The following is a 91,708-nucleotide window of genomic DNA, read 5'->3' on the forward strand; positions in this document are numbered from 1 at the left end:
CTACGCCGTTCTCAGCGTTCTCTTTGGCCTGTATGCGATAAGCGAAGACGGTGATGTTTTCGCCTGGTTTTTACGGCTGTTGTTACCGCACCTTGGTTTTATTATGTGGTACGCCTTTAATGCCGATAAAGATTAGGGCAGAAAACCTTTAAGATAATCAGGGAAAGCAATGCCCTGCCTTAGTTTTGGATCATCTTCGGGGGCGGCAAACTTACTGACAATTGGCAAGACGCCAGCCCAGCAATCAACTTCATCGTAATCTTCCTCATCATCAACCGGTGGTTCGTTACGAATTTTCGAGGCGGCTTCCTCGATTTCCATGACGATCACCGTGGTCGCTTTCAATTCTTTTTCGGTATTGCCGCGAACGTCTTCCCAGCGACCGGGGAACAGGTGTTCAAACATGTCGAACAGGGCCTGTTCCTTTTCATCGCGTCCTTCAATTGCATGACAAGTGCCAAAGGCCATGGCGCTGCGGTAATTGACGCTGTGATGAAATGGCGAGCGGGCCATGACGAAACCGTCAAACTGGCTGACCGTAACACAGGCGGGCGCACCGTCTTTCAGGGATTTAATCATCCGACTGGCGCTTGAGCCGTGCCAGTACAGGTGGTTGCCCTTGCGCCATTGAATGGTCGGCGTCACATAAGGCTGGCCGTCGATGACGAAACCCACGTGACACATGGGCATGGAGTCAAAGGCGGCATGGACGGTTTCAAAATCATATGCGGCACGTTGATGGGCCCGTTTAAGCTTCGAGCGCGTTCCCGGTTGATAACTGGTCATGACTGTTTGTCCCCTTCCCAAGGTTGTTTATAAAAAAATGCTTGAAAAGCAGACCGGTTGAAAGGTCCATTTTTGATGATTTTATGGGGCCAGTGCTCTTAAGCAGGCGAATAGACGCCGCGCAGGTTTGGAACTTGCTTGAATTTATCGGTGACACCGATAACCGTTTCCGCCCCGCCCAGAAACAGGCTGCCATCGGCAGGCATTTGCTTGCAAATTCTGTCGAGTATTTGGGCCTTGTCGGACTGCTCGAAATAAATCAGCACGTTGCGACAAAAAACCACATCGAAGTGGCCAAGACCGGCGAAACCATCAAGCAGGTTAAAGTGTTTGTAGGTGACCATTTTACGAATGTTTTCGCTGATCTTCCAGTTGGCGTCTTCTTGAGTGAAGTATTTCAAAAGCGTCTGGATTGGCAAACCACGCTGAACTTCAAACTGGCTATAAAGTCCCGCTTTGGCTTTGTTCAGGGCCTCGTTGGAGATATCGGTGCCGATGATTTCAACTTTCCAACCGGCTAGTTGGCTGGCCATTTCCATAAGGATGATGGACAGTGAATAGGGTTCCTGGCCTGTAGAGGCGGCGGCGCACCAGATGCGCAACGATTTGCTGGCGGCGCGATTTTCAAGAAGCGGCGGCAGGATGTTCTCGCGAAAGCGGTCAAAAGGCCCGATGTCCCGGAAGAAAAAAGTCTCGTTGGTTGTCATTGCCTCGGTGATGTCTTCGAGGATAGCTTCCGGAGAGCTAGAACGAACGGCGGCAGCCAGCGCTTCAAGGTCACCCAACTCGTGCCTGCGGGCCACCGGTAACAACCGGCTCTCCAGCAGATAAGCCTTGTTGGGACTAACAACCAGCCCGGATCGTTCCTTAACGATTTTGCTAAACAGGTCGACATCTTCGGGTGTCATTATCTATTTCCGATCATAGCACTTAAAGGAGGCCGACCTGATCAAATTTCGCCTGAATGATTTCGCTGTCAAACGGCTTCATGATGTATTCATTGGCACCCGAGGAAATGGCTTCCTGAATATGGCTGATATCATTTTCAGTGGTGCAAAAGATAACGATGGGTGCGTCACCGCCGGGGAGAGCACGCAGTGCTTTTAGATATTCCAGGCCATCCATAACCGGCATATTCCAGTCGAGCAGAACACCATCAGGCATCGCGGTCTTACAGATTGTCAGGGCTTCCTGGCCATCGGCAGCTTCTTCCGTTTCAAACTCCAGTTCCTGCAAGATTTTTTTAGCGACCATGCGGATAACCTTTGAGTCATCTACGATCAGTATTTTTTTCATGGTTGTTCCTTTTCAGGCGGTAATATTGAAAGATCGTTCTGAAGGGTGCCTGACAGAATTGAAATGAGTTGGAAAATTAAAAGAACTAGCCGTCGGCTTTGATGCGTTCGACCAGTTCTCCCAGAACTCGCTCTACATCTTCGTTTGGCACCCGGCAGGTGCCTGCCGCATTGTGGCCACCACCCCCGTATTCAAGCATCAACGCCCCGACATTGGTCTTCGATGAGCGGTTGAGGATCGATTTGCCGGTAGCAAGAACGGTTAGTGATTGATCATCAGCGTGGGGTAAGACCTGAATAGAAATATTGCAGGCCGGAAATGCCGCGTAGACTGTGAACCGGTTGCCGGGAAAAAGGATTTCCTCTTTGCGAAGATCGACCACTACCAGTTTGGAATAAACCGATGCACACCGCCTGATTTGCAGTTCGGCAAATTCCTCGTTGTATTCGTATATGTGCAATCGTTCTTCAACATCGGGAATTTTCAGGATTTCTTCGATTGGATGATGGCGACAGTATTGCATCATGTCTTTCATCAGCTGTTCGTTGGAAATGCTGAATTCGGCAAACTTTGAAAGCCCTGTACGGGGGTCAAGCATGAAGTTAAGCAATGTCCAGGGGCCAGGGGCGAGGATGTCCTCTTCGGTGTAATCAGCCGAGTCCGCCTTATCGACAGCGTCCATCAGTTCGGTTGAAATGCCGGGAAATTTTTCCTGACCACCAAAATGCTCGTAGACAACCCGCGCCGCAGAAGGTTTGTCAGGGTCGATAATCAGGTTCTCTTTTTCACCAACCCGGATGGTTTCGCTAAGATGATGATCGAAGCACAGGTAAACCCCCTCGACGTAAGGCAGGTTGGTGGTGATGTCATTTTCGGTAACGGCGATTTTGCCGTCTTGCATGTCTTTGGGTTCGACAAACAGGATGTCATCGATCATTTCAAGCTCGATTAACAACCCTCCCGAAACGACACCGTCGAAATCAGCCCGGGTGATCAGGCGATATTTTTTATCAGACATCGAAGTCCCTATTCCTCAAACAATAAACGCGTAAAACATAGCCTTACAAACGCAACCTGACAACGCTCCATTGACATCTTTATTCAATTACCAATGGCTGCTTCTATGTCCGCCATTTCGGGACTGAGCGGTAAAAGAACCTTTATGATCTTCGTCGAACAAATCGGTCAGGTTTTGCATCATTGTGCCACCCAGTTCCTCGGCGTCGGAAATTGTCACGGCGTGTTTGTAATAACGGGTGACGTCATGACCAATGCCAATTGCCGTCAGTTCGACGTTGGAGCGGCTTTCAATCCAGCCGATGACGTCGCGCAGGTGTTTTTCCAGGTAATTTCCGGCATTGGCCGACAAAGTGGCATCATCGACGGGGGCACCGTCGGAAATAACCATCAGGATGCGGCGCTGTTCGCTGCGGCCAAGCAGGCGGTTGTGGGCCCACATCAGGGCCTCGCCGTCGATGTTTTCCTTGAGCAGCCCTTCACGCAACATCAGGCCCAGGTTTCGCCGCGCCCGCCGCCAGGGTATATCGGCGGCTTTGTAGATAATGTGACGTAAATCATTGAGGCGACCGGGGTTTGGGGGCTTGCCGTCTTCGGCCCATTTTTCCCTGGTTTGTCCACCCTTCCACGCGCGGGTGGTGAAGCCAAGAATTTCGACCTTGACGCCGCAGCGCTCAAGGGTTCGGGCCAAAATGTCAGCACTCATTGCTGCAACTGTGATCGGGCGACCGCGCATGGAGCCCGAATTATCAATCAGCAGGGTGACGATGGTATCGCGAAACTGGATATCGCTTTCCTGTTTGAAACTTAACGGATGGACAGGATCAGTGACGACCCTGGACAGACGCCCGGCGTCGAGGATGCCTTCTTCCATATCAAATTCCCAGGATCTGGTTTGTTTGGCCATCAAGCGACGCTGCAAACGGTTGGCGAGGCGCGAGACAACACCCTGCAAGCGCGAGAGTTGCTGGTCGAGTTGGGCGCGAAGACGGTTTAATTCTTCGGGTTCACACAGGTCTTCGGCAACGACAACCTCATCGGCGGCGGTGAAATAGGCATGATAGGGGGATCCGCCTGCTTCATTACTTGGCCACTGGTCGCTTTGATCGCTGGGGCCAGCGGGTTCTTCTCCACCTTCTTCCTCACCTTCCTCGCCATCGCTGCCTGCATCGGCGGCACCTTCTTCGACCTCGCCCATGCCGTCTTCCATTTCGGCTTCCCTGCGGCTGTCCCGGTCCTGATCCTGGGGCAATTCTTCGGGCAGGGATTCGTTGGGATCGCTACCATCTTCGGGTTGTTCTTCGGGCTCTGTATCATCCTCGTCAAACAGTTCCAGATCGCGGATCATTTTACTCAAGGCGCTGGCAAAGGCTTCCTGGTTTTCAATGGCATCGCCAAGGCTTTCAATTTGAGGACCGATATGATCGTCGATATATTGCTGCCACGGTTTAAGAATGGGGGCGGCCGAAGGGGGCAAATCGGCACCGGTCAATTTCTGATGAACCAGCAGACCAATGGCTTCCGCCAGCAGGGCGTCGGGTTGACCTTCATCGGTGCCCGGTTCGGGGGCATGAGCCTGGCATCTGGTGTCCAGCATCGCCTTCAGGTTTTTTGCAACACCGTGCATACGCCTAAAGCCTAAGGATTCAACGCGAACCTGTTCAGCCCGCTCGAAAACCTTGGCTGCGTCGCTTCCCTGCGGACGGCAGCGCTGGTGGAGGCCGCTGTCATGGTAGCGAAGCCTGAGGGCGACGGCGTCAGCCGCCCCGCGCAGGCGGGTAATGTCGCTTTCGGAAACAGCGCTTTCAGGAGGGGTGGGCAGGCGCACGGTGGCACCACTGGTGGCAACCTTTGCTTCGTTCCCTGCTGAATAGGCGACCTCGACCTCGGCCGTTCCGGCAATGGCCTTTAGTGTCGCCGCAGTGACCCGCTTGACCTGTTCAGATGGAGTCTCGCTCCAATTCATAACCTTAAAGAACCGTCGCCTGTAAGGCGGATTCCGGTAATTCCTCGCCGAAGCAGCGTTGATAGTATTCGGCAACGACGGGACGTTCCATCTCGTCACATTTGTTTAGGAAAGTCAGGCGGAAGGCGACTTTCAGGTCACCAAAAATATCGGCATTTTCAGCCCACGTCAGAACCGTCCGTGGCGACATGACCGTCGAAATATCACCATTGATGAACCCTTGCCGGGTCAGGTCCGCCAGTTCGACCATGGCGCTCATTTTCTCTCGGCCTTCGGGCGAGTTGTAGGTCGCAACTTTGGCGATGACGATATCAACTTCGTCATCATGAGGCAGGTAGTTGAGGGTCGCGACAATGTTCCAACGGTCCATTTGCCCCTGGTTGATTTGCTGGGTGCCGTGATAAAGCCCGGTGGTGTCACCAAGGCCGATGGTGTTGGTGGTCGAAAACAGCCGGAAATACGGGTTTGGCCGAATAATCCGGTTTTGGTCAAGCAAGGTCAGTTTACCTTCGACTTCGAGCACCCGCTGTATAACAAACATCACGTCGGGGCGACCGGCGTCGTATTCGTCGAAAACCAGCGCCGTCGGGTGTTGCAATGCCCAGGGCAGAATGCCTTCACGGAATTCGGTGATTTGCTTTCCGTCCTTCAAAACAATCGCGTCCTTACCGACCAGGTCGATACGGCTGATGTGACTGTCCAGGTTAATGCGGATGCATGGCCAGTTCAGTCTTGCCGCCACCTGTTCGATATGGGTCGATTTGCCGGTCCCGTGATAACCCTGAATCATGACCCGCCGGTTATGGGCGAAACCTGCCAGAATGGCGAGCGTGGTGTCATGGTCGAACTGGTAGGTGGGATCGACGTCGGGGACGTGTTCTTCGCCTTCACTAAAGGCGGGGACCTCAATGTCACTATCGATACCGAAAACCTGACGCACGGAAATGGAAATATCCGGTTCACTCAGTGGGAAGCTGGTTTCACCCGTAGGCGTTGTTGGGGCGGTGCTCATATCTAAAATTCCAATGATTTATGTCGTCTTGTAGTGATTGGTAAAGGCCGAAAGGGCACTGCGTCAACGGATTTTGTTGTTCAGGGGTACTCAGCTTGCCGTATCGGCGCTCAAGGTAGCGTAGGCTTGGGAAATTTGCTTGAATTTCTCCTCGGCCGCCTTGTCCCCGCCGTTGGCATCGGGGTGATAGCGTTTGACCAATTCCTTATAGCGCCGCTTGATAATTTCAAGGGTTACCGGTGGTGTCAGGTCGAGGACCGCCATCGCTTCAGCTTCCGGTGTATCGGGTTGGTGACGCTGGGAAGCGCCAGCCTCTGTTTCGCTTTCCCCAGATTGGCTGAAGGCGCCACCGAAATCATCTATATCCGGGGTTGGCCCCTTGAAATTTAGGTCTTTCTCAACCCCGGCAAAAGGCCAGGAAGGTCGGTTCCACGTTGTATCGTAGCGGAGGTCTTCTTCAACCTGTCGGTCACTCATGCCATCGTAATAATTCCAGGCTTTGTTGTAGCGGCGAATGTGCTCCATGCAAAACCAGTGAAAACTCTTCATGTCCTGACGCGACCGGGGCGCCCGGTGTTCACCGACCCCATCGCAATCAGGCCAGTCGCAGGCACGCGCATCAGGCTGCACTTCGGGGACTTCTCCGAACATGCTCGATGAGTGTACTGACCGGCGTTTCTGCATTCTTCTGTACATCAGTGATTGTTGCAAATCATGACTAAACTATGGTGTCTGGGGTTGCTTAAGGCAAGCGCGGGAAGGCGTTATTTTCGTCGTTTTCGGATTTGCTTCGGGATTTTCGCTTAAAGTCGCCAATAATCAGGACCACCAGCCCAGACGATATCAATGCTAGTCCCATGAGCTTGCCAATGGACAGTGTCTCGCCAAGGCTCAGGGCAGAAAACGCCATGCCTGCAACAGGAACCCCCAACGAGCCCAGTGCGGTACTGGTTGCCGGCAGAGATCGCATGACGTTCAGGTAAGCCCAGAAACAAAAGGCCGAGGCGATGGGTCCGTTATAAGCGACGATGGCGACAAGCGAGGGGGTCCATGTGATTTCCGGTACGCCATCGAAATACAAGGCGGTGAAGGCCAGAATGACGCCCCCCATCAGCATCTGCCAGGGTAACATTTGCAGCGGCGGCGTGAACATCCGGTGATGGCGCACATGGACCATGACAACGGCACCGGCCATCGCCGCTATGATCAGATAGCCATTGCCAATGAGTTCCGCCGAATCGGAAAAGTCGATCTCGCGGGGATTAAACAGGACGGCGACCCCGGCCAGTCCCAGGGCCAGTCCAATGGCCTTGGCGAGATGGATTTTCTCACCCAGCACGAAAACCGCCAGCGGGATTACCCAAAGCGGTGTGGTATAGGCGAGGATGGCCGAGCGTCCGGCTTCGACAACCCCCAGGGCGACATGAATGAGCGCCAATCCCAAACCCAGTTGCAAAAAACCCACCGATACCAGGACGCTCACGTCCCTGCGGTCAGGGAGAGACAGACGTCCCCGCGCTACATTCAAGGCGAACACGCACACGGCGCCAAGCAACAGGCGACTTGATGCGAACCACAGGGGAGGGATGTGCTCGACTCCGACCTTCATGATCGGCCAGTTTGCCCCCCACAGCACGATGACCGTTGCAAGCAACAGGTATGCCTGCCGTTCTGTTTTCATATAAAGCACCTTGGTCTTGAAATGGCGGCCAAAAGGTACCAATTTTGACCGACAAGACAAATCAAAAAGCAAAGGACCGATACAACATGCGTGTAGCGAACATTATTAAAGAAAAACTGACAGAAGCCTTATCTCCTACCAACCTGGAAATTCTTGATGAATCTCACAAACATGCCGGGCACGCGGGTGCGCGCCCAGAAGGGGAGAGCCATTTTAGTGTTAAGATCGTTTCCAACGCCTTTGAGGGAAAATCCCGGGTTGAGCGTCAACGCCTTGTTTATCAAGCACTTTCAGAAGAATTGAAACAGGATATTCACGCGCTGGCATTGCATACCATGGCCCCGAATGAATCGGAAAAGTTGTAAACTAAGAATTATTACAGTATTATTCTTTTAATATATAGAATACAGTTATCACCGCCTATGGGGGCGATAGCGCAATCGTATATCTGGATTTTGCGCAACTGTCATTAAGAGCAGGTAAGCTAAAGTGTGGGGTATATGAGTAACAATCATTCTCTTGTTAGTCGCAATGTAACGATCAAAGGTCACCGTACCAGCCTTAGAATGGAACAGGAAACCTGGGATGCGTTAGCGGAAATTTGCCAGCGCGAAGACCAGTCTATCCATCAGGTCTGCACCCAGGTTGAGGAGCGTCGCCAAGTCTCAAACAGAACATCCGCCGTGCGTGCTTTTATTATCACGTACTATAGGGCGGCGGCGACCGAAGACGGTCACCTGGACGCCGGTCATGGAAACCGGTCTTAAAACCTGCTCCGCTTATTTTTCAGAATCATAAAACTCCGGCCATTCCCGTTTAACCACAGGACTGGACGATGAAAATGCATGACAGCTGTTGAGCAGGGGCGGTTTGCTGCTTCCCGAGGACGGTGAATTGCGTTTTTGACGGGCCGGATTAACGGTTTGCCACGCGGTTACCGCTATCGGCCCCAACAACATATCAACCAAATGTGTGCAGCCTTTTGTTCCGCCCAGACGTTGAAGAATTCCCTTTCGCCAACCCGGTTTGATCGACAGGCCGACAAGGGCGTCGAATGACGGGGTGATGTCTCCACACATGGTAAAGGGGCCTTGATCAATAACGGTCTCTACGCTTTGTACCGTCATCTCGTCATTCAGGGTCAGGCGAATGGAAATGTCGTGAATGGCTTCGCCACTGTTGATGGTGCCGCGTTCGGCATTATCGAAAGAATAGGTTTTGCTATCAACAAGCCGGGATTCGATATCCCACAGGCCATCATCACGCTGGAAACCCTGGGCATGAATTTCTCGGTTGTGAATTTTGTTGCGCGGGTGTGGTTTGGAAAGCGACATCTCGACCTCGAAAAAAGAGAAAGAATTCAGACGTGTGGCTGGTTGCGCAAGACTGTATCGCGCAAACCACCTGCTGGTCGAGGAAAGGCTTATCTAAAGGGTTTCAGGCGCCGTAACGATCGCCGAAAACAAAGGCTTCGGTTTCCCGAATATTGTCTTCCAGATCGGCTTTAACAGCAGAATATAAATCGCGCACCGAAACCATACCCATAATTTTCCCGTCTTTGCTGACCGGTAAATGCCTGAAGCTGCGCTTGCGCATCATTTCAAGGGCGTCACCGGCGCTATCTGCAGGATCAAGGGTATCTGGATTTGCCGTCATAATGTCACCCAGAAGCGTTTTCTTGGGTGATTGGTCAGTGGCTACCACCCGGCGGGTTAAATCCCGTTCGGTTACAATTCCCTCTAACTTGCCGTCCTCATCGACGATAAGAATGGCGGCAATGTTGGATTTTTTCATTTCGATGGCGGCGTCGAACGCGTTGTCGGTACGTGATAAAGAACGAACCGGATGTTCCTCAATCACATCTGGTATGATGAATCTGTGCATTTGGTTCACCTCCGTGCCGGAATAATGCCGTCCCCCCACGGTGCCCCGCGTCCAGACGACGTGGAATAGCTCAACCACATCAACCTTACATCAAATGGGGTGTTGTCAGCAAATTACAAGCCATTTTTTAGGCTTGTGGCGGCTCAGGTTTCTTCGGTTTCCTTGATCGGGGTCACCCTTACGGAGGTGATCTGCTGGCGCAGTCGCTGCAAAATTTCAAACTTCAGGCCGTGGAAAATAAACACCTGTCCAGGTTCCGGGATTCGCCGGGATTCGTGCATGATCAGCCCGGCAACGGTGGCCGCTTCTTCGTCGGGCAGGCGCCAGTCAAAGTCACGATTAAGGTCACGGATTGTGACCCCGCCCTTGATGATAAAGGTGTCTTCAGATTCCCTGACGACGCCGGTGACGGCGATATCATGTTCGTCGGTTATGTCGCCGACGATTTCCTCCAGAATATCCTCCAGCGTGACGATGCCCATGAAACTGCCGTATTCATCAACCATCAGGGCAAAATGTTCCCGCTTTTTGCGGAACTCATGCAACTGGTCGAGCAGGGTTGTCTGATCGGGAATGAACCAGGGTTTTGCCGCCAGGGAAACGACGTCAATGTTACTGATCTTCGCTTTCGTTCCGTTGTTGCTTTCAGCCCTGACAGCGCGCAACAGCGCCTTGGCGTGAAGCACACCGACGATGTTTTCGGGTTGCCCCTGCCATAACGGGATACGGGTAAAGGGGCTGGCGAGAACTTCTTCGACCACTTTTTCGGCGGCTTGGTCGGCATTGATCATGGCCACATCCTTGCGGTGAACCATGATCTCGCCAACCTGTACTTCTGCCAAATCGAGGACGCTTCTGAGCATCGCTCTTTCGTGCTCTACGGCCCGATCTTCATCAGCATGAAGTTCAATGGCCCCGCGTAATTCTTCGGACGAGAATTCAAGGCCGCCAGAAGGATGGAGCATACCGAACAGTTTCAGCACCTGCCGGATCAGAAAATTGATAGCGCCGGTCACCGGGGCGAGGATCAGAACCAGGGCGTTGACGAAAGGGACAATGGCCAGCGACATCCGGTTGGCATTTCGGATGGCGTATGTTTTGGGCAAAATTTCGGCGAAAATCAGCACCAGCAGAGTCATGGTCAGGGTCGCGTAAGCAACACCCGTTTCGCCGTATTGGGTAATCATGAAGCTGGTCGCCAGAGCTGATGCGAGGATGTTAACCAGATTATTGCCAAGCAGGATGGCGCCAATCAGGCGATCACGATGCTCGTTTAAGCGGTTGATCGTTTTGGCGCGGCGATTGCCGCCAGCTTCCAGCTGATGCATCAATGGTCGGGAAGCCGCCGTCAACGCCGTCTCTGAACCTGAAAAGAAGGCGGACAGTAAAAGCAAAACGAAAATGGCACTAAGAATTTCCAACATGGCCTTTTCTCAATTGTTTATGTGGTTGTAAGGGTATCGCCAAGGAAGGCACGAAGTTCATCAGGGGCGACATCAGCGGCGATGTAGGCATCACCGATGGCGCGGGCGAGAACAAAAATAATGGTTCCGCCTTCAGATTTCTTGTCCAGCCCCATATGGGCCATTAATCGTTCGGGTGTCCACGAAGTGCTATCCAGTCCTTTTAGATCCGTCGGCAGACCGACGCTTTCCAGATGATCACGGACACGCGCAACATCAGCCTGCGAACACATGCCCAAACGCCGGGACAAGTCGAAGGCCATGACCATGCCGATGGACACAGCCTCACCGTGCAGCAAAGCCTCGCCGTATCCAACTTCGGCTTCCAGGGCATGGCCGAAGGTATGGCCGAGATTAAGCAGCGCCCTGACACTCACTTCGCGTTCATCAGCGGCGACAATGTTGGCTTTGCTGGCACAACTGGTCAACACAGCGTGGCGTTGCAGCTCCTGGTCGCCATCAAGAAGAGCGGCGCCATTTTCCTCGAGCCAGGAAAAGAAATCAGGATCGTTTATCAGCCCGTATTTAACCACTTCGGCGTAGCCGGCAAGAAATTGACGCCGCGGCAGGGTTTTCAGGGTTTCCAGATCGGCCAGAACCAGACGCGGTTGATGGAAAGCGCCAATCAGGTTTTTGCCGTAGGTCGAGTTAATGCCGGTTTTGCCGCCGACGGAACTGTCAACCTGCGACAAAAAAGTGGTCGGGATCTGGATGAATTCAATGCCGCGCATGGTTATGGCGGCGGCAAAACCGGCAAGATCACCAATGACGCCGCCACCCAATGCAATGACCATGGTTTTGCGGTCAACGCCCATTTCAAAAAGTTTGTCGGTCAAGGTCTGTAAATGCTCAAAGCTTTTACTCTGTTCACCGGCTGGCAGGATGATTGCTGAATGTTCAATACCGGCGGCGCTCAAAGACTCTTCCAACTGGCCAAGATAAAGCGGTGCGACATTGCTATCGGTGACAATGACGACCTTGTCGCCTTTGGTCAGGGGCGCAATGGTTGCACCGGCCCGCTCAAACAGGTTATCGCCAACCATAATATCGTAGGAGCGCTCGCCCAGTTCAAGACGCAGTTGCCCTTCGTGTTGGGACGGGGATGAGGACAGGGTATTCATCGTTTTCAAGTTCCGGTTTGTTTTTCGATATAGGCCAAAAGGGCGGTTGCGGTTTCCTCGACGGTCTCATTTATCGGCACGTCTTTGGAATCGACGACAATATCGGCCTCAGCATACACCGGATAGCGTTCATCCATCAGTCCCTTAAGGATTGCTTCGGAATCGCCTCCTTCAAGCAGGGGGCGACCGCCGCGCCTGCCTGTTCGTTCGACCAGAATATCCAGTTCCGCCCGAAGCCACAGGGATATTCCTTTATCGGCGATGGTTTTTCGGATATCTGCGTTGATGAAGGCGCCGCCACCGGTTGCAATAATCTGCACGTTGCCGTCGAGCAGCCGGGATATGACCCTGCTTTCAACATCGCGAAAAGCATCTTCACCGTACAATTCAAAGATATCGGAAACAGAACAGCCAGCGGCCTTGACGATTTCTTCGTCGGCATCGACGAAGGGCAAGCCTAGTTTTGCAGCCAGTTCACGGCCAATTCGGCTTTTCCCGGCACCCATCAGTCCGATCATAACAATCGGTTTATCCGGGTGTTTGGCTTTGTTTTGCGGGTGATTGGCCGCCATTAGTGATATTCCGATTGAGATATTTAATCGTTATAGTGTTTTTGCAGCGTATAAACTGCCGAAATGTTGCCATAGTTTGAAATTAGCATAATCTTTGCTGACATAAAGATACTAGAAAGACTTTACCCGCTAGGTTCTATCCCTTTATCAAAGGATCGACATGAAAAATATTTCCAGACTCGTTTTGGTCGCCGTCATCGCGATGATTGTCGGGGGGACGGCCTTCCTTTCCACTTGGGATATTCCGGCCCCGATGACCGAAATCGAAAAAGTACTGCCCGATGACCGTTTCGCGCGTTAATTCATTAAAATTCTGCCTTGCCGTGGCATTGGTCGCGGTGACGTCATCTGTGCCGCTTTGGCAAACGTGGGCCCAGAACACCACTTCAGCACCCGTCCGTCTTGCGCCGCCACAAAAATTACGACCTGTGGCGCCCACACAGGCACCTGCTCCGGTTCAGGCGCCTGCACCGGCCCAGAACGGAAATGGTGATGCCGCCATTCAGGTCGATACCTTGCAGACCATCAACCCCGATACCGCTGGCGTTCTTGGTGCCCAGGAAGGCGGATTCGGCGTCGATATGTGGTCGGGCACCAGTCACCGCATGTTGTTGACCCTGATTACCCGTTTGCCCGTCAATCTTCGCTCCGAGGTCATGCGAGACCTGATGCGCCGCCTGTTGTTGAGCACGGCCACGTTGCCGGGGGGAATGACGGGCGATGGAACCTACGTCGCCCGAAGGGTGGGCCTGCTGGCCGGAATGGGGGATACGTTGAGCGTCAGTCGCCTGCTCGATGCAACACCGGGGCGTACGCAGATCAATCAATTAATGCGTTATGAAGCCGATGTCCGCTTCCTTGCCAATGACAATTCACGTGCTTGTTCACTGGCCGCCGGACAGATTAGCAATCAGGCCAGCGTTTATTGGCAGAAAGCCTTCATCTTCTGTCAGGCGCTGGCGGGTGAGCACGACAAGGCGTCTTTGGGTGTGTCGCTGTTGCAGGAAACCGGCGACCAGGATAACGCCTTCTACACTCTGGTTGAGGCCCTTAGGGGCAACACCGGGGTGATCAAGACCCTTCCCGATCCCAGCCCCATGCATTTGTCCATGGCCCGGGTGTCGAAATCCCAGTTACCCGCCGATGTGGTCTCTTCCAATCGTCCGGGCGTGCTCAGAACGATTGCCAAAAGCCCCAATGCCTCAGTTGAAATTCGTCTGGAAGCCGCCGAACGGGCGGAAATTGCCGGTGCTCTGGATGTCGATACCCTGCGCCAGCTCTATACCAGTGTTTCGTTCTCAGAACAGGACATGGCTAACCCGTTAACCAAGGCCGAAGCCGAAAGCGGCCCCTTAAGCCGGGCTTTGCTGTACCGCACCGCGCTGATCCAGACCGTGCCCATTGCCCAGGCCGAAGCGACAGCCAAGGCTTTGTCACTGGGTCGGGAAGGGGATCGTTACACATCGACCGTTCGGGTGTTCCTGCCGGTGCTCAAGCGTATTCCACCATCGACCGAACTGGTCTGGTTTGCCCCTGAAGTCATTCGCGCTTTCCTGATCGGCGGCGAAGATGCGGCGGCAACCCCGTGGTTTTCTCTACTGCGGGCCAATGCCCAGCACAATATGGAAGCGGCCAAGGCTTTGAATGCCCTGTTGCCGGTGGCCCGTATTGCCGGCTCACCCGAAACCTCTCAGTGGGGTCCAACCCAGTTGGCCAATTGGTGGAATCAACTGGAAAAAGATGACAGCGCCCGCGATAAGGCGGCGTTGTTATATACGCTGTTCGACGCCTTGGGCGACAGTGTGCCACAAGATGCCTGGGATGCCCTTTTGGATGGTCCCCAGCAAATCGCCATGGCGATGCCCAATCCGGCCTTGTGGCGAAGCCTGAATGAAGCAACCAAGGCGGCCAATATGGCGCGTGAGGCCACTGCTACAGAAGCCGCCATGTCCGAACCAGCCGCCGCCCCGCCAACGACACAGGGCAGCAGTGTCAGCGCGGTTCCGCTGGAAGTTTCGGCTATGGAACCACACACCGTGGGTTACGACCGTGTCGGTGAAATCATCCTGCTGTCGTTGATCGCCCTTGGCGAAGGGGGACCCGGTCAGGCCGGGCCGATCGTCTTGCGTCAGGTGATGGATAGCCTGAGCGCCATCGGACTTGAGAAGGAAGTCCACGCCCTTGCTCTGGAAGCGGCGGTAGCAGCGGGGTTGTAACGTGAAAGCAGAGCCGTCTCGTCACGTTGAAAGCTTCCTTGAGATGCTCAGCGTCGAGCGCGGGGCGGCGCAAAACACCATCGACTCCTACGGTCGCGATCTGGCCGATTTTCAGGCTTTTTCCGTGGCCCGAAAACGGCAACCGGAAAATGCCGATAGTGATCTTATTCGCAAATATCTGAAAAAACTTTCCGGGACCGGTATGGCGCCCAGCACCAGCGCCCGGCGGCTATCGACATTGCGCCAGTTCTTCCGTTTTCTGCACGCCGAAGGCGTCCGCGACGATGACCCGTCAAGCGCCATCGATAGCCCCAAGCAGGGCCGCTCCCTGCCAAAATACCTTAGCGAGGATGAAGTCGAGCGGTTATTAATGGCGGCCCAGAACAGGACCGGCAGCGAAGGCTTGCGACTGCTCGCGATGCTTGAGCTTTTGTATGCGACGGGCCTTCGGGTATCCGAGCTGGTTGGTTTGCCGCTTTCGGCTTTAAGCCGGGACGGGCAGTTTTTGATTGTCCGGGGCAAAGGCGGCAAGGAAAGAATGGTGCCGCTCAGTGAACCGGCTCGTCAGGCTATCGAAAATTACAACCATGTTCGTGAAAGCTTTTTGCCAAAGGGACGCAAAGCCCCGGGACAGAACTGGTTGTTCCCGTCGCGCTCCAAACAAGGTCATTTAACGCGCGCCCGTTTTGGTCAATTGATGAAGGAGTTGGCCATCGAAGGCGGCATTGAGCCCAGGCGGGTGTCGCCCCATGTCTTGCGTCATTCTTTTGCCAGCCACATGCTCGCCCACGGCGCCGATCTGCGCTCCCTGCAACAAATGCTCGGTCACGCCGACATCACGACAACCCAGATTTATACCCATGTTCTGGAAGAACGCCTGCGCCAGCTCGTCAACGACGCGCATCCGTTGGCGAGGAAATAACGTTAACCCGCCACCCGCTGGATCAGCCAGTTGGCGTTTCTGAGCAGTCTGGCGTCATCGTTGCGTGGGCCGATCACCTGAACCCCGAGCGGCAGTCCGTTCGGGCCTTCCATTAATGGCAGCGTAATCGATGGCACCCCGCAATAGGTGGCCAGGGTGTTGAAGATGGGGTTGCCGGTGGCTTCCAAACCGGCAGGAGCCTCGCCAGTGGTCGCCGGGGTGATGATGATGTCATAGTGATCGAAGCAGGCATCAAGTCCGGAATTGAGCAAATCCTGACCGTCCACGGCGGTGTTGTAATCGACAGCGCTGACCTTATGGCCATCTTCGATCATTCCGCAAATGGTGTCGGTCATTTTGTCTTTACCGCGTTCGTAGTAATGGGCGAGATTCTTCGCCATATCGGCATTCATGATATCGCGGTGCATCTTCACCAGATGGTCGAAAGGCTCCGACAACGGCAAATCGCGGCAGTCATCGCCTAATAGCTCGACCAGTTCTTCAAAAGCGGCTTGGGTTTCGGGATCGGCCTGGTCCCATACCGGGGTTTTGGCAAAAGCGACCATTGGCCGCATCGGCGGTTCGGTGGCCACGGTCTCACGCAAGCTGGGGCAGGCGCGGGCGCGGGTGTCCGGGTCTGCCGGATCAAAAGCGATAAGGGCCTCGGTCAACAGGGCGATGTCTTCAATAGAACGGGCAAAGGTGCCAATGGTGTCCAGGGGACGCGACAGGGCCAGGGCGCCGGTCCGGGGGATCAGGCCATGGGTCGGTTTGAAACCGACAATGCCGCAGAACGAAGCCGGGCGGATGACCGATCCATTGGTTTGGGTGCCAATAGCCAATGGCACCATATGGGAGGCCACCGCCGCCGCCGAACCGCTGGATGAACCGCCCGGTGTGTGTCCCATGTTACGGGGGTTTTTGGTTTTTCCAGGACCAAAGACAGCCATTTCTGTGGTCACCGTCTTGCCCATGATGACAGCGCCAGCTTCCTTGAGCAGACTGACGGCCTTGCTATCGGCACCAGGTTGGCGAGCACTATCGAGGACAGTTCCGTTTTCTGTCGGCAGATCAGCGGTATCAAAGATATCCTTGATGCCGACGGGAATGCCGTGCAGAGGCCCTACCGGGCCAGCCTTGGCGCGCTGGGCGTCAAGCGCCTGTGCCTGCTCTAGCGCATAGTCTGGATTGAGGTGCGTCCAGGCTTCGACTTCACCATCGACTTGATCGATACGCTCAAGACAGGCTTGGACAAGTTCTTCAGAGGTAATTTCTCCGTCACGTATTTTACCTGCGGCCTGGGTGGCGGAAAGTTCAGTCAACATCATGTGTGGGAAGCCTTGTCTTTAAACGCTATTGCCATTTCCGTTACCGTTGTCTTTGTTTTTCAGGCATGAATCCCAAAAATCATAAAAGAGAAGCGGCAGGATGGTGAGGCAGATCACCCAAAATGGAAGACCGCCCCAGAAACCGGCGGCACCGGAACTGATGCTCGCGGCCAACCCCAGCACAAAGACCGAGACCAGCAGGGATGCGAAAAGTCCAATTAATTTTTCCAGATTCGCGGCAGACATGAATTTCCAGCTCCTTAAACTTGATCTTAAGGTATATATTTTCCAAACAGGACATCGGGCAACCACAAGGCTATTTCGGGGAACTGGTACATCAGCACCATCACCGAAATAACAATAACCAGATAAGGCATGATGCCCCTGAAAATGTCCATCAATTCAATAACGTTCCCCAACACCCCCTTCAGGTAATAGGCAGACATGGCCATGGGCGGGGTCAGGAACGAGGTTTGCAGATTCAGGGCCACCAGCATGGCGAAGAAATAGGGATTGACCCCGAATGTGTCGAGCATGGGCAGGAAGATTGGCACAAAAATAATCAGGATTTCAGACCATTCAAGGGGCCAGCCAAGAAGAAAAATAATGATCTGCACCATGACCAGGAACTGCCAGGGAGCAAGGTTAAAACCAAGAACGAAATGCTCGATGATTTCATGGCCTCCCAGATATGAGAAAACCGAAGCAAAAGTCCATGATCCCACAAACAGCCAGCAGACCATGGCCGTCGCCTTGGCCGTCAAATAAACTGATTCTTTAAGCATTATCCAACTCAGCGAACGATACATTGCGGCCAGCACAATTCCGCCGAATGCTCCCATGGCGGCGGCTTCAGCCGGTGTCGCCAGACCACCCAGAATGGAACCGAGGACCAGCATGATAAGGGCCGTCAAGGGGACGAAGGACGTCAGTAACTGCCAGTAAACAACGCGCCGGGGAGGGACGTCCTCTGCACGCGGTTTTGGCGCAATCGACGGATTGATCAAGACCCGGATAATGACGTAGACAATATATGAGCCGGCTAGCAGAAACCCTGGTATAACGGCAGCGGCGTACAGGCGTAATGGCGACAGTTCGGCAATGGCCGCATAGACAATCAGCATGATAGAGGGCGGTATGAGAATGCCCAGCGTACCACCGGCGCAAATGACGCCGGATGCGAAGCTTTTGTCATAATTGGCCTTGGCCATGGCCGGATATGCCAACAGTCCCATCAGGGTGACAACGGCGCCGACAATACCGCTTGCCGTTGAGAACACCGCGCAGGTTATCAAGGCCGCAATGGCCATGGACCCCGGCAGGTTCCTGGCAGCCATTTGCAACGCGTAGAAAAGTTTGTTGACGATATTGGCGCGCTCAACCACATAGCCCATAAACAGGAACAAGGGGATCGCAACCAGCGTATCGTTTTCCATCACCGAATAGGTGTTCTGGTTCAACAGATAAAAGATGTTGTTGTTAAAAACATCGGCAATTGTTTCAACGCTGCCAGCCTGGTAATAGGCGTAATAGCCAAAGGCGACGCCCATGGCGAGCAACGTGAAGGCGACGGGAAACCCAAACAGCACCATCACGATGAAAATGGACAGCATTAAAATTGCGACTTCGGGGTTTGTCATCCTAGCGGATACTCCGTCTTAAGCAGAATTATGTATTTATAAGGGGGATTATTTAATTTCAAGCCCAGCCGCCTGGCCTGTTAAAATGTCTTCGGTTTCGCGGGCGTCTTCCAGTCGTGGCAGCCATTTATTCGTCTTGATTGCCAGATAGCACCTCATGCATTCGGCAATGCCCTGAATGATGAATAATCCGCCAGCCAACGGGATCAGGGTTTTGAAGTAATATATTTGGATACGCGCCGGACTGTTCCAACTGACTTCTTTGTAGCGCCATGAGTCCATGGCGATTTCCCAGCCGTACCAGACCAGGGCCATCATGCCGGGGAAAAAGAAAACGATGTATAACAGTAGATCCAACCGGGCCTGCCAGCGCACTGAAACCAGGCGGTAAATGACGTCGGCGCGCACATGCGTGTCCTGGGCCAGGGCATAAGGGCCGGCCATCAGGAACAGGGCGCCATACATCTGAACCATCATGTCAAAAACCCAGACCGTGGGGGCGTTTAGGACATAACGGACGAAGACTTCATAGGCGACCGACAGTGTTAAAATCAGAATACACCAACCAAAAGCGCGACCAATCCAGATGCTGAGTTGTTCAATTGAATGAATGATAGTGGTCAAGTTACAGGCTCCAGCTTGTGCATTCTTGGGTAGATATTAGAGGGACAGCCTTTCGGCTGTCCCTCGTAACAAATCTATCTTGCGTCGTCTTGCAAGAAAAACAGATTAACCAAAGTGATGCTTGTAAGCCAAGCCGTAATCGGGCTGGTTCAAAAGCAGATAGTTCATCACTTTCTTGGCGTAGGTCTTTTGTGAATCAACGACCTTGGCGAAGAACGGATCTTCCTTGGAAATCCGGTCGACAACGATATCCCAGGCTTTGAGCTGATCGGCCATCACTGAATCCGGAGTCCGGTAAACATTGACGCCGTGCTTTTCTTTCAGCTTGATCAGATCATCAGCATAACGAAGGGTGTTGTGCCAATAGAAGTTCGAGTTCTCGGCTTCCGAAGCGTAGCGCAGAATGTTCTGATGCTCGCTCGACAGGGAGTCGAACTTCTTCTTGTTGAAGGTAATTTCAAAAGCTTCCTGAGACTGATGGAAACTGGCAAGATGATAATGCTTGGAAACGTCCTGCATGCCGAAGTCACTATCAGACGTCGGGTTGTTGAACTCGGCAGCATCAATCAGGCCACTTTTCATAGCCGGCTGAATTTCACCGCCAGGCAACTGAACAACAGACATTCCCATTTCGTTGAGAACGTCGGCAGCCAGGCCAACGGTGCGGTATTTAAGACCCTTCATCTGGCCTGAACCTTTGATCTCTTCCTTGAACCAGCCAAGCGGCTGCGCCGGCATAGGGCTGTTAAAGAAGCTGACCAGATTAAGGCCCAGGGAGCCCATCAACTCATTGAAGAGTTCAATGCCGCCGCCATAGTGAATCCAGCCCAGCATTTCCTGCGCTGACCAGCCGAAGCATGGGCCGGTGCCGAACAGGGACGCTGCAGGTGATTTGGAATACCAGTATGCAGGTACGTAATGAGCGCCATCAAGAACGCCGCGGTGAACGGCATCTTGCATCTGGCTGGTTTTGACAACTGAATTAACCGACAACAGGTCGATCTTCAGGCCACTACCAGCCATCGCGTTGACACGATCAACATAGCTTTTGGCATTTTCAAGGAAGATACCACCGCCCCAGGCTGCTTGTACCTTAAGGACGACAGGAGCCGCCTTGGCAATGTTTGGCATCGCTACGGCGGCAGCGCCACCAACAACGGTAGCCGCACCGGCTTTTAGAAACTTACGCCGTGTTTTTACGGTTTTCGACATGTTTAGAAACTCCTCCCAAAGTTTGTCTGAACACAAATGTCCAGAGTTTTAAATTATATTCGGCCCAACAACGGGACACTGTTCGTTTTTTTGGTGAGCCCCGTGTCGTGCTCCAATCTTAAAACCGGTTCTCCGTTCACATACCCTATAATAAAGGTTTCAAATGGATGACCCTCGATGGAAATCTAATTTCCGGCATTTTATATAGAACCGCAACAACGATCTCACATCGTGGAAAGGTTCGAGATTGTCGTTTTATTACAAGGGGCAAAGTATAACCCGAAAACGTGGGATTTTGGAAAAAATTTGTGTTTTTTTATTTTTACTAAAATAATTAAAGAAACGAAGGAAAAAGTACACAGGTCCAACGTGGTTCAGGCGACCCGGTCTCCCGGTTCTTTTCCGGAAAAGATGGCATCAAGATTATCGAGTGCGCGAAATCCCATGGCATCCCGGGTGTCTTTGGTGGCGCTGCCGATGTGCGGTAACAGGAAAACATTGTCCAGGGATCGGTATTCCGGATGGATATTCTTTGGTTCGCCATTGAAGACATCAAGCCCGGCCGCCCAAACCTTACCGGATTTAAGGGCCTCTATCAGCGCTTCGTCATTGACCACTCCGCCGCGTGCTGTGTTGACGACGATGGCCCCTTCCGGCAGCAGGGCAATCCGCTCGGCATTAAGCAGGCCGGTTGTTTCGGGCGTTGCCGGGCAGTGGATCGACAGCACATCGCAATTGGGCAGCAGGGCTTCAACGGTTTGATGGTACGTGGCGCCTGCCTCAAGTTCACCCCTTAGGCGGCTGCGGTTGTAATAATGAATATCCATATCAAAACAGCGGGCCCGTTTTGCACTGACCTGTCCAACCCGGCCCATACCAATGACACCGAAGCGTTTGCCGGTTACCTGACGCCCGACCATAAACCCGGGTGACCAGTCTTGCCACTCCCGGGCCCGGACCATGCGTTCGCCTTCACTGGCGCGCCTGGCTGCGCCAAGCATCAGCAACATGGCGATTTCGGCGGTGGCGTCAGACAAAACATCAGGCGTGTTGGTGACGATAATGCCCTTGTTTTTTGCAGCTTCAAGATCGCAATGATCGACACCAACGGAAAAATTGGCGATGGCCTTGATACGGGCGGGAAGTTTTCCGATCAGCTCGGCGGTCATTTTTTCCGTGTGACAGGGCAAAATGGCATCGGCTGTTGATGAAAGGTCGACTAATTCCTCGGCGCTGTACAGTTTGTCGTCCGGGTTGAGGATCGGCGCGTAGTCTTTGACCAGGCGAGCTTCGACGGCTTCGGGTAACTTGCGGGTGACAAGGATAACAGGTTTGCTGGTCAAAACGGGTCTCTCTACTTTTCTGATAAATGATCAATACCTGACTGGGCGCATTCCCGGTCCTGGTCTGCTGTTCCTGAACTGCAGCCAATGCCACCGATGACGTCTTCGCCATCGAATACGGGTAGGCCGCCGCCGACAACGGTGAAACGTCCGCGGGCAGCGGTATGGATGCCGAATGTCAAAGAGCCGGGTTGACAAAGGGCGTTGTACTCATGGGTTCCGCGTCGTGAAACAGCGGCGCTGAAAGCCTTGTCCTGGGAGAGCGATATGCTGAGCACTTTTGACCCGTCCATGCGCGAGAAGGCAATCAGGTCGCCTGACTCGTCGGAAACGGCAATACACATCGGGATACCGATTTCCAAGGCTTTGGCTTCAGCACCTGCAATCAGTTCAAGGGCGTCGGCCTGAGAAAGACGTTTGATGTTTAACATGCTCTAACCGATGGCCACTGCCTGGACAGGCAGACCTATTTCAGAAGGTTGTCTGCCGCCCAGATCGCTGGTGATGTCTTTGCAGGTTTTGTGGACAAGCTCGCCAATGGACGGGATTCGATCATTGGTAATACGCGCCGTCGGGCCCGAAATTGAAACCGCTGCAAGCGGTCCGCCGTTCTCGTCATAAATGACAGAAGCGACGCAGCGCATTCCAACGGACTGTTCTTCATCATCAATGGCGTAACCACGTTGTCTGACGTCTTCGAGCTCACTCATTAAATTTGCCGTAAAGATTTGCGCGCCATCATTTGTGTCAGATATTTGCTGCTGGGTGATGCGGTTGCGGTCAACATCGGGCATGGCAGCCAGGATGGCCTTGCCGACGGCTGATGAATGAATGGGCGCGCGCGAGCCGGGACGCACGAACGCACGGACTATTTCGCGACATTCCACCTGCGCCAGATAGACGATGCCTTCCTGATCGTGGGTTGCCAGATTGACTGTCTCTCCAGCTTGATCCATCAGGTGACGCATAAAAATCTTGGCCAGCGGCACGAAGTTTCTGGAGCGTGCAAAGGTGTTGCCGACAACAAAAGACTGGACCCCGACTGACCATAAATTCGATGTCCTGTTGAAACGGACAAAACGACGATTCTCAAGAGTCGTCAGCAACCGGTGGGTGGTTGATGTGGGCAACTCGCCAAGGCGCGCCAGTTCTGTCAGGGTCAGGCCGTTATCGTGCTCGGATAGCTTTTCAAGGATGATCAGGGCGCGGGTCAGGGACTGCACCTGGGGGCTTCGTTCGGCAACCTTTTTTTTAGCCTTGTCTTGCCCTTTGGATGGCGGCGCAACAGGTTTTGCGGATTGGTTCACGTTGGTCTCCAAAAAGGTTAAGTATCAGGATCAATATCCGGTTATATACACGTGTTCCCGCATTGTGGAAACCCTTTCCTATTTTGTTGACAGGCCTTGGCGACGGGCATAGATGGTTGCTAGCTTAACAACCGGCCTGCAGCGCTCTTGATAAAAGGGCAAGCGGGACGGCTTATTCTAATTCAAATAATTTCAGTGGAGACGGCCAATGAGTTTCACCATCGTTGAACAGTGCCCGGGGCGTTTGAACCGCTCGGAACTGGCGGTTCCGGGATCAAATACGAAATTCCTTGAAAAGGCAGCTTCCGGCGATGCCGATGTTGTCTTCCTTGATCTGGAAGACGCCGTCGCACCAGATGACAAGGAACAGGCCCGCAAGAACATTATCGAAGCCCTGAATGATCTTGATTGGAGCGGCAAGACCGTATCCGTCCGTATCAACGGACTGGATACCCACTACATGTACCGGGACGTCGTTGATGTGGTTGAGCAGGCGGGTCACAATCTGGACCTGATTATGATCCCCAAGGCCGGCACCGCTGCCGACATCTACGCCATCGACATGCTGGTTACCCAGATTGAACAGGCCAAGAGTCATACCAACCCCATCGGTTTCGAGATGATTATTGAAACGGCCCTCGGAATGGCCAATGTTCACGAAATCGCTGCCGCTAGCCCGCGTAACGAATCCCTGCACTTCGGTGTAGCCGATTACGCTGCCTCAACCAAGGCCCGGACCACCGTCATCGGCGGCCCTAATGCCGATTATGGCGTGCTGACGGATGCGGATGCTGATGGCAACCGTGACTACCATTGGGGTGACATGTGGCATTATGCCGTCGCCCGTATGGTTGTCGCTGCCCGCGCCAACGGTCTGCGTCCCATTGACGGCCCGTTCGGTGATTTCTCTGACCCTGACGGATACGCCGCACAGGCTAACCGTTCGGCGGTCCTGGGTTGTGAAGGCAAGTGGGCCATTCATCCTTCCCAAACGGCCCTGGCCAACGAATTGTTCACCCCTTCGGAAGCCGAAGTCACCAAGGCCAAGCGTATTCTTGAAGCCATGGAACAAGCCCAGAAAGAAGGCAAAGGCGCGGTCGCCCTCGACGGACGCCTGATCGACATCGCTTCGATCAAGCAGGCCGAAGTACTGGTCCAAAAGGCCGAAGAAATCGCCGCAGCCGGTTAAGCGGCTCCAAGGTATGAAAAAATCAGCGGCGCTTTCGGGCGCTGCTTTTTTTTGCCTGTGACTTCACCATCCTGTGTGATAGATAACGGCCATGCATAATTATCTCGATTTTGAAAAACCGATTGCTGATCTTGAAGGCAAAATTGAAGAGCTTCGCCATCTGTCCAGCGATGGCGAGGTCAATATTGCCGACGAGGTGACCAAGCTTCAGGCCAAAGTTGACAAGTTGTTGCGTCAGACCTACGGCAAGCTGACGCCGTGGCAGAAGACCCAAATTGCCCGTCATCCTGATCGTCCGCATACGGTTGATTATCTGTCTGCCCTGATTGATGATTTTACCCCGCTTGCCGGTGACCGCGCCTTCGCCGAAGACAAGGCGATCATCGGCGGTTTGGGCCGTTTTCGCGGCTCTTCAGTGGTTGTCATTGGTAACGAGAAGGGGGCTGACACGAACGACAGAGTTGCCCACAATTTTGGCATGGCCCGTCCCGAGGGTTATCGCAAGGTCATCCGTTTGATGGAATTGGCCGATCGCTTCAACCTGCCGGTGATCACCCTGGTCGATACGCCGGGTGCTTATCCCGGGGTTGACGCCGAAGCGCGCGGACAGGCCGAAGCCATCGCCCGATCTATCGAAACCTGTTTCCAGATCAAGGTGCCGCTGATCAGCATCGTCATCGGTGAAGGCGGTTCCGGTGGCGCCATGGCCATGGCAGCCGCCAATTGCGTGCTGATGCTGGAACACGCCATCTATTCGGTCATCTCCCCCGAAGGATGCGCATCGATCCTGTGGCGTGATGGCGAGCAGTCCAAAGACGCCGCCGATGCTCTTAAGCTGACGGCGCAGGACTTGCTCAGACTTGACGTTATCGAAGGTATCATTGCCGAACCCCTGGGCGGCGCCCATCGTAGCCGGGATGCAACGATCAGGGCAGTCGGTGAGGCCATCGAAGGCAGCTTACAGGATTTGTCGGGCCTCGATGGGGGCGTTCTGAGAAGCAAGCGCCGGGAAAAATTCCTTAAAATCGGCTCGCAACTGCCTGAGTAACGCTCATTGTTTTTCCAGGTAAAGATCAAAATGTTTCAGTAATTCGGGAACATTCGGGTCAAGGGTTTCCCACAACTGCGCACCCTTGGGGTCGTTGTTGCGAAGGTAGCGCAAGAAGCTGTCACACTGTTTCTCAAGTTGTTTCTTGAAGTCGATCATCTGACTGGAAAACTTGTCCATTTCCAGGCCCTGATAGGCCATTTCCTCGTACAGCCAGGCTTCGCATTCCATATCGATCAGGCGCATTTTTCCCCAACGGTTGTTCAAATGCTGAATACCGTGACCAACCAGTTCATGAACCATCACTGCGGCCAACTCCTTGACCGGCCATTTGACACCGTGGCGGCTGACAATCACCAGAAAAGTCAATTGCCGGGCGCGTTTGAAATAGTGGGGCGAGAACAGGGCGACCTGGACAGAGGCCATGTTGGACATCTTGTCGGGATAGCGGGGATCGTAGACGATGGTCACCGGACCCTTTTTCTTCAACCGTTCGATTTGCGATTTACTGAACGCCGAACCACCTTCGATCAGGGCCAGGGCCTCGCTGATAACCTTCAGCGCCTGGGCCGGCTCAACAATCGGTACATCAAACTTTTCACCGACTGGCGGGGCCAGTCCAATCAGGGAAATGCCCTTGTATTCTGAAAGGGCCATGCCGGTTGTTATGGCGGGATCTTTAACGATGGCGGTTGCTTGTCTGTCGGTCAGTGCCGAGCCCTGCGTCGGCTGCAGCGCCAGTAAAGAGAGAAGGAAAAGGTGTGAAAACTTTTTAAACAGCCTGCCCAACAATCACCTCGCTGTTACCTTCGTTTATGTCAACGGTCCAGCCGAAATCATCGAAGATGGCATAAAGCACCGGCACCACAATCAACACCAGTCCGGTCGATGCCAGCAACCCGAAACTCAGGCTGGTGACCAGGGGAATCAGAATCTGCGCCTGTAGACTTTGTTCAAGCATTAGCGGCAACAGCCCGGCAATGGTCGTAAGCGAGGTCAGCAAGACGGCCCGGAAACGTTCGCGACTTGCGGTCTGGGCCGCATCAACAGACGATTTCCCTTCGGCCCTTCGGATCTTGATGAAGTGAACCAGCAGGATCGAATCATTGACGACGACACCGGCCAGTGAAGCGTAACCAATAATTGACGGCATCGACAAGTCGAGCCCCATCAACAGATGTCCCCAGATCACCCCGATCAGGCCAAGTGGGATGATCGACATGACAATGATGGGTTCAATGTAGCTTTTGAAAAGGAAGCAAAGCAGCAGGAAAACGCCAATAAGGCCGAGCCCGAAACCCTTGATAATGGATTTGCCGGTGGTCGCCCCCTCCTTAACCTGCCCCTCGTAGGAAATGCTGACCCCCGGATGTTCCGTGAGCAGGTTGTCCAGGAAACGACTGCGGGTATCGCGGATGATTTCGGCGACATTGGTGACCCGGGCGTCCACATCTCCCTGAATGGTCAGAGTACGCCTGCCATCGACCCGGGCGATCCGTGCCCAACCCCTGTCGCGTTGCAAGGTTGCCACCGTTGCCAGGGGCACCTGCCGACCCGACTTGGTGGTCAGGGTGAAGTATTCAAGATCAGCAAGTGAGTCGCGATCAAGGGCGGCGAGACGGACATCAATTTCCAGTGCTTCAGAGCCAACCTGGATTTCACTGACCGTGCGACCGAAAAAGGCGGCCCTGAGCTGGCTCGCGATGGTACTGGCGTCGAGTCCCAGGGACAGGGCCCCTGCGCTCAATTGCAGTCGGATTTCCGGTTTGCCGGGGCGCAAGTCGTCATGTAAATCCAGGACCCCTTCGTAAGTATTGATCCAGCCTTGCAGGGCCAGTGAAACGGATTTCAGTTCCTGCAGGTCATCCCCGTGCAGCCTTAAGTCAATGGCGCGCCCGGCAGGGCCGTGGGCGTATTCGACAAAATTGACCGCCAGAACATCGTCGAGGGTGCCACTTTCCTGGCGCCAGCGTTTGAGGATTTGCAATAGGCTGACGGTGCGAATTTCAGCATCCAGCAGGTCAACCGAAATGGTTGCGACATGGGGCCCTGTCTCGTTGGCGTCCCTGTTGGTGCCGTAGCGGATATTGATGTTTTTGACCAGCGCCTGTCCGCCAGGCTGATCCGGGCTAAATTCCGCATCGATACGTTTCAGGGCGGTGCTGATCCTGTCGACCGTCGCCTCGGTTCGGGAAAGCGGTGTTCCTTGCGGTAGCAGGACGCGGGCTTCAATGAGATTGCCGTCGATATCGGGGAACGCCAGGAACTTTAATCCGCCACCGGCGACGATGGAGATGGAAAGCAGGAAAAAACCAACCATCAGGCCGATGCTCAAGTATCGCCACTCGACAGCTTTATCGACAAGACGTCCGACAATACGCTGGCGCACCCAATCGAGCCGTTCTTCAAAACCCTGGCGGAACGTTGAGGGCTGCACACCGACGTGATTTTTTCTGGCGTGCGCCAGGTGATGGGGCAGGATCAAAAATGCTTCAACCAGCGACACGCTTAGTGTGGCGATCAGGATTATCGGCAAGACTTTGAGAATGTTGCCAATGGTGCCTTGCAGGAACATCAGTGAGCCGAAAATACAAACCGTCGTGATGTACGAGGCAATTACCCCCGGCGCCACCTGTCTGGTGCCGGTGATGGCGGCTTCGGTAATCGATTGTCCCTCGGCCAAGTGGCTGGCGATATTTTCGGACAGCACAATGGCGTCGTCCATGAGCAAGCCGACGGCGATCAAAAGCCCGACCATGGTAATCATGTCGAAGGAATAACCGAGCACCGACATCATAAAGATAGTGCCCAGGAACGAGATTGGCAGCCCCATGGCGACCCAGAACGAAAAACGGAAACTGAAAAACAGCCACATGGTCAGGAACACCAGGAACAGCCCCTGCATTCCGTTGTAGAGCAGCATGTTCAGGCGGTCGCGGACAATCGTCGAGATATTCTGGGTCAGCTCAAACTCAACGCCTGGCGGCACGATCTGGCGCTGTTGTTCCACAAAATCCGAAATAGCATCGACGACGACCAGGGTGTCTTCAGTCTTGGTCTTGGTTATTTCCAAGATGGCTGCGCGTTGGCCATTGAAGATAATTTTTTCCTCATCAAGCTCGAAACGGTCGGTGATTGTGGCGATGTCGCCCAGGCGAATTTCCGAACCGCTTTTGCCGGAAATGACAATCAGGTCACTAAATTGTTCGATTGAACGGCGCTCGTCGGCGAAACGGATCAAGGTATTGCGCTCGAACTGCTCAATGGCGCCGGCGGGAAGATCAATGCTTTGACGGGAAATGACATCAGCAATATCGGCAATGCTCAAACCGGATTGTCTAAGCGCCAATGCAGGAATTTCTATTCTGATCTGGTGATCGGAAAAACCCCTGATGGTGACTTGTGAAATGGCGCTGATTTGCAGCATCTGATTTTTCAGTTGTTCGGCGTATGCCTTCAAATGGGCCGGTGACATGGGTCCCGCAACGGCGACGGAAACGACAAAATCGGTTCGGCCATTTTGACTGATGACGGGGGGCTCGACTGATTCGGGGAAACTGTCGATGGCTTCAACTTCGGTTTTTATATCCCCCAAAAAGCGGTCAATATCGCTACCTTCACGCATTTTTATAATCGCGGTGCCGACATTTTCCTGTGAATCACAGCGTACCTCATTGATCTCGCTTATGCTTTCGACGGCATCTTCAATGCGTTCACAAATAGCGCTTTCCACTTCCAGGGCGCTGGCCCCGGGGTATACGGCGCGGACGGTGATTTGATCGGGTGGAATGTCAGGGAAGGTTTCACGTTTGACCGATGGTGCTGCGGCCAGGCCAATAACGATAAAGGCGATCATCAACAGGTTCGCCGCCGTCGGATGGGTGGCGAAAAAGCGGATCATCTGACCTCACCCCCGCCCTCGGCTTCTCTGATCAATCTGGCGCTAACGTCATCGTCCAGGCTCGGCACGACAAGCATTCCGGCAATCGCCGGAATGGGATCAGAAACGACAATTCTCTCGCCACTTACAAGGCCGCTTTTAATGACCGAGAAATTGGTTTGCGGGAAGGCAACCTCAACGGCCCTGATTTCAAGTCTGTTTTCACTGTTTACGACATAGACGTTTGATCCGTGCAGACTGGAGCGCGGGATGACAAGCTGCTGCGGGCGCGGGCGACCTTTGAGTTCAACCTCAACAAACATATTCTTGGTCAATGGCGGCCTTGAGCCGGGCAGGGCCTGTCCGTATGGATCATCGACGGCGACGATAACACCGGCGGTGCGGGTTTCAGGATCAATGCTGTCGTTGATACGGGTGAAGCGGGCTGGCCACTCAGCGTCGATGGAGCTGGCACGTAACCGAACGAGCGCTTCAAACCCTAACAGATCGGGCAGCTTGCTCATCAAACCTGCGGCGCCACCCGGCATAGTCGCGTGTGGCGGGATAAGATTGATCAGGCGACCAAGGGGTATCTGGGCGGTGACTTCGGCAACCGCGATATCATCAGCGACGGCAAGCACCTTGCCCAGGCCGGTGTACTGGGTCGCCTCGACATTAACTTCGGCGATGCGGGCATCAAAGGGGGCGACGACTTCAGTGCGCGCCAGATCAAGGTGGGCGGCTTCCAGTCGGGTCTGATTTTGTGCCCGCTGGGCATTCAGGACGTCGCGTTCGGCTGGAATTAAATTCAGGGTATTGCGCAAGCTCTGGACGCTTTGGCGGCCTTTCAGGAAATTGCGCTCCTCCTGATCAACAGCGGCCTGTGAAACGGTGCCCTGTTTATGCAGTTTGCGCTTGCGTTCAAAATCACCCTTGATCAGCTCAAGACTGCGTTCCTCTATTTCAAGGGAAGCCCTCGTGTTTTTCTGTGACCCGTTTAGTTCCTCTATCTGGGCATTGATGGCACGGAGGTCAGCTTCGGCCTGGGCGATGCCTAGACGGTAATCCGTCGGATCAATCTTCAGCAGCACAGTACCCTTGGCGACAATCGCGCCTTTTTTCAGTTGTGGATGAATTTCAACGATTTTTCCCGAGACTTCGGCAACGGCCTGCCAAATCCGGCCGGGCTTTACGTTGCCATAGCCGATGGCGCGGGGGATCAAGGTCACTTTCGCAACCTCGATAATCCGGACGCTGGCCATGAGCTCTTTTGCGGGTCGTTGTTCAGGCGATGTCCGGGACTTTAAGGCGATGGCAAAAACAAGGGCGCCGGCGATAACCGGTACCAGAAAAAGCCACAGGCGCCGCATTGTCAGAAACTGCTTCATCGCGCACATATCCTTATCTTTCAATACGATACATCCAGATTGCGAAAAAGGGAACGCAGTTTGCGAAAAAGGGAAAGACCTTTTTAAACCTGGCCGTGGCAGTGTTTGTATTTTTTACCTGAGGCACAGGGGCAGGGGGCGTTTCTGGCCACCTTTCCCCAAGTAGAGGGATCGTTTGGATCCTGCTGGGCTGACGCCTGACGGCTTCTGATCGGGGTCGCCAGGGTTTCAGTTTCTTCACCTTGTGCGTCGCCGCTTCTCTGAAAAGCGGGATCTTCGCGGGTCTCGGTCATTTCCTGTTCACTGCGCTGGAACAACCGAGGTTCTTCATCGGGTGATAACTGTAATTCGATGTGGGCCAGTAACTGGGTCAGGCGCTCGCGAAGGGAATTGAGCATTTCCTCGAACAGGTTGAAGGATTCCCGTTTGTATTCGTTAAGCGGGTCACGCTGGGCGTAGGCGCGCAGGCCGATACCCTGACGCAGGTGATCCAAGGTCAGTAGGTGATCTTTCCAGACTTGGTCGAGCATTTGCAGGAGCAGGTTTTTTTCGATGGAGCGAATGACTTCAGCGCCATAATTGACGGTCTTTTCGGCGGCCAGTCTGTTGCCCATGTCGTTTAAGCGATCACGGATTTCAGCGTCGGCAATGCCATCTTCCTTGGCCCAGTCGGCAATCGGCAAATCCTTGCCGAAAATACGCAGCACTTCTTCGTGCAAGCCGTCCGTGTCCCACTGTTCGGCGTAGGCTTTTTCCGGGATGCAGCGGCTGACCATATCGTCGATGATCTGGGCACGCATGTCGTTGATTTCTTCGGAAACGTCGTCGCTTTCCATCAGTTCTTTACGTTGTTCAAAAATGACCTTGCGCTGGTCATTCATGACATCATCGAATTTCAGCAGATTTTTACGGATTTCAAAGTTGCGGGCTTCAACCTTTTGCTGGGCTTTTTCCAGGGCCTTGTTGACCCATGGATGAACAATGGCCTCGCCTTCTTCAAGGCCAAGCTTTTGCAACATGGTGTCAATACGTTCGGAACCGAAGATGCGCATCAGATCATCTTCCAGTGACAGGAAGAATTTCGATGCACCGACGTCGCCCTGACGTCCGGCGCGGCCTCGCAGCTGATTGTCAATGCGTCGGCTTTCGTGGCGTTCGGTGCCGACAATGTAAAGGCCTCCAGCCTCCAGGACCTGCTGCTTGCGGGTTTTGATCTCGTCAGTGATGCGGGCTGTGACGTCGGCGATTTTAGCTTCGTCGGTAACCCCGTCGAGTTCCGCCGCCAGGAGCATGTCAAGATTGCCACCCAGTTGAATGTCGGTGCCGCGGCCAGCCATGTTGGTGGCGATGGTAACGGAGCCTGGCTCGCCTGCGGTGGCGATGATGTTGGCTTCCTGTTCATGGTGACGGGCGTTAAGAACGTTGTGCTCGATCTTGTCGGCTTTCAGCAGATCAGAAAGATGTTCGGATTTTTCAATGCTGACGGTGCCGACAAGTGTTGGCTGATGGCGTTTCTGGCATTCCTTGATCAGGGTGATCAGGGCGGCATCTTTTTCAGCCGTTGTGCGATAAACCTCATCATCCATATCGTCGCGAATGCAGGCAACATTGGTCGGGATGTCGATAACTTCGAGGCCGTAAATTTCGGAAAACTCACCGGCTTCGGTCATCGCCGTTCCGGTCATACCGGCCAGTTTTGGATAAAGCCTGAAATAATTCTGGAAGGTGATCGAGGCCAGGGTCTGGTTCTCGTTCTGGATTTCAACGCCTTCCTTGGCTTCCAGCGCCTGATGCAGGCCGTCAGAATAGCGCCGACCTTCCATCATACGACCGGTGAATTCATCGATGATGACGACCTTGTTGTCGCTGACGATGTAATCGGTATCGCGCTCAAAAAGGATGTGGGCCCTGAGCGCCTGATTGGCGTGATGAACAAGGGTAATATTGTTCATGTCATACATGGAGCCTTCTTCAAGCAATCCTGCCTTGCGAAGCAACTGTTCGACGTTTTCGGTGCCGACTTCGGTCATTGTCACCGCTTTGACTTTTTCGTCTTTTTCGTAGTCTTCGGGGGACAGTTTTGGAATCAGTTTGTCGATGGCGACATACATGTCGGCGGCGTCTTCGGTTGGCCCGGAAATAATAAGCGGGGTGCGTGCTTCATCAATCAGGATCGAATCGACTTCATCGACGATGGCGAAGCCGAACGGTCTTTGCACCATATCTTCGAGGGTGAATTTCATGTTGTCGCGCAGGTAATCGAAGCCAAGTTCGTTATTGGTCGCGTAGGTCACATCACTGGCGTAAGCAGCACGGCGGTCATCATCATCAAGGCCATGAACAATGGACGAGCAGCTCATGCCCAGGGCGTTGTAGATGGCGCTCATCCATTCCGAATCGCGCTTGGCAAGATAGTCGTTGACGGTAACCACATGGGCGCCCTCGCCGCTCAGGGCGTTAAGGTAGACCGGCAGGGTCGAGGCAAGGGTTTTACCTTCACCGGTGCGCATCTCGGTAATCATACCCCTGTGCAGGACAACGCCACCCAATAGCTGGACATCGAAATGGCGTTGGCCAAGGGTTCGCTTGGCGGCTTCGCGAACAGTGGCGAAGGCGTCAACGAGCAGGTCATCAAGGCTCTCGCCAGCGCTCAGGCGGTCCTTTAACCACGGCGTGCGGGCGCGCAGTTCATCGTCGCTCAATGCCTCCAGTTGCGCTTCAAGCGCATTGATGGCTTCGACGTCCTTATTCAGGGTTTTCAGGAAGCGCTCGTTGGCAGAACCGAACAATCGCCGGGCGATGGCGCCGATCATTTATGACCTCAAAAAAACGGGTGGCTGAGAGGACCGAAAGAACATCCCCCGGGCCGATGAAAGAGATAGAGTCCAGAAGGGCGTCTGTCAATGCAACGTCGCAGAGAAATTACGCTTTCCTGAGCAGTTCACGTCCTGAAATTGCTGTTTTTTGATTATATTTGATCCTGAGAGCCCTTGTCTGGCGGGTGGCGATATGGTTAATACCAACGGCATTTCCCACTTAAAGGACCTTCACTTCTCATGACACGTATCAGCCAGACACTTGTGCTTTTTATCTTCGCTTTGAACATGACCTTGCCGCAGCCCGCTTTTGCTGCCGAAGACGGCGTCGTCGTCGCCAACGTCAATGGCGTCAAGATTTTCAAATCCGATATTGAAGAGGCACGCCTGCGCCTGCCCGAACGATTCAACGAGGTTCCGCTGGAGGCAGTCTACGGGCTGCTTATTAATTCCCTGATTGACAGCAAACTGGTCGCTGCCGAAGCCCGCAAGATCAACCTGGATAAAGATCCCATCGTCCGCCAGCAATTGGCCCGCATTGAGGAACAGGTGCTGGAACGCGCCTTTCTGACCGCCTATATCGACAAGCGCATCACCGATGAAGCGCTTGCGGAGCAATACCAGAAAATGGTCAAGCAGGTGTCGGTGAAAGAAGAAGTCAGCGCCCGTCATATTCTTCTTGAGACCGAAGCCCAGGCCCGCGAAGTAATCAAGGAACTTAAAGGCGGTGCCGATTTTGCCGAACTGGCGAAAACAAGGTCCAAAGGCCCATCAGGACCCAACGGTGGCGACCTTGGCTTCTTCGGTGAAGGACAAATGGTGCCGGCATTCTCGAAAGCCGCCTTCGCCATGCAGGCGGGAGAAACCACGGACGAGCCGGTGCAGACCCAGTTCGGATGGCATGTCATCAAGGTTGATGACCGTCGCACCGTTCAGCCGCCAACCCTGGAGGATTCCCAACAGGATTTGCGGATCGCCCTGTCACGGGAAATCGGTTCGGCGTTCTTGCAGGACCTGCGCAAGGCGGCAACCGTCGAGCGCTTTAATCTGGACGGCACAGCGATGCAAGAGACCGAGCCCGCCCAGTAGGGAGTCAAAGACCATGAGCGAAATTTCGCCGCTGGCGCCTGATCATTTCCCGTCCTTGCCTGCCCTTGATGGGGTCAGGCTGGGTGCGGGCGAGGCCGGTATCCGTTATCAGGGACGCAACGACCTGATGGTTGTCGAGATGGCCGCAAACACCACAGTGGCCGGAGTCTTTACCCGTTCGCTGACAGCTTCGGCCCCGGTCGAATGGTGCCGCAAGGCGCTCAGCGGCGGTCAGGCGCAAGTCCTGATCGTTAACTCGGGCAATGCCAACGCCTTTACCGGTCAGGCCGGGGTCTATAGCGTCGAGCGCACGGTGGAGGCCGCCGCCGATCTGTTTTCCTGTCGCCCGTCCAAGGTTTTTGTCGCCTCAACCGGGGTTATTGGCGAGACCCTGGCCGACGACAAGCTAACCGCAGCCTTGCCGGGCCTTGAAGGATCGCTGGACGGCGATAACTGGCATGACGCCGCACAGGCCATCATGACCACCGACACCTTTTCCAAAGGGGCCAGCCGCACGGCCATGATCGGTGATGTTGAAGTGACCATCAACGGCATCGCCAAGGGGTCGGGCATGATCGCCCCTGATATGGCGACGATGCTGGCGTTTGTCTTTACCGATGCCGATATCCCTGCTGACACCTTGCAGGAACTTTTGGCCGCCGGTAGTGAGAAGTCTTTCAACGCGATCACCGTTGACAGCGATACCTCGACCAGCGACACCCTGATGCTGTTCGCCACCGCAAAGGCGGGCAATAACACAACCGCGCCGCTGGATGATTTCACGGCCAAGCTGGATGAGTTGTTGATTGATCTGGCCGGTCAGGTGGTCCGCGACGGCGAGGGTGCGACCAAGTTTATTTCCGTCACCGTAAATGGCGCCGCAGATGACGGTGCGGCCAAGCGTATTGGCCTTTGTATTGCCAATTCACCACTGGTCAAAACCGCCATTGCCGGTGAAGACGCCAACTGGGGCCGTATCGTCATGGCTGTTGGCAAGGCCGGTGAAAAAGCCGACCGGGACAAATTGGCTATTGATATTGGCGGCATTCGCGTCGCCGCTGACGGCATGGTCGTCCCCGGTTATGATGAAACCCCGGTCGCCGAACACATGAAGGGTGCCGAAATCGATATCCTTGTTGATGTCGGCATCGGCGATGGGAATGCTACGGTGTGGACCTGCGACCTGACCCACGGATACATCACAATCAATGCCGATTACCGATCCTGATAACGGTTGCTACGGGGCCGAGGTTAAAAAGCCGGATGCATCGGTGCCAACCCTGCTGGTTTCAGCCGTCGCCCTGATTGATACGGATGGCCGGGTGCTGTTGGCCCAAAGGCCTGCCGGTAAGTCGATGGCGGGGCTTTGGGAATTTCCCGGCGGCAAGGTTGACGAAGGCGAGACACCTGAAAGCGCTCTGGTCCGTGAACTTGCCGAAGAGCTTGATATCGACATTACCGAAAGCTGTCTGGCGCCGCTGACCTTTGCGTCGCATATTTATGATGCGGAAGGTGCGGGAGGCAAGGCTTTCCATTTGTTGATGCCGCTGTTTGTTTGCCGGGTCTGGAAGGGTATGATTAAACCACTGGAGGGGCAGCAGTTGAAATGGGTGCGCCCCCTGGATATGCGAAATCTCGAGATGCCCGCCGCCGATATTCCGCTGGTGGCGATTTTAAGGGACTGGTTATGAGCAACGCCTGCGTCATTATCATCGGCAACGAAGTTCTTTCCGGGCGCACCAAGGATGCCAACCTGTCGTTTTTGGGGGAGCGTCTGAACGAAATTGGCGTCCGCCTTCTGGAGGCGCGCGTCATCGCCGATGATACGGACACCATTATCGAAAACGTCAACGACTGCCGGGCCCGCTTCGATTATGTCTTCACCACCGGCGGCATCGGGCCGACCCACGACGACATCACATCGGACGCCATCGCCAAGGCCTTTGGCCTGCCGCTGATCCGTAACCCGGAGGCCCTGGCATTGTTGCAGCAGCATTACAGCAACCCCGAAGACCTCAACGAACAACGTCTGAAAATGTGTGAAACCCCCGAAGGCGCGACCCTGATCGACAATCCGATCAGCAAGGCACCGGGCTATCAGATCGGCAACGTCTTTGTTCTGGCCGGGGTGCCGGTGGTGATGCGGGCGATGTTCGAATCCCTCAAACACCGGCTGGTTGGCGGTCTGCCGATGCTATCGATCACCATCGTCGCCTATATCGGCGAAGGGGTGCTGGCAGGGGGACTGGGTGTCGTTCAGGAGGCTCACGCCGCCGTCGAAATTGGCAGCTACCCGTTTTTCCGTGAGGGCGCCCTGGGTTCCGCGCTGGTCCTGCGCGGCACCGATCAGGCAGGGCTTGAAGCCGCAGCAGAAGCCGTCCGCGAGATGGTCAGGGGGCTGGGGGTGGAGCCGTTTGAAGAGCAGTAATCTCTTTTATTAGCACACCCCGCCAAACGTGCTATACGCAGTGTCGCCAATCACAAATGCCAGAGCAACCTGCGTTCTGATGAACCCAGATAAGTTGCTCTGATATTTTTAAAGCGATCAAATTTTCTGCTTTTAAATGATTTCATTTAAATGCAGTTTGATCTCAGTGCGGGCGTGGTGAAATTGGTAAACACAAGAGACTTAAAATCTCTCGGCCTCACGGCCTTGCCGGTTCAAGTCCGGCCGCCCGCACCAATTTTCTTTTATCCCCAAACTGTAGACTTCTTATAGTTGTGACTCGTCTCATTGATTGCTAGGCTCAATTGAATAGAAAATCAATCGCGTTGGATAAACGAACATGAATATATCCAAAGTAGTTTACTGGTTTGGAGCTGTTGCTTCAGTGATAACTATTTATATGTTTTTCACGGCACCAAACTCACGGGATTTCATGACTGGTGGTTCTCAAAATACTGGGGGGAACACCAATAACGTATCATCCCATGCTGTCAGCAGCGGTCAAAATAGCAGTGCGACCAGCAATGTGAACATTAACAATAATGTAAGCGTAATAAACAAAAGTGTTTATGCCGAAAAAAATGCTGTTGTGATCGTAGGAGATTAAGGAAGTGAGTAAAAAGGCGCCTAAGGTTTTTATTTCATATTCACACGATAATCCTGAACACAAGCGTTGGGTTGCTGAACTCGGTACTCATCTAAGGCAGAATGGAGTTGATGCCGTCTTAGACCAATGGGATCTACAGCCTGGCAAAGATGTACCAATGTTTATGGAGGAACAACTTAGAGAATGTGACTTCGCCCTTTTAGTTTGTACTGAGCGATACGTTGAAAAAGCAAATAGTGGGACTGGTGGTGTTGGCTATGAAAAGATGATTGTCAGTGCAGCACTAATTAAAGATATTGATGTAGGAAAATTTATTCCAATTATCCGACAATCAGGCTCCAAATTGGTTCCGACTTTTATTGAGACAAAGTTTTTTATTGATTTTTCGGATGATGAATATTTTGAAACAGTAATTGATGATCTGCTGAGATTTCTGCTGGGTGAAGAGATTTCTAAAAAGCCCCCACTTGGTGTACCCCCAACCTTTTCTTCTGAAGTAACAACTTCTACCCGATCTGTGGCAAGATCAAAAAGCGATCTTTCTGTTGAAGCTTTTCAGATATTTTCAAAATTGGTCGAAGCGTATGACAAGGGATTAAATTTAAATTGGGGCAAGGCAGGAATAGCGAAAGAACATGACTTTGGGAAAATAACAATTGATACGGCACTTAGTGAGTTATGTAAGAGAAATTTCTTATTTTATAGTCAGGTTAACTATACTTATTCGCTAACTGATGACGGTAAGCATTACGCTAAGAAAGTAGGGATAGTCTAATAGTCAATCTTCTAGCGATGAGTACGCAGCGAAATCTACCCTAAAAATAGCAAGATACTGGGTTGATATGAATAGAAAATTGTAAAAAACGTACGCACTTTTCGACACAGTGACCTTGCAACAAATTGAAAATACACAAAACACAAGAGACTTAAAATCTCTCGGCCTCACGGCCTTGCCGGTTCAAGTCCGGCCGCCCGCACCACTCACCTTAGAGGTTACCAAGGCGTAGACCTATTGACGCTTTTGGCGCTATTGTCACTGGTCTTTGTGATAAACTCACTCCATGCAATTCATACCATTATTCCTAACCGTTCTCATCCTTCCAACTCTAGCCTTCGCCGATGTAACTGGCCCCGCCCGAGTCGTTGATGGCGACTTGATTGTGGGTGATTTTGAGGCAGGGAACTTAACGGGTTGGCAAGAGAAGGCGTTCAAGAACAAAACCCTCTACGAACTGGTCGAAGGCGAAGTGGGAACGGTCCTCAAGGCGGACAGCAAGGCAAGCGCCTCAGGACTGTATAGGGAAATAAAAATTGATTTGGTAAAAACGCCCTGCCTCACTTGGTCATGGAAGGTGGACGGTATTCTTAATGGCTTGGATGAGACAACCAAGAACGGTGACGATTATCCAGCGCGGGTATACGTGGTTTTTTCCGGAGGACTTTTCTTCTGGAAAACACGTGCCTTGAATTACGTCTGGTCCAATGGGCGTCCAATAGGTTCGGTGTGGCCAAACGCTTATACAAGTAAGTCCATTATTATTGATGGTGACAGGGAATGCTGGGTTCTTGATCGGGGCAAGGCGCAGAGAAACGCGGACGGGCGCGCATACCGCCTGACAGGTTCCATGGGTGATGTCACCGAACGCAAAAAAACCGAGCAATCCCTACTAAATAATCAGAAAGTGCTGCGGGTCTTCCTCGATTCCACCATTGATAATGCCGCGTTAATCAATCTTGATGGAATTATTCAGAACATAAACAAGGCGATGGCTGAACGATATGGAAAAGCCCAGGACGATCTTATTGGCCAACCCATGTTCGCCAGTCCGCCGACAGAAACCGGCAAGCGCCGTTGGGAATGGGTCAACGAGGTCATAGAAACGCGAACTTTTGTGCGCCGTATCGATGAACAGGAAGGAATATGGTTCGACAACAGCTATTTCCCTGTTTTTGATGATAACGGGATGGTTATACAAATTGCCATTTTCGCCCGCGATATAACGGACCAAAAGGAATTGGAAAAGGCGCTGAAGGAAAGCCAAACAAGGTTCAGGGATTTTGCCGAGTCAGCATCCGATTATTTTTGGGAAACAGATATTCAGCACAGGCTTGTTTGGGAATCTGAAAGGGTAAACGAAATTGCCGGCCTTAAATTTGAGGACGTGAAAGGCAAGGCTCGCTGGGAACTCCCGGGACCGGTTAAAGATGATAAGGACTTCTGGAAGGAATTTAGAGCCACCGTGGAAGACCATCAGCCATTCCGCGATTTTGAATTTCCTTATGAAAACAAGGATGGAAAAATTTTCGAAATACGGGTAAGCGGCGTGCCGGTATTTGAAGATAAAACATTCATTGGCTACCGGGGCGTTACGCGTGACGTGACAGACCTGAAGAAAGCCGAATTTGAGTTGAAAATCGCCAAAGAGCGGGCAGAATCGGCTGATCGGGCGAAATCCGACCTATTGGCTAACATGAGTCATGAACTGCGCACCCCCTTAAATGCCATTCTTGGCTTTTCGGCGATGATGAAGGAAGAAGTTTTCGGCGTTCTTGATGAAAAATATGTGGAATACGCCAATGATATCAATCGTTCCGGCGGTCACTTGCTTGAACTGATCAATGATATTCTCGATGTTTCAGCCATTGATGCCGGTAAAATTGAACTTGATGAGGAAAATCTGGACGTTGGCGAGGTCATTGAAGTCGCCGTGAACATGGTCAGTGCTCGTGCCGAGACAGGAAACGTCCGCCTGGTAAGCATTCCGAGTAACGATCTGCCTGAACTTTATGCCGACGCACGAAGACTGACGCAGATATTGCTTAATTTGTTATCCAACGCGATCAAGTTCACGCCGGCCAACGGAGAGGTTTCAATAGCCGCCTGTGTTGATGATGAAGATGCTCATATTATCACGATCATTGATACAGGTGTCGGTATGAGTGGCGAAGAGCTGGACAAAGCGATGTCAAAGTTTGGGCAGGTGGACAGTGGCCTCAATAGAAGACATGAAGGGACCGGCCTTGGATTGCCGCTTGCGCGGAGACTGATCGAATTGCACGGTGGGCAAATGCAAATCGACAGCAAAAAAGGCGGTGGCACGACCGTTACCATCAAATTCCCCGCTCAAAGAACCGTTACCTAAGGTGGATTTTTGTTTATGGCCATTTCCCGTATTTTTCTGTTTTTGATTTTGCTTCCCATCCCGGCGATGGCCGCAGGTCCGGTTGCTGCGTTTGAGCAAACCAACAAGAGTTTTTTCGGTGGCCTCGCCCTTGAAGGATATGACGCCGTCGGTTACTTCACCAATGGTATGGCGAACAAAGGTAAAGAGACTCATGCATTTGAATGGAATGGGGCCCGCTGGTTGTTTTCCAGTGCAGTCAACCGGGAACGTTTTGCCGCCAATCCACAAGCCTTTGCCCCGCAATACGGGGGGTATTGCTCCAATCAGATGAGTCTTGGAAATTTAAGCGATATCGATCCGGAAGTATGGCGCATCATTGATGGCAAACTGTATCTGTTCGGCCATCAGGCGGGACGGGTGCGTTGGGCCGATCAGGTTTATCAAAAAATTGGCACTGCGGATGAAAACTGGGCCGGTTATCTTGGCAAGGAATAGCGTGTTCTAGGTCAAGGCAACGGCCTGAAAATATGTTAAACTTCCATCAGTAATCGGGGATAGTCCCGACCTGTTACAGATGAGGTTGATCATGTTGACTCGACGGTTGAGCGACAAGATTATTGCCGCCCACCAGACCGCCTGTGAGGAAAACCACAAGGTGATTGCGGATTTGCTTCTGGAAGCGCTGGAAGTTGATTTGTCGAATATTGGCGGGGTTGGAGGGGATCATCGGCAATGGTCCAAGGAAATGGAAGAAGCCTTCACCCTGCATGAGAAAGTTTTTGGCACCATCAAGCTGAACTGAGCGCTCAGGGTTCCGTTTTGTCTTCTGCATCCTCAACCGGTCGCTCGACCTGGCTTCTGCGGTCCTCGCCCTTAATCGGATTTCCTTCATGACGACGACGGTCCGGCCCGAAGAATTTTGTCTCTTTGATAAACAACCGATCATCATTAAGAACCGAGCAAATGTGCTGGTAAATTGATTTGACCGAAACAGGTGCGGCAAGGAATTCCGTCATCCCCAGATCGCGAGCCGCGATGACGTTAGCCTGTTCGCAGTAAGCGGTAACAATGATGATCGGCACAAACGGATTCGGGCTTTTATCCGGATCACGAATCTGGTTGAGAAACTTCAACTCATCATGGCCCGGCGCCCAGTTCGAGAAAATCAAATCCGCCTGTTGACCTTTAAACATCTGGAAAGCTTTATCAGGGTCGTTAACGTCGCGCAATTTGACGATGCCAAGCTCGTGCAAGGCTGTCCGCAGAATGGTTAGCATGTGCGGGTTACTGTCAACAATCAGGACGTCGAGGTGGCTTAGGTCATAACGCTCCATTTGTATGGCCTTGCTCGTTCATAAAATCCAGCAAAGCTACAATACAACATGTGGCCAACTTGGGCATTGATCTGGGGTAAGCGCTGATAAACATTGAATATGTGGAGGAAATGTATAGGTTTCTGCTTTCATCCCTTCAAGGAGCGCAATCGAAGATGACAGCCGTGGATTCCAACAGTTTACGGAGCCAATTTGATGACCTGACCGCCAGGATTGGTATTATCGGCATGGGCTATGTTGGGCTGCCGTTGGCGCTGGCTTGTGTCAAAAGCGGCTTCGCCACGACCGGTTTTGATGTTGACGAGGAAAAGGTTGAAGCCCTTCTAAACGGACGCTCCTACCTTAAGCATATTGACGCTGCACACATTAAAGAAGCCGCCCAGGGTGGTAAGCTTGACGCGACCGACGATTTCTCCCGGCTTGCCGATATGGACGCCATTATTATCTGCGTACCGACACCGTTGGCTGCCGGCAATGTACCGGATTTAAGTTATGTGACTTCGACAACGGACGTGATTGCAAAGTATCTGCGCGCCGGGCAAATGGTCGTGCTGGAATCAACGACGTATCCCGGCACAACGGCGGAAGTGATGCGGCCCATTCTTGAGGCCGGCGGTCTTAAATCGGGACAGGATTTCTTCCTCGCCTATTCACCGGAACGCGAGGACCCGGGCAACCCGACCCATGAGACATCGATTATCCCGAAGGTTGTCGGCGGTGATGGCGAGGAGGCCCTGAAACTGGCCGTTGCCCTATACGACAAGATCGTCGTACAGACGGTGCCGGTCTCATCCCTTGATACGGCCGAAGCGGTGAAGTTGACCGAAAACATCTTCCGATCCGTCAACATCGCCCTGGTCAATGAATTAAAGCTGATCTACGGAAAAATGGGTATCGACATCTGGGAAGTGATCGAGGCGGCGAAAAGCAAGCCGTTCGGCTATATGCCGTTTTATCCAGGACCGGGCCTGGGCGGCCACTGCATCCCCATTGATCCTTTTTACCTGACATGGCGGGCCAAACAGTTCGGCCAACAAACCCGTTTTATTGAACTTGCCGGCGAAATCAACACGGCCATGCCAAACCATGTCGTTGAGGTGCTGGAAGGAGCCCTTAAGGAACGTTTCGATAAGAGCCTGAAGGGATCAAAAATCCTGATACTGGGCATCGCCTACAAAAAGAACGTCGCCGACGTCCGTGAAAGCCCGGCCTTCGCTATTATCGAATTGCTGGAAGGGAATGGTGCCACCACCGCCTTTTATGATCCGCACGTTCTGGAAATCCCGACAACCCGGGAACACATGGATTTGGCGGGACGCAAGTCGATTGAATGGAACCCTGATACATTCGGTGAGTATGACGCAACATTGATCGCTACTGATCATGACGGGGTGGATTATGAAGTGCTAACCGAGAAAAGTTTACTGGTAATCGATAGCCGCAATGCAACCAGGGACAATAACGATCAGGACGGCAAAATTGTTCGGGATTGAGTCATTCTAAGAAAGTAACGTATCTAATATTTAAGGCAAAATTAAAGGAAAAACGTGTGACAAACAGGCCGTCTCTTCATGAAAACCTGACTGAACGTGAAAACGTCAAGGTTGGTACAGAGCGCGGTTTTGGGCTGGTCTTCGCTGTCGTCTTCATCGTTATTTCTCTGTTACCCCTTTTCACTATGTCCGATCAGGAAGGCCAACTGCGCATCTGGGCGTTGGTCGTCGCGGGTTTTTTTGCAGGTACCGCCCTGACCATGCCGCGACTGTTAGCGCCATTGAATAAATTGTGGTTCCGTTTTGGGCTTCTCCTGCACAAGATCGTCAATCCCCTGATCATGGGGGTGCTGTTTTTCGTTACAGTTACACCGATTGGTCTGATTATGCGTAGCATGGGCAAGACGCCACTGAAACTCGGTTTTGATAAAAACGCTGATACATACTGGATCACCCGAACTCCACCCGGCCCGGCGCCAGAAACAATGAAACGGCAATTTTAGGAGTATTTGCTGCAATGAGTTTTCTTGCCGAATTGTTGATGTTCCTCAGGGAACGCAAAAAATTTTGGTTGCTGCCGATCATCATTATGATGGTCATCTTCGGCGGGCTTGTCGTATTGAGCCAGGGTTCCGCCGTTGCGCCTTTTATTTACACCATCTTCTAGAAGAAGAGATTTGAATGCGTATTCTGGGTGTTTCCGCATATTACCATGACAGCGCTGCCGCCCTGATCGAGGACGGTTTAATCATCGCGGCCGTACAGGAAGAGCGCTTTACACGCAAAAAACATGATGCGGCCTTTCCTGAACGCGCCATATCCTACTGCCTGGAAGAGGCCGGAATTGGATTGAAAGAGGTCGATTTTGTCACCTTCTATGACAAGCCGTTCCTGAAATTTGAACGTCTGCTGGAAACATATCTGTCGTTTGCCCCGAAGGGTTTTTCTTCTTTCAAGATGGCTATGCCGATCTGGCTTAAGGAAAAGCTGTTTCAGAAAGATCTTCTGAGAAAGAAGTTTAAAGAATACGATTCCGATTTTGACTGGATGAACAAACTTCTGTTTTCGGAGCATCATTTCAGTCATGCTGCCAGCGCCTTTTTTCCTTCTCCTTTTGAGGATGCCTGCGTTCTGACCATGGATGGCGTCGGGGAATGGGCCACCACCTCGGTTGCACTGGGCCATGGCAACAAACTGGAAATGACCAGGGAAATCCACTTTCCCCATTCTCTGGGTCTGCTTTATTCGGCGATGACATATTACACTGGTTTCAAGGTCAATTCCGGCGAATACAAGGTAATGGGGCTGGCTCCTTATGGGGAACCCAAATACGCCCAGCAAATGCTGGATAACCTGATTGACGTCAAGGAGGACGGGTCATTCCGGTTGGATCAAAAATACTTTGATTATTGCACCGGCCTGACCATGACAAACCGGGCTTTTGATGACCTGATGGGTGGCCCAGCGCGTCAGGGGGAAGAGTTACTGACCCAGCGCCATATGGATCTGGCCGCATCAATCCAGGCGGTGACAGAAGAGGTCGTGCTTAAAATGACTCGCTCACTGGCAAAAGAAACCAGCCAAAAGAACTTGTGTTTGGCCGGTGGCGTCGCCCTGAACTGTGTCGCCAATGGCAAAGTATTGCGTGACGGGGCGTTCGAGAATATATGGGTGCAGCCCGCTGCTGGAGATGCCGGTGGCGCCTTGGGGGCGGCGCTTGCTGCCTATTATGTTCATAAAGGCCAGCCACGCAGTGTTTCAGACCATGGCGACGCCATGAGGGGCTCGTACCTGGGGCCGGATTATTCTCAAGCTAATATCGAGGCGCGCCTGACACAGGTCGGGGCGAAGTTTGAAAGCCTTACTGAGGTCGCCATGATCGAAACGACAGCGCAGGCACTGGCTGACGGCAAAGCGATTGGGTGGTTTCAGGGGCGTATGGAGTTTGGCCCCCGTGCCTTGGGCGGGCGCTCGTTTCTGGGTGACGCAAGATCACCTGAAATGCAAAAATTGCTTAATTTAAAAGTGAAGTACCGGGAGAGTTTTCGCCCCTTTGCACCTGCTGTTTTGCGCGAAGACGTCAGCGATTGGTTCGAGATTGATGAAGACAGTCCCTACATGCTGATGGTGGCCGATGTAGCCCAGAAGCATCGCTTGCAGATGAGCGAGGAAGAACAGGCCCTGTTTGGCATCGATAAATTAAACGTTCCGCGTTCCGATATTCCGGCCGTTACCCATGTCGACTATTCAGCACGTATCCAAACTGTTCACGAGGGCACTAATCCTGCCTACCATGCCTTGATTAGCCGTTTCAAAGAGTTGACCGGCTGCCCCGTTATCGTCAACACCAGCTTCAACGTACGCGGCGAACCGATTGTCTGCACGCCTGAGGACGCCTTCCATTGCTTTATGGGGACAGAGGCGGAGATGCTGGTTGTTGGTAATGTTGTTCTTCGTAAGGAAGATCAGGACCCAGCCGTGAGGCTGGATTACACGGATGCTTTTGAGTTGGATTGATACCTGGTTTGAGGGGGGACTTGGGTGATTAGACAAATCCCATGCTGACCTGTTAATACAGGTGAAATACAGGTGGCTGCCGGAGCCAAACGGGCATTTTGTAGCTAATTTACAAATAGTCTTTCGCCCTTCCTCAAACCCGGATGCCCTTTAACGCATACCAGAACAAGGCCCTGGCGGCCAAGCTCAGTGCCAAAAATGTAAAACCCGAGTAAAGGACGGAATCACCCTGTCCTATAAGTGATGGCTATTGTCTGATAACGTGACGTTAGGGAGATAATGTTCGGACGTCTCTAGGACCGCAGACGCATATACATACGATGCGACATAAATGTAAAAAAATCATACCTGCTCTAGGACTGATAGTCATCGTGTGTTATTGGATTGGAATGATCCAAAACCCCATACCCATCGTATTTTTATTTAGAGCATTAGATAGTGCGTCAAATACTTTTAAATAGTGAAGGTGCTGTCATTGCACGGATGCCAAGGCCTTCTTTGGAAACTGGCTCGGTGCTGGTACGCGCCCATTTTTCCTTGATTAGTGTCGGTACAGAGGTGGCTTCTTTGCGGCCTTCAGTACCTTCTGATCCAGATTCTGGTATTCTCGATAAAATCCAGACATATAACAGCCTAGCCTCGCTCTATCTCGGCAAGGCAATACGTAACCCAGGTCTGGCTGCCCGCAGGGTGCAATCAATCGCAATGAATCGTGTCCGAAGGGGCTTGCCAAATAAAACTGTACAGCCCAGGTCGTCAGTCAATATCGGTGAAGTAATCTGGAATATAATCGGTCAAGGGAAGCTGAAAGTTGATGGCTCTTCTCTTCACCTCATAACTGATAAAAGTCAATTTGGGTATCAATGCGTGTCCCAAGATTTTTCTATTCCTAAAGGACATTCCCCGTGTCTGGAAATATCTGGAGAAGTTGAAGAAGGGTTGATGTGCGTGGGCTTGCTGTCGGGCAAACATGGCAAATGGATAGACTCTTTCACCTTGGGGCAAGGCTCTTTCGATGAACGTTTTGTCTATGAGGCAGGAGGTGCAGAAGACGCCACCTTGGTGATTGCAAATGCTGGAACTGGTTCCTCATCAAGTATTAGAATCGCTGGCGTTAATGTTTTAATGATTCCGCCTGACCAAGAAGGACTTCCTCACAGCGAGATGAACCAGCAAGGGTGGAACGTTGGTTATTCTCTCGCCGGCGAAGTCGTCGCTGTAGGAGAAGGTGTGTCAGATTTGGCCATTGGTGACATGGTTGCCTGCGCGGGAGCTGGCAGCGCCAACCACGCCGAATATGTTGCCGTTAAACGTAATCTTGTTTGCCCCATTCCAAAGGGTTGTGACCCGCGATGGGCGGCAACGACAACTGTTGGAACTATTGCCCTGCAAGGCGTAAGGCGGGCGAACATTGAATTGGGTGAGAAAGTCGGGGTCATCGGCTTGGGATTGATCGGCCAGATGACCGTGCAAATTCTCAGAGCTGCAGGCTGTAGGGTTATTGGCCTGGATATTGATGCTACTCGTGTCGAACGTGCCTTGGCTCAAGGGATGGATGGTGGCACTGATGATCCAGACGAATTCAAACGGCTGGTCATTGATGCCACCTGTGGTCATGGGCTGGATAAAACACTGATTACAGCATCGAGCAAATCAAGCAGGGTGGTTAATCTTTCCATGGAAATAACGAGAATGAAGGGATGTGTTGTTCTCGTTGGCGATGTCAAAATGGATATTGAGCGATCTGCATTTTATCGTAAGGAAATTAACTTACTAATGAGCACGTCCTATGGTCCTGGCAGGTATGACAGGGAATACGAAGTCAATGGCATTGATTATCCCTATTCTTATGTGCGTTGGACTGAGAACCGTAATATGGAAAGCTTCATGGAGTTGATTGCGACGGGACGAATCGATATGGAGCCACTGATTGATCGCGTTGTCTCTCTTGAAAAGGTTCCCGAAACATATAAGGAATTGGTGAAAGGCGATAAAAACTTGCCCCTTGGTGTTCTGATCAAATACCAGGACCAAACTGCCGTCGGGGAAAGTGCGATTTCACTTCGCGGACACCGTAAGCCCAAAGAAGGAATGGTAAATTTTGTGCTGGTTGGTGCGGGTGCCTTCGGGACTTCGATGTTGGTGCCGCAATTGCAAAAACGAAAAGATGTTTTCTTCCTAAAGGGGGTGGTTAGCAGCAATGCAACTCGCGGGGGGAACTATGCTCGTAGTCAAGGCATAGAATTGTTGGCCTCTGATATTAAAGGGGTGCTGGATAATTCTGACGTCCATTTGGCGGTTATCGCTACTCGCCACGATAAACACGCTAAACAGGTTGCCGCTGCGATACTTGCTGAAAAGCATGTATTTGTCGAAAAACCGCTGGCCCTTAGTTGGGATGAACTGGACACTGTTGACACAGCATATAAGGAGCACGAGAAGCCGCCCCTGGTTATGATCGGGTTCAATCGTCGTTTTGCCCCGGCATTGCAGTTGCTGAAACAGATCATTGAGGGTCGCCGTTCACCCCTTGTGATTAATTACCGTTTGAACGCAGGCTATATTCCTGCTGATAGCTGGATACAGGCTGCTGAGGGTGGTGGCAGGAATGTCGGTGAGGCCTGTCACATGTATGATGTCTTTCGGTTTCTGGCCGGTGCTCCTGTTACGTCCATTCAGGCACAGGCAATCAATCCTCAGGGAACCGCCTATCTTCGTAACGATAATTTCTGTGCCACGATGGGGTATGAAGACGGTAGTATCGGCAATCTTGTCTATACGGCTCTTGGTCCAAAACAGGGTATGTCGAAGGAATACATAGAAGTCTTTGTTGATGGAAATGCCTACATTGTTGATGACTTTAAAAGTTTGGTTCGAGCAGGTGATAGTGCCGAGTTGTGGAGCGGCGATGTAGATAAGGGCCATTTTGAAGAATTAAGCCGCTTTGGTGAGTCAATCGTTGGCGATGGTGAGGCTCCGATACCCTTTGATGAAATTATTGAAACTTCAGCGGTGGCACTTCACGTTGAAGATTTGTTGTATGGGCGGGGTTAGCGTTGAATAAATTTAATATTTCTTTGCATGACCAAATGGTTCCCCTTGGAACTGATAACAAAAACTTTAAATATATTTTTGTATCCGATGCATTTGAAACCGGGGTTATCGAGGATGGACGTATTGAGACGGTTACCGAACGTCACCAGATGACTCTGGAACGTCCTGTATTGCAGTCAGGCACCCCCCCCCTACAATTGGCAAAAAATAATTCTGCCAAAGGCATTATTCTTGAAATGAATCGGGGATGGATTAGCCGTCGGCATTTGAAACTCGGGCGAGGTGTTTTCAAAGAAAAATTGCAGTTGTTTTTTTATTGGCCACTTGAAGAAGTGATCGAACATATTGATCACTTTCGGTTTCGCTTACATATTTTCATGTTTTTGTGGGCGTCGGCGTATCAATTAGCTCGTCGGCCAACGTCTATAAGTAGCGCTGATTACATAAGGCATCACAAGGCGTTACTTCACAAATTAAGGAACAATGCGGCTCCGGTTTCTATTGATGGGGCCTCGCGTAATGGCGTTCGCCTAGGCGTCAAGGGTGCGGGGCTATATTTGCGCTTGGATTACTGGGCTAGAATCAATTCAGGGGGGAGTTACGGGCATACATGCTACTTAGCCAAGGAAATGGCAAAAGTATCTGAAAATTTTATTTGCATAATGGGAAGCCGGTTTCAACTTCTAGACACCCTTGGTCTACGTCAATTGGTTCCTGATTTTTCCTGCGAATCAATGAACGAGCTTGATCTGTTGAATGCCAGTAATGGGTACTATGACCGCCTGAAATTGGCTTTCGAACTTTACATGCCATCTTATGTTTATGAACGTCTCGTTCCCGGTAATTATGCCGGGATGCGCCTATGCCAGGAATTGAAAATCCCATATATTGTTGAATACAACGGTTCTGAAACGATCATGCGCCAATCTTTCGGCGACGGCAGAACACTACAGCATAAGGAATGTTTTATCGGCGCTGAAATGGTGGCTTTCAAACAGGCAACGGCAATCAATGTTATTTCAGATGGTGTTCGCGATCAACTTGTCGAAAGTGGGGTTGATCCCGCAAAAATTCTGGTCAACCCGAATTGCGCCAACCCGGATGAATACGTTCCCGGTTCAAGGCAAGAGATATCTGAAATTCGCGAAAAGTTAGGCTGGTCCGACCAGCATATCATTGTTGGTTTTATTGGTACCTTTGGCGGGTGGCATGGCATTGAGGTTCTGGCCGGGGCATTGCCAAGAATTTGTAAAGAGCTTCCAGCAGCCCAATTTTTACTTATTGGAGCGGGCGACTATCAGGGCCTTATTCTGGAAGCCGTTGAAAAATACGGCTTGCACGACAGGGTGCATATGCCTGGTGTTATGCCACAACAAGAAACGGCGGTATTGATGAAGGCCTGCGATATTTTTGTTTCCCCCCACAGTAAGAATATGGGAGAAATAAGTTTTTTTGGCTCCCCTACCAAGGTTTTTGAATATATGTCCATGGCGGGCGGAATTGTCGCCAGTGATCTGGAACAAATTGGTCAGGTGTTGTCACCGGCCCTCAGGCCTGCAGATTTATTGGAAAAGAACGTGCTGGTAAGTGAGCAGCGAGCCGTATTATGTGAGCCGGGCAATATAGAAGAATTTGCTGATGCTGTTATAGGATTGGCAAGGCGCCCGGGAACAATCAAAGCACTTGGCGCAAACGCACGCAAAGCGATTGTCAATTATTACTCCTGGGACAAACATGTTGCCAGAATTTTGGATTTTGCATCAAGTAAGGCCTATGAGGATAGCTTGCATGCACATCCTGAATTAGAGTCAAAAGGGGTTCAAAAAGGGACGGTTGATTTCGATAAACAGGAAATAATCAAGCAATGGGACAACGACCCATGTGGTTCACATTATGTAACAGGTAAGACAAAACCCCGTAACGCCTGGTTTAAAGAAGTTGCGCAATATCGATACGACCAATACGCGCCCTGGATGCCGGAGGTCATGGAATTTTCAGGGCATGTCGGAGAAAAAGTTCTGGAAATTGGCGGCGGTGTAGGTACTGATTTGCTTCAGTTTGCCAAATCGGGAGCGCAGGTCACGGACATAGATATGTCGGGAGGGCACCTGGCTCTTGCCAAGGAAAACTTGGAACTAAACGGTTACAGTGGCAAATTTATTCATGGTGATGCAGAAAATCTGCCCTTCGACGACGGATCATTCGATTTGGTCTATTCAAATGGTGTTATTCATCATACGCCGAATACGCAGAGAGCCGTTTCAGAAATTTACCGGGTTTTAAGGCCGGGAGGAAAAGCCATTATTATGGTCTATGCAGAGAATTCACTGCATTTCTGGCTGAACCTTTTTTTCTGGCGGGGGATTCGTCAAGGTGAACTTCTTAAGAGCTCAATGGGGATGATTATGTCCAGAAGTGTTGAGATATCCAATGTAGAAGCTCGGCCACTGGTAAAGGTCTATAAAAAGCGAGAAATAGCCAATATGTTCCACGCTTTTAATGACATTGAGATATTTCAAAGACAATTATTAAAATCAGAAGTGCCTTTTTGGTTAAAGTGGATACCGGCAGAAAAGCTTCAAAAAATCGCAGGCTGGAATTTGATTATCAAAGGTTATAAATCCTGAACTTCCAACAATGAAGTGGTCCGAGACTATTTTTTGAAAAACGGAGAGCTGATTTTGCTGAACAAATGCAAACTACTTGTCGATGAGCTGGTTGCTCTTTGCGGAAGTTTGATCTCCTATTTAGGAAGACTGAGAGAGCGAGTTATTTTATGCCCAGTATATTGAGTGTCCCGAGCTTGAACTCGGTAACCGTTATCAACTGTAGGGCGCTTTAAGGGATAATGCATTGGATAATATTGAAGAGGGACAAGCGCGCGACCTAAATATTAATGTCGTGGGTGATGTGAGGCACTTTGGCAATGTAGGAACGGGGTGCTGTAGTGCCGGGTTTCGTCGGATATAGGAGCCGGATAGAGTGATCGAAAAAATCATTTATTTGGGGGCCAGTGGCTTTCCAGAGGTTTCTGAGGTGGTTCGTCGCATCAATGCCGTCGAACTGAGGTATGAGATCGCAGGAATTCTCGATGATGATGCAAGCTACCATGGGGGCGAGGTAGAGGGCGTGCCGGTACTCGGTAACCTGGAGCGGGTCGTCGATTTCCCAAATGCCCGATTTATTTTCGGTATTGGGACGCATCGGTCGCGGTTGTTGCGTTACGAAATACTTCAGCGACTTGGTGTGCCTGCTGCCCGCTATCTGACTTTAATCGATCCGAGTGCACATGTGTACAAATACGCAGATGTTGGCCACGGTGCGATTATTCACAGTGGCTCGACTGTTTTGTGTGGCGCAAAAATCTGTAATTTTTCAGTTGTCGGATGGAATGCCATTGTGACCAAGGACGTCATCATCGGCGAGGGGGCGATGACCGGTCCCAGTGTGACGATACTTCCGAACGCCCGCCTCGGCGCTTACAGCTTTGTTGGCGGAGCGGCCTCGATATCGGAAGGCGTAACCATCGGGCCGGGGGCTATGGTAGGTGCCTGTACGTTTGTCCACCGGGATGTGTCGTCCGGCGACTTCATCGTCGGCACCCCGCCGCGGCTCCTGGCAAGCGAGACGGTTCCCAACGACATTTTACAGGTATGGCGCATGGAGGGCGGTTAATTGCAGCTGTGAATGATTGGCGCGATGACGTTCATTATGGATGACGATTTGTATAAATGTAATATTATCAATTTCTTCGGTTTAGTTTACCCACTTTCGAAGTTGGAAAGTCTCACCGGGGCAAAGTTCGGGTTCAGGACGATAGTTTCTAACAGCGTGGCTGGGAACGTCGATTGGGACCATTTGATTTCGAACCGAATATTGGATCCTGGCCGTGACCGATGGTGGAACTGGCGTAGAGTAATATGCCGGGACAAAATGCGAAAGAACAGATCTGTGGGTTTTACGGTCTCATGCTTGAAGTCACCAGCCCCCCCCATCAATATTTTTAAAAAGATGCGGTAATGATATGAACACCCATGACCACCTTAACTTCGACACTGGGGGGGCGGGGGTCCAAAAAAAGGCCTGTTCGACCTTGTCATCAACGACTAATGGCCTAAAAATTCTGCTTATTCAACCTCCCGAAACCGGCGGGGTTAAAACATTTCTGGCACACTTCAAAGGTGGCATGAAAGACATTGGCCTCAAGCAACCCCTAGGGCTTCTGTCCGTGGCCTCGGCCATCAACAAATTGTCATGCCACGACGTCAAGGTCATTGATGCCATCGCTGAGCGGTTAACCTTTGATGGTTTATTGCAGCGGGTTCTGGAATACCGACCGGACGTTGTTGGCATTTCCGCCTGGACGGATTTTTGGTGGCCAGCCTACAGAACGGGGGAAGTTATCAAACAGGCCTTGCCCGATTCGCATTTATGTTATGGCGGTCCCCACGTCGGTATTTTTCCAGAGGAAACCCTATCGGTTCCCTTTGTCGACAGTGTGGTGATTGGTGATGGTGAAATACCCTTCTTGTATTTATGCAATGGTTTGTCCCGGGGCGAACAGACGTTTGATTGTAAGGGAATTCATACCAAGTCATTAGGTGGAACATTTCCGCCAATGACCCAATATGTTCAGGCCGATTTAGATGCGTTACCTGAACTGGACCGGACATTGTTGCCAATTGAAAATTATGGTTAGATTCTAGGTAAGAAAAACCTGTCCACGACCATGATTACCAGTCGGGGATGCCCTCATCGATGTAGCTTTTGTAAGCTAAATTTCCAAAAGACAATCGCCAGATCGGCAGAAAATATTGTCAACGAATTCCGGAAAATCAGATCGTTGGGAATTCAGGAAGTGGAAATCTATGACGACACCTTTACCTGGGGAAAAGAGCGCTTGCGCAACATCTGCGAGGGCTTGATCAAGGACAATAATAAAATAACCTGGGCTGTTCGCGACCGAGTCACCGCCGCCCGTCTCGACCTATATGGCCTTATGTACGAGGCCGGATGCCGGCGAATTCATTTCGGGGTGGAATTGGGTGTTCAGCGCATTTTGAACAGAATGCAAAAGAACATAACCACCGAACAGGCCCGTTACGCAGTCAAGACGGCGCGGCAATCAGGCCTTCAAGTCCTTACCCATTTTATGTTTGGAAACCTAGATGAAACTGTTGCTGATATGATGCAGACCATCGATTTTGCACTGGAATTGGATGCAGATTACGCCGAATTTTCAATTACCATTCCCTATGCTGGAACAGCGATGTACAAAGAGGGACTCTCGCCGGGCATTATTTCCCATGATTTTTGGCTGGACAACGCCAAATGTCCGACCCCCGGTATGAGGCCTGCTCAGGTAATCGAAAGCCACGCTGACCTGGACACGCTTCAGGGCATACTTAATGAGGCAAACCGCAGGTTTTACTTTCGACCACGCTATATCCTTCGCGAGTTTTCACGACTTCGAAGCCTAGGAGAATTTATGAGAAAATCTCAAATTGGGTACCGGTTGGCGGCTTCGATTTTCGCTGGGTAAACTGGGCTGGGTGACACCCTGGCAGGTGTGCGGTAGTGCTTACGGAAATTAGTCGATGGGGATAGGTGGATTTCTTTTCTGTTAGCTAGGATATACAATTTGAATTTCGATGCATTTTGTGTCAAGTCACGACAATAAAAAGCTATTAAAATAATATCTTATATAAAGATATAGAGGATTTAATAAGAAAAGAATGATTATGAGCACAACAATAGACCGCATCACAACAATCGTTCTGGATTCTCTGGCAGATGCTTGGCACGAGTATGATCACAAGGAAATGCCAACAATTGAGAGCGTTATATATGGTGATGAATCTATGCTTGATTCCATGGCCTTGGTTTCAATGGTGTTGGATATTGAAGAACGCCTTGAAGAAGAATTGGAGCTAACAATTTCTCTGCTTGATGAGAAAGCCTTCTCGCAGGATCAAAGCCCTTTTCGGAATGTTGCGACCATGGTGACTTTCGTGAAGAATTCAATTGAGGAGGCCACTGGTGACTGATTCACCTGTTTTAGTTTTGACGGGCACAAGTCGGGGTATTGGCCATCATCTGGCGATTCATTACCTGGAACAGGGATGGCGGGTCGCCGGTTGCAGCCGATCGGAAACAGACATCGATGATAAAAACTACATCCATACCGCTGTTGATGTGACGGAAGAGGCCGAAGTCACCAAATGGGTGCGATCCATTGGCCGTGACCTGGGCCGAATAGATGCCACCATCAATAATGCCGGCGCGGCAAGTATGAACCATGTTTTACTGACGCCGGCCAAAACCGTTGATCGGTTGATGAAACTGAATTTCAAGGGCTCGTTCCTTGTTTGCCGCGAAACGGCAAAAATCATGGCCAAGCGGAAGTATGGGCGAATTGTTAATTTCAGTTCAGTCGCTGTACCCCTTTCACTGGAAGGCGAGTCCGTTTACGTCGCATCCAAATCGGCCATCGAAGCTTTTTCGCGAAGCATGGCGCGCGAAGTCATTGGTCACAACATTACTGTAAACGTCGTTGCTCCGGCGCCGATCGATACGGATTTAACTCGTAGCATTCCGAAGGCCGTGATGGACAGGTTATTTAAAAAAATGGTGATTTCACGGTATGGGAAATTCGAGGATATCGAAAACGTCACCGACTTTTTCCTGAACCCACAAAGTTCGATGATTACCGGGCAGGTGATTACGTTGGGGGCGTGGTAATGAGAAGTTGGTTTCTCAATTCATTGCGTGACTATGAAGACAGGGATGCGGTTGTTTGGAACGGTCGGGTTTCGACGTATCGTGATTTGCTGGATCTTTCAAAATGCTGGATTGAGAAAATCCAGGACGCCAATATTTTGAACGGCGCTACGGTTGCCCTCGTTGGTGATTTTGCGCCGGAAACCTGTGCAGCTTTCCTGGCTTTAATTGAAACTAAATGCATCATCGTGCCCCTGATGCCCGGTACTTTTGTTCGGCACCCCGAATTCCTGGAAATCGCTAACGTCGAATTCATTATAGACAGCCGGAAGGATGCAGCTATCGTCGTGCGAGAAGTGGCGCCAAGGCACCCTATTGTTCAATTCCTGGTTGATGAAGGCGACCCGGGATTGGTGCTCTTTTCTTCGGGTTCCACGGGGCTTAGCAAGGCAGCCGTGCATTCTTTGACGCCGTTGCTGGAGAAATACCGAACACCCCGACCCGCCATGCGGTCCCTGACATTCCTGCTGCTGGATCATATCGGCGGAGTAAATACTTTTTTCCACGTGATATCCAGCGGCGGGGTCCTGGTAGCCACCAGTGAGAGGACACCCGCTGGAGTTTTCAAGGCGATTGAAAGCGCACGTGTTGAGCTACTGCCCGTTTCTCCTACTTTTCTAAACCTATGTCTGCTGACCAAGGAATATCTCAATTACGATACGTCAAGCCTCAGGAAAATCTCCTATGGTACTGAACCCATGCCTCAATCCACACTCGATGCGGTGAAGAAAGCATTTCCTGGTATCGTCTTGCAGCAAACCTATGGTTTGACCGAAGTCGGCATCATGAGTTCCAAAAGTCGTGAAGATGGCTCGCTTTGGGTGAAGATCGGTGGCCAAGGGTTCGACACTAAAATTGTTAATAATCGGTTGTGGGTCAAGGCCCAATCCGCCATGATCGGATACTTGAATTCCCCTTCACCGTTTGATGATGAAGGATGGCTAAACACTCATGATATTGTGGAACTTGATGGTGAATTTATCCGTTTTTTAGGACGCGATTCGGAAATCATAAATGTCGGCGGCGAAAAATTATTCCCGGCCGAAGTGGTAAACCTACTGATTAGTCTGGACAATATTAAAGACGCCACCGTCAGGGGCGAACAGAACAATCTGATGGGGCAGATTGTTGTCGCCACGGTTAACCTGATCGAATCGGAAACCGCGCGTGATGTAAAAAGACGCATTCGCTCGGCCCTGAAGGGAAAGGTCGCCGAATATAAAATTCCTCATAAAATCATTATTGCAGACACAGATCAATTTAACGAGCGTTTCAAACGCATGCGCCTCACAGATATGGAAAAAGTTCCGACATGAGCGAGTACTTCGAGCTGGACGAATCACATGTAGGTGTTATCGTCGCGGCTCATATGGAAACTTGGCAGAAGGATACTCTGTCCGTTCAGTTGGGCCCTACTTTTTTAAATGCATTCTATAAATTGGCCATCGCCGACGAGCAAACCTTGGCTCTTGGTATCCGGAAAAAAACTAAATCCCCGACGTCGGCATGGTGTCTTGGATTTAGACAATACAATTCATTTAATGCGAAGCTAAAAAGTCAGATGGGCTTGGGACTGCATATACTTGTTGCCAAAAAGATGCTCAGCAGAGCACTTTCTCTATCTCATCTCATCGAGGCTATTTTTGGTGAAGACCAGGCCAGAGCCGTACAATTTCCGGAAAGCCATCTAGGGGCCTTCGGCTGCGTAGGGAAGGAATTTGACGATGTGCTCTTGCTGGCAAAACTGATTAAATTCACGGCCACGGAAATTTGCAAAAGCAGCCCTGCATGCTGGGCCGTTACGAACGAAAATAATAAAGGCGCCAAGATGGTCATGACACGAGCAAACTTCAATCGAATCGACACAATTTTGGCAAAAAACAGAACCCTTGGTATATATGAATTCTCAGCAGCACACTGACGTCACGTTCTTTCGTTGTCCCAGTTGCGGCACCGAAAACCTGATAGCTTCTTCCGAATACGGTGTGTACGCGCAGTGCACAAAATGCCTAGAACAATTTGGCTTAATTGAGACATTCCCGTTTCTTGTACGCCGTGATTTCCTGTCTGTTATCGGCGAAGCTAACGATGTTTGCATACAAGCAGAAGACCTTGATGCCATGGCTGCCGATGTGGTGAAACAGGCAAACATCAAATTTCACAACGCCATCGCCGAAGAATATGAACACGATGTTTCCACGTTTGATATTTTTCGTCCCGGTGGAGCCTGCCAGCAGCGGCTCAAGGAAACCCTTAAGGAAGCCAGCAAAACATCAGGTGGCGATGTGATGCTGGATGTATGCTGCGGTACGGGAAATGTCCTTTTGGCGGGGAAGGATGAATTTGTCAATTGTATCGGTATCGATATTTCCGTCAACATGATGAAAATCGCGGCGTACCGGGATCTAGAAGTCATCGGTGCCGATGCCACGAATATTCCTTTTCCGGATGGCTCGGTTAATTGTGTAACGGCATTCAGTGCCCTGCATCACTTGGTTGATTATCCAGTTGTTGTCGCTGAAATGGCGCGCAGCCTGAAGCCCGGCGGCACGTTCTATACGGACTGGGACCCTAACGGTCACGTGACCCACACGGGTTGGGCGGTCTCCCTTATGGTCAATTCAGTTCACTTTGTTCGCCGTCTCATTTCACGAAGCCAAATTCCGGAATCCGCCGAACAACGTGTTGCCGAATATCATCATAATTCCGAATCCGGATTCGACGCGGAGAAAGCCGCCGACGTGTTGCGGGCGGAGAAATTTTCTAAAGTTGAGGTGATCTATCATTTAAACCCGCCGAGTTTTCGTAAAGCCGGGGGATGGTCCTCAGTTATCGCCATCATGGCAGCTTTTAAAATAATCAGCTTTGTTCCGCCTATCCCTAAAAATCTATACCCTTGGGTAGCTATACGCGCTATCAAATAGGCAGCCTTAAATGGCTGCAGAAAAGCCAAAATTAGATGGGTATGTTGCGATGCTAGCTTTTTTTTACGAAAAAATGTATTCCGTTTTCAGCACATCGAAGCGTGATGCATTCGTGTCTTATGATACGCATTTTTCCTACGATGAAATGTTTCAGAACATGTTGAAAATCAACAGCGTTTTGACGCAGTTTCACAATCATCGATTGGTTGTTTATGCGAACAAGGAGTTCCCCACGTATTGCGCTCTGTTTGCGACTATTCTTTCAGGCAACACCTGGGTGCCCATGAACCCTTCGTTACCGGCCAAACGGGTAATGGAAATGATGTCCCTGGCGGAACCTTCAGTTATTCTAACGGACCGGGATTTACCCGATATCATGACCGAATATGTCGCTACAAAAGGCATTACCGTTTATCGCCTGCAAGAAGTGCTGGATGGAGATGACAAAGCTGAATTTGATCTGGACAGGATTGAGCCTAATAACGACGCTATCATTTACTTCACATCCGGTTCGACCGGTATGCCGAAAGGCGTTCCGTTGACCCATGCCAATTACTGCAATACGGTCAATAATCTGCTTGACCTATTGCCCTTTAACAAAGGCGAAGTCTTCGCTGACTACCATGATTTCGGGTTTGTCATATCTATCCCGATTCTGTTCCCGTGCGTAATGACCGAAAGTGCATTTTCTCCTGCCCTGAACGATATGGACTTATTGATGCCAGGAAATCATCTGGGGGAAAACAAGGTCACGGTGTTGATTACCGTTCCCTCGACAATCGCCAACCTCCGCAGGTTGCGGCCCGATGGCTTGCCCGATGTCAAACTGAATATTTTGATCAATTGCGGAGAGCCCTTGCATCTGGATATTCTTGATTACTGTCTGAATAAGCTTGACGCCAGTCAGATAAATAATTTCTATGGCAGCACCGAAGTATCGTGTTGGACTTTCCGCCACTTGTGCAAGGAGGAAGATTTAAAACGGTTTGAACAATTCGGCGTAATTCCCATTGGCAATGTCCTGCCCGGAACCCAAATGCAGGTTACCAAAGACGAGGAATTAATGGTTTCAGGTCGGCAAATTACGGCGGGTTATCTCAACGACGTGAATCCCGAATCATTCGTGATGGAAAATAGTACGTATTGGTTCCGAACAGGTGATAAGGTCGTGCCGTTCCAAGATATGTGGATTTGTAAGGGACGCTTGGATTCCCAGGTAAAAATTTCCGGCTATCGCATCGAATTAACGGATACCGAAGCCCATTTGCGGGCTATGAAAGACGTTGATGCTGCGGTATGTTTTGTCAGTGGCGAAGATGCCACCCGATTCATCGTCGCCATTTTACATTCAACCGAAAACGTTGATGTCCGGCAGGTTCGAACCTTCCTCGCTGATCGATTGCCAAGCTATATGTTCCCGAAACAGATCATCTGCAAAGCCGAAATGCCACTGAACAAAGCCGGAAAAATTGACCGCGCCGGACTGAAGGCTGCCTACTTTGACGGCTCTCTAAGCCGCGATATCGCCACCCCCGAATGAGAGCTAACCTGCCTGGTAAATTGTCGCTTGTTATTCCTTGTTTTAACGAGGCAGAAAGCCTTCCTGACTTATTTAAACGCCTGGATGAACTTAAAGTATCACTCCATGGGCTGGGTATCCTGGATGAGTACATCATCATTGATGATGGTTCTATCGACACCACATGGGCGATGTTAAATCAGCAATATGGTTCGGATAATCAAGTCCGCCTGATACGCCATGTCGATAATATAGGATTTGGCGGGGCCTTGAAAACCGGTCTTGGTTTGGCGACCGGCGACATTGTCGTCAGCGTTGATGCGGATACGAACTACGATCTGCGTAAAATACCTGACATGTTGGCATATTTCAAAATTGGATTTGATGTAGTGACCGCTTCGCCATTCGGGCGGGGTGGACGGTGGAACTATCCCCTGCACCGTTTCCTTCTTTCCAAAGGCGTAGCGGGATTGTATCGCCTAGCCTTGGGAAAAACAGTGCCACCGCTTAGCGTCTACACCTGCGGATTTCGGGCTTATAGGCGCGAGGCCCTGGATCTCATAATGCCCGAAGCGAACGATTTCCTGGCGACAGCTGAAATTTTAGTTCACGCCTTGCTGGCGGGTTTGTGTGTCGCCGAAATGCCTGTTACGGTGCACAAACGGGTGCATGGGGTTTCGAAGATGAAATTGGGGAAAACTGCCCGTCGTCATCTTGGATTCCTGTGGTCTTTGTGTCAGCGACCGATATAGATAATTTTCCATGCTTGTTCCCCGACTTTCCCCATCGTTTGAGACCCTTGATTTACTTTCCGTAATATGTGGCGGCGATGAGCAGAATTCTGTTTTGCAATTTGAAGACGATCTAGCCAGATACGCCGGGCGGCGTTTTGCCCTGGCTTTTCCTATGGCCAGAAGCGGACTTAACGCGCTGATCGGCGCCATGGGCTGGCGGGACCGGGAAATCATCATGCCCGCCTATACCTGTGCGGTCGTCGCAAACGTCATTATCGCATCGGGAAACCGTCCCGTTTTCGTCGATATAGATACCGATACTTTCAATATGCAAGTTGACCGTCTCGAAGCGGCGTTAAGCCCTGACACCGTTGCCATTATTGCCACCCATATGTATGGCTTTCCCATGAACCTGAAAGAACTTAGCGTCGCAGTCGAAAACAGGGGTGACGTTATGATCATTCAGGACTGCGCCCTGGCGTTGGGGGCGACGTCTGCCGGGGTGCCGGTTCATGCCCATGGTGCCGTCGCCTTGTTTTCCTTTAGTTTGGGTAAGCAGATTTCTACGGTCGAGGGGGGAGCGTTAGTTTTCGATGACCAAAAATTGTACCGATCTGTCAAACGTATGCGGGATAACAGCTTTGTCGCGCCACCCCTCCGCCGATACTTGCTTCAATACGCTCTTCTTGTAGCTGCGCATTTTGGTCTGACGCCGCCCCTCTACCCTTTTGTCATGGCACTGAAACACCATACTAGGCTGCTAAACATCATTACCGATTACTACCGGGAAGATGAAATCATCACCGCCAGCAATTTTTACGAACACCTGCCACCGTTCCTCGCTCGCCTGGGAATTCGGCAGCTTGAAAAAATTAACAATTTGTTAACGGTGAGGAAAAAAAATTCGGATCGCTTGATGGCGGCGGCCCATCAACTTCCTAGTCTTCACTGCCCAAACCCGCCTGACGGGGCCTCCTGGTCACATGCACCCTGTCTGGTGGAAAATCGGACAAGGTTTATTTCCCACATGGCCGCACATGGCGTGCAGGTGGGAACGGAAGTTTTCAACTATGCGCTGCCGGAAATGGCCGTTTATAAACCCTATGTTGACGGAAACTTTGATGGAGCTAAACGGGTCGCCCGTGAAATTATCCTGTTACCTAACCATCCTCGGCTTCGAGCATCGGACTTGGAGCTGATTGAAACTGCCCTTTGGGCCTGGAGAACGAAGTGAGCAGGGTTTATATTCAAACCCATCCGAAAATTTTGGGCGCGCCGTGGTTTTCCTACACCCTTGATCTCATAGGTAAGATTGCGGGGCTGGCCGCGCCAATTCAAGCAGGAACGCATGCCTCACCCGACGCGGAAGCAGTGACTTTATGCTATGGTACTGAAGCTAGTGCATTTTTCATACCCGCGAAGACCGGCATTGGAAACGGCGAGATGATTCCACACGATTTCGATTGTGGTCCGGCGGGACAGGTGTCCGTGCCCATTTACACAGAAACTGTGGATGGCTCGTCGGGAACTGTCGACCTGCTGTATAACTTTTTCGCCTATGTTTCCTGCCTGGAGGAATTCGAACATGAGAAATCCAGGGGCCCTATTCAATCCTACGCCTTTCGCCTGAAGGGAAATACGGCTCGTTTCGAGCGTCCCTTCGCGCAATATTTGGGCCTCGCCTTTCGTCGCTTGTTGGAAAAACATAATCCAAAATTGTTGGACCCTTTAAACTCCAGGTCCACTATTTATTTGACCCATGATGTAGATGTCATTGGCAAAACAATGCGGACACGTTTGAAAGAATCAGCGTTTCGGCTATATTCTGGATTACGATCAGGCAGGTTCGCCGCGAAATGGATATTGACAATGCTGTTGGGCGCCGATGATTATTTTCTTTTCGACAAAATCGCAAAAATAGAAGAGCGTCACGGCATAAGATCCAGCTTCAATATTTTCATACAACCGACACACAAGGGAATTGGCGAGCGGTTGCGGTCGATGATCTTTGATCCATCCTATGATCTAGCGGATATAAAAGACCTTATCCCGGTGTTGCGTGGCCTGCATGCCCAAGGATTTGAAATAGGTGCCCACTTTGCATTCGACAGTTGGCAAAATTCGCACCGCATGGGACAGGAAAAAAGAAAGTTACAGGACCTTTTGGACTGCGGACGTGTGGTCTCGTGTCGACAACATTGGTTGCGGTTTTCATTGGCCGAGACATGGGCAGCTCAGTGGCAAAGCGGCATTGAGGTGGATACGACCTTGTGTTTTAACGATCTTCCGGGCTTCCGGGCAGGTCTAGCCATGCCCTTTCACCCCTATGACCATATCAATCAACGCCGTCACCATATTTTGGCCATTCCAACCATCGTGATGGATAGTCATTTGCATTACTATCAATCCATGAATCTTGAACAACGTCGAGAAAGTCTCCGCAGTTTGCTTGATGAGGTAAGAGCCGTAGGCGGCAGCGCCGCGATGATCTGGCACAGTCACGTATTTTCGCAGGATCACGGCTGGGAAACAGATTACTTATATGTGCTTTCACTGCTGCGTGAGATGGGTATTCACAGCGGGCTACCTCGTGATCTTTGTGATCGTAAGGCCGGTGGAGCATGATTGGCAGAATTTCCAAAACCCTGATCAGGTTGCGCGATCTATTTAGGTTTAGGAAGTTCCCCGGCGTGCAGATTCACCCTAGCGCAGTGATAGATGTCCCATGTGAAATAGGGTCTGGCACGCGAATTTGGCATTTCGCTCATTTATATGAAGGCTGCTCAGTTGGGGTCGACTGCATGATCGGCCAAAATGTCATGATCGGGCCGAACGTCAGTGTTGGGAAGGGATGCAAAGTGCAAAACAACGTCAGCCTGTATGAAGGCGTGACATTGGGGGACGGGGTTTTCTGTGGACCGGGTTGTGTCTTTACCAATGTCATAAATCCTCGAGCCGAAATCGACCGAAAACATGAATTTAAACCGACGCTTGTCCGCAGTGGGGCAACCCTTGGCGCCAATTCGACGATTGTCTGTGGAACTACTATCGGAAAATTTGCATTCATAGGTGCCGCCGCAGTTGTCACCAAAAATATTTCTGATTTTGAAATGGTCGTCGGCAACCCTTCGCGAATTATTGGCCATATTTGTGTGTGTGGGAATAATCTTCCCCGCGATGAGTGGCGCGAAGCAACATGCCGCGAGTGTGGCCGTTTATATGCCCTTTCACCGTCCGGGGTACGCATAATTGAAACTTCCGAAATAGAGCAAAAACCGGATGATTGAAAAATTAAGAATTGCTCAATTGGGACTTGGCTATTGGGGACAAAACCTGCTCAGAAATTTGCTCAACAACTCGAAAGCCGAAGTTACAGCGGTATGTGACCCAAACCAATCCCGTCTAGCCAGTGCTCTGGAGCGCGTGCCCACTGCGCGAGCCTACCAAAGCATTGACGATGTATTGAGAGACCAGGACGTGCAGGCCGTATCGATCGCGACCCCTTCGGGTTTGCATTTCGCCCACGCTGCGGCGGCATTACGCGCCGGCAAAAGCGTCTTTGTCGAAAAGCCCATGACCACGACACTTGAAGACGCCGTAGCATTGGCAGGTATTTCTTCAGACACCGGTAAACTTGTAATGGTTGGCCACACCTACTTGTACAATTCAATCGTCCAAAGCGTGAAAAAATATTTATGCATGGGTGAACTAGGCCAAGTTTACTATGCTCATTCCCAGCGCTTGAACCTGGGTAGGTTTCGTCACGATAGCGATGTGATCTGGACCCTGTCGCCCCATGATATTTCCATTTTTAACTTTTGGTTTGACGATTGCCCATATCGGGTTAGCGCCCGAACCATGTCCTATATTGGTAAGGACTGCGGTCATGCGGAAATTTGTTTTGCACAATTGGATTATGCTAATGGCATCAGTGCTCACTTGCATCTGTCGTGGCTAGACCCGCAGAAGGTTCGTCGCTCAATCATTGCCGGTTCCCGAAAAATGCTGGTCTACGATGACGTCGATCAGAATAGGTCGATCCAGATATTCGATAAATCCCAGGAACTGGACGATATAATTTCGGAAAATTCAAAAGGCTATAGTTCCTCTATACGGGTAGGTAATGTGCACATTCCAAATCTCGTGACCAAGGAGCCGCTTTATTTGGAAATGGATCAATTTATCGATAGTGTGACCAACAGCGCACCGTGTCCTAGTGATATCCGCAACGGCGTTTGGGTTACGGCGATTATGGATGCTTTGTCGCGGTCGGCCCGAAATGACGGGGTCCCGATTTGCGTAGACTATCCAAGCGTAATGGATGACGATTGAATGTGTGGCATTACCGGCATCGTTAATCGGGATGGCGCGCCTGTTTCAGGTTCCATTTTGGAACAAATGACTGATAAAATTGCTCATCGAGGCCCCGATGGGCGTGGAACCGTTATCTTCGGCCAGGCCGGGTTGGGTCACCGACGGCTTTCAGTAATTGATTCGTCTAATTTGTCCGCCCAACCCATGGTGCGCGGTGAAGGAAGGCAGGCCTTATCGTTTTCGGGTGAATTGTATAATCACTTGGAAATAAGAAAAAAGCTTGAATCATTGGGTGTTCAATTTACTTCAAAGGGTGACACTGAAGTCGCTTATCAAGCGATACGGGTATGGGGCGAAAAAGCGTACCTTGAATTTAATGGCATGTTTGCGCTGGCGTGGTTGGATAATGAGAAGCGGGAACTTATTTTAACCCGCGACAGGTTAGGTATCAAACCGCTGTATTATGCGGACCTAGGCCGGGTTTTTTTGTTTGGATCAGAAATAAAGGCAATCCTTGAACACCCAGCCTATCGGACTTCCCTTAATTTGGAGGCGGTAGCCGACTATTTGTCATTTCAGAATGTTTTCGACAATTCGACATTATTTTCCAATGTCCAATCTGTGCCACCTGGTAGTTTTTTAAGGGTGTCATTTAATGTTGAAACAAACATCATCAGGAAGCCTTACTGGACACTTGAAATTCCGGAGGAGGACACTAAAACTTCCTTGTCGGAGACGGTGGAAGAATTGGACGTTCTTTTGCGCAGGTCCGTCGATCTGCAAATGAAGGGAAAATACCTGCCTTCAGTGTACTTGAGCGGCGGTATCGATTCCGCCATTATCGCTTCCCTCGCATCCGAATTTAAACCCGGTATCGATACCATCAACATCGGCTTTGAAATGGGCAGGGCAGAAGTTTTCGAAAATGATATGGACGAAAGCCGGGTAGCGGCTGAAATAGCCGGGATTTTGGGTGCAAATCACCACGCAACCGTGCTTGATGTCGACGATTCCATAGGCCCCTTAAAAGACATCGTCTGGCATTTGGAAGAATTGAAAATGGGGCAATGCTATTCTAACTTTGCCGCCGCACGGATAGCCAAAAAGAGTGGTAAAACTGTTCTGTCCGGCCTGGGTAGTGATGAACTTCTTGGCGGATATCCGTGGCGATATGCATCGATCCTTAATTGTATGAACCGGGAGAGTTTTCTCGATAAAGTTCATTCATATTGGCATATGCCGGATTCAAAAAAACACCGTGAAAGCCTGCTACGACCGGTATGGTCGGAAGTCCGACATCGAGACACAAAGATGATTGTTGAGGCTGTCTTTGGTGATATACCTATTGTCTTGAGTGGTCCGGAAGATGCATTCAAGTTGTGGCGTTTCTTTGAATTGAAGACATTCCTGCCAGGGCTTTTACACGTAGAGGACAAACTTGGTATGGCCCATGGAGTAGAAACTCGATTTCCCATGCTGGATAATGATGTCGTCGTTTATTCCCTATCCTTAAATATTTCACATTTAATCCCGACTGACCAATTTCTGAATTCTAATGCCAAACCATATATCGAGAACAATCAAGGCAAGCTTCTCCTGCGTCAGGTGATAAAACGCTATCTTCCGTCACCTTATTCGGAACGCAGGAAACGCGGGTTTACTGGTCCCAACAACAGCTGGTACAGGCTCGACAGTGGCGCCCTTTTAAAGGCCGAATTGTATGACCGGGAAGCGCCGGTTTATGATGTGCTGGATTTTAAGGCGGCCCAATTGGTGCTGGAAGACCATATATCGGGCCGGCAAAATCATCACCGTTTGATCTGGTCTTTACTGTCCCTGAACCAGTGGTGCAAGACTTTTTTCTAATGCTCCGCTGATTTCAATACATCGACAACGCTACCGGTCTGGTCGTAGGTGATCCCCGCATACAGTGCAAGGGAAGCACTGTCCGGGCAGCTTCTTCGACCATGGGGCAGGATTGGGGCCTTGGGCTGTAAGCTTCAAAGGCCGGTTATTTGTGCAAGGGGTTCGGGAAGTAAATTTCGGCATCGATTCCGTGTTTAAACAAGAAATTCTTCACCCACGCTAGTGATAGATATTCAAGCAATTCAATGCTGCCGTATGACCGTTATGATAGCTGCGTAGGGCATATCAATATGTGAGTTAGCACCATTAGTATCGTGGTGATATTTGCAAATGTGCCCGTGGTTGGTTGATTGATGTGTTTGACCCACGGTCCGTGTTAAAACATGAACGGTCCCGTCATCGCCCCAAGCGCCTAGGCTATTTCCGGGGGGATAACTGTAACACGCGGCGTCACTTGCTTCAGCCAGCAGAATGGATTTACAGTGTGCACCAAGGGCGTGGGCGGCGTCCTCGTTGGCTGCCAAATTGTGATTATTGGCCATTCTCACTAGGCATTTAATAATGACCATCTATCCGTACAGGTGAACGTGAAGAATTGCGCGGGTCGCAGGTGTTTGGCGGCATGAGCGGCGTTCAGAAATTAGGTGCGTAAGAGGGTATGCACATGTCCTAATTCTGCGAGCTCAATGCGACCCATTTAATAACCTGAGTCCGTTTGTTTAGTTGGATGGAGCCTGAACGCCCATACCCGCCAGTAACCTTTTACTGACAATTGGATGGTTTTGGCCCCCGGTTAGGCCATAACGGTTGGACAAGATCGATACAATACGATTTGACGCTTTGCCATCACCAAAAATATCGTCCTGTTGCGGGGGTGGGTTAAACGTCACGATGCCTTCGTTGATTTTCTTTTTGTCGGCCCCGGCAATCCATTCCCAACCGGCATCGACCATTTCAGGCACCCAGTTGAGTTCGATCAGGGAAATCACAGGTTTACCCAAGACATAGGCCTCTCGTCGAAGCCCACCAGAATCAGAAATAACCTTGTCAGCACCGGCTATCAGGCGAAGGCTTTTCACGTAACCTTGCGGTGGCAACAGCGTGATCGATGGACATTTTTTCAGGCGCTGCCAATACCCTGTGCGTAGCAACGCCGCCCTGGTACGTGGATGTACGGGAAAAATAATGGACCGTTCGCATTCGATTAACGCTTCGCAGATTGCCCCAAGACGAGTCCCAGAATCGGTGTTTTCTGCACGGTGGACCGTGACCAGCAAGTAGTCGCCTTTTTCACCGAAAATATTGTGGCGTTCGCTGATGCCAAGCAGTGTATCCTTCATGATGTCGCCAACCAGGAAGACACTTTCTTCGGGGTAACCTGCAGCAAGCAAGGTATGCTGGGCATGCCGGGTGTGAGGAAATAAGGTGTGGGCGGTCTTTTCCACAAAACGTCTGTTCTTTTCTTCAGGGTTATCCAGACTTTCAGTATGGACGCCAGCTTCGATATGGGCGACAGGGATTGATAACCTGTCTGATGCAATCGCACCTGCCATGGAAGATGTCACATCGCCATAAACAACCGTAACATCGGGATTTTCCATTGAAAGCGCGTGTTCAATAAACGTAACCTGACGGTCAAGGTCCGTTTCCAGATTTGTCCTGTTTAGGACGTGGGAATATTCTGGAGCGGCCAGGTCGAGTTCCTTGAACAGATCATCAGACATCGCCTGATCAAAATGCTGGCCTGTATGGATAGTCACAAACGGTACATTTTTTTGCAGACAAGCCCTTTGAAAAGCGTAATGCTTGATAAAGTTAGGGCGGGTTCCGACGATGACGGCAATATTAGGCAATAGTTGATCTCAAGCCTGGTTGTTAAAGAAACATGTGCGGGGCATTAGGGAAGTAGGTCTAGTGTATTGTGCTCTTTGAATCTAAGGTTTGCCAAATTCTTATTTGCAGATTTGGCGATCCATTTTCGGCAATCTGGGGATGCGCAATGAAAGTCAATGTGGCACCTTTAAATGTTTTTACGCTCTATTCCGCAACGTTTCTAGTGGATAGGCCGGAACAAAAGATTCCGAAATTGGATTCCCTGTAGGGTGATTATGTGCGAATCTTCTGAATGCGCACAGGAATATCTTTCACAGTTTCGTCCTCGGATCTTCAGCGGCTTGAAGCGATTATTCGGGACCCCCAAACCTCACTGAAGCATGTCTGGCGAGCCCGTATAATTTTATTTACGGCAGATAGTATTGGGACCAGCGCCATTATGGCCACGACAGGTAAATAGAAGACCACCGTCTAGCGTTGGCAGGAACGCTTTATGAACGAGGGCGTCGATGGCCTTTTGTATGACAAGACCCAGCCACCGGGTATCAAGCCTCTTGATCGAACCATCCTCGACAAGCTATTAGCACTGACACTGGAGTCACCACCGCATGAGGCGACCCATTGGACTGGACGAGCCATGGCGGCGGTTGTCGGCATTGCGGTTTCCACGACACAGAAAATCTGGCAGGAAAACGGACTGGCCCCCAATCATTGGCGGCAATTCAAACTATCCAACGATCCTGCCTTCGCAGAGAAACTGCATGATATCGTTGGCCTGTATGTGTCTTCGCCAGCTCCTGCCGTGGTTCTTTCAGTCGATGAAAAAAGTCAGATACAGGTTCTGGACCGGACCCAGCCAGGGTTGCCCTTAAAGCGAGGTCGCGGTGGAACGATGACCCATGACTACAAGCGCAATGGCACAACCACATTGTTTGCAGCATTGAATGTGCTCGACGAGTTAGTGTTGGAGCGCAACATGCAGCGTCACCGGCATCAGGAATTCATTCGTTTTCTGAACGCCATTACCGTGACATCCCAGCAGGAAAGGTTGTCCATGTGATTCTTGATAACTATTCCACGCACAAACACCAAAAGGTATGAGAATGGCTCGCCCGCCATCCACGATGGACTATTTCACGCCGACATCGTGCTCCTGGCTCAACGCCGTCGAAGGCTTTATCGCCAAACTGACCCGACGAAGACTAAAGCGCGGGGTTTTCTATTCCCTCGTCGATCTACAGGCCGCGGTCAATCGTTTCATCAAAGAACACAATGACAATACAAAACCATTCAACTGGAAAGCCGATCCCGATGATATAATTGCCGCCGTTAAACGAGGGTTCCAAGCGTTGGAATCAATCCACTAGCGTGCATTGCCTACACGGGAAGAATCACATAGGGACCATACCATCGCGAATTGCCATCCGACGGAGTAAACGAAGGCATCACCTTGGTTCACTCAACGCTTGCCGCCTTAATTAGTAAATCGAGAAGGGCCTGATTATGTTTCGTCTTCAGTGGAAAACAGCTTGGCCAGCCAGGAGACGCTCACCCTGAATTCTTTGCCCATATCTTCGGAAAGCTTAATGCTTTTTCCATATTTACTTTCCAGTTCGGCCATAAGTGAGACGGAATCAAAAGAATCCAGCTTGCCGCTATCCACAAGGTCTTCATGGGTGTCAATGGATGTCGCGTCCGAACCAATAGCTTTGAGATAAGCCAAGATAACGTCGTTAATTTCTTTTTCAAATGGGGTAAGGCTTTCGAGACTATTTAACACGGCGAATATTTCCTTGAGGAACTAGACAATTCGAGGCGATTTTATACCTTTAATTCCCGCAACAATCCAATAAAATCCGTCGCCGCAACCTTGCCGACGGCACCATCATATGAATAATATGACAATTCCTTTTCTGGCAACGCCGCTACATCAAGGGTTGCCGCATGGCAGTCATAGCGTTCACCGACTCGACCCGTATTAACTAGGAAGCGGAATAATTTGTCCATGTGCCTGCCGAACTGGACGAATTCATATTCGGTGTGAATGGTCATGGCGACATAATCGCCACGGTCGTCTATTTGCCTTTTCAAGTGATCTAGGGCTTTGTCGTGGTTACCCCGATAACGAACGACCAAGGGGAAGATATTGTCCAGATTGGCAGGAATCTGGGGTGTCGATGATGTATACTCACCGATTTTAACACGGCAGGGTTCCGAACCAATAAAATCCGATGCATACGTGAAGCCAAGCTGGTCTTGAACCCGTAAGGTTTTCTCGTCGCAACGCCAGGCTGGCGAACCCGTGCCCGAAGGAACGCCACCCAAGGCACCGTGATAAATATCACGCGCTCGGTTAATTTGATTGGAATATTGTTCCGGTGTCAGTGAATATGCGTTGTCGGAAATATAGGCATGATCATACCCGTGCAGGGCGACTTCGTGGCCATGGCCGACAATTTTTTTCAGGACGGCAGGGGCCCCACCACCGATTTCGGCGTTTCTGTCAAATTGCTTATCTAACAGTCGGTAGGTTTGCCAAGGCTTCATATAATAGACCTGCTTCCAAAATGCCGGCTGTGAGATCCGCATCAAGCCCGCCGAAACCACATTGTTGGGTCCCATCGGCACGAAAAAAGACGCTTTGAATCCGTATTTTTCAAAGAGTTCCAGGTAAAAATCTACCCCTTTGTGGATACCTTCGATGGAATCCACATCAATGCGGATGAGAACGGGTATTGGCAATATAATGAAATCCTGTCTGGATACAGCGTGTCGTTCAGCCTAGGTCATTCAACTGTTGAAAGCTAAAGATATGTTCTGTCATTTTCTGGGACGTAGTCCTTCAAGGTTTCGTTGGCCTTGAATAGCCCGATTTCTATTTTATCATCAACTGCGCCAACAGGTCGCGTGTTGATAATCTTATACTCGGACCAAAGCTTGATTACCTTGTCGGCATCAATGGGTCCATCATATTTGACACCCCCGTGGAATATGATTTTTTTTGTCCACAACAAATAGGTGCCAATGACATGCCGGGAAACCGGATCCCAGTTCTTGAAGGTCAGGAACAGGTCGATCAGAAACAGCATGATGGTTTTCGGGAAAAAGGCGAAAACCTTGAAAAGCCTCGTCCTTAATATAAAAAAGCGCATTTTTTTTGGCATCGCCGGCATGATGCGATAGAAAATGGCGTAAGAACGGAATAGTCTTTTGAGGTCGGGGCGACTGGTGATTCCGTAATCATAATAATAGGCGGAATTTCCGGCATTGATGAGTTCTTCGTCTTCGGGTTGGATCATGCCCCATTCAATGGCCTGTTTAACCATGGGGGTTTTTGGGTAAACAGTAAGGAAGAAGGTGTTGACCTTGTTGATCATTTCACATTTGGAATATTCAACCGCCGCTTCATAAAGGTCCACCGCTCCGAGTTCATTGGGTAGTCCAAAAATGTGATCACACGAATATTTGACCTTATATCGGTCAAGATTATCAAAACAATTACGCACCTGTTCGTTGGTTTCAGGTCGACGAAGCAGTTTCTGGCGGTTTTTTTCATTCATGGTTTGGATGCCAAGTTGCAATCGGTAACAACCACTTTCACTTAACAAACGGGCCGTTTCATCATCACAAACGACGGGGTGCCCCATACAGATATAAGGAACGCCCACCCGTTCGGCATATTTCGGCGCAAATTCACGAAACCATTTTTTATTTGAAAACAGGATGTTGTCTTCGAAATCGAACAGCCTGACATTGTATTTTTTTTTCGCCTCGGCCAATTCATCAATGATTAAATCAACGCTGCGGCGGCGGGGGTCACGGGTTTCATTGAAGATTTCATAAAAAGCCTGGGAACAGAATGTACAACTGATGATGCAGCCCTTAGAGGACAGCGTGTAGTAGCGATTTCCGATATTTATATCATCTTTGAATAAATCTATGTCATTGGGCTGAAGGTCGTCCATATCTTGTAAGGGGCGGGGGGCATTGTACAGATAACCGTCATCCTTTTTGAATACCAGATTAGGGATTGAATGATCGATTTCGCCCCGTTCCATGGCATTGCAGAGCTCGACCATGGGTTGTTCACCCTCGCCTATACAGACAATATCCACCCACGGCGTGGAAAGTGGAGTTTCGAAGCAATTGGTGGCAAAAAGTCCACCAAATATAATTGGCACATCAACGTGTTCTTTGACGCCTTTGGCAATGTCGATGGCCCACTTATAGGTATCTGAGATCACCCCGATAGCAACCAGATCCGGCTGCATGTCGATAATTTTTTGAATAACTTTTTCACGTTGGCTGAACAAAGCGGCCAATTGCTTCATGGGAAACGATTCGCCTACAAAATACAGGTGCTCGTCAAACAGTGAGGGGTCGAAAGCCACAGCGGTCTGGTGGCCCTTCGCCTTGAGTGCCGCTGAGACGGCAGCGGTACCCATGTTCATCTCGCCCATTGTTGAAAACACGATTTTCACGGCACTTCTTTCCAATTCAAAAAAAACTGAGCGGCAAACAAAAAGGTTGATACCTAACTATTTTCCCCCCACCAACAGCGTAGGCTATGGTGTTTTTTTCAGGGCGTTCAAAGCCTTTTAGACCCCCTACAAACCTTATACGTTACCTAATGCATGTATCGGGAACGTCAAGTAATATTTTAGCGAACACCTAGTGGATTGACCGGAATTAAATGGTCCGAAAGACGGTTTCCTATATGATGATGGGCGAGTTTTCTGGGGGCTCACCAGAATATCCATCCCGGCTTTGTCGACAGATCGTCGGCAACTTGCCCCGCTATCATTTATGAACAGATGTTCAAGTTTGGTCTGTCGTGTAACCGTAGAGAGAAGTTTGTTTCACTTGCTGTTGAAACTGGATAGGATCACATGAATTTGGAAGGTTATTTTAGGTAATCTAACTCCAAATAAATTTTTTGTATGCGTTGCTACATAACATCGCAACTCCGGACACCAAATCATGCCTTCAGGCCCCACCTTCATCCATCCCACTTCAGAGGTTTCTGACGATGCCTTGGTGGGCGAGGGCACAGCCATCTGGAACTGGTCAAAGGTGCGCGAACGCGCGATACTAGGGGAGCAATGTAATGTTGGTCAGTCAGTGTATATCGACATTGACGTGGTGCTAGGGGCTCGTTGTAAGGTACAGAATGGAGTCTCAATCTTTCAAGGCGTAACGCTTGGTGCCGAGGTTTTCGTTGGACCAAATGCAACTTTCACCAACGATCTGTATCCCCGTGCACAAAGCCCCGAATGGACTATCATCCCGACAGTTGTTGAGAAGGGAGCCAGCATTGGGGCCAATGCTACCATAGTATGCGGCGTCAAGCTGGGAACCTATTGTATGGTCGGAGCTGGTGCGGTGGTAACCCATGACGTTCCACCCCACGCTTTGGTAGTGGGGCAACCCGCTAGGGTGATAGATTACGTTACAGTTGCGGGATCCCGTCTGAACTGGGCGGATCCGTCTGTACCGCCTCCGGTCGAAATGCTGAAGATATGATGCGAGACGGAAATACGCCGGAGGTGACTAACGCCTTGATAAAAACCAATCAACCACTGAAAGCCATCCTTTTATTTTTCAAGGAATTATGAAATGAGGATAGGAGTTATCGGCTGTGGACAAATGGGGAAAAATCATCTTCGTATCATTAGTCAAATGCGTGATATTGAACTAACAGGGCTTGTTGAACCCGACAATGCCATTGCCAATTCTCTCGCTACGCAATATGGCTGCACAGCCTTCGATAGTGTTGAGGACTTGGCTGCGCATGTGGACGCTGTCACCATCGCCAGTCCGTCAATCACTCACGCAAGCATCGGTCAGGCCATGCTCGGTCGCGGCATCCACTGCCTGATCGAGAAGCCGATGGCTACCACAGAAGCAGACTGCTTGGCATTGATTGCCGAAATGGAAAAATCAGGTGCGCTTCTTATGGTTGGGCACATTGAACGTTATAACCCCGTGATAGAACAACTGGGTTCGATCCTGTCAACGAGGCAACGAGTAGTGGCCCTAGATGCCCGTCGAATGAGTTCGAGCAGTTCTCGAATTACCGACGTTGATGTTGTCATGGACTTGATGGTGCATGACCTTGACGTGGCACTTGGGTTGATCGGTAGCAAGCCTGTCCATGTTCTTGCTCAAGGGATACGGGGTGAGGAGGGGAGCCATGATTATGTCAATTCTCTGGTCCGGTTTGAATGCGGTAGTATTGGAAGCTTTACAGCAAGCCGAATCACAGAAAATAAAGTGCGTGAGCTTCAGGTAACAACCGATGTCGCTTCCATACAAGCCGATTACACGCGCCAGGAGCTCTTTGTTTATCAACAAAGTAAACTTGCACCATTAGGGCAGGAATCTGGAGGTTACGTTTTGGATCTTACAGTTGATCGTGTGATGGTCCGACATGCGGAACCGCTTGTTCGGGAGATAGAGCACTTCGCTAACTGCGTGCGCCAGAAACGAACGCCCCTCACCGATGCCAACAGTACCCTTGAGGTGATGCGGTTAGCGTGGTGGATACAGGATAAGTTGGAGGAAAATGACGAAGCAAAGAGCTGAGATGACGGAATTCGTTAAAGGAAAGCGTTTTGTCGTTACAGGTGGCGCCGGATTCATCGGCAGCCATCTTGTAGACGCCTTATTGAATCAAGGTGCCGACCATGTCACAGTGGTAGACAACTTCTTTCTCGGCAAAGATGCAAATTTAACGTCTGCCCGCGAGCAACATGGCGATAAGGTAACGGTCTTCCGCGAGGATGCAGGGGACTTCGAGGCCATGCGCGCTATCTTGGGTGAGGCCCGCGCTGATGTCGTCTTCAACTTGGCCACCAAAGCCTTGCTCTATTCGTTCTTCAATCCGGCAGGGGCTGCCCGGGTCAATACTGACATTGCCTATACCCTTGCAGATTTGCTGCGCGCTGGAGCCTATGGCCGCCTTATTCAATTCTCTACATCGGAAGTTTACGGGACAGCTCAGACGGTTCCCATGACCGAGGAACATCCGTTAATGGCGGAAACTTCCTATGCTGCAGGAAAGGCAGCTGCTGACCTAGTGCTGGCTTCGTATGCCAACATGTTCGGGCTGGACATTGGCATCATCCGCCCCTTCAACAACTACGGCCCACGTCAGAATGATGGCAATATGGCAGCAATCATCCCATTAACAGTGCGTAGAATTTGCGAAAACCGCCGCCCTGTTATTGAAGGTGACGGTCTGCAAACCCGAGATTTTATCTTTGTCAGGGACACAATCGAGGCGACCCTAAAGCTGACCGCCCTAGCAACTTTGACAGGTCTGATTGTAAATGTGGGAAGTGGAAAAGAAACTTCGATTAAAGAAATTATTGGGTCCGTCTGCCAAGAAATGGAATATAGCGGGACTATCGAACACAAGCCGGCCCGGCCGGCAGATGTCCGCCGACACTGCGCTGATGTAGGGTTGATGCATAGCCTGATAGGCGAGATGGTAACTACACCGCTGCATGACGGAATTGCTCAAACCGTTGAGCCTCTTACAAGAGGCTCCATTCATCCATGATTCAAATTACCCGCCCTGATCTGACATTTGATGAGGTAGCCGACGATTTGCGGCAGATCCTTGCCTCGGGCCGCTTGACCGATGGGCCAGTGCTCGCTCGTTTCGAGAGCGCCCTTAGCAATATCATCGGCGCACCCCATGTGGTTGCCACCACTTCGGCGACCACTGCCCTGCACCTGTCCTTGGTCGCCCTGGGCATCGGACCGGGTGACGAAGTGTTGGTGTCGGATTTTTCGTTTCCTGCCAGCGCAAATGCCATCGTCCAATGCGGTGCCGTCCCTGTTTTTGTCGATTGTCGCCAGGATGGGTTCGATTTGGACCTCGTCGATGCGGGAAAGCGGGTGTCGGCTCGGACCCGGGCGATTATGCCGGTCCATCCGTTCGGGATGCCTGCGGACATTGTTGCTATTAGTCAGCTTGCTAGCAAGCATGGTTTACTAATTATCGAGGATGCGGCATGCGCGCTAGGGGCCAGCCGGGAAGGTATTTCCTGCGGAAACGGCGGTAACACTGGTTGCTTCAGCTTCCATCCTCGTAAGTTGGTTACCACCGGGGAAGGGGGGGCAATTGCCACCACCGATGAAGAACTCTCGGCTCGGCTTCGCCTCCTGCGAAGCCACGGCGCGAAGCCCTCTGTCGTTGGGCAGGAGTTTCTGGAAAACGGCTTTAATTACCGTCTGAGCGAGATCTCGGCATCGCTTGGCCTTGCCCAATTGCATCGCTTTGCCCCTATGATCGATGACCGCCGCAGGACAGCCCAAGCATATCAAAACGCCCTATCTAATTTCGAAGACATCTTAATGCCGCAATTTGGCAGTCCTGGCTTCGGAACTTTTCAATCTTTTGTTGTTTTGTTGGGCGACCACGTGGACCGCAACCATGTTGTCAAAGAAATGCGGGCCCGGAAAGTGGAAACCACACTGGGGACATATGCCCAGCACTCGCAGCCTGCATTCGCCCGCTTCGGTTGTCTTCCTGGCGATTTGCCGCACAGCTTGCGAGCTCAACGCCAATCTTTGACTCTGCCCCTGCTCCCCCACATGGGGATGGAACCTGTCCATTACGTCGTAGATGCATTGGTGGCCTCAATCCATGCGAGTTACCGCAACCCGAGCGATGAAACCGTGTAATACCAACGCAGGCGTATCATATCGACGACCATGCTTATGATGGTAGAAAGATTGGTCACCTTCGTGGTGCCTGCTATCCGAGGCCTGACAGTGTTCGGTGCGGTGGTAAAACGGGCACCACGTCGACGACCGTTGTCCAGAATTTCTAAATGCGCGAACGGTGATGCACACAGGAGTTGGCTCGGATCCACAAGGTCTCTGCGAACGACCAGGATCCCCGTAATTGATGGGATATTAGGATGCATGATCCGTATTAACATCCTTAAACCTTTCGACAAGATGGTTCTTAGGAATTGCAGGCGGTGTAATTTAAAGGAGCTCTCAGTCTTAACCATGCCGATCACTCCGTCAAAGTCGCCACGAATTTTAACCATTTGCACCGTATCGCAGGGGTCAAACTGTTTATCGCCCGGTAACTCCACAATAACCTCGCCTCTCGCATTGGCAAACCCTGTGATAAGAGCGGCACCCATCCCAAGACGTTGACGATGTCTCACATACCGAACCAGTTCGGGATGGCTTTTGCACAGCTTCTCAATGACATCCACAGTTCGATCAGTACTTCCGTCATCGATCACTAAAATCTCGAAGCTCCAACCTGTTTGCAAATAGACATGGATGACCTCTGAAACCATTTTGGAGAGAGACTCATCTTCATTATACGAAGGCACGATGATGGAAATTTCTAGACCCTCATGTGATTCCTCCGTAGCAGGGATCATGGCTGCACGTCACACGCACACCGGATAGTGGTTGCAATAAGATCCTGAGTTTCATCATCTAAATAAGGATGCATCGGGATACTGAAAACCCCATCAGCCATTGCATCCGTGACAGGCAGTCCATCGGGAGCCGTGGGATAGGCCTGATAGGGGGCTTGGCGATGCAGGGGCGTTGGATAATATATAGTTGCTGGTATGCCGTTATTGGCGAGAGATCGCAGTATATGGTTCCGATTATTGTCAAAGAGCGTGTACTGTGCCCACGCTGACGTTACCGCATCCATGACTTTCGGCGTATTCACAAAAGAACATAGCAACTCGTCGTATTTTTTCGCTATTTGGTTTCTCGCCGGAATCTCATCCGGCAACAACTTCAGTTTCTCCAGAAGGATCGCCGCCTGAATGGTGTCAAGTCGGCTGTTCGTGCCAATACGAACATGTTCATAACGCGAATTCCCCTGACCGTGTCTACTGATAGACCGAATAATATCTGCCAATTCAGGGTCTGATGTGAAAACAGCGCCCCCGTCACCATAGCACCCCAATGGTTTTGCGGGAAAAAAGCTTGTCGTCGTGATATCAGCCAAGCTGCCGACCGGTCGATCATGATAACGGGCTCCGAAGCTTTGGGCTGCGTCTGCAATCAGGAACAGGCCCTCGGATGTCGTCACTTCTCGAATGACATCGTAATCGGCGGGGTGACCAAACAAGTCTACGGCAATAACCGCACGTGGCAGTGATTGCTCGGTTTTACGGTAAGAGACAATTGCATCGCGCAAGCTGCTATCGCTCATTGTCATGTGCTGGGGATCAACATCGACGAATACAGGAACCGCACCTACGAGAACCACCGCTTCAGCTGTAGCCACAAACGTAAAGGAAGGAACAAAGACCGCATCACCGTGTCCAATTCCCAAGGCAAGCAAAGCTAACACTAACGCATCGGTTCCGTTGGCGCAGGATATGACGTGGGGAACACCTGTCCATTGTGCCAATTCGCCTTCCAGGCGCTGCACCTCGGGCCCCGCGATGAACTCACCGTGCTCCAATACCCTGCCAATTGCCGATTGGATGCCCTCTTCAATCAGCGCACGTTGTGCCTGAAGGTCTATAAATGGCATACGGGGTTTCGAGTCTAACACGTCAGAGTTGATCCTAAATAATGAGGTTAGAAGTATCTGATTCGTTTCCCCAGAATTCAATAAAAAAGTACCTATGGTTTGGGCTAGGCCGGGATCTAAGGCAGAACGAATTTCAGATGCATGTTATTAATCAAATGAAAGAGGTGATCATCCGCCGCTGATTGCAGCATTCCCCAGATTGCAAGTGCTTCCTTGAACTGAATGACGAAAACACAGTCATAGGGCAACTAATTCGTGCATGAGATTTTTCTTATGCTTTGTCTTCCTGCCATGGGTGCCGTCGATACCCACCGTATGTGCGAATCAGTGGCACACGAACAGACTGTTCATACGGCGGAACTTTTCCCGGTTTTAAATCACAGACTAGCAGTAGCACTTCGGGGTCAGGGTGATCCTTTCCCTTCGTCCATGAAACCACTCGTTGGCATCGTACTGATTGGCAGGGAATTTGACGCAGGCAGGACTATCTTTTGGTGGGGAATGACGATTTCGCAACTAAAAAATGTCACGCCTGTGTTACGGACGCAGGTGCGAAGGTAATCGAGGATAGTCTGCGGCTGCTGATCGATAGGGGCCAGAAAGCGAGCCCGTGTCGCTCGTTTCTCGATGACGGGAAGTGGGCGCCCTTTGCCCATAGCTTCCATTACTTCGGGAATGTTGGTTAAGAAATCACGGGTCTTTGCGGCTTCCCATGGCCAAATGGGAACGCTAGCCTCCTGGAAGACGAAAACATCCTCAAAAACCTCCCAATCGAGGCTGATTCCACGCGCTGCAAGGAGGCGACCGGACATGTCGCGCAACTCAGTGAAAAACCGACGTGAATCGTAAAGAAAGATGGCGCAGGCCGCAACATCGGGATTGATGGCCACATCCTCCAACCCCTCGATTCCCATCTTTTCGGCAATGCCGTCGAGAATCATCTGCTGCTGCGTGACGACGTGTTGCAAGCCCTTCGATAGCGTGGGGAAATCGACCGGATCACGTTCGAGTTCGGCGATGGTAAATTCAATGAAATCCATGGGCTCGACGTTATGAAAATAACGAAGGAAGTTAATCGGGAAGAAACCCACTCGATAGATACTGGTGCCACAATACCCTGCAACATAGGCACGACGCCAATCCGGAATTGGCATCGTCGATGTCTCGACAATCACTTCAATCAATTCCTCGACATCATCAGATTTGTCATGGTAGACCCGATTTTGGGCAGAGCCACGACAGAGACGCCCATCGATTTTGTATTGTTCGCGTGACGAATCCGACGCTAACTCGGTATTATCGATTAACTGGCACAGATAGATGATGAAGTTGTCGCCAATCTGTGAGGACATCGCCTGATTGATCGTGGCCACGAAGGATTCGTAGGTGTCCATGGGCAGGCCGAGGATTATCTCGGTCATAGTCGAGCCACCCTTGGCAAAGAGGGCCTCCTTGACCATCTGCATGTCGTCTCGGCTGATGTTGAGGCGCTTAACGGCCGACAGTGTCGGTTCGTGGAAGGATTGGACAGCTGTGTTGATGGTCGTTCCGATTCCACCTTCGGAAAGAATATCCGCGACACGGAGGATCCGTTCCCCCGCGTTCTTCGACCAATTGACGCCAAACTGCTTGGGGAAGCCATACTTCTGCTTCGTTTCAACGACCATTGCAGCAACAGCTTCATCCCGCTTGCTGAGGATGCCAAAATTGGGGTCGGTAGCGAAGATGTAGGAGAACTGGTTGCGGCCGATCCATTCGATTTCAGCTCGCAATCGGTCGAGGTCGTGGCGTCGAAGCTTATTCATCGCTGAATCTCCCCAGTAGCAGAATGAACAGCTATATGGGCATCCCCGGGTGGTTTCCCATAGAACACCAGTAATCTGATCTCGGTAACGCAACAACAGCCGATCCATCACGCCATTGAGGAAAGGTGAGGGCAGGGCGGTCAAGTCGTGGATAATCCCTGGCGCTCCAGTCGTGACGAAAGCGTCGGGGGCTTCATGATCGCGGAAACTGATTCCATTTAACAGATGCAAGTCGCCGCCCGGCAACAATTGATGAAGGAGCTCAGAAAAAATCTGTTCGCCTTCACCACGGACCAGGATGTCAACATAGGGGTGTTGATGCAGGAATACACCTATTCGTTCGTGGTCATTTGGTACCGAACAGCCGCCAAGCACCGTGATCGCTCCGGGGTGGCGAAGCTTAACTCGTCGCGCAACTTCAAGGCTGCCGCGTATGTTCCAGTTATAACATGCCAGTGCGACCACCGCAGGGTCGGGCATATCGTCGACCAAGGTTTCCAGGGGGGGACGCAGAAAGCGGTAGTCGAAGTGATAAGCGGCCGAAAGAACGGGATCAGCCGCGCTGTACGAACCCACCAACGTAAAGCCCAGTGGTAACAAATTAAGGTCAGAGCCAGATCCCAAGTCGACGAGATAGACATTACGTTTGCTAGAGTTCATTAGAAGACCTTTAATAATTATACAGCTAAATTACCGAGGATTTTACAAAATGCGGAGTATGGTGTTTTCGGTGCATTTTAAATTGTCATCTTGAAACCGGCAGTGCTCGCCTGAGCTCCAACTTACGTATTCTTATATTTGCATTAGGTTCGTTAGTGTAAAGGATTATTTGTAGTCGAGGGGTTGGCGACTCGAAGCCGAATGCGACCGGCCCCGGCCGGTTTGCCTCGACCTGTAGTGCCCAAATGCCGGCTTTTTCATCCAAGACGCCGACCCAAATGTTGGGCTTCGGGCCGTCGATGTCGAAAATAACCTGATAGCGCTGACGAGGTTCGACCAGAATTACAGGCGAAGTCAGTTGGTAGCCGTGATGCGTTGGATTGCGTAATGTCAGTTCCGCATCCTCGGCCCTGATGTCGGTAGTGTTCTGCGCAGCCTTCCAGGTTTTCCCGTCCGACGCGACAAGATTGTAGACCAGTGGTCCGGAACTCAGCGCTTCGGCCACGGGCATCCGTCCCGGATGAGGTGGTGTCGCATCCCGCGGCAGATTCCAACTGGGCCCGTCGCGAAGCAGAGCCTTAAGTCGCTTGGTGGGGTCAGGTACATGATACATACCCACGACCGTACACGCCGCGTTGAGGTGCGGGGGACGAGTAAAGGCATTGGAAACCTGAATGGCCCAGACCAATACGACCAGCGAACCGGCAATCAAAAAACTCCTTCGCTGGCCGAACAGTGCCTGGCGCCGCTCCCACAGCAGGCCGGTACCAAAAGACAGCAGTAACCCCGCCCCTAGCACAGCCACCATGATGTTGTAGTTATGGCATGGTATGGAATAAAACGGGCGAAATTTGACCGCGACATGTACTGCCGATCCCGTCAGGATCATGGTCGTCATCAGCGCGGGAAGAAGCCAGCTCAGGTCGTCATGCCTGATCAGCCGGATGGTTGAACGCACAAACAGATAAACAATAGCAATAAACGATGCGCCAGCAAAATACCGCCAGAAAAACACATGATTCATAAAAGTTAGGTGCTGCATGGCCGGGTGATATCCCGCCTGTTCAGCAATGATCGTACTTTCCCCCAAGGTGGTCATAGAGACCGTGGTGATCGAGAACGGCGGCAGAAAATTAGATACCGCCTTGTAGGCGAGCGTAATTTCGTTACCCAGAATATCTTCAAGAGCAAGTAAAAAATAGTTGTAGTTGAAAACCGTATCTGACTCCGAACCCAAGCCATGCGCAGTTTCGTACCAGAACATTTTAATGGACAGGTAAAGAATGAAGACCAAGGTGGATGTGACGGTAATGATCCACGACGTCGCCAAGGCTGTATGGTTGCCGTTGCGACGAAGCAACGGAATGACTATTGCCATGGACACCCAGATGGTGACAACGACGTCGATCCACCCTTCATACGATTCAGCCAGGATAAACAGGGTGACACCATAGGCCACCCGCCACAGCCATGGCCGAAGGGTGTCCATGTACATCCGGTTGATAACAATAAGGTGCAGCAGCACATAGGTCAGAATTGTATTGGCCTGTGCTACTCCGCCTATTACATATGCGGGGATAGCGTGCGTGCTGAATGTGAAAGAGAGCGCCAGTGTGAACGCCATTACAAAGGACTTAGACAACAACTTTGCCAGGACGTACGAAAAAACGATCACTGAGAAATTAACGCTAACCCAAGTAACGTAAGGTGGAATAATCTTGTGAAGATGATAGGCTAGAACATTGGTTGAATTAGACCAAAGTCCTTTGTAATCCTCTAACGGAAAGAACCATTCCCACCATTTCACATCTTCCAAAAAATCTTTTTGATTAAAAGAATAATAGTATGTTAGGTGGTCCCAAACTCGGATGTGGGCCTCTTCCAGGTACAGCCGAAGAAAGGCGCTCGCAAGAATCAGGCACGAAACCGCAATTACGTCACGCCTTCCCCAAATGCTGTCTTTCATTACGGCCCCCATGACTAAACATTCCCCAGCACCCCACTCTCCAAGATTCGATCCTGATGCTAGCTGAACAGGTCCTATCGCGAAACGGCAAATTTCGTAGCTTCGTTGAAAATAATGAGCGTGGTGGAATTGCCTTAGGAAAATGCCAGTTGGTTTCCTCGTGACCATAACCTCCAACATTAATATTTACGCCAGCGCCAACGAACTCATAAAGCAATATGGGGAAGATGCGCTGATCCATGCCACTATCAGGGTCGATTAAGGCAGCTTGGACGGCGTAACGGTATGGTAGCGAATACTCGAGGCGATGGATGAGTTTCTATCCAAGAAGGCCCTCGAGGACGCCACGGTGAATTGAGGGCGAGAATGTTGGCTTGCTGGCATTCGGTTTAGCGTGGCTGCTGGATCGGGTATCCGAGGGACGGAGATGAGGCTCAACATGCAAAAGGTAATATTTTCGGGGTAAATCACTAGATATCGAGCTTGTGGCTTGAATCCAACAGGTGCTAGAACCTATGAAATAGAGAATCATTCGCTCGTAGCTACTGTTGTAGGGCTTCTCCCAAGCTACGACTCGGAGTTTTCCTTAATAGGAGATATTTTGAACAACAGCGATAAAAAACGGATAAGTTTTTACGAAGATCAAGTTGGGGTCTGGGAGGCTTCTATGTTGCAAAGAACCCGGCTTGGGTTGACTTTTGATATAGATTGGGTGCCTGACTGGTGCATCAAGTTGTGTGTTGATCTAGTCCGCAATGCCAACTACCGGGCGACGATCTTCATTACTCATGAGTCGGATATTCTCGCCGATCTTAGAAAACTCGATAGCATTGAGCTCGGCATCCATCCCAACCTGCTGCCTGGATCGACCCATGGCGATGGCGTTGAGGATGTACTGAACTACTGCCTCTCTCTGGTTCCTGAGGCACGTGTGATGCGCACCCATGCGCTGGTGCAATCTTCGAGATTATTTAAAACAATCTGTGACGAGTATCCTCAAATTGAAACTGATTTTTCGTTGTTCCTACCATTTCACTACAACTTGGCGCCGACGATATGTTATTTCGGGAACAATGGAAACTTCCTCACGCGCATTCCATATAACTGGTCAGATGATCAAATATTATGGCGACCAGTATGGGATTGGACGGCGGCACCTTCGGTTGATTCGGGGTTCAACGTTTTTGCTTTCCACCCTATCCATGTAGCCCTCAACTCGGCTAATTTGGACAATCACACATCGATCATGCAACTCCTCGACGGGCGGCCCCTCTTAAGCCTCCGGCGCGAGGAAGTAGAGCCGTTTGTTAATCACGGGGCGGGGGTTCGCACTTTTCTAGAGTCGTTACTCACCGACTGTGACGCGACGCAATCGGAAACGGCAAGCCAGCTCTCCCGAGCTTTTAACGGAAACGTCAAATGAAAGTAGCCGCCCTCGGTCGCACGGGTTCCCTATTACACGCAGCACAACTGGTTGCCGGGCGTGGTCACGAAATCGTGGTGATCTGGACCTGCCCCGCGGAACCCGAATACACAGCCGATGAAAACGATTTTTCTGACCTAGCAAAGAGTTTGGGAGCTGCCTTTTTTTGCGACCTTGCTATCAACCAACAGATTGATGAATTGTCTGAATTCGGCTGCGATATCGCTATTTCAATTAACTGGTTAACAAAATTGAAACCGGACTTGCTGAGCGTATTTCCAGGTGGCGTGCTCAACGCACATTGTGGCGACTTACCGCTTTATCGCGGAAATGCGTGTCCCAACTGGGCTATCATCAATGACGAACAGCGGGTTGGTCTTAGCATTCATCAGATGGCCGAAGCAATCGATGAAGGTCCAGTGGTGTCGAAGGAGTTTTTGCAGTTACAGGACGACACATATATCGGCGATATTTATGACTGGCTGGAAGAACGTGTACCCGTGATGCTGGCTGACGCTGTGGACGGTTTTGCTAGTGGTACGCTCACCGCCACACCACAGCCGGACGAACATAGACAAACACTCCGCACTTATCCTAGGCGACCGGATGATGCTCGGATTGACTGGAACTGGAATACCCAGCACATTATGAGGTTAATTCGCGCCTCATCCCATCCCTTCGCCGGCGCGTTCTGCACGCTCGAAGGTAATCAAAGGGTAACAATATGGCGTGCACATCCCATCGAACACCCTGGTCCCTTCATGGCCGTTCCAGGACAGATTTGCTACCGCATCGCTAATGATCCAGTTGTCGCTTGCGGAGATGGCGTCCTGCAGTTGACAAATGTGACAGTCGAGGGCATAGCGGATGCAGAGGATGCCAAGCGACTGATTCACGCGAGTTTGAGAAATCGTCTGATTTAGCTAGGGTGGGTAGATGAAGCCTCTGTCAAATGGGCAGGCCACTCTTAGTGGCATAGTGTCTCCCGGCAGGGACGCTTCCAACAGTCAGTCTGCCAGCGCCTTAACTCGCCTGAGCTCTAACTTACGTATTCTTATATTTGCACCAGGTTCGTTAGTGAAGAGGATTATTTGTAGTCGCGGGGTTGGCGACTCGAAGCCGAATGCGACCGGCCCCGGCCGGTTTGCCTCGACCTGTAGTGCCCAAATGCCGGCTTTTTCATCCAAGACGCCGACCCAAAGGTTGGGCTTCGGGCCGTCGATGTCGAAAATAACCTGATAGCGCTGACGAGGCTCGACCAGAATTACAGGCGAAGTCAGTTGGTAGCCGTGATGCGTTGGATTGCGTAATGTCAGTTCAGCATCCTCGACCCTGATATCGGTACTGTTCTTTCCGGCCATCCAGGTTTGTCCGTCCGACGGGACAAGACGATAAACCAGTTTTCCAGAACTCAGTGGTTCAGTTACAGGCATCGCTCTCGGATGAAGTGGCATAGCATCCCGTGGAAGATTCCAACTGGGCCCGTCGCGAAGCAAAGCCTTGAGTCGCTTGGCGGGGTTGTGCACATTCCACATTCCTTCTGCTGCGCAAGCCGCGTTTAGGAATGGCGGACGAGTAAAGGCATTGGAAACCTGAATAGCCCAGACCAATACGACCAGCGAACCGGCAATCAAAAAACTCCTTCGCTGGCCGAACAGTGCCTGGCGCCGTTCCCACAGCATGCTGGTACCAAAAGACAGCAGCAACCCCGCCCCCAGCACGGCTACCATGATATTATAGGTTTGACACGGAATGGAATGAAACGGCCGGAACTTGATCGCGACATGTACTGCCGATCCTGTCAGGATCATGGTCGTCATCAGCGCAGGAAGAAGCCAGAAATGTTCGCCGTGCCGGATCAACCGGATGGCTGAACGCACAAACAGATAAACAATGGCAACAAACGATGCGCCGGCAAAATACCGCCAGAAAAACACATGATTCATGTAAGTTAAGTGCTGCATAGCCGGGTGATATCCCGCCTGCTCAGCAATGATCGTACTTTTCCCCAAAATGGTCATAGAGATCGTGGTGATCGAGAACGGCGGCAGAAAATTCGCCACCGCCTTGTAGGCGAACGTAATTACGTTGCCCAAAATATCTTCCAGAGCAAGTGATAAATAATTATAGTTGAAAACCGTATCTGACTCAGAGCCCATACCATGCGAAGTGCTGTACCAGAAAAATTTAATGGATAGGTAAAGAATGAAGATCAAGGTGGATGTGACTACAATGAATCGCGACGTCGCCAAGGCTGTATGATTGCCGGTGCGACGAAGGAACGGAATGACAATTGCCATGGCCACCCAGATGGTGACAACGCCGTCGATCCACCCTTCGTACGATTCAGCCAGGATAAACAAGGTGACACCATAGGCCACCCGCCACAGCCATGGCCGAAGGGTGTCCATGTACATCCGGTTGATAACAATAAGGTGCAGCAGTACATAGGTTAGGAACGTATTGGCGTGCATTATCCCGCCCACAGCATAAACGTGAATAGCGTGCGTGCTGAAGGTGAAGGAGAGCGCCAGTGTGAACGCCATCACGAAGGACTTAGACAACAGCTTTGCCAGGACGTACGAAAAAACGATCACTGAGAAATTGAGGCCAACCCAAGTAACATAAGGTGGGACGATTTTATGAAGCTGATAGGCAAGAACATTGGTGGAATTCTGCCACAATCGCCCGACATCCTCCAAGGGAAGGAACCATTCCCACCATTTCACGTCTTCCAAAAAATCTTTTTGATCAAAGGAATAATAGTATGTTAGGTGGTCCCAAACTCGGATATGGGCCTCTTCCAAGTAGAACCGAAGGAAGAGGCTCGCAAGGATAAGGAACGTTAGCGCAAAAACGTCACGCCGTTCCAAAATCCTATCATTCATTCCCCGTTCCTTTGATCGTCAATGGAGTATTCTTCTGCACTTTACATTTTATGTTGGTTCCGTCGGGGAGTTTACCCTCGAAGTACAGATGAGCGCAGGCTGAAAAAGCGCTTACATATTCAAAACTTTGTGGGAATGCCTTCAGCGATCCCAGTCCAATCGTCGCCGATGTGGCGATCGGTACACCGGTATTTTGGTCATTGATAAGGACGATTTGGATATTCTCCCCACTCACAGTGTTGAAACGGATGGGCTTCCCTACCGATACTGGAGTGCTCAGCCAACGCCCATTTTTGTTCAACAAACCTATGGCAAGGCGTCCGGTATCAGTTTCCACCGGCACTTCAAGCTCAAAATTTTGTCCCTGCGGGAGAGAGAAGGGGGGGCTGATTACCTGATAGTTCCAGGGGCTATTGTCCCCATCGAATCGCATTCGACCGTCGTCGGAAATATGTGTTGCCACTGCGTCCGTTGCGGCTTGCCATTTGCGAACCGGTGGTAGTGGGTGCAAAACATAGGCAGTGGCCCTTGGCTCAACGCGGCGTAGCGAGATCACTGACATGCGTGCCCCGGGCGTCTGTTTTGTAAGGGCCAGATAAAGCGGGCCACCATCGTAATGCAGCACCATGGAAATTCGGTCTTCATTTGCGAATACCGGTCGTTCGTCAAACTGGAACCCCAGATCGTTAAAAAGTGAGATAATCGGGTTGGCGCTGTTAAAGGCAGACAAAGCTCCCGGCCTGTCATCTGGGTTCTGCCCATCCAGGGCCAAGTCGATCACATATGTGCCGGTGGCCAAGGGCGATTCCAATTTAAGAGTATGCACGGCTGTAACCGTAATATTGGCGATAGGGGTAGAAATGCGCACCGGTTCGGCTTCACGGAATGTGACCGCCAACGGTTCACTGAAATCGAACTCGTCCACCCATTGCTGTCCAATGGCGATGGAAAAAGAAGGAGACCGCCGATGACTGTCATTTTTGTCCTGTGCACGATAGACATAGGTAGAGCCATAGGGAAAGCCATCGATAATGGCTGACACCACATATTTAACGCCAAATAATTTTGTCATGTCATAAAAGACATTATAGTCGTTATTGAATGTCGACCATGTGTACTGTGATTTGACGTCGCCTTGAAGAACCAGCCACTCGGGTGCCAATGCCGGATATTGGTCCTCAGCGATATATTGCAGCAAATGTTTTAAGTCGAATTGCTGAATAAGCTGAACTCTTTTGCCGCTTTCAATGCCAAATCTCATCGGCCCCAGAACCCGCGCAGACACCGGCATTGTTTCGAATACACGATTGCTATACGCCGTGAAATTGACATTATTGCGCCCAGCCAGTGACCAGTGCGGCGGCGAAGTCAATGCAGTTTGTGATGACCACAGAGCAACGACTGCCAAGGTTGGAACAGCCGCAATTTCGATTTGCAAAAATCTGGAATAGCGGGCAGAGGCGGTAGCCAGGAATACAGCTACACCGGCCGCTGCAGCCCAGGCTGACGAGACTTGTAGCAGCAGAATATAACCACTGTGAAAGTTCGGGTACAATCCCAAGCTTAGCGCGTAGAACGCGAACAGAAGCAATGCTGGTAGGAACAGAAAACTCATCAATTTAAACCGGGGTTGACGACGCACAAGGGCAAGGGTCACCAGCCCCATCGCAACACCCCCTACCAAGAATATCTTGTACAAACGGTTCAGGCCATCCCAGAAACCAGATATCAAATGACGCTCAAAAATTGATGGATAGTCAAAAACTCTATCCGAAGCCGGAAAACCCGACAACATGCTCTTATAACTAGTGACATAGGCGTAAAGTCGTTCGACCTGCCAGTCGAAAAGTTGGAAGAATACTAGGAATCCAATAACGCCACCCATCAAAGGCCACCAGATAGATTTGGCGGCTTGCCAACGATTAGGCGCTGGCGCGACGCACCAACCAAGCCACAAGAAGATGAACCAAGGCACTATGCTCCAGGCGATCAGATGCTGGGTTGCAGCACTAGCGGCCAGAAAGGCACCTACCAACCACCACAACGGTTTGTCAGTGTGGATGGCTTTTGAGACAGCTGCCAGACTGCCGAAGGCTAGCAGGGAAACAAAAATGTCAGGCCGAACCATCGGCCATTGCACCGACCAGAACAGTTGGAATAGGGCGATAGCCAACAGCAAGACAGCCGCTCGAGAGGTGGGTCCGAACACGTAGAATGCCAAGACAGTGACGACCGCAAGGCTGGCTGGATGTAGCGCCCGCATCATCACCAGCGGAGAGTCAAACAACCAAGTCAGTAAAGAACCTGCGTAGAAATAAATAGGGCCAAAGTTGAAAAAGGTTTCGTCGCGAAGCAGTCCGAAGTTGATGGGACTTGTAAGAAAGGCATAGCGTCCAGTTTCGGATAATGCCACCGCTACGTTCGCCAATCCGTCGTCAGTAGAGACATAAGGAGCATGCTCTATCATTCTAAAGAACAAATGGGCGGTGACGGCTAGCAAGGAAAAGCTTCCGACAATCAAACTTGATTTGGTGATGAAATTTTGAATGGGCTTCATGGTGTCGAAAGGTTATCCTGGTTTGTTTGTCGAAAGCCTAATTTGTTTGAAAAGAATTGCAATTTTCTTGCCGACTCTAGATAGCCAACCATTTTGCTGCCTGTAGCCAGTGGCCACTAGGAAATTGTCCCAGTTGTTCCATTTTAGCGGTTACTTTCAGAATTTTCCGCCGCCAATTATCCATAAAATCTGATTGCAAAATAACAGAAAAGTGCTGCAAGAATCCCTCCGTAACACATTATCAAAATATTGCCAAATCTGACAATTCTAACATTTGCAAACACATGAGGAGGGTAGAATGGTAGCAATAAAATTGGAGAGCGTATTCGGTTGCAAAATGAATTTTCCTAAGAGGAAAAAATGAATATCAAAAGTGCAAAGAAGCATGGTAATGCTCCCAATTTTTAGCGGTACAAATGAGTAGAATTTTCTCGTAATGTTTTTTGAGGAGATTCAACATGAAACAATCACGTTATTCTGACAGCCAGATCATCGCTATTTTGAAGCAGGCTGAGGCCGGTTCAAC

The 91,708-nt window shown here is 51.0% G+C and carries 81 protein-coding genes, 1 tRNA gene and 1 pseudogene (1 of these 83 cut by a window edge); 46 read left to right on the forward strand and 37 right to left on the reverse strand.

Features of this window, described 5'->3' with window-relative positions; all coding sequences use genetic code 11:
• Positions 1 to 136, forward strand: partial view of a hypothetical protein gene (locus HOL66_10090; GenBank protein ID MBT5244587.1) — the 3' portion only. Its footprint begins 32 nt before the window's first position; only the last 136 of its 168 coding nucleotides appear in the window; its start codon lies beyond the left edge, outside the window; it ends in the stop codon at positions 134 to 136.
• On the opposite strand, the gene HOL66_10095 is transcribed toward HOL66_10090, so the two are convergent.
• The 8 genes from HOL66_10095 to HOL66_10130 all read right to left on the reverse strand — a co-directional run bounded on the left by HOL66_10095 (position 133) and on the right by HOL66_10130 (position 7,758).
• Positions 133 to 786, reverse strand: a complete 654-nt coding sequence (locus tag HOL66_10095) for a pyridoxamine 5'-phosphate oxidase family protein (protein MBT5244588.1) — start codon at positions 784 to 786, stop codon at positions 133 to 135. The genes HOL66_10090 and HOL66_10095 overlap by 4 nt on opposite strands.
• A gap of 98 nt (positions 787 to 884) precedes the next feature.
• Positions 885 to 1,694 (reverse strand): protein-glutamate O-methyltransferase CheR, encoded by an 810-nt coding sequence (locus tag HOL66_10100; protein ID MBT5244589.1) that lies wholly within the window; start codon positions 1,692 to 1,694, stop codon positions 885 to 887.
• Positions 1,695 to 1,716: 22 nt separating this feature from the next.
• Positions 1,717 to 2,082 carry a response regulator gene (locus HOL66_10105; protein MBT5244590.1) on the reverse strand — a complete coding sequence of 122 codons (366 nt, stop codon included), beginning with the start codon at positions 2,080 to 2,082 and terminating at the stop codon, positions 1,717 to 1,719.
• A gap of 85 nt (positions 2,083 to 2,167) precedes the next feature.
• Positions 2,168 to 3,100: an exopolyphosphatase gene (locus HOL66_10110; protein MBT5244591.1), complete on the reverse strand. Its 933-nt coding sequence runs from the start codon at positions 3,098 to 3,100 to the stop codon at positions 2,168 to 2,170.
• 87 nt (positions 3,101 to 3,187) lie between these two features.
• Positions 3,188 to 5,065, reverse strand: coding sequence for a cobaltochelatase subunit CobT (gene cobT, locus HOL66_10115; GenBank protein MBT5244592.1), 1,878 nt, complete (start codon positions 5,063 to 5,065; stop codon positions 3,188 to 3,190).
• A 4-nt stretch (positions 5,066 to 5,069) separates the two neighbouring features.
• Entirely contained in the window at positions 5,070 to 6,077 is a 1,008-nt protein-coding gene (cobS, locus tag HOL66_10120) for a cobaltochelatase subunit CobS (protein ID MBT5244593.1), read from the reverse strand.
• A gap of 90 nt (positions 6,078 to 6,167) precedes the next feature.
• Positions 6,168 to 6,728 (reverse strand): J domain-containing protein, encoded by a 561-nt coding sequence (locus HOL66_10125; protein ID MBT5244594.1) that lies wholly within the window; start codon positions 6,726 to 6,728, stop codon positions 6,168 to 6,170.
• Between the two features lie 91 nt (positions 6,729 to 6,819).
• A complete protein-coding gene (locus HOL66_10130) occupies positions 6,820 to 7,758 on the reverse strand; it encodes a DMT family transporter (GenBank protein ID MBT5244595.1) in 939 nt (312 codons plus the stop codon).
• Between the two features lie 86 nt (positions 7,759 to 7,844).
• On the opposite strand from HOL66_10130, the gene HOL66_10135 reads away from it, so the two are divergent.
• Together HOL66_10135 and HOL66_10140 are read left to right on the forward strand one after the other, a co-directional pair.
• Positions 7,845 to 8,123 (forward strand): BolA family transcriptional regulator, encoded by a 279-nt coding sequence (locus tag HOL66_10135; GenBank protein ID MBT5244596.1) that lies wholly within the window; start codon positions 7,845 to 7,847, stop codon positions 8,121 to 8,123.
• A gap of 135 nt (positions 8,124 to 8,258) precedes the next feature.
• Positions 8,259 to 8,525 carry a ribbon-helix-helix domain-containing protein gene (locus HOL66_10140; protein MBT5244597.1) on the forward strand — a complete coding sequence of 89 codons (267 nt, stop codon included), beginning with the start codon at positions 8,259 to 8,261 and terminating at the stop codon, positions 8,523 to 8,525.
• Positions 8,526 to 8,537: 12 nt separating this feature from the next.
• Here the strand turns inward: HOL66_10140 and HOL66_10145 are convergent, their stop codons facing one another.
• From HOL66_10145 to HOL66_10165, 5 genes are all read right to left on the reverse strand, one after another.
• Complete coding sequence (locus HOL66_10145; protein ID MBT5244598.1) at positions 8,538 to 9,092, reverse strand: DUF2889 domain-containing protein; 555 nt, start codon at positions 9,090 to 9,092, stop codon at positions 8,538 to 8,540.
• 103 nt (positions 9,093 to 9,195) lie between these two features.
• The gene (locus tag HOL66_10150; protein MBT5244599.1) at positions 9,196 to 9,642 is read right to left on the reverse strand and encodes a CBS domain-containing protein; all 447 of its coding nucleotides are present in this window, start codon (positions 9,640 to 9,642) and stop codon (positions 9,196 to 9,198) included.
• 143 nt (positions 9,643 to 9,785) lie between these two features.
• Positions 9,786 to 11,066 (reverse strand): HlyC/CorC family transporter, encoded by a 1,281-nt coding sequence (locus tag HOL66_10155; protein ID MBT5244600.1) that lies wholly within the window; start codon positions 11,064 to 11,066, stop codon positions 9,786 to 9,788.
• A gap of 17 nt (positions 11,067 to 11,083) precedes the next feature.
• Entirely contained in the window at positions 11,084 to 12,226 is a 1,143-nt protein-coding gene (locus HOL66_10160) for a 3-dehydroquinate synthase (GenBank protein ID MBT5244601.1), read from the reverse strand.
• 5 nt (positions 12,227 to 12,231) lie between these two features.
• The gene (locus tag HOL66_10165; GenBank protein MBT5244602.1) at positions 12,232 to 12,798 is read right to left on the reverse strand and encodes a shikimate kinase; all 567 of its coding nucleotides are present in this window, start codon (positions 12,796 to 12,798) and stop codon (positions 12,232 to 12,234) included.
• 160 nt (positions 12,799 to 12,958) lie between these two features.
• Here HOL66_10165 and HOL66_10170 point away from each other — a divergent pair, with 160 nt between their 5' ends.
• The 3 genes from HOL66_10170 to xerD are packed head-to-tail and all read left to right on the forward strand — an operon-like array spanning position 12,959 to position 15,936.
• Positions 12,959 to 13,099: a hypothetical protein gene (locus tag HOL66_10170; GenBank protein ID MBT5244603.1), complete on the forward strand. Its 141-nt coding sequence runs from the start codon at positions 12,959 to 12,961 to the stop codon at positions 13,097 to 13,099.
• Positions 13,080 to 15,014, forward strand: coding sequence for a hypothetical protein (locus HOL66_10175; protein MBT5244604.1), 1,935 nt, complete (start codon positions 13,080 to 13,082; stop codon positions 15,012 to 15,014). Before HOL66_10170 ends, HOL66_10175 begins: the two co-directional genes overlap by 20 nt.
• A 43-nt stretch (positions 15,015 to 15,057) precedes the next feature.
• Positions 15,058 to 15,936: a site-specific tyrosine recombinase XerD gene (gene xerD, locus HOL66_10180; GenBank protein MBT5244605.1), complete on the forward strand. Its 879-nt coding sequence runs from the start codon at positions 15,058 to 15,060 to the stop codon at positions 15,934 to 15,936.
• A 2-nt stretch (positions 15,937 to 15,938) separates the two neighbouring features.
• Here xerD and HOL66_10185 read toward each other — a convergent pair whose 3' ends face one another.
• From HOL66_10185 to HOL66_10220, 8 genes are all read right to left on the reverse strand, one after another.
• Positions 15,939 to 17,264: an amidase gene (locus tag HOL66_10185; GenBank protein MBT5244606.1), complete on the reverse strand. Its 1,326-nt coding sequence runs from the start codon at positions 17,262 to 17,264 to the stop codon at positions 15,939 to 15,941.
• A gap of 18 nt (positions 17,265 to 17,282) precedes the next feature.
• A complete protein-coding gene (locus tag HOL66_10190) occupies positions 17,283 to 17,510 on the reverse strand; it encodes a hypothetical protein (protein MBT5244607.1) in 228 nt (75 codons plus the stop codon).
• 26 nt (positions 17,511 to 17,536) lie between these two features.
• Positions 17,537 to 18,904 carry a TRAP transporter large permease subunit gene (locus tag HOL66_10195; GenBank protein MBT5244608.1) on the reverse strand — a complete coding sequence of 456 codons (1,368 nt, stop codon included), beginning with the start codon at positions 18,902 to 18,904 and terminating at the stop codon, positions 17,537 to 17,539.
• A 48-nt stretch (positions 18,905 to 18,952) separates the two neighbouring features.
• Positions 18,953 to 19,528, reverse strand: a complete 576-nt coding sequence (locus HOL66_10200) for a TRAP transporter small permease subunit (GenBank protein ID MBT5244609.1) — start codon at positions 19,526 to 19,528, stop codon at positions 18,953 to 18,955.
• Between the two features lie 105 nt (positions 19,529 to 19,633).
• Positions 19,634 to 20,740, reverse strand: a complete 1,107-nt coding sequence (locus HOL66_10205) for a TRAP transporter substrate-binding protein (GenBank protein ID MBT5244610.1) — start codon at positions 20,738 to 20,740, stop codon at positions 19,634 to 19,636.
• A 374-nt stretch (positions 20,741 to 21,114) separates the two neighbouring features.
• Positions 21,115 to 22,083: a D-glycerate dehydrogenase gene (locus HOL66_10210; GenBank protein ID MBT5244611.1), complete on the reverse strand. Its 969-nt coding sequence runs from the start codon at positions 22,081 to 22,083 to the stop codon at positions 21,115 to 21,117.
• Positions 22,084 to 22,094: 11 nt separating this feature from the next.
• Positions 22,095 to 22,514, reverse strand: a complete 420-nt coding sequence (locus HOL66_10215; protein ID MBT5244612.1) for a heme-binding protein — start codon at positions 22,512 to 22,514, stop codon at positions 22,095 to 22,097.
• A 3-nt stretch (positions 22,515 to 22,517) separates the two neighbouring features.
• Entirely contained in the window at positions 22,518 to 23,390 is an 873-nt protein-coding gene (locus tag HOL66_10220; protein ID MBT5244613.1) for an IclR family transcriptional regulator, read from the reverse strand.
• 208 nt (positions 23,391 to 23,598) lie between these two features.
• Between HOL66_10220 and HOL66_10225 the strand changes: the two genes are divergently transcribed.
• Positions 23,599 to 24,579: a CoA ester lyase gene (locus tag HOL66_10225; protein ID MBT5244614.1), complete on the forward strand. Its 981-nt coding sequence runs from the start codon at positions 23,599 to 23,601 to the stop codon at positions 24,577 to 24,579.
• Between the two features lie 91 nt (positions 24,580 to 24,670).
• Positions 24,671 to 25,627, forward strand: a complete 957-nt coding sequence (locus tag HOL66_10230) for an acetyl-CoA carboxylase carboxyltransferase subunit alpha (GenBank protein MBT5244615.1) — start codon at positions 24,671 to 24,673, stop codon at positions 25,625 to 25,627.
• A 3-nt stretch (positions 25,628 to 25,630) separates the two neighbouring features.
• Here the strand turns inward: HOL66_10230 and HOL66_10235 are convergent, their stop codons facing one another.
• The 4 genes from HOL66_10235 to secA all read right to left on the reverse strand — a co-directional run bounded on the left by HOL66_10235 (position 25,631) and on the right by secA (position 33,708).
• Positions 25,631 to 26,419 carry a hypothetical protein gene (locus HOL66_10235; protein ID MBT5244616.1) on the reverse strand — a complete coding sequence of 263 codons (789 nt, stop codon included), beginning with the start codon at positions 26,417 to 26,419 and terminating at the stop codon, positions 25,631 to 25,633.
• Positions 26,400 to 29,528, reverse strand: coding sequence for an efflux RND transporter permease subunit (locus HOL66_10240; protein MBT5244617.1), 3,129 nt, complete (start codon positions 29,526 to 29,528; stop codon positions 26,400 to 26,402). The genes HOL66_10235 and HOL66_10240 overlap by 20 nt, the downstream gene beginning before the upstream one ends.
• Positions 29,525 to 30,895: a biotin/lipoyl-binding protein gene (locus tag HOL66_10245; protein MBT5244618.1), complete on the reverse strand. Its 1,371-nt coding sequence runs from the start codon at positions 30,893 to 30,895 to the stop codon at positions 29,525 to 29,527. The genes HOL66_10240 and HOL66_10245 overlap by 4 nt, the downstream gene beginning before the upstream one ends.
• 83 nt (positions 30,896 to 30,978) lie before the next feature.
• On the reverse strand, positions 30,979 to 33,708 hold the full coding sequence (gene secA / locus HOL66_10250; GenBank protein ID MBT5244619.1) for a preprotein translocase subunit SecA: 2,730 nt from the start codon (positions 33,706 to 33,708) through the stop codon (positions 30,979 to 30,981).
• A gap of 243 nt (positions 33,709 to 33,951) precedes the next feature.
• Between secA and HOL66_10255 the strand changes: the two genes are divergently transcribed.
• The 10 genes from HOL66_10255 to HOL66_10300 all read left to right on the forward strand — a co-directional run bounded on the left by HOL66_10255 (position 33,952) and on the right by HOL66_10300 (position 41,780).
• Positions 33,952 to 34,800, forward strand: a complete 849-nt coding sequence (locus tag HOL66_10255; protein ID MBT5244620.1) for a peptidylprolyl isomerase — start codon at positions 33,952 to 33,954, stop codon at positions 34,798 to 34,800.
• A gap of 13 nt (positions 34,801 to 34,813) precedes the next feature.
• Entirely contained in the window at positions 34,814 to 36,028 is a 1,215-nt protein-coding gene (gene argJ, locus HOL66_10260; GenBank protein MBT5244621.1) for a bifunctional glutamate N-acetyltransferase/amino-acid acetyltransferase ArgJ, read from the forward strand.
• Between the two features lie 43 nt (positions 36,029 to 36,071).
• Complete coding sequence (locus HOL66_10265) at positions 36,072 to 36,491, forward strand: (deoxy)nucleoside triphosphate pyrophosphohydrolase (GenBank protein MBT5244622.1); 420 nt, start codon at positions 36,072 to 36,074, stop codon at positions 36,489 to 36,491.
• Entirely contained in the window at positions 36,488 to 37,228 is a 741-nt protein-coding gene (locus HOL66_10270) for a competence/damage-inducible protein A (GenBank protein ID MBT5244623.1), read from the forward strand. The genes HOL66_10265 and HOL66_10270 overlap by 4 nt, the downstream gene beginning before the upstream one ends.
• Before the next feature lie 168 nt (positions 37,229 to 37,396).
• Positions 37,397 to 37,483 (forward strand) — tRNA-Leu (locus HOL66_10275).
• A gap of 103 nt (positions 37,484 to 37,586) precedes the next feature.
• On the forward strand, positions 37,587 to 37,853 hold the full coding sequence (locus HOL66_10280) for a hypothetical protein (GenBank protein MBT5244624.1): 267 nt from the start codon (positions 37,587 to 37,589) through the stop codon (positions 37,851 to 37,853).
• A gap of 4 nt (positions 37,854 to 37,857) precedes the next feature.
• Positions 37,858 to 38,628: a toll/interleukin-1 receptor domain-containing protein gene (locus tag HOL66_10285; GenBank protein ID MBT5244625.1), complete on the forward strand. Its 771-nt coding sequence runs from the start codon at positions 37,858 to 37,860 to the stop codon at positions 38,626 to 38,628.
• A gap of 286 nt (positions 38,629 to 38,914) precedes the next feature.
• On the forward strand, positions 38,915 to 40,996 hold the full coding sequence (locus HOL66_10290) for a DUF3047 domain-containing protein (protein MBT5244626.1): 2,082 nt from the start codon (positions 38,915 to 38,917) through the stop codon (positions 40,994 to 40,996).
• A gap of 15 nt (positions 40,997 to 41,011) precedes the next feature.
• Positions 41,012 to 41,473 carry a hypothetical protein gene (locus HOL66_10295; protein ID MBT5244627.1) on the forward strand — a complete coding sequence of 154 codons (462 nt, stop codon included), beginning with the start codon at positions 41,012 to 41,014 and terminating at the stop codon, positions 41,471 to 41,473.
• A gap of 91 nt (positions 41,474 to 41,564) precedes the next feature.
• The gene (locus tag HOL66_10300) at positions 41,565 to 41,780 is read left to right on the forward strand and encodes a hypothetical protein (protein MBT5244628.1); all 216 of its coding nucleotides are present in this window, start codon (positions 41,565 to 41,567) and stop codon (positions 41,778 to 41,780) included.
• A gap of 4 nt (positions 41,781 to 41,784) precedes the next feature.
• On the opposite strand, the gene HOL66_10305 is transcribed toward HOL66_10300, so the two are convergent.
• A complete protein-coding gene (locus tag HOL66_10305; GenBank protein ID MBT5244629.1) occupies positions 41,785 to 42,312 on the reverse strand; it encodes a response regulator in 528 nt (175 codons plus the stop codon).
• A gap of 155 nt (positions 42,313 to 42,467) precedes the next feature.
• Between HOL66_10305 and HOL66_10310 the strand changes: the two genes are divergently transcribed.
• The 21 genes from HOL66_10310 to asnB all read left to right on the forward strand — a co-directional run bounded on the left by HOL66_10310 (position 42,468) and on the right by asnB (position 67,513).
• A complete protein-coding gene (locus HOL66_10310) occupies positions 42,468 to 43,805 on the forward strand; it encodes a nucleotide sugar dehydrogenase (GenBank protein MBT5244630.1) in 1,338 nt (445 codons plus the stop codon).
• Between the two features lie 56 nt (positions 43,806 to 43,861).
• Entirely contained in the window at positions 43,862 to 44,308 is a 447-nt protein-coding gene (locus HOL66_10315; protein MBT5244631.1) for a hypothetical protein, read from the forward strand.
• Between the two features lie 14 nt (positions 44,309 to 44,322).
• Positions 44,323 to 44,472 (forward strand): hypothetical protein, encoded by a 150-nt coding sequence (locus HOL66_10320; GenBank protein ID MBT5244632.1) that lies wholly within the window; start codon positions 44,323 to 44,325, stop codon positions 44,470 to 44,472.
• Positions 44,473 to 44,486: 14 nt separating this feature from the next.
• Positions 44,487 to 46,322 (forward strand): carbamoyltransferase, encoded by a 1,836-nt coding sequence (locus HOL66_10325; protein ID MBT5244633.1) that lies wholly within the window; start codon positions 44,487 to 44,489, stop codon positions 46,320 to 46,322.
• 537 nt (positions 46,323 to 46,859) lie between these two features.
• Positions 46,860 to 49,376, forward strand: coding sequence for a Gfo/Idh/MocA family oxidoreductase (locus HOL66_10330; GenBank protein MBT5244634.1), 2,517 nt, complete (start codon positions 46,860 to 46,862; stop codon positions 49,374 to 49,376).
• A gap of 2 nt (positions 49,377 to 49,378) precedes the next feature.
• Entirely contained in the window at positions 49,379 to 52,003 is a 2,625-nt protein-coding gene (locus tag HOL66_10335) for a methyltransferase domain-containing protein (protein ID MBT5244635.1), read from the forward strand.
• A 355-nt stretch (positions 52,004 to 52,358) separates the two neighbouring features.
• Complete coding sequence (locus tag HOL66_10340) at positions 52,359 to 53,051, forward strand: hypothetical protein (protein MBT5244636.1); 693 nt, start codon at positions 52,359 to 52,361, stop codon at positions 53,049 to 53,051.
• 349 nt (positions 53,052 to 53,400) lie between these two features.
• Positions 53,401 to 54,075, forward strand: coding sequence for a hypothetical protein (locus HOL66_10345; protein MBT5244637.1), 675 nt, complete (start codon positions 53,401 to 53,403; stop codon positions 54,073 to 54,075).
• A 30-nt stretch (positions 54,076 to 54,105) separates the two neighbouring features.
• Positions 54,106 to 54,918 carry a radical SAM protein gene (locus tag HOL66_10350; protein MBT5244638.1) on the forward strand — a complete coding sequence of 271 codons (813 nt, stop codon included), beginning with the start codon at positions 54,106 to 54,108 and terminating at the stop codon, positions 54,916 to 54,918.
• 199 nt (positions 54,919 to 55,117) lie between these two features.
• Positions 55,118 to 55,423, forward strand: a complete 306-nt coding sequence (locus tag HOL66_10355) for a hypothetical protein (GenBank protein MBT5244639.1) — start codon at positions 55,118 to 55,120, stop codon at positions 55,421 to 55,423.
• Complete coding sequence (locus tag HOL66_10360; protein ID MBT5244640.1) at positions 55,416 to 56,117, forward strand: SDR family oxidoreductase; 702 nt, start codon at positions 55,416 to 55,418, stop codon at positions 56,115 to 56,117. The genes HOL66_10355 and HOL66_10360 overlap by 8 nt, the downstream gene beginning before the upstream one ends.
• Entirely contained in the window at positions 56,117 to 57,472 is a 1,356-nt protein-coding gene (locus HOL66_10365) for an acyl--CoA ligase (protein ID MBT5244641.1), read from the forward strand. The genes HOL66_10360 and HOL66_10365 overlap by 1 nt, the downstream gene beginning before the upstream one ends.
• Entirely contained in the window at positions 57,469 to 58,077 is a 609-nt protein-coding gene (locus tag HOL66_10370) for a hypothetical protein (protein MBT5244642.1), read from the forward strand. Before HOL66_10365 ends, HOL66_10370 begins: the two co-directional genes overlap by 4 nt.
• Positions 58,055 to 59,080: a methyltransferase domain-containing protein gene (locus tag HOL66_10375; protein ID MBT5244643.1), complete on the forward strand. Its 1,026-nt coding sequence runs from the start codon at positions 58,055 to 58,057 to the stop codon at positions 59,078 to 59,080. Before HOL66_10370 ends, HOL66_10375 begins: the two co-directional genes overlap by 23 nt.
• A 112-nt stretch (positions 59,081 to 59,192) precedes the next feature.
• Entirely contained in the window at positions 59,193 to 60,620 is a 1,428-nt protein-coding gene (locus tag HOL66_10380; GenBank protein MBT5244644.1) for an AMP-binding protein, read from the forward strand.
• Positions 60,617 to 61,351 carry a glycosyltransferase family 2 protein gene (locus tag HOL66_10385; protein ID MBT5244645.1) on the forward strand — a complete coding sequence of 245 codons (735 nt, stop codon included), beginning with the start codon at positions 60,617 to 60,619 and terminating at the stop codon, positions 61,349 to 61,351. The genes HOL66_10380 and HOL66_10385 overlap by 4 nt, the downstream gene beginning before the upstream one ends.
• A gap of 10 nt (positions 61,352 to 61,361) precedes the next feature.
• The gene (locus HOL66_10390; protein MBT5244646.1) at positions 61,362 to 62,567 is read left to right on the forward strand and encodes a hypothetical protein; all 1,206 of its coding nucleotides are present in this window, start codon (positions 61,362 to 61,364) and stop codon (positions 62,565 to 62,567) included.
• Positions 62,564 to 63,958, forward strand: coding sequence for a hypothetical protein (locus HOL66_10395; protein MBT5244647.1), 1,395 nt, complete (start codon positions 62,564 to 62,566; stop codon positions 63,956 to 63,958). Before HOL66_10390 ends, HOL66_10395 begins: the two co-directional genes overlap by 4 nt.
• Positions 63,955 to 64,620 (forward strand): N-acetyltransferase, encoded by a 666-nt coding sequence (locus HOL66_10400; protein MBT5244648.1) that lies wholly within the window; start codon positions 63,955 to 63,957, stop codon positions 64,618 to 64,620. The genes HOL66_10395 and HOL66_10400 overlap by 4 nt, the downstream gene beginning before the upstream one ends.
• Complete coding sequence (locus tag HOL66_10405) at positions 64,613 to 65,665, forward strand: Gfo/Idh/MocA family oxidoreductase (protein ID MBT5244649.1); 1,053 nt, start codon at positions 64,613 to 64,615, stop codon at positions 65,663 to 65,665. Before HOL66_10400 ends, HOL66_10405 begins: the two co-directional genes overlap by 8 nt.
• A complete protein-coding gene (asnB, locus tag HOL66_10410; protein ID MBT5244650.1) occupies positions 65,666 to 67,513 on the forward strand; it encodes an asparagine synthase (glutamine-hydrolyzing) in 1,848 nt (615 codons plus the stop codon).
• A 242-nt stretch (positions 67,514 to 67,755) separates the two neighbouring features.
• Here the strand turns inward: asnB and HOL66_10415 are convergent, their stop codons facing one another.
• Positions 67,756 to 68,082 (reverse strand): hypothetical protein, encoded by a 327-nt coding sequence (locus HOL66_10415; protein ID MBT5244651.1) that lies wholly within the window; start codon positions 68,080 to 68,082, stop codon positions 67,756 to 67,758.
• 150 nt (positions 68,083 to 68,232) lie between these two features.
• Positions 68,233 to 69,366 (reverse strand): UDP-N-acetylglucosamine 2-epimerase (non-hydrolyzing), encoded by a 1,134-nt coding sequence (gene wecB / locus HOL66_10420; GenBank protein ID MBT5244652.1) that lies wholly within the window; start codon positions 69,364 to 69,366, stop codon positions 68,233 to 68,235.
• 272 nt (positions 69,367 to 69,638) lie between these two features.
• On the opposite strand from wecB, the pseudogene HOL66_10425 reads away from it, so the two are divergent.
• Positions 69,639 to 70,713: pseudogene (locus HOL66_10425) on the forward strand (IS630 family transposase).
• A gap of 134 nt (positions 70,714 to 70,847) precedes the next feature.
• Here HOL66_10425 and HOL66_10430 read toward each other — a convergent pair.
• The 3 genes from HOL66_10430 to HOL66_10440 all read right to left on the reverse strand — a co-directional run bounded on the left by HOL66_10430 (position 70,848) and on the right by HOL66_10440 (position 73,827).
• Positions 70,848 to 71,126 (reverse strand): hypothetical protein, encoded by a 279-nt coding sequence (locus HOL66_10430; protein MBT5244653.1) that lies wholly within the window; start codon positions 71,124 to 71,126, stop codon positions 70,848 to 70,850.
• 41 nt (positions 71,127 to 71,167) lie between these two features.
• Positions 71,168 to 72,088, reverse strand: a complete 921-nt coding sequence (locus HOL66_10435) for a polysaccharide deacetylase family protein (GenBank protein ID MBT5244654.1) — start codon at positions 72,086 to 72,088, stop codon at positions 71,168 to 71,170.
• Between the two features lie 62 nt (positions 72,089 to 72,150).
• Positions 72,151 to 73,827, reverse strand: coding sequence for a radical SAM protein (locus HOL66_10440; GenBank protein ID MBT5244655.1), 1,677 nt, complete (start codon positions 73,825 to 73,827; stop codon positions 72,151 to 72,153).
• 499 nt (positions 73,828 to 74,326) lie between these two features.
• Here HOL66_10440 and HOL66_10445 point away from each other — a divergent pair, with 499 nt between their 5' ends.
• From HOL66_10445 to HOL66_10460, 4 genes are all read left to right on the forward strand, one after another.
• Positions 74,327 to 74,869, forward strand: coding sequence for an N-acetyltransferase (locus HOL66_10445; protein ID MBT5244656.1), 543 nt, complete (start codon positions 74,327 to 74,329; stop codon positions 74,867 to 74,869).
• A 93-nt stretch (positions 74,870 to 74,962) separates the two neighbouring features.
• Positions 74,963 to 75,931, forward strand: coding sequence for a Gfo/Idh/MocA family oxidoreductase (locus tag HOL66_10450; protein ID MBT5244657.1), 969 nt, complete (start codon positions 74,963 to 74,965; stop codon positions 75,929 to 75,931).
• A gap of 1 nt (position 75,932) precedes the next feature.
• Positions 75,933 to 76,910 (forward strand): NAD-dependent epimerase/dehydratase family protein, encoded by a 978-nt coding sequence (locus tag HOL66_10455; protein MBT5244658.1) that lies wholly within the window; start codon positions 75,933 to 75,935, stop codon positions 76,908 to 76,910.
• Complete coding sequence (locus tag HOL66_10460) at positions 76,907 to 78,040, forward strand: DegT/DnrJ/EryC1/StrS family aminotransferase (GenBank protein ID MBT5244659.1); 1,134 nt, start codon at positions 76,907 to 76,909, stop codon at positions 78,038 to 78,040. The genes HOL66_10455 and HOL66_10460 overlap by 4 nt, the downstream gene beginning before the upstream one ends.
• Here HOL66_10460 and HOL66_10465 read toward each other — a convergent pair.
• The 4 genes from HOL66_10465 to HOL66_10480 all read right to left on the reverse strand — a co-directional run bounded on the left by HOL66_10465 (position 78,010) and on the right by HOL66_10480 (position 84,314).
• Positions 78,010 to 78,762 (reverse strand): glycosyltransferase family 2 protein, encoded by a 753-nt coding sequence (locus tag HOL66_10465; GenBank protein ID MBT5244660.1) that lies wholly within the window; start codon positions 78,760 to 78,762, stop codon positions 78,010 to 78,012. The two genes, HOL66_10460 and HOL66_10465, sit on opposite strands and share 31 nt — an antisense overlap.
• A complete protein-coding gene (locus HOL66_10470; protein ID MBT5244661.1) occupies positions 78,759 to 79,883 on the reverse strand; it encodes a DegT/DnrJ/EryC1/StrS aminotransferase family protein in 1,125 nt (374 codons plus the stop codon). The genes HOL66_10465 and HOL66_10470 overlap by 4 nt, the downstream gene beginning before the upstream one ends.
• A gap of 404 nt (positions 79,884 to 80,287) precedes the next feature.
• A complete protein-coding gene (locus HOL66_10475) occupies positions 80,288 to 82,348 on the reverse strand; it encodes a hypothetical protein (protein ID MBT5244662.1) in 2,061 nt (686 codons plus the stop codon).
• An 85-nt stretch (positions 82,349 to 82,433) separates the two neighbouring features.
• The gene (locus tag HOL66_10480; GenBank protein ID MBT5244663.1) at positions 82,434 to 84,314 is read right to left on the reverse strand and encodes a hypothetical protein; all 1,881 of its coding nucleotides are present in this window, start codon (positions 84,312 to 84,314) and stop codon (positions 82,434 to 82,436) included.
• Positions 84,315 to 84,915: 601 nt separating this feature from the next.
• Here HOL66_10480 and HOL66_10485 point away from each other — a divergent pair.
• Together HOL66_10485 and HOL66_10490 are read left to right on the forward strand one after the other, a co-directional pair.
• Positions 84,916 to 85,737 carry a hypothetical protein gene (locus HOL66_10485; GenBank protein ID MBT5244664.1) on the forward strand — a complete coding sequence of 274 codons (822 nt, stop codon included), beginning with the start codon at positions 84,916 to 84,918 and terminating at the stop codon, positions 85,735 to 85,737.
• Positions 85,734 to 86,660: a hypothetical protein gene (locus tag HOL66_10490; GenBank protein ID MBT5244665.1), complete on the forward strand. Its 927-nt coding sequence runs from the start codon at positions 85,734 to 85,736 to the stop codon at positions 86,658 to 86,660. The genes HOL66_10485 and HOL66_10490 overlap by 4 nt, the downstream gene beginning before the upstream one ends.
• Before the next feature lie 84 nt (positions 86,661 to 86,744).
• Here the strand turns inward: HOL66_10490 and HOL66_10495 are convergent, their stop codons facing one another.
• Both HOL66_10495 and HOL66_10500 read right to left on the reverse strand, forming a co-directional pair.
• Positions 86,745 to 88,625: a hypothetical protein gene (locus HOL66_10495; GenBank protein ID MBT5244666.1), complete on the reverse strand. Its 1,881-nt coding sequence runs from the start codon at positions 88,623 to 88,625 to the stop codon at positions 86,745 to 86,747.
• A complete protein-coding gene (locus tag HOL66_10500; GenBank protein MBT5244667.1) occupies positions 88,618 to 91,182 on the reverse strand; it encodes a hypothetical protein in 2,565 nt (854 codons plus the stop codon). The genes HOL66_10495 and HOL66_10500 overlap by 8 nt, the downstream gene beginning before the upstream one ends.
• Positions 91,183 to 91,708 lie beyond the last annotated feature (526 nt).

The organism is Rhodospirillaceae bacterium, assembly GCA_018662005.1.
Classification (GTDB): Bacteria; Pseudomonadota; Alphaproteobacteria; order Rhodospirillales; family JABHCV01; genus JACNJU01.

What these genes read in the sequence shown, in the direction of transcription:
- HOL66_10460 (MBT5244659.1), top strand. Translation starts at nt 76,907, where the DNA reads ATGATTCAAATTACCCGCCCTGATCTGACATTTGATGAGGTAGCCGAC.
- HOL66_10320 (MBT5244632.1), top strand. Translation starts at nt 44,323, where the DNA reads ATGAGTTTTCTTGCCGAATTGTTGATGTTCCTCAGGGAACGCAAAAAA.
- HOL66_10445 (MBT5244656.1), top strand. Translation starts at nt 74,327, where the DNA reads ATGCCTTCAGGCCCCACCTTCATCCATCCCACTTCAGAGGTTTCTGAC.
- HOL66_10495 (MBT5244666.1), bottom strand. Translation starts at nt 88,625, where the DNA reads ATGAATGATAGGATTTTGGAACGGCGTGACGTTTTTGCGCTAACGTTC.
- HOL66_10215 (MBT5244612.1), bottom strand. Translation starts at nt 22,514, where the DNA reads ATGTTAAACATCAAACGTCTTTCTCAGGCCGACGCCCTTGAACTGATT.
- HOL66_10455 (MBT5244658.1), top strand. Translation starts at nt 75,933, where the DNA reads ATGACGGAATTCGTTAAAGGAAAGCGTTTTGTCGTTACAGGTGGCGCC.
- HOL66_10230 (MBT5244615.1), top strand. Translation starts at nt 24,671, where the DNA reads ATGCATAATTATCTCGATTTTGAAAAACCGATTGCTGATCTTGAAGGC.
- HOL66_10140 (MBT5244597.1), top strand. Translation starts at nt 8,259, where the DNA reads ATGAGTAACAATCATTCTCTTGTTAGTCGCAATGTAACGATCAAAGGT.
- xerD (MBT5244605.1), top strand. Translation starts at nt 15,058, where the DNA reads ATGCTCAGCGTCGAGCGCGGGGCGGCGCAAAACACCATCGACTCCTAC.
- HOL66_10145 (MBT5244598.1), bottom strand. Translation starts at nt 9,092, where the DNA reads ATGTCGCTTTCCAAACCACACCCGCGCAACAAAATTCACAACCGAGAA.
- HOL66_10205 (MBT5244610.1), bottom strand. Translation starts at nt 20,740, where the DNA reads ATGTCGAAAACCGTAAAAACACGGCGTAAGTTTCTAAAAGCCGGTGCG.
- HOL66_10490 (MBT5244665.1), top strand. Translation starts at nt 85,734, where the DNA reads ATGAAAGTAGCCGCCCTCGGTCGCACGGGTTCCCTATTACACGCAGCA.
- argJ (MBT5244621.1), top strand. Translation starts at nt 34,814, where the DNA reads ATGAGCGAAATTTCGCCGCTGGCGCCTGATCATTTCCCGTCCTTGCCT.
- HOL66_10470 (MBT5244661.1), bottom strand. Translation starts at nt 79,883, where the DNA reads ATGCCATTTATAGACCTTCAGGCACAACGTGCGCTGATTGAAGAGGGC.
- HOL66_10400 (MBT5244648.1), top strand. Translation starts at nt 63,955, where the DNA reads ATGATTGGCAGAATTTCCAAAACCCTGATCAGGTTGCGCGATCTATTT.
- secA (MBT5244619.1), bottom strand. Translation starts at nt 33,708, where the DNA reads ATGATCGGCGCCATCGCCCGGCGATTGTTCGGTTCTGCCAACGAGCGC.
- HOL66_10415 (MBT5244651.1), bottom strand. Translation starts at nt 68,082, where the DNA reads ATGGTCATTATTAAATGCCTAGTGAGAATGGCCAATAATCACAATTTG.
- HOL66_10375 (MBT5244643.1), top strand. Translation starts at nt 58,055, where the DNA reads ATGAATTCTCAGCAGCACACTGACGTCACGTTCTTTCGTTGTCCCAGT.
- HOL66_10160 (MBT5244601.1), bottom strand. Translation starts at nt 12,226, where the DNA reads ATGAATACCCTGTCCTCATCCCCGTCCCAACACGAAGGGCAACTGCGT.
- HOL66_10130 (MBT5244595.1), bottom strand. Translation starts at nt 7,758, where the DNA reads ATGAAAACAGAACGGCAGGCATACCTGTTGCTTGCAACGGTCATCGTG.
- cobT (MBT5244592.1), bottom strand. Translation starts at nt 5,065, where the DNA reads ATGAATTGGAGCGAGACTCCATCTGAACAGGTCAAGCGGGTCACTGCG.
- HOL66_10170 (MBT5244603.1), top strand. Translation starts at nt 12,959, where the DNA reads ATGAAAAATATTTCCAGACTCGTTTTGGTCGCCGTCATCGCGATGATT.
- HOL66_10280 (MBT5244624.1), top strand. Translation starts at nt 37,587, where the DNA reads ATGAATATATCCAAAGTAGTTTACTGGTTTGGAGCTGTTGCTTCAGTG.
- HOL66_10405 (MBT5244649.1), top strand. Translation starts at nt 64,613, where the DNA reads ATGATTGAAAAATTAAGAATTGCTCAATTGGGACTTGGCTATTGGGGA.
- HOL66_10195 (MBT5244608.1), bottom strand. Translation starts at nt 18,904, where the DNA reads ATGACAAACCCCGAAGTCGCAATTTTAATGCTGTCCATTTTCATCGTG.
- HOL66_10135 (MBT5244596.1), top strand. Translation starts at nt 7,845, where the DNA reads ATGCGTGTAGCGAACATTATTAAAGAAAAACTGACAGAAGCCTTATCT.
- HOL66_10270 (MBT5244623.1), top strand. Translation starts at nt 36,488, where the DNA reads ATGAGCAACGCCTGCGTCATTATCATCGGCAACGAAGTTCTTTCCGGG.
- HOL66_10325 (MBT5244633.1), top strand. Translation starts at nt 44,487, where the DNA reads ATGCGTATTCTGGGTGTTTCCGCATATTACCATGACAGCGCTGCCGCC.
- HOL66_10165 (MBT5244602.1), bottom strand. Translation starts at nt 12,798, where the DNA reads ATGGCGGCCAATCACCCGCAAAACAAAGCCAAACACCCGGATAAACCG.
- asnB (MBT5244650.1), top strand. Translation starts at nt 65,666, where the DNA reads ATGTGTGGCATTACCGGCATCGTTAATCGGGATGGCGCGCCTGTTTCA.
- HOL66_10155 (MBT5244600.1), bottom strand. Translation starts at nt 11,066, where the DNA reads ATGTTGGAAATTCTTAGTGCCATTTTCGTTTTGCTTTTACTGTCCGCC.
- HOL66_10095 (MBT5244588.1), bottom strand. Translation starts at nt 786, where the DNA reads ATGACCAGTTATCAACCGGGAACGCGCTCGAAGCTTAAACGGGCCCAT.
- HOL66_10370 (MBT5244642.1), top strand. Translation starts at nt 57,469, where the DNA reads ATGAGCGAGTACTTCGAGCTGGACGAATCACATGTAGGTGTTATCGTC.
- HOL66_10475 (MBT5244662.1), bottom strand. Translation starts at nt 82,348, where the DNA reads ATGAACTCTAGCAAACGTAATGTCTATCTCGTCGACTTGGGATCTGGC.
- HOL66_10345 (MBT5244637.1), top strand. Translation starts at nt 53,401, where the DNA reads ATGAACACCCATGACCACCTTAACTTCGACACTGGGGGGGCGGGGGTC.
- HOL66_10310 (MBT5244630.1), top strand. Translation starts at nt 42,468, where the DNA reads ATGACAGCCGTGGATTCCAACAGTTTACGGAGCCAATTTGATGACCTG.
- HOL66_10365 (MBT5244641.1), top strand. Translation starts at nt 56,117, where the DNA reads ATGAGAAGTTGGTTTCTCAATTCATTGCGTGACTATGAAGACAGGGAT.
- HOL66_10350 (MBT5244638.1), top strand. Translation starts at nt 54,106, where the DNA reads ATGATTACCAGTCGGGGATGCCCTCATCGATGTAGCTTTTGTAAGCTA.
- HOL66_10290 (MBT5244626.1), top strand. Translation starts at nt 38,915, where the DNA reads ATGCAATTCATACCATTATTCCTAACCGTTCTCATCCTTCCAACTCTA.
- HOL66_10175 (MBT5244604.1), top strand. Translation starts at nt 13,080, where the DNA reads ATGACCGTTTCGCGCGTTAATTCATTAAAATTCTGCCTTGCCGTGGCA.
- HOL66_10150 (MBT5244599.1), bottom strand. Translation starts at nt 9,642, where the DNA reads ATGCACAGATTCATCATACCAGATGTGATTGAGGAACATCCGGTTCGT.
- HOL66_10295 (MBT5244627.1), top strand. Translation starts at nt 41,012, where the DNA reads ATGGCCATTTCCCGTATTTTTCTGTTTTTGATTTTGCTTCCCATCCCG.
- HOL66_10305 (MBT5244629.1), bottom strand. Translation starts at nt 42,312, where the DNA reads ATGGAGCGTTATGACCTAAGCCACCTCGACGTCCTGATTGTTGACAGT.
- HOL66_10390 (MBT5244646.1), top strand. Translation starts at nt 61,362, where the DNA reads ATGCTTGTTCCCCGACTTTCCCCATCGTTTGAGACCCTTGATTTACTT.
- HOL66_10225 (MBT5244614.1), top strand. Translation starts at nt 23,599, where the DNA reads ATGAGTTTCACCATCGTTGAACAGTGCCCGGGGCGTTTGAACCGCTCG.
- HOL66_10355 (MBT5244639.1), top strand. Translation starts at nt 55,118, where the DNA reads ATGAGCACAACAATAGACCGCATCACAACAATCGTTCTGGATTCTCTG.
- HOL66_10110 (MBT5244591.1), bottom strand. Translation starts at nt 3,100, where the DNA reads ATGTCTGATAAAAAATATCGCCTGATCACCCGGGCTGATTTCGACGGT.
- HOL66_10300 (MBT5244628.1), top strand. Translation starts at nt 41,565, where the DNA reads ATGTTGACTCGACGGTTGAGCGACAAGATTATTGCCGCCCACCAGACC.
- HOL66_10480 (MBT5244663.1), bottom strand. Translation starts at nt 84,314, where the DNA reads ATGAAAGACAGCATTTGGGGAAGGCGTGACGTAATTGCGGTTTCGTGC.
- HOL66_10465 (MBT5244660.1), bottom strand. Translation starts at nt 78,762, where the DNA reads ATGATCCCTGCTACGGAGGAATCACATGAGGGTCTAGAAATTTCCATC.
- cobS (MBT5244593.1), bottom strand. Translation starts at nt 6,077, where the DNA reads ATGAGCACCGCCCCAACAACGCCTACGGGTGAAACCAGCTTCCCACTG.
- HOL66_10100 (MBT5244589.1), bottom strand. Translation starts at nt 1,694, where the DNA reads ATGACACCCGAAGATGTCGACCTGTTTAGCAAAATCGTTAAGGAACGA.
- HOL66_10240 (MBT5244617.1), bottom strand. Translation starts at nt 29,528, where the DNA reads ATGATCCGCTTTTTCGCCACCCATCCGACGGCGGCGAACCTGTTGATG.
- HOL66_10245 (MBT5244618.1), bottom strand. Translation starts at nt 30,895, where the DNA reads ATGAAGCAGTTTCTGACAATGCGGCGCCTGTGGCTTTTTCTGGTACCG.
- HOL66_10105 (MBT5244590.1), bottom strand. Translation starts at nt 2,082, where the DNA reads ATGAAAAAAATACTGATCGTAGATGACTCAAAGGTTATCCGCATGGTC.
- HOL66_10385 (MBT5244645.1), top strand. Translation starts at nt 60,617, where the DNA reads ATGAGAGCTAACCTGCCTGGTAAATTGTCGCTTGTTATTCCTTGTTTT.
- HOL66_10450 (MBT5244657.1), top strand. Translation starts at nt 74,963, where the DNA reads ATGAGGATAGGAGTTATCGGCTGTGGACAAATGGGGAAAAATCATCTT.
- HOL66_10500 (MBT5244667.1), bottom strand. Translation starts at nt 91,182, where the DNA reads ATGAAGCCCATTCAAAATTTCATCACCAAATCAAGTTTGATTGTCGGA.
- HOL66_10255 (MBT5244620.1), top strand. Translation starts at nt 33,952, where the DNA reads ATGACACGTATCAGCCAGACACTTGTGCTTTTTATCTTCGCTTTGAAC.
- HOL66_10125 (MBT5244594.1), bottom strand. Translation starts at nt 6,728, where the DNA reads ATGTTCGGAGAAGTCCCCGAAGTGCAGCCTGATGCGCGTGCCTGCGAC.
- HOL66_10185 (MBT5244606.1), bottom strand. Translation starts at nt 17,264, where the DNA reads ATGATGTTGACTGAACTTTCCGCCACCCAGGCCGCAGGTAAAATACGT.
- HOL66_10190 (MBT5244607.1), bottom strand. Translation starts at nt 17,510, where the DNA reads ATGTCTGCCGCGAATCTGGAAAAATTAATTGGACTTTTCGCATCCCTG.